General features: G+C 68.8%; 105 protein-coding genes, 1 pseudogene and 1 riboswitch (2 of these 107 cut by a window edge). Of the genes and pseudogenes, 39 read left to right on the top strand and 67 right to left on the bottom strand.

Features of this window, described 5'->3' with window-relative positions:
* From QQA13_RS01415 to QQA13_RS01460, 10 genes are all read right to left on the bottom strand, one after another.
* A protein-coding gene (locus QQA13_RS01415; RefSeq protein ID WP_108472052.1) for a tetratricopeptide repeat protein crosses the window boundary here: on the bottom strand, positions 1-777 show its 5' portion. The gene continues 630 nt to the left of window position 1, outside the view; 777 of the gene's 1,407 nt are visible here — the first part of the coding sequence; its start codon is at positions 775-777; its stop codon lies beyond the left edge, outside the window.
* Complete coding sequence (locus QQA13_RS01420) at positions 774-2,165, bottom strand: glycosyltransferase family 2 protein (RefSeq protein ID WP_108472051.1); 1,392 nt, start codon at positions 2,163-2,165, stop codon at positions 774-776. The genes QQA13_RS01415 and QQA13_RS01420 overlap by 4 nt, the downstream gene beginning before the upstream one ends.
* A complete protein-coding gene (locus QQA13_RS01425) occupies positions 2,131-3,147 on the bottom strand; it encodes an NAD-dependent epimerase/dehydratase family protein (RefSeq protein WP_108472050.1) in 1,017 nt (338 codons plus the stop codon). The genes QQA13_RS01420 and QQA13_RS01425 overlap by 35 nt, the downstream gene beginning before the upstream one ends.
* Positions 3,148-3,493: 346 nt before the next feature.
* Positions 3,494-4,090 carry a lysophospholipid acyltransferase family protein gene (locus QQA13_RS01430; protein ID WP_108472049.1) on the bottom strand — a complete coding sequence of 199 codons (597 nt, stop codon included), beginning with the start codon at positions 4,088-4,090 and terminating at the stop codon, positions 3,494-3,496.
* A complete protein-coding gene (gene arfB / locus QQA13_RS01435) occupies positions 4,087-4,509 on the bottom strand; it encodes an alternative ribosome rescue aminoacyl-tRNA hydrolase ArfB (RefSeq protein ID WP_108472048.1) in 423 nt (140 codons plus the stop codon). Before arfB ends, QQA13_RS01430 begins: the two co-directional genes overlap by 4 nt.
* A gap of 89 nt (positions 4,510-4,598) precedes the next feature.
* Positions 4,599-5,300, bottom strand: a complete 702-nt coding sequence (locus QQA13_RS01440) for a pseudouridine synthase (protein WP_108472047.1) — start codon at positions 5,298-5,300, stop codon at positions 4,599-4,601.
* 127 nt (positions 5,301-5,427) lie between these two features.
* A complete protein-coding gene (gene ubiB, locus QQA13_RS01445) occupies positions 5,428-7,068 on the bottom strand; it encodes a ubiquinone biosynthesis regulatory protein kinase UbiB (RefSeq protein WP_428992340.1) in 1,641 nt (546 codons plus the stop codon).
* A gap of 5 nt (positions 7,069-7,073) precedes the next feature.
* On the bottom strand, positions 7,074-7,724 hold the full coding sequence (locus QQA13_RS01450; RefSeq protein ID WP_108472045.1) for a ubiquinone biosynthesis accessory factor UbiJ: 651 nt from the start codon (positions 7,722-7,724) through the stop codon (positions 7,074-7,076).
* A 27-nt stretch (positions 7,725-7,751) separates the two neighbouring features.
* Entirely contained in the window at positions 7,752-8,222 is a 471-nt protein-coding gene (gene trmL, locus QQA13_RS01455) for a tRNA (uridine(34)/cytosine(34)/5-carboxymethylaminomethyluridine(34)-2'-O)-methyltransferase TrmL (RefSeq protein ID WP_108472044.1), read from the bottom strand.
* 41 nt (positions 8,223-8,263) lie between these two features.
* On the bottom strand, positions 8,264-8,467 hold the full coding sequence (locus tag QQA13_RS01460) for a hypothetical protein (RefSeq protein WP_108472256.1): 204 nt from the start codon (positions 8,465-8,467) through the stop codon (positions 8,264-8,266).
* Positions 8,468-8,728: 261 nt separating this feature from the next.
* On the opposite strand from QQA13_RS01460, the gene QQA13_RS01465 reads away from it, so the two are divergent.
* From QQA13_RS01465 to pssA, 7 genes are all read left to right on the top strand, one after another.
* A complete protein-coding gene (locus tag QQA13_RS01465) occupies positions 8,729-11,590 on the top strand; it encodes a M16 family metallopeptidase (RefSeq protein WP_108472043.1) in 2,862 nt (953 codons plus the stop codon).
* 142 nt (positions 11,591-11,732) lie between these two features.
* Positions 11,733-12,131, top strand: coding sequence for a DUF4156 domain-containing protein (locus tag QQA13_RS01470; RefSeq protein ID WP_108472042.1), 399 nt, complete (start codon positions 11,733-11,735; stop codon positions 12,129-12,131).
* 152 nt (positions 12,132-12,283) lie between these two features.
* Positions 12,284-12,778: a MarR family transcriptional regulator gene (locus QQA13_RS01475; protein WP_108472041.1), complete on the top strand. Its 495-nt coding sequence runs from the start codon at positions 12,284-12,286 to the stop codon at positions 12,776-12,778.
* Between the two features lie 3 nt (positions 12,779-12,781).
* Positions 12,782-14,911, top strand: coding sequence for an FUSC family protein (locus QQA13_RS01480; RefSeq protein WP_108472040.1), 2,130 nt, complete (start codon positions 12,782-12,784; stop codon positions 14,909-14,911).
* Positions 14,901-15,101 (top strand): DUF1656 domain-containing protein, encoded by a 201-nt coding sequence (locus tag QQA13_RS01485; RefSeq protein ID WP_199909843.1) that lies wholly within the window; start codon positions 14,901-14,903, stop codon positions 15,099-15,101. The genes QQA13_RS01480 and QQA13_RS01485 overlap by 11 nt, the downstream gene beginning before the upstream one ends.
* A 9-nt stretch (positions 15,102-15,110) precedes the next feature.
* Entirely contained in the window at positions 15,111-16,127 is a 1,017-nt protein-coding gene (locus tag QQA13_RS01490) for a biotin/lipoyl-binding protein (RefSeq protein ID WP_108472039.1), read from the top strand.
* Positions 16,128-16,179: 52 nt separating this feature from the next.
* Positions 16,180-17,571, top strand: coding sequence for a CDP-diacylglycerol--serine O-phosphatidyltransferase (gene pssA, locus QQA13_RS01495; protein ID WP_108472038.1), 1,392 nt, complete (start codon positions 16,180-16,182; stop codon positions 17,569-17,571).
* A gap of 59 nt (positions 17,572-17,630) precedes the next feature.
* On the opposite strand, the gene QQA13_RS01500 is transcribed toward pssA, so the two are convergent.
* Positions 17,631-18,230 carry a GNAT family N-acetyltransferase gene (locus QQA13_RS01500; protein WP_108472037.1) on the bottom strand — a complete coding sequence of 200 codons (600 nt, stop codon included), beginning with the start codon at positions 18,228-18,230 and terminating at the stop codon, positions 17,631-17,633.
* A gap of 19 nt (positions 18,231-18,249) precedes the next feature.
* The gene (locus QQA13_RS01505) at positions 18,250-18,456 is read right to left on the bottom strand and encodes a YdcH family protein (protein WP_007513695.1); all 207 of its coding nucleotides are present in this window, start codon (positions 18,454-18,456) and stop codon (positions 18,250-18,252) included.
* A 109-nt stretch (positions 18,457-18,565) separates the two neighbouring features.
* Here QQA13_RS01505 and ttcA point away from each other — a divergent pair, with 109 nt between their 5' ends.
* From ttcA to QQA13_RS01525, 4 genes are all read left to right on the top strand, one after another.
* Positions 18,566-19,432 carry a tRNA 2-thiocytidine(32) synthetase TtcA gene (gene ttcA, locus QQA13_RS01510; RefSeq protein WP_108472036.1) on the top strand — a complete coding sequence of 289 codons (867 nt, stop codon included), beginning with the start codon at positions 18,566-18,568 and terminating at the stop codon, positions 19,430-19,432.
* A gap of 38 nt (positions 19,433-19,470) precedes the next feature.
* Positions 19,471-20,673 carry an aromatic amino acid transaminase gene (locus tag QQA13_RS01515; protein ID WP_108472035.1) on the top strand — a complete coding sequence of 401 codons (1,203 nt, stop codon included), beginning with the start codon at positions 19,471-19,473 and terminating at the stop codon, positions 20,671-20,673.
* A 91-nt stretch (positions 20,674-20,764) separates the two neighbouring features.
* Positions 20,765-21,682 carry a recombination-associated protein RdgC gene (locus tag QQA13_RS01520; protein ID WP_108472034.1) on the top strand — a complete coding sequence of 306 codons (918 nt, stop codon included), beginning with the start codon at positions 20,765-20,767 and terminating at the stop codon, positions 21,680-21,682.
* Positions 21,683-21,797: 115 nt separating this feature from the next.
* Entirely contained in the window at positions 21,798-22,568 is a 771-nt protein-coding gene (locus QQA13_RS01525; protein ID WP_108472033.1) for a M48 family metallopeptidase, read from the top strand.
* Positions 22,569-22,586: 18 nt separating this feature from the next.
* Here QQA13_RS01525 and QQA13_RS01530 read toward each other — a convergent pair whose 3' ends face one another.
* From QQA13_RS01530 to QQA13_RS01540, 3 genes are all read right to left on the bottom strand, one after another.
* Positions 22,587-23,174, bottom strand: coding sequence for a sterol desaturase family protein (locus QQA13_RS01530; protein WP_108472032.1), 588 nt, complete (start codon positions 23,172-23,174; stop codon positions 22,587-22,589).
* Positions 23,175-23,323: 149 nt separating this feature from the next.
* Positions 23,324-24,268 carry an alpha/beta fold hydrolase gene (locus QQA13_RS01535; RefSeq protein WP_108472031.1) on the bottom strand — a complete coding sequence of 315 codons (945 nt, stop codon included), beginning with the start codon at positions 24,266-24,268 and terminating at the stop codon, positions 23,324-23,326.
* 189 nt (positions 24,269-24,457) lie between these two features.
* Positions 24,458-26,311 carry a M1 family metallopeptidase gene (locus QQA13_RS01540; RefSeq protein WP_108472030.1) on the bottom strand — a complete coding sequence of 618 codons (1,854 nt, stop codon included), beginning with the start codon at positions 26,309-26,311 and terminating at the stop codon, positions 24,458-24,460.
* 197 nt (positions 26,312-26,508) lie between these two features.
* Between QQA13_RS01540 and QQA13_RS01545 the strand changes: the two genes are divergently transcribed.
* Positions 26,509-28,644, top strand: coding sequence for a putative bifunctional diguanylate cyclase/phosphodiesterase (locus QQA13_RS01545; protein ID WP_234411340.1), 2,136 nt, complete (start codon positions 26,509-26,511; stop codon positions 28,642-28,644).
* A 57-nt stretch (positions 28,645-28,701) separates the two neighbouring features.
* On the opposite strand, the gene QQA13_RS01550 is transcribed toward QQA13_RS01545, so the two are convergent.
* From QQA13_RS01550 to QQA13_RS01570, 5 genes are read right to left on the bottom strand one after another with little or no spacing between them, the layout of a single operon-like run.
* Positions 28,702-29,181 (bottom strand): DUF2269 family protein, encoded by a 480-nt coding sequence (locus QQA13_RS01550; protein WP_108472028.1) that lies wholly within the window; start codon positions 29,179-29,181, stop codon positions 28,702-28,704.
* Positions 29,178-30,470: an SDR family oxidoreductase gene (locus QQA13_RS01555; RefSeq protein ID WP_108472027.1), complete on the bottom strand. Its 1,293-nt coding sequence runs from the start codon at positions 30,468-30,470 to the stop codon at positions 29,178-29,180. Before QQA13_RS01555 ends, QQA13_RS01550 begins: the two co-directional genes overlap by 4 nt.
* Positions 30,471-30,504: 34 nt before the next feature.
* Complete coding sequence (gene pip, locus QQA13_RS01560; RefSeq protein WP_108472026.1) at positions 30,505-31,458, bottom strand: prolyl aminopeptidase; 954 nt, start codon at positions 31,456-31,458, stop codon at positions 30,505-30,507.
* Between the two features lie 60 nt (positions 31,459-31,518).
* Positions 31,519-33,210, bottom strand: a complete 1,692-nt coding sequence (acpA, locus tag QQA13_RS01565) for an acid phosphatase (protein WP_108472025.1) — start codon at positions 33,208-33,210, stop codon at positions 31,519-31,521.
* Positions 33,211-33,235: 25 nt separating this feature from the next.
* Positions 33,236-33,730 (bottom strand): Lrp/AsnC family transcriptional regulator, encoded by a 495-nt coding sequence (locus QQA13_RS01570; protein WP_108472024.1) that lies wholly within the window; start codon positions 33,728-33,730, stop codon positions 33,236-33,238.
* Positions 33,731-33,870: 140 nt separating this feature from the next.
* Between QQA13_RS01570 and QQA13_RS01575 the strand changes: the two genes are divergently transcribed.
* Both QQA13_RS01575 and QQA13_RS01580 read left to right on the top strand, forming a co-directional pair.
* The gene (locus QQA13_RS01575; RefSeq protein ID WP_108472023.1) at positions 33,871-34,791 is read left to right on the top strand and encodes a DMT family transporter; all 921 of its coding nucleotides are present in this window, start codon (positions 33,871-33,873) and stop codon (positions 34,789-34,791) included.
* Positions 34,792-34,801: 10 nt separating this feature from the next.
* Positions 34,802-35,101: a cupin domain-containing protein gene (locus QQA13_RS01580; protein ID WP_108472022.1), complete on the top strand. Its 300-nt coding sequence runs from the start codon at positions 34,802-34,804 to the stop codon at positions 35,099-35,101.
* A 7-nt stretch (positions 35,102-35,108) separates the two neighbouring features.
* Here the strand turns inward: QQA13_RS01580 and QQA13_RS01585 are convergent, their stop codons facing one another.
* From QQA13_RS01585 to QQA13_RS01610, 6 genes are all read right to left on the bottom strand, one after another.
* Entirely contained in the window at positions 35,109-35,723 is a 615-nt protein-coding gene (locus QQA13_RS01585; RefSeq protein ID WP_108472021.1) for an FmdE family protein, read from the bottom strand.
* A 13-nt stretch (positions 35,724-35,736) separates the two neighbouring features.
* Positions 35,737-36,003: a DUF2249 domain-containing protein gene (locus QQA13_RS01590; protein WP_108472020.1), complete on the bottom strand. Its 267-nt coding sequence runs from the start codon at positions 36,001-36,003 to the stop codon at positions 35,737-35,739.
* 77 nt (positions 36,004-36,080) lie between these two features.
* Positions 36,081-36,848: a bifunctional demethylmenaquinone methyltransferase/2-methoxy-6-polyprenyl-1,4-benzoquinol methylase UbiE gene (ubiE, locus tag QQA13_RS01595; RefSeq protein ID WP_108472019.1), complete on the bottom strand. Its 768-nt coding sequence runs from the start codon at positions 36,846-36,848 to the stop codon at positions 36,081-36,083.
* Positions 36,849-36,876: 28 nt separating this feature from the next.
* The gene (gene plsB, locus QQA13_RS01600; RefSeq protein ID WP_286042391.1) at positions 36,877-39,522 is read right to left on the bottom strand and encodes a glycerol-3-phosphate 1-O-acyltransferase PlsB; all 2,646 of its coding nucleotides are present in this window, start codon (positions 39,520-39,522) and stop codon (positions 36,877-36,879) included.
* A gap of 31 nt (positions 39,523-39,553) precedes the next feature.
* A complete protein-coding gene (locus QQA13_RS01605) occupies positions 39,554-40,471 on the bottom strand; it encodes a hypothetical protein (RefSeq protein ID WP_108470519.1) in 918 nt (305 codons plus the stop codon).
* 297 nt (positions 40,472-40,768) lie between these two features.
* Positions 40,769-41,656 (bottom strand): 5'-nucleotidase, lipoprotein e(P4) family, encoded by an 888-nt coding sequence (locus QQA13_RS01610; protein WP_108470520.1) that lies wholly within the window; start codon positions 41,654-41,656, stop codon positions 40,769-40,771.
* 125 nt (positions 41,657-41,781) lie between these two features.
* Here QQA13_RS01610 and QQA13_RS01615 point away from each other — a divergent pair, with 125 nt between their 5' ends.
* A complete protein-coding gene (locus tag QQA13_RS01615; RefSeq protein ID WP_108470521.1) occupies positions 41,782-42,813 on the top strand; it encodes an AI-2E family transporter in 1,032 nt (343 codons plus the stop codon).
* A gap of 16 nt (positions 42,814-42,829) precedes the next feature.
* Here QQA13_RS01615 and QQA13_RS01620 read toward each other — a convergent pair whose 3' ends face one another.
* Both QQA13_RS01620 and QQA13_RS01625 read right to left on the bottom strand, forming a co-directional pair.
* Complete coding sequence (locus QQA13_RS01620) at positions 42,830-44,410, bottom strand: tetratricopeptide repeat-containing sulfotransferase family protein (RefSeq protein ID WP_108470522.1); 1,581 nt, start codon at positions 44,408-44,410, stop codon at positions 42,830-42,832.
* 79 nt (positions 44,411-44,489) lie between these two features.
* Positions 44,490-46,472, bottom strand: coding sequence for a UvrD-helicase domain-containing protein (locus tag QQA13_RS01625; RefSeq protein ID WP_108470523.1), 1,983 nt, complete (start codon positions 46,470-46,472; stop codon positions 44,490-44,492).
* A gap of 105 nt (positions 46,473-46,577) precedes the next feature.
* Between QQA13_RS01625 and QQA13_RS01630 the strand changes: the two genes are divergently transcribed.
* The 3 genes from QQA13_RS01630 to QQA13_RS01640 all read left to right on the top strand — a co-directional run bounded on the left by QQA13_RS01630 (position 46,578) and on the right by QQA13_RS01640 (position 49,452).
* Positions 46,578-47,909: an NAD(P)/FAD-dependent oxidoreductase gene (locus tag QQA13_RS01630; protein ID WP_108470524.1), complete on the top strand. Its 1,332-nt coding sequence runs from the start codon at positions 46,578-46,580 to the stop codon at positions 47,907-47,909.
* 120 nt (positions 47,910-48,029) lie between these two features.
* Positions 48,030-48,662, top strand: a complete 633-nt coding sequence (locus QQA13_RS01635) for a thymidine kinase (protein WP_108470661.1) — start codon at positions 48,030-48,032, stop codon at positions 48,660-48,662.
* Between the two features lie 22 nt (positions 48,663-48,684).
* The gene (locus tag QQA13_RS01640) at positions 48,685-49,452 is read left to right on the top strand and encodes a hypothetical protein (protein WP_108470525.1); all 768 of its coding nucleotides are present in this window, start codon (positions 48,685-48,687) and stop codon (positions 49,450-49,452) included.
* A 15-nt stretch (positions 49,453-49,467) separates the two neighbouring features.
* Here the strand turns inward: QQA13_RS01640 and mutM are convergent, their stop codons facing one another.
* From mutM to QQA13_RS01665, 5 genes are read right to left on the bottom strand one after another with little or no spacing between them, the layout of a single operon-like run.
* Positions 49,468-50,295 carry a bifunctional DNA-formamidopyrimidine glycosylase/DNA-(apurinic or apyrimidinic site) lyase gene (gene mutM, locus QQA13_RS01645; protein ID WP_108470526.1) on the bottom strand — a complete coding sequence of 276 codons (828 nt, stop codon included), beginning with the start codon at positions 50,293-50,295 and terminating at the stop codon, positions 49,468-49,470.
* A gap of 16 nt (positions 50,296-50,311) precedes the next feature.
* Complete coding sequence (locus QQA13_RS01650; protein WP_108470527.1) at positions 50,312-50,803, bottom strand: hypothetical protein; 492 nt, start codon at positions 50,801-50,803, stop codon at positions 50,312-50,314.
* 3 nt (positions 50,804-50,806) lie between these two features.
* The gene (locus QQA13_RS01655) at positions 50,807-52,162 is read right to left on the bottom strand and encodes a GldG family protein (protein ID WP_108470528.1); all 1,356 of its coding nucleotides are present in this window, start codon (positions 52,160-52,162) and stop codon (positions 50,807-50,809) included.
* Positions 52,162-52,932 (bottom strand): ABC transporter permease, encoded by a 771-nt coding sequence (locus QQA13_RS01660; protein WP_108470529.1) that lies wholly within the window; start codon positions 52,930-52,932, stop codon positions 52,162-52,164. Before QQA13_RS01660 ends, QQA13_RS01655 begins: the two co-directional genes overlap by 1 nt.
* Positions 52,929-53,693 (bottom strand): ABC transporter ATP-binding protein, encoded by a 765-nt coding sequence (locus tag QQA13_RS01665; RefSeq protein WP_108470530.1) that lies wholly within the window; start codon positions 53,691-53,693, stop codon positions 52,929-52,931. Before QQA13_RS01665 ends, QQA13_RS01660 begins: the two co-directional genes overlap by 4 nt.
* 173 nt (positions 53,694-53,866) lie before the next feature.
* Between QQA13_RS01665 and QQA13_RS01670 the strand changes: the two genes are divergently transcribed.
* Positions 53,867-55,060 (top strand): DesA family fatty acid desaturase, encoded by a 1,194-nt coding sequence (locus QQA13_RS01670; protein ID WP_108470531.1) that lies wholly within the window; start codon positions 53,867-53,869, stop codon positions 55,058-55,060.
* Positions 55,061-55,328: 268 nt separating this feature from the next.
* Here QQA13_RS01670 and rpmG read toward each other — a convergent pair whose 3' ends face one another.
* Both rpmG and rpmB read right to left on the bottom strand, forming a co-directional pair.
* On the bottom strand, positions 55,329-55,496 hold the full coding sequence (gene rpmG, locus QQA13_RS01675) for a 50S ribosomal protein L33 (protein ID WP_007513765.1): 168 nt from the start codon (positions 55,494-55,496) through the stop codon (positions 55,329-55,331).
* Between the two features lie 10 nt (positions 55,497-55,506).
* Positions 55,507-55,743 (bottom strand): 50S ribosomal protein L28, encoded by a 237-nt coding sequence (rpmB, locus tag QQA13_RS01680; RefSeq protein ID WP_007513766.1) that lies wholly within the window; start codon positions 55,741-55,743, stop codon positions 55,507-55,509.
* A gap of 294 nt (positions 55,744-56,037) precedes the next feature.
* Between rpmB and secB the strand changes: the two genes are divergently transcribed.
* From secB to QQA13_RS01695, 3 genes are all read left to right on the top strand, one after another.
* Positions 56,038-56,541 (top strand): protein-export chaperone SecB, encoded by a 504-nt coding sequence (gene secB / locus QQA13_RS01685; RefSeq protein ID WP_108470532.1) that lies wholly within the window; start codon positions 56,038-56,040, stop codon positions 56,539-56,541.
* Between the two features lie 9 nt (positions 56,542-56,550).
* The gene (locus QQA13_RS01690; protein WP_108470533.1) at positions 56,551-57,576 is read left to right on the top strand and encodes an NAD(P)H-dependent glycerol-3-phosphate dehydrogenase; all 1,026 of its coding nucleotides are present in this window, start codon (positions 56,551-56,553) and stop codon (positions 57,574-57,576) included.
* A gap of 111 nt (positions 57,577-57,687) precedes the next feature.
* The gene (locus tag QQA13_RS01695; protein WP_108470662.1) at positions 57,688-60,705 is read left to right on the top strand and encodes a DEAD/DEAH box helicase; all 3,018 of its coding nucleotides are present in this window, start codon (positions 57,688-57,690) and stop codon (positions 60,703-60,705) included.
* Positions 60,706-60,714: 9 nt separating this feature from the next.
* Here QQA13_RS01695 and QQA13_RS01700 read toward each other — a convergent pair whose 3' ends face one another.
* The 3 genes from QQA13_RS01700 to glk form a co-directional block, all read right to left on the bottom strand.
* Complete coding sequence (locus QQA13_RS01700; protein ID WP_108470534.1) at positions 60,715-61,035, bottom strand: hypothetical protein; 321 nt, start codon at positions 61,033-61,035, stop codon at positions 60,715-60,717.
* 105 nt (positions 61,036-61,140) lie between these two features.
* Positions 61,141-61,824, bottom strand: coding sequence for an HAD family hydrolase (locus QQA13_RS01705; RefSeq protein WP_108470535.1), 684 nt, complete (start codon positions 61,822-61,824; stop codon positions 61,141-61,143).
* Between the two features lie 15 nt (positions 61,825-61,839).
* Complete coding sequence (gene glk / locus QQA13_RS01710; RefSeq protein ID WP_108470536.1) at positions 61,840-62,856, bottom strand: glucokinase; 1,017 nt, start codon at positions 62,854-62,856, stop codon at positions 61,840-61,842.
* A 116-nt stretch (positions 62,857-62,972) separates the two neighbouring features.
* On the opposite strand from glk, the gene hemB reads away from it, so the two are divergent.
* The 3 genes from hemB (at position 62,973) to pyrC (ending at position 65,719) form a co-directional block, all read left to right on the top strand.
* Positions 62,973-63,965 (top strand): porphobilinogen synthase, encoded by a 993-nt coding sequence (hemB, locus tag QQA13_RS01715; protein ID WP_108470537.1) that lies wholly within the window; start codon positions 62,973-62,975, stop codon positions 63,963-63,965.
* Positions 63,966-64,101: 136 nt separating this feature from the next.
* The gene (locus tag QQA13_RS01720) at positions 64,102-64,512 is read left to right on the top strand and encodes an energy transducer TonB (protein WP_159082152.1); all 411 of its coding nucleotides are present in this window, start codon (positions 64,102-64,104) and stop codon (positions 64,510-64,512) included.
* 154 nt (positions 64,513-64,666) lie between these two features.
* Positions 64,667-65,719 (top strand): dihydroorotase, encoded by a 1,053-nt coding sequence (gene pyrC / locus QQA13_RS01725; RefSeq protein WP_108470538.1) that lies wholly within the window; start codon positions 64,667-64,669, stop codon positions 65,717-65,719.
* Positions 65,720-65,828: 109 nt separating this feature from the next.
* On the opposite strand, the gene QQA13_RS01730 is transcribed toward pyrC, so the two are convergent.
* The 6 genes from QQA13_RS01730 to QQA13_RS01755 all read right to left on the bottom strand — a co-directional run bounded on the left by QQA13_RS01730 (position 65,829) and on the right by QQA13_RS01755 (position 72,041).
* A complete protein-coding gene (locus QQA13_RS01730; protein ID WP_108470539.1) occupies positions 65,829-67,196 on the bottom strand; it encodes a glutamate--cysteine ligase in 1,368 nt (455 codons plus the stop codon).
* Between the two features lie 133 nt (positions 67,197-67,329).
* Entirely contained in the window at positions 67,330-68,112 is a 783-nt protein-coding gene (locus tag QQA13_RS01735; RefSeq protein WP_108470540.1) for an ankyrin repeat domain-containing protein, read from the bottom strand.
* Positions 68,113-68,289: 177 nt separating this feature from the next.
* Entirely contained in the window at positions 68,290-69,348 is a 1,059-nt protein-coding gene (locus QQA13_RS01740) for an acyltransferase family protein (protein WP_159082153.1), read from the bottom strand.
* Positions 69,349-69,439: 91 nt separating this feature from the next.
* Positions 69,440-71,233, bottom strand: coding sequence for a transcription termination factor Rho (gene rho / locus QQA13_RS01745; RefSeq protein ID WP_108470663.1), 1,794 nt, complete (start codon positions 71,231-71,233; stop codon positions 69,440-69,442).
* A 187-nt stretch (positions 71,234-71,420) separates the two neighbouring features.
* Positions 71,421-71,747 carry a thioredoxin TrxA gene (gene trxA, locus QQA13_RS01750; RefSeq protein WP_108470542.1) on the bottom strand — a complete coding sequence of 109 codons (327 nt, stop codon included), beginning with the start codon at positions 71,745-71,747 and terminating at the stop codon, positions 71,421-71,423.
* Between the two features lie 105 nt (positions 71,748-71,852).
* Positions 71,853-72,041 (bottom strand): hypothetical protein, encoded by a 189-nt coding sequence (locus tag QQA13_RS01755; RefSeq protein WP_159082154.1) that lies wholly within the window; start codon positions 72,039-72,041, stop codon positions 71,853-71,855.
* Between the two features lie 96 nt (positions 72,042-72,137).
* On the opposite strand from QQA13_RS01755, the gene rhlB reads away from it, so the two are divergent.
* The 5 genes from rhlB to ung all read left to right on the top strand — a co-directional run bounded on the left by rhlB (position 72,138) and on the right by ung (position 77,339).
* On the top strand, positions 72,138-73,883 hold the full coding sequence (gene rhlB / locus QQA13_RS01760) for an ATP-dependent RNA helicase RhlB (protein WP_108470544.1): 1,746 nt from the start codon (positions 72,138-72,140) through the stop codon (positions 73,881-73,883).
* 111 nt (positions 73,884-73,994) lie between these two features.
* Entirely contained in the window at positions 73,995-74,672 is a 678-nt protein-coding gene (gene ftsE, locus QQA13_RS01765) for a cell division ATP-binding protein FtsE (protein WP_108470545.1), read from the top strand.
* Positions 74,669-75,649, top strand: a complete 981-nt coding sequence (gene ftsX / locus QQA13_RS01770; RefSeq protein ID WP_108470546.1) for a permease-like cell division protein FtsX — start codon at positions 74,669-74,671, stop codon at positions 75,647-75,649. The genes ftsE and ftsX overlap by 4 nt, the downstream gene beginning before the upstream one ends.
* Positions 75,650-75,789: 140 nt before the next feature.
* Entirely contained in the window at positions 75,790-76,632 is an 843-nt protein-coding gene (locus QQA13_RS01775) for a response regulator (RefSeq protein WP_108470547.1), read from the top strand.
* Positions 76,629-77,339 (top strand): uracil-DNA glycosylase, encoded by a 711-nt coding sequence (gene ung / locus QQA13_RS01780; RefSeq protein WP_108470548.1) that lies wholly within the window; start codon positions 76,629-76,631, stop codon positions 77,337-77,339. The genes QQA13_RS01775 and ung overlap by 4 nt, the downstream gene beginning before the upstream one ends.
* Here the strand turns inward: ung and thiD are convergent.
* From thiD to thiC, 7 genes are read right to left on the bottom strand one after another with little or no spacing between them, the layout of a single operon-like run.
* Entirely contained in the window at positions 77,285-78,115 is an 831-nt protein-coding gene (gene thiD, locus QQA13_RS01785; protein WP_234411258.1) for a bifunctional hydroxymethylpyrimidine kinase/phosphomethylpyrimidine kinase, read from the bottom strand. The genes ung and thiD overlap by 55 nt on opposite strands.
* Complete coding sequence (locus tag QQA13_RS01790; RefSeq protein WP_108470550.1) at positions 78,115-79,101, bottom strand: HesA/MoeB/ThiF family protein; 987 nt, start codon at positions 79,099-79,101, stop codon at positions 78,115-78,117. Before QQA13_RS01790 ends, thiD begins: the two co-directional genes overlap by 1 nt.
* Entirely contained in the window at positions 79,098-79,706 is a 609-nt protein-coding gene (locus QQA13_RS01795; protein WP_108470664.1) for a thiamine phosphate synthase, read from the bottom strand. The genes QQA13_RS01790 and QQA13_RS01795 overlap by 4 nt, the downstream gene beginning before the upstream one ends.
* Entirely contained in the window at positions 79,703-80,473 is a 771-nt protein-coding gene (locus QQA13_RS01800) for a thiazole synthase (RefSeq protein WP_108470551.1), read from the bottom strand. Before QQA13_RS01800 ends, QQA13_RS01795 begins: the two co-directional genes overlap by 4 nt.
* Before the next feature lie 3 nt (positions 80,474-80,476).
* Positions 80,477-80,674, bottom strand: a complete 198-nt coding sequence (thiS, locus tag QQA13_RS01805) for a sulfur carrier protein ThiS (RefSeq protein ID WP_108470552.1) — start codon at positions 80,672-80,674, stop codon at positions 80,477-80,479.
* The gene (gene thiO / locus QQA13_RS01810) at positions 80,659-81,645 is read right to left on the bottom strand and encodes a glycine oxidase ThiO (protein ID WP_108470553.1); all 987 of its coding nucleotides are present in this window, start codon (positions 81,643-81,645) and stop codon (positions 80,659-80,661) included. The genes thiS and thiO overlap by 16 nt, the downstream gene beginning before the upstream one ends.
* Positions 81,646-81,650: 5 nt before the next feature.
* Positions 81,651-83,489 (bottom strand): phosphomethylpyrimidine synthase ThiC, encoded by a 1,839-nt coding sequence (gene thiC / locus QQA13_RS01815; RefSeq protein WP_108470554.1) that lies wholly within the window; start codon positions 83,487-83,489, stop codon positions 81,651-81,653.
* A gap of 69 nt (positions 83,490-83,558) precedes the next feature.
* A riboswitch (TPP riboswitch) is annotated at positions 83,559-83,659 on the bottom strand.
* A 293-nt stretch (positions 83,660-83,952) separates the two neighbouring features.
* On the opposite strand from thiC, the gene rpoH reads away from it, so the two are divergent.
* Positions 83,953-84,819, top strand: coding sequence for an RNA polymerase sigma factor RpoH (rpoH, locus tag QQA13_RS01820; protein ID WP_108470555.1), 867 nt, complete (start codon positions 83,953-83,955; stop codon positions 84,817-84,819).
* Positions 84,820-84,901: 82 nt separating this feature from the next.
* Here rpoH and QQA13_RS01825 read toward each other — a convergent pair whose 3' ends face one another.
* Positions 84,902-86,305: a S41 family peptidase gene (locus QQA13_RS01825; RefSeq protein WP_108470556.1), complete on the bottom strand. Its 1,404-nt coding sequence runs from the start codon at positions 86,303-86,305 to the stop codon at positions 84,902-84,904.
* Between the two features lie 129 nt (positions 86,306-86,434).
* Positions 86,435-87,655, bottom strand: coding sequence for a murein hydrolase activator EnvC family protein (locus tag QQA13_RS01830; RefSeq protein ID WP_234411251.1), 1,221 nt, complete (start codon positions 87,653-87,655; stop codon positions 86,435-86,437).
* A 132-nt stretch (positions 87,656-87,787) separates the two neighbouring features.
* On the opposite strand from QQA13_RS01830, the gene QQA13_RS01835 reads away from it, so the two are divergent.
* A complete protein-coding gene (locus QQA13_RS01835) occupies positions 87,788-88,564 on the top strand; it encodes an NRDE family protein (RefSeq protein ID WP_108470557.1) in 777 nt (258 codons plus the stop codon).
* A 93-nt stretch (positions 88,565-88,657) separates the two neighbouring features.
* Complete coding sequence (gene ligB, locus QQA13_RS01840; protein ID WP_199909799.1) at positions 88,658-90,349, top strand: NAD-dependent DNA ligase LigB; 1,692 nt, start codon at positions 88,658-88,660, stop codon at positions 90,347-90,349.
* Between the two features lie 120 nt (positions 90,350-90,469).
* On the opposite strand, the gene QQA13_RS01845 is transcribed toward ligB, so the two are convergent.
* From QQA13_RS01845 to dinG, 6 genes are all read right to left on the bottom strand, one after another.
* Positions 90,470-90,871 carry a YchJ family protein gene (locus tag QQA13_RS01845; RefSeq protein WP_108470559.1) on the bottom strand — a complete coding sequence of 134 codons (402 nt, stop codon included), beginning with the start codon at positions 90,869-90,871 and terminating at the stop codon, positions 90,470-90,472.
* 55 nt (positions 90,872-90,926) lie between these two features.
* Positions 90,927-91,523: a DUF938 domain-containing protein gene (locus QQA13_RS01850; protein WP_108470560.1), complete on the bottom strand. Its 597-nt coding sequence runs from the start codon at positions 91,521-91,523 to the stop codon at positions 90,927-90,929.
* Positions 91,524-91,536: 13 nt separating this feature from the next.
* Positions 91,537-91,734: a hypothetical protein gene (locus QQA13_RS01855; protein ID WP_108470561.1), complete on the bottom strand. Its 198-nt coding sequence runs from the start codon at positions 91,732-91,734 to the stop codon at positions 91,537-91,539.
* Between the two features lie 94 nt (positions 91,735-91,828).
* Entirely contained in the window at positions 91,829-92,407 is a 579-nt protein-coding gene (locus QQA13_RS01860) for an NnrU family protein (protein ID WP_108470562.1), read from the bottom strand.
* 70 nt (positions 92,408-92,477) lie between these two features.
* Positions 92,478-93,032, bottom strand: coding sequence for a HutD/Ves family protein (locus QQA13_RS01865; RefSeq protein ID WP_108470563.1), 555 nt, complete (start codon positions 93,030-93,032; stop codon positions 92,478-92,480).
* The gene (dinG, locus tag QQA13_RS01870) at positions 93,029-95,146 is read right to left on the bottom strand and encodes an ATP-dependent DNA helicase DinG (RefSeq protein WP_108470564.1); all 2,118 of its coding nucleotides are present in this window, start codon (positions 95,144-95,146) and stop codon (positions 93,029-93,031) included. The genes QQA13_RS01865 and dinG overlap by 4 nt, the downstream gene beginning before the upstream one ends.
* 206 nt (positions 95,147-95,352) lie before the next feature.
* On the opposite strand from dinG, the gene QQA13_RS01875 reads away from it, so the two are divergent.
* Positions 95,353-98,325: a bifunctional diguanylate cyclase/phosphodiesterase gene (locus tag QQA13_RS01875; protein ID WP_108470565.1), complete on the top strand. Its 2,973-nt coding sequence runs from the start codon at positions 95,353-95,355 to the stop codon at positions 98,323-98,325.
* A 33-nt stretch (positions 98,326-98,358) separates the two neighbouring features.
* On the opposite strand, the gene QQA13_RS01880 is transcribed toward QQA13_RS01875, so the two are convergent.
* The 5 genes from QQA13_RS01880 to QQA13_RS01900 all read right to left on the bottom strand — a co-directional run bounded on the left by QQA13_RS01880 (position 98,359) and on the right by QQA13_RS01900 (position 103,074).
* Positions 98,359-99,012, bottom strand: a complete 654-nt coding sequence (locus QQA13_RS01880) for a DsbA family oxidoreductase (RefSeq protein ID WP_108470566.1) — start codon at positions 99,010-99,012, stop codon at positions 98,359-98,361.
* Positions 99,013-99,087: 75 nt separating this feature from the next.
* Positions 99,088-100,737: an NAD(P)/FAD-dependent oxidoreductase gene (locus tag QQA13_RS01885; protein ID WP_108470567.1), complete on the bottom strand. Its 1,650-nt coding sequence runs from the start codon at positions 100,735-100,737 to the stop codon at positions 99,088-99,090.
* A gap of 167 nt (positions 100,738-100,904) precedes the next feature.
* On the bottom strand, positions 100,905-101,126 hold the full coding sequence (locus tag QQA13_RS01890) for a hypothetical protein (protein ID WP_108470568.1): 222 nt from the start codon (positions 101,124-101,126) through the stop codon (positions 100,905-100,907).
* 152 nt (positions 101,127-101,278) lie between these two features.
* On the bottom strand, positions 101,279-101,785 hold the full coding sequence (locus QQA13_RS01895) for a DUF1993 domain-containing protein (protein WP_108470569.1): 507 nt from the start codon (positions 101,783-101,785) through the stop codon (positions 101,279-101,281).
* On the bottom strand, positions 101,782-103,074 hold the full coding sequence (locus QQA13_RS01900) for a TCR/Tet family MFS transporter (RefSeq protein WP_428992312.1): 1,293 nt from the start codon (positions 103,072-103,074) through the stop codon (positions 101,782-101,784). The genes QQA13_RS01895 and QQA13_RS01900 overlap by 4 nt, the downstream gene beginning before the upstream one ends.
* 170 nt (positions 103,075-103,244) lie before the next feature.
* Here QQA13_RS01900 and QQA13_RS01905 point away from each other — a divergent pair, with 170 nt between their 5' ends.
* The gene (locus QQA13_RS01905; protein ID WP_108470571.1) at positions 103,245-104,954 is read left to right on the top strand and encodes a dipeptidyl-peptidase 3 family protein; all 1,710 of its coding nucleotides are present in this window, start codon (positions 103,245-103,247) and stop codon (positions 104,952-104,954) included.
* Positions 104,955-104,964: 10 nt separating this feature from the next.
* Here the strand turns inward: QQA13_RS01905 and QQA13_RS01910 are convergent, their stop codons facing one another.
* Positions 104,965-105,810 (bottom strand): alpha/beta fold hydrolase, encoded by an 846-nt coding sequence (locus QQA13_RS01910; protein ID WP_108470572.1) that lies wholly within the window; start codon positions 105,808-105,810, stop codon positions 104,965-104,967.
* On the bottom strand, positions 105,807-106,862 hold the full coding sequence (hemH, locus tag QQA13_RS01915) for a ferrochelatase (RefSeq protein WP_108470573.1): 1,056 nt from the start codon (positions 106,860-106,862) through the stop codon (positions 105,807-105,809). The genes QQA13_RS01910 and hemH overlap by 4 nt, the downstream gene beginning before the upstream one ends.
* 112 nt (positions 106,863-106,974) lie before the next feature.
* On the opposite strand from hemH, the pseudogene QQA13_RS01920 reads away from it, so the two are divergent.
* The 4 genes and pseudogenes from QQA13_RS01920 to tatC form a co-directional block, all read left to right on the top strand.
* A pseudogene (locus QQA13_RS01920) lies at positions 106,975-107,646 on the top strand (lipid-binding SYLF domain-containing protein); the annotation flags it as partial.
* Between the two features lie 66 nt (positions 107,647-107,712).
* Positions 107,713-107,952 (top strand): twin-arginine translocase TatA/TatE family subunit, encoded by a 240-nt coding sequence (gene tatA, locus QQA13_RS01925; RefSeq protein ID WP_108470575.1) that lies wholly within the window; start codon positions 107,713-107,715, stop codon positions 107,950-107,952.
* An 18-nt stretch (positions 107,953-107,970) separates the two neighbouring features.
* Positions 107,971-108,390: a Sec-independent protein translocase protein TatB gene (gene tatB / locus QQA13_RS01930; RefSeq protein WP_108470576.1), complete on the top strand. Its 420-nt coding sequence runs from the start codon at positions 107,971-107,973 to the stop codon at positions 108,388-108,390.
* Positions 108,377-109,135, top strand: a complete 759-nt coding sequence (gene tatC, locus QQA13_RS01935) for a twin-arginine translocase subunit TatC (RefSeq protein ID WP_108470577.1) — start codon at positions 108,377-108,379, stop codon at positions 109,133-109,135. Before tatB ends, tatC begins: the two co-directional genes overlap by 14 nt.
* 6 nt (positions 109,136-109,141) lie before the next feature.
* On the opposite strand, the gene QQA13_RS01940 is transcribed toward tatC, so the two are convergent.
* Positions 109,142-111,296: the 3' portion of a primosomal protein N' gene (locus QQA13_RS01940; protein ID WP_108470578.1), read on the bottom strand. 20 nt of this gene lie beyond the right edge of the window; the window shows 2,155 of its 2,175 coding nt (coding positions 21-2,175); its start codon lies off the right edge, out of view; its stop codon occupies positions 109,142-109,144.

A 111,296-nucleotide genomic window follows, 5' to 3' on the forward strand; every position in this document is an offset into this window, starting at 1 on the left:
GCCGATGGCCGCGCTGAGCGTGGTGTACAGCGACGGTGCGTAGCGCAGCCCGACCAGCCCGCGGTTCTCATCGAGCGAGCGGGCGCCGGTGAGGCTGGCGAACGGGCTGCTCAGCGGCGCGCGGTAGTTCCAGCGGCCGAGCTCGGCCGTCCAGCGCAGCGCCTCGCCTTGCGCCAGTTCCGCGCGCAGGGTCGGTTGCGAGCGCTCGAGGTCGTCCGAATCGGAGCCGTGCTGGTAGTCCAGCGCCACGAGGGAATCGGTGCGGATGCGCACCGAACGCTCCAGGTCGCGCGCATCCTTGCCGTCCGGCCTGGCGCGCTTGACCGCCTCGACGTAGGGCAGCGCTTCGCGTGGTCGCGCCGACTGGCGCAAGGCGATCGCCTGCGCGTAGTTGGGCAGCAGGCCGTTCGGGTCGGCGGCCAGCGGCGCCGCATTGGCTTGCTGCGCCGTGCGGATCCAGCCGCCCCAGGCCAGCACCGACGCGAGCACGACCTGGCCTTCGCTGCTGCGGGTCGCTTCCGGATGGGCGTCCAGCACGTCGCGGGCGCCGGCATAGTCGCCACTCCAGGTCAGGTAGCGCGCCAGGTCGAGCACGGCGGCCTGGTCGCCGGGGTGCCCGGCGACGTACTCGCGCATCGTCCGCGTGGCGGCATCGGCGTGGCCGGTCCACATCAGCGCCCGTGCCTGCGTGTCCAGCGGCTGGACGGCAGGGTTCTGTGCCCATGCACCGGCCGGCGCCGCCAGCAGCGCGCCGACGAGCCAGGCGAGGGATTTCATTTGCGCCATTTGCGATTCCCCGTAATCCACAGGTCGATGGCAAACTGGCCGATCGTGCGGATCTCGGCCAGGATCAGGACGTAGCGCAGCGGTGTCACCAGCAGACCCTTGCCCAGCATCTTCCAGCGCTCGCCGCGGGAGATCACCGTCAACACGATCAGCGACAGCGCCGATTCCGCCAGCAGGGTGATCAGCAGCGGTTCCCAGCAGCGCAGCAGGGCCATCACGATCAACGCGGTGGGGAAGCCGATCTTCTCGAAGGCGGACATCAAGATGATCCAGCCCAGCGGGCGCCCGTAGCGTTTGGTAACTTCCTCGCCGAACGCCTGTCGGTACGGCTCCTGGACCTTGCGCAGCTCCTGGATGTGCTTGCCGTGCTCGCCCTGCTTCTCGTGCCAGCGCCGGCGCATGCGCGCGAACACCTTGAACGGGCTGCGCACCAGCGCGTCGAAGTAGTAGCAGCTCTGCAGGAAAGACGACGACCACAGCGAGATTTGCCGCGGCAGCCGCGTGGCCAGCGGCTCCTCCGAGCGCGCCGTCACGTCCAGCAGCTGGGCGTTGCGATAGCCTTGGTTGATCAGCGCGAAGCCGATGAAGATGTCCTCGGAGTTGGTGAGGTTGTCACCGAACTGCGGCTCGTAGCGGTCGAACAGGTCCTTGACGTATTCACGGCGGTAAGCCACGGCGCAACCGACCGGGTTGGTGATGCCGCCGAAGAAGACCACCTGGCCATGGAACACGAAGCCCTGCAGGAAGCGGTACAGGCAGTCGCGGTAGATGTTGGTCAGGCCCCACCACATCAGCTGCAGGCGCGAACGGCTGGACTTGGGGTCGACATACGGCCTGCCGCCGAGCACCACGGTGTATTCCGGGGTTTCCGCGAGATGGCGGCGGTCGGACAGGCGCATCGGCAGCACGCGGCCGCAGACCGAGGCGATGCCGACGCCCTTGTACAGCTCCTCGACGCAGCGGGCGATGTAGTCCGGCGATTCCAGGAAGGTGTCGCCGTCGAGGATGAACTCCACGTCGGCGTCGAACTCGCGCGCCTGGCGCTTGAGCGTGGGCGTCTTGCCGATCGACGCCTGCCGCCGGATCACCGTGATCTTCATGCCCAGCCGTTGCGCGGTCAGCTCGGCGCGGCTGGCGGTGCCGTCGTTGCTGCCGTCGTCGACGACGATGATGTTGCGCGGCTTGTGCGTCTGCCGCGCCACCGAGACCAGGCAATGGGCGATGTTCTCCGCCTCGCGGTAGGCGGGGATGACCACGTCCACCGTGGCGGTGCGCCAGTCCTGCGCAGGCGTCGGCACGGTCCGGTCCGGACCGCGCAGTAACCCGATCACGCTGAGCAGCGCGTTAGGACTGATGACAAACCAGGGTGCGGTGGCCATGTTCGCTGCCTGTCAGGGAGATGCGTCGTTCGCGGATGAGCTCGTCGAGCGTGTCTTCGAGCGTGTAGCGGTGCTGGAACCCGGTCAGCGTGCGCAGCCGGGTCAGGTCCGGCCGGCGCCGCTGGATGTCCTCGAAATCTTCGCCGTAGGCTTTCAGGTACGGCACGTGGGTGATCGGCGAGTCGCTGTCGGCGCGCTGGCGGATCAGCTCGGCCAGTGCGTTCATGCTGATCTCGCGGTCGTTGCCCACGTTCGCCACCAGCGCGTCGCCGCTCTCGCGCGAGGCGAGCAGGTCGAGCGCACGCACGTTGTCGCGCGCGTCGCAGAACGAACGGGTCTGCTCGCCGTCGCCGTACACCGTGATCGGCTCGCCGCGTACCGCCTGCTCCACGAAACGCGGCACGACCATGCCGTAGCGGCCGGTCTGGCGCGGGCCGATGGTGTTGAAGAAGCGCGCCACCAGAACCGGGATGCCGAATTTCTGTGCATAGGACAGGGCCAGCGCCTCGTCGGCGATCTTGCTGACCGAATAGTTCCAGCGGGTGCCGGCGCGGGTGGATACGCTGAGGTCCATGTCCTCGGTCAGCAATTCGGCATGGCGGTGGCCGTAGACCTCGGAGCTGGAGGCGACTACCACCTGCGGTTGCCAGCCGCTGGCGGCGATGGTGCGGAACAACCGTTCGCAGGCGGCGATGTTGGTGGCCAGCACGCGCGTCGGCTCGGCGATCACGCGGTACACGCCGACCACGGCGGCAAGGTGATAGACCCGGTCCGCCCAGGCGGCAGCCTGCTGCAGCAGCGGCCAGGTCAGCATGTCCGCCTCGTCGAAGCGGAAGTTCGGCGACGCCTCGAAGGACGCCAGGTTGGCGCGCAGCCCGGTCGACAGGTCGTCCACCACGTGGACCTTGTCCCCGCGCGCAAGGTGCAGCGCTACCAGATGGGAGCCGATAAAACCGGCCCCGCCCGTGATCAACACGTGCATGTTCGGATTCCCCCTTGTGTGTCCTGCGCCTGGTAACGGAGTCGCAGGACATTTCAACTAATGTGATGAGTATCACATTTTCTGTGATTATTGGTAAGCACGTGCCGTGCCATGACGTATTGATTCATGCTATTAGCTTGGTCTGCATCCCGCGTGTGCCCTTCCGCGTCGCAGGAAGGGGACGGGATGGCCCCACCGGGTCAGGAACGGACAAGGCGGGGCGCCCGCGGATAGCCGGCTCAGCCGCGCGGTTGCAGCGCCAGTTCAGCCCGAGACCCAGCCATACGATGCCGCGCAGGCAGTCCATCCGGCGCCCGCCGTGTGGGCGTCGTTGCACTGCCGATGGTCACACGTTGCGGTGCTTGCCTCGGAACGGTGCGTAGAACGCGCGCAGGCGGGCGAGGTCCGCCTCCATGTCGGCGCTGGTGTCGAACAGCGGGCCGAACCGGATGGTCTTGTCGGGGTAGTGGAACGCCACCGGGAAGATCGGCACGCCGGCCTCGCGGGCGATGCGCCAGAAGCCGCTCTTCCAGCGCTTCACCGGCTTGCGCGTGCCTTCCGGCGCAATGCCCAGCCACAGTCGGTCGCGCTGGCGGAACTGATCGATCATCTGCTCGACCACGCCCCTGGCGGCGGTGCGGTCGATCGGCATGCCGCCAAGCCGGCGCAGCAGGCCGCCGAGTGGCCAGAAGAACAGCTCCTGCTTGCCCATGAAGTGCACGTCGGCGCCGACCGCCACCTTGACCAGCAGCCCCCACACCCCATCCCACCAGGACGAATGCGGCGCGGCGATCAGCACCAGTTTGGGCACGTCGGGGAACTCGCCGACCAGGCTCCAGCCGGCCATGCGCAGCGCGGCGCGGCAGGTCCGGCGTTGCCAGCCGTCACGCAGGCGGGGCATCTGTGCCGGCAGCTGGGCGGGAGTAAACAGGCGTCCGTTCATTCGAAGTCCGGTTTGCGCGAGCGCGTCTGCTTGATCTTGCCGCGCTGCTGCTTGCCGACCAGACGGCGCTCCTTGGAGGCACGGGTCGGTTTGGTGGCGAGGCGCTTCTTCGGCGGCAGCAGCACGCCATGGATCAGCTCGGCCAGCCGCTCGCGCACGTCGTCGCGATTGCGCGCCTGGTCGCGAAAGCGGCGACCCTGGATCACCAGCACGCCATCGGCGGTGAGCCGGCGGTCGCGCCGGGCCAGCAAGCGCGCGCGGACCTCCTCCGGCAGCGACGGCGAGCCGACCACGTCGAAGCGCAACTCCACCGCGCTCTCGGTGCGGTTCACATGCTGCCCGCCCGGGCCGTCGGCGCGCAGGAAGCGCTCGACCAGTTCGGATTCGGGCAGGGAGAGGGTGCGGCTGATGGTCAGCATGCGGGAAGTGTAGGGGAGAAGCGGGTAGTGAGTGGAGGGCAGCGAGAAGCCGAAGAAAGCCTGGAGCGGCCTTTCTCACGCCGGCCAGCTCACTCCTCTTCGAGCGTCCAGCCGAAACGATCGAGCAGCCCGGCGTACGCGGCGTCCAGCGGGGCCTCGATCTCCAGGGCAGCGCCGGTCAGCGGATGCGCGAAGCGAATCCGCCAGGCGTGCAGCAGCATGCGATGGCAGCCGAAGTGCTGCTTGTACAGCCGGTTGTGGTCGCCGCGGCCGTGCTGGCAGTCGCCGATCACCGGGTGGTGGATATGCGCCAGGTGCTTGCGGATCTGGCGGAAGCGGCCGCTTTCGGGTTCCGCCAGCAGCAGGGCATAACGCTGCTGCGGGTAGCGACCCAGTTCGATCGGCACTTCGATCGTGGCCAGCTGGCGGTAGCGTGTACGCGCCTCGCGGCGCGGGCCGGTTTCGCGCGAACCGGGCAGCGGATAATCGATCACGCCTTCCGCCGGCTCCGGCCAGCCGCGCACCACCACCAGGTACTGCTTGTGCACCGCGCGGCCCATGAACTGCTCGCCCAGCGCGGCGGCGACTTCCTTGCTGCGCGCGATCAGCAGCACGCCGCTGGTGGCGCGGTCGAGCCGGTGCGCCAGGTACACGCTGTCACCGACTTGCTCGCGCAGCAGGTCGATCAGGAATTCTTCCGCGTTGCCCACCATCTTCGAGCGGTGCACGGCCAGGTTCGCGGGCTTGTTCACCGTGATCAGGGCGTCGTCCTGGTAGAGGATGTCGAGCATGCGGACCCATCGAGCGAGGTGTGGTGCGGTTATGGGGCGACGCAAGGGCGGGCACTGCTCCCGCCAGCTCCTGGCGTGAAGCGGCGGACAGTGCCCGCCCTGCGTTCCGATGGGTTTCTCGCGTCGGTCAGCGGGAGCGGGGCCAGCCGATGGCGAACGCGAGCAGGCCTGCAATGCCGGCGCCGAGCGGTGGCCAGGGGCCGTGTTGCGGATTGAGTGTCCACAGCAAGGTGGCGCCGATCAGCAGCGTGCTGCCGAGCAGGCCGCAGGCGAGCAGCTTGTGCTGGCGGCGGGCATTGTCCCGTTGCAGTTCCAGCGCCAGCGGATCGGCCAGCTCGCGCCGTTCGCCGCGGCCGATCTGGCGCAGCGCGTCGCGCACCAGCTCGGGAAATTCCGGTGCGTGGTGCAGCCATTCGGGCAGCCGCTTGCGCACGTCGCGCAGGGTGCGCAGCGGGCTGTAGCGCTCGCGCAGGATGCGTTTCAGCACCGGATGCGCCACCGCCCAGATGTCGATCTGCGGGTCGAGCATGCGGCCGACGCCCTCGATGTTGAGCAGGGTCTTCTGCAGCAGGATCAGCTGCGGCTGCAGGGTCAGCTGGAAGCGGCGCGCGGTCTGGAACAGCTTCACCACCAGCTCGGCCAGCGAGATCTGCGCCAGCGGGCGGGTGAAGTACGGCTCGCACACCGTGCGCACGGCCGCTTCCAGTTCGTCCAGCCGCACGTTGGCGGGCATCCAGCCGGCGGCGACGTGCAATTGCGCGATGCGCGCATAGTCGCGCTCGAACAGGGCGATGAAGTTCTGCGCCAGCCAGTACTGGTCGGCCTCGGGCAGCGAGCCCATGATGCCGAAGTCCAGCGCGATGAAGCGCGGTTCGCCGGTGCGCGCCGGGTCGACCCAGATGTTGCCGGGGTGGGCGTCGGCATGGAAGAAGTTGTCGCGGAACACCTGCTCGTAGAACACCCGCACGCCCTTGGCGGCGAGTGCCTTGCGGTCCAGCCCGGCGGCGTCGATCGCGGCGATGTCGTCGCTGCTGATACCGTGCACGCGTTCCAGGGTGAGCACACGCGCGCTGGTCAGCTCCCAGTGCACCTCGGGAACATAGAGGTCCACGCCGCTGGCGAAATTGCGCTTGAGCAGGCTGGCGCTGGCGCCTTCGCGCTGCAGGTCCAGCTCGTTTTCCAGCATCTTCTCGACTTCGGCCACCACGTCCAGCGGGCGGATCTTGTCGGCGTTCGGGTGCCAGCGCTGGGCCAGCTCGCCCAGCGAGCGCAGCAGTTTCACGTCGCGGGCGATCTGCGCGTCGATGCCGGGGCGCAGCACCTTCACCACCACCTCGCGGCCGTCGTGCAGCGTGGCGGCGTGTACCTGGGCGATCGAGGCGGAGGCCAGCGGGGTTTCGTCGAATTGGGCGTATAGACGGCTGATCGATGATTTCAGTTCGCCCTCGACGATGGCCCGTGCCTCGCTGCCGGAGAACGGCGCGACCTGGTCCTGCAGCAGCGCCAGCTCGTCGGCGATGTCCGTGGGCACCAGGTCGCGGCGGGTCGACAGCACCTGGCCGGCCTTGACGAAGATCGGGCCCAGTTCGGTCAGCGCATGACGCAGGCGCGCGCCACGCGACAGTCCGCGGATGTCGATGCGCGGGCGCGAAACCAGCGGGCGCAGCAGCTTCAGCGGACGGTACAGGTGGGTGGCGTCGACCAGTTCGTCGAGCCGGTACGCCAGCAGCACCGAGGCGACCCGCAGCAGGCGCGGTACCACCTTCAGCGGCGTCACGCGGCGTTGCCCGGCAGGCGTCGCATCAGCCGCTGGATGCGTGATTCCAGCCGCTCGCTGCGCTCGCGCACGTCGTCCACGCCGTCGAGGAACCCTTCGACCTCGCCTGGCGCCATCGCCACGCGAGCCTCGTCGCGCAGCCAGTCGGCGCTGTCCTCGGTGAGATGGCTGGCGGTTTCGTGGGCGTGGGCGAGGCCGTTGCGCACGGCTTTCGCCAGCGGCACGCCGAGCACGTCACCGAACGTGCGCGCGAACGCTTCCTCGAAATCGGGGGCGAACTTGCCGGCCAGTTTTTCCAGTCGGCGCGCCAGTTCGGCGTCGCCGGCGATCTCCACCTTGCCCGGCGCGATGCCGTCGTCGTCGCGGCGGAACATCATGGCCAGCAGGCTGCCCGGGGTGGCGGCGACCCGCAGCTGGCTGTCGTCTTGCGGCGGGCCGACTTTCAGGCGCGCCTCGTCGACGATGACGGCCAGCGCCAGCTCCGGTCCGCGCAGATGCAGTTGCACGCTGCGGCCGTTCAACGCGGCCAGCTTCTGCTGCGTGTCCGGGTCCAGCGACAAGGTGTGGTTCAGCGCGGCTTCCAGCGCACGGCCGGCGAGCTTGCGCAGCGGTTGCGGCAACCAGGAGTTGGGAGTGGCGGCGTTCATCCGGCGATTGTAGCCCGCCGGCCGGGCTCAGACGTCCGCGGCGCCGGGGAAACCCAGCTGGCGCCAGGCTTCGTAGACGGCCACGGCGACACTGTTGGACAGGTTCAGGCTGCGGCTGTCCGGGCACATCGGCAGGCGCAGGCGTTGCTCGGCGGGAATCGTTTCCAGCACCTCGCCCGGCAACCCTGCGGTCTCGCAGCCGAACAGCAGCGCGTCGCCATCGGCGAAGCGGGCGTCGACGTGGGCGACGCGGCCGCGGGTGGTGAAGGCGTACACCCGCGGCGTGCCGATCGCGTCGAGGCAGCTGGCCAGGTCGTCATGCACCGCGACGCTGGCGTACTCGTGGTAGTCCAGCCCGGCGCGCCGCAGCCGGGCATCGTCGAGCTGGAAGCCGAGCGGCCGGATCAGGTGCAGCGCAGCGCCGGTGTTCGCGCACAGGCGAATCACATTGCCGGTATTCGGCGGGATCTCGGGACGGAACAGGATGACATGCAGCATCCGGCCATTATCGCGTGTCAGTGCCGATCTGCGTCGAATGCTCAGCCGCCGAACTGCGGGCAGACCACGCCGTCCGGTGGCAATGCGCAGCTGGTTGGCGCGGCCAGCAGGATGGCGCCGATGGTGCTGTTGGCGGCGAGCTGCACAGAGGCCGGCGTGGTCGTCACCATCGCGCCAAGGATCAGGCCGCAGACCGCCAGGCAGGCGATGAACAGGCCGCGCAGCATCAAGGTCTCGAATTTCATGGTCATGTCTCCGATGAATGAAGTGAAGTTCCTGCCTTCCCGTATCAGCAATCCCCGTGCCAAGCGCTGCTATGTATTCAAATCATTGATTTATAAATGATAAGCAAGTGAGCTTGGCAGCTGCGGCATTGTCCGCGGACAGCTGTCCGCCCGCCGCCGGACAGCCGGACAGGCCGGCCGCGACCGTGCCACAAGTCATTTGCGATGCCCGCAGGGCGTCGCTAGCCTGCGTGGACTTATCCGTGAAACAGGAGGTTCACCGTGACAAAGAAACCACTCGCCCTGCTTATCGCCGGCCTGCTTACCCTGACCGGCGGGATGCCGCTGGCACTGGCCGCCCCGGATGCCGCCACCGCGGCCGCGACGACGCAGGCGCAGCAGATCCCCGAACTCGCCTGGACCCGCTTCACCCTGCCGAACGGGCTGACCGTGGTGGTGCACGAGGACCACAAGGCGCCGGTGGTGGCGGTGAGCGTGTGGTACCACGTCGGCTCCTCCTATGAGCCGAAGGGCAAGACCGGTTTCGCGCACCTGTTCGAGCACCTGATGTTCCAGGGTTCGGAGAATCACAAGGACGAATTCTTCAAGCCGTTCGAGCTGGCCGGCGCCACCGACCAGAACGGCACCACCTGGCTCGACCGCACCAACTATTTCGAAACCGTGCCCACCAGTGCGCTGGACATGGCGCTGTGGATGGAATCGGACCGCATGGGCCACCTGCTCGGCGCGATCGGCCAGCCGCAGCTGGACGAGCAGCGCGGCGTGGTGCAGAACGAGAAACGCCAGGGCGAGAACCAGCCGTATGGCCGCGCCAGCGAGCTGATCCAGGCTGAGGCATTCCCGGCCAACCACCCCTATCACCACGACACCATCGGCTCGATGGCGGACTTGAACGCCGCCTCGCTGGGCGACGTGAAGCAGTGGTTCAAGGATTACTACGGCGCCGCCAACACGGTGGTGGTGCTGTCCGGCGACATCACGCCGGCGCTGGCGAAGGAGAAGATGCTGAAGTACTTCGGCGACATCGCCGCCGGCCCGCAGGTGCCGCGGCCGCAGCCGTGGGTGGCGCCGCGCACGCAGTCCACCCGCGGCACGATGACCGACAACGTGGCGCAGGTGCGCATCTACCGCGAGTGGAACGTGCCCGGCCGCGGCAGCCGCGACGAGAACCTGTTGGAGCTGGCTGCCGCGGTGCTAGGCGGCAGCAAGACCTCGCGGCTGTATCAGCGGCTGGTCTACCAGGACAAGCTGGCCGACAGCGTTTCGGTCGACGTCGAGCAGCACGTGCTGGCCAGCCTGTTCAACCTGCAGGTGGACGTGAAGAAGGGCGCCGACCCGGCCAGGGTCGAGGCGGCGATCGCCGACGAGTGGCGGAAATTCCTGAAGGACGGCCCGACCGCCGACGAGCTGGCGCGGGTCAAGACGGAAACCCGCGCGTCGTTCGTGCGCGGACTGGAGAAGGTCAACACGCAGGCCTCGATCCTGGCCCAGGGCCAGCTGTACCGCAACGATCCGGGCGCCTACCTGAAGGACTTCAAGGAACTCATGGCGGCCACGCCGACCGACGTCGCCGCGGTGGCGAACCAGTGGGTCGCCAAGGGCGACTACACGCTGACCGTGCTGCCGGGCAAGGTCGAGGACACCGACATGGCCACCGTGGCTGGCCGCGCCGCGGCCAGCGGCGCGCCGGCGCCGGTGCTGTCGGCGAAGGGCGACTACCGTACCGTCAAGAGCGATGTCGACCGCAGCAAGGGCGTGCCCGCGGTCGGCACGTTCCCCGACCTCAGCTTCCCCGCCCTGCAGCGCGGCAAACTGGACAACGGCATCGAGGTGATCCTGGCCGAGCGCCATACGGTGCCGGCGGTGCAGCTGCAACTGCTGTTCGACGCCGGCTACGCCGCCGACCAGGGCCGCAAGCTGGGCACCTCCAGCTTCACCATGGCGATGCTGGACGAGGGCAGCAAGGAACTCGACTCGGTCGAGATCGCCAAGCGCAAGCAACGCCTCGGTGCGATCATCGCCAGCGGTTGCGGACTGGATTACTGCAACGCCACGCTGAACGCGCTGGACGACCAGCTGAAGCCGTCGCTCGACCTGTTCGCCGACATCGTGCGCAACCCGGCGTTCCGCGAGACCGATATCAGCCGCCTGCGCGGCCAGTGGCTGGCCGGCATCGCCCAGGAGAAGAGCCAGCCGATCGGCATCGCGCTGCGCACCCTGCCGCCGCTGCTGTACGGCAAGGGCCACGCCTACGCGATCCCGTTCACCGGCACCGGCACCGAGGCCTCGATCAAGTCGCTGAGCGCCGCCGACATGCGCGCGTTCGTGGGCGATTTCATCCGCCCGGACAACATGCAGATCCTGGTCGCCGGCGACACCACGCTGGACAAGATCATCCCGCAGTTGAATGCCGCGTTCGGCAACTGGAAAGCGCCAGCCAGCAAGGTGCCGGCGAAGAACATCGGCAAGGTCGCGCCACCATCGCAGGTGCGCGTGTACCTGGTCGACCGCCCCGGCGCGCAGCAGAGCCTGATCCTCGCCGGCAGCCTGGCGCCGTCGACCGAGGCGCCGAACAACCTGGAGATCCAGACCATGAACGGTGCCTTCGGCGGCACCTTCACCTCGCGCCTCAACATGAACCTGCGCGAGGACAAGCACTGGGCCTACGGCGCCTTCAGCTTCCTGCAGAACGCGGTAGGCCAGCGCCCGTTCATGCTGTACGCGCCGGTGCAGACCGACAAGACCGCACCGTCGGTGGCCGAGATGCTGAAGGAGGCGAAGGGCGTGATCGGCGGGCAGCCGCTGACCGCGCAGGAGATCGGCAAGATCAAGGTCGGCGACGTGCGCAGCATGCCGGGCAGCTACCAGACCACCGCGGCGGTGATGGGCGCGCTGCAGGGCATTGCGTTATACCACCGGCCGGATGATTACGTGCAGACCCTGAAGTCGCGCATCGAGGCACAGACCGATGCCTCGGTGGAAGCGGCGGCGAAGGAGATCATCCACCCGGACCAGCTCACTTGGGTGATCGTCGGCGACCTCAAGAAGATCGAGGCGCCGATCCGCGCGCTGAAGCTCGGCGAGGTGCAGGTGCTCGACGCCGACGGCAAGCCGGTGAAGTGAGCCCAGGTGCGGTGCCGGCATGCGCCGGCACCACGCGTTGTGGATCGGTTGGGGGACGCGCCGCCGTCCCCGCGCTAGGATGGAGGCCGGGCCGGCCATGCCCGGCCTCTTTCATGTCCAAGCCACCGTCGCGGAGCCACCCATGCGCAAGACCCTGCTGTTGCTCGTCCCCGTCCTCCTGCTCGGCGCCTGCAGCTGGGGCATCACGCTCGACGATGCCGCCAAGAACGTGCGCACGGCCTGGAGCGGCGACGTCTCCTCCTGCCACGAGCTGGGCAAGGTCACCGTCTCGGTGATGGACCGCGTCGGCCCGGTCGACCGCAACGACATCAAGGTGCGCGACGAGCTGGAAGTGCTGGCCCGCAACGAGGCTGCCAAGATGCACGCCGACACCATCAAGCCGCTGGCCGAGCCGACCGACGGCTCGCAGCCGTGGGGCGCCTATCAGTGCGGCGCCAGCCGGCCCACGCCGACCAGTGCGCCGACCCGATCCGGCTCGACTCCGGGGCAAACGCAGACGTTCCCCGTTCACGGCGGCTGAGCAGTTCTCGTCCGATCATCGAAAGGCGCCCGCGGGCGCCTTTTTTCATGCCTGCATGGCGGGTGCTTGCCTGGCGGCGGGACTCGGCATAATATGCACATATTGATATTACATATATGTATAAAATACATGACAGGTAATTGGGTATCTCCGTGAGCAGCTTCGTTCCCACCGAGCAGCGGCTGGCGGTCACCCGCCGGCGGTATCCGGCGTTTCCGCGCGAACCGGCGGTGCTGGTGCGGCTGGTCAAGCACATCTACAAGCAGTTGCACGACGACGCCAATGCCCTGCTCAAGCCGTGGGGCATCAATCACCCGGAATACAACCTGCTGATGATGCTGTACGGCACCGAGGGGTACGCGTTGCATCCCTCGCAGCTGGCCGAGGCGGCGGGCGAAAAATCCGCGAACATCACGCGGCTGGGCAATGAGCTGTGCGACAAGGGGCTGATCGCGCGCGACGGCAGCAGCGAGGACCGGCGCAAGGTCACCTTCACCCTGACCCGGGCAGGCGTGGCGCTGGTCGAGAGTTTCCTGCCCGGGGTCTGCGCCCTGCTGGAGCGGCAGGGCGCGGGCCTGTCGCCGCGCGAGTCGGTTCAGCTGGAAAAGCTGCTGAAGAAATTCCTGGACCATCTCGGACAGGGCTGAAACATGTCCGCCTCCGCCATCGAATCCATGCCGCGGCTGTCGCGCTGGCCGTGGCTGGCCGACGTTCTCGCTGGCGAGGGCCATGCGTGGATCTTCGTGCTCAAGGCCGCGCTGGCACTGTACGCGGCCACCTGGCTGGCGATGTGGCTGCAACTGGAGAAGCCCTCGACCACGATGATCACGGTGGTGCTGCTGATGCATCCGCAGAGCGGCATGGTGCTGGCCAAGAGCTTCTACCGTGCGATCGGCACGCTGGCCGGCAGCGTGTTCGGCGTGCTGCTGCTGGCGCTGTTCCCGCAGCAGCGCGTGCTGTTCCTGCTGTCGCTGTCGCTGTGGGTGGCGTTGTGCGCCGGCGGCGCCACGCTGTACCGCAACTTCATGTCCTACGGTTTCGTGCTGGCCGGCTACAGCGCGGCGATCGTGACCATGCCGGCGGTCGCCAACCCGCTCGACGTGTTCGATTCGGCGGTGATGCGGGTGAGCGAGGTGCTGCTGGGCGTGGTCGTCGCCGGCGCGGTCAGCGACCTGGTCCTGCCGGGCCGCCTGCGCGAGGTGCTGCGGCGCAGTGCGCGCGAGCAGTTCAGCCACTTCCTCGACTTTGCCCGCAACAGCACCGGTGGCGCGATCGCCCGTGCCGAGATGGAGCAGGCCTACCTGCATTTCGTGCGCGGCGCGGTGCAGCTGGAAAACCTGCGCGCCGCGGTGATCTTCGAGGATCCCGAGGCGCGCGCACGCAGCAGTCGCATGCGCCTGATCAACCAGTTCTACATGTCGGCCACCACCACCTTCCAGTCGGTGCACCACCTGATCAACCGGCTGCAGCGCAGCGGCCGCGGCGATGCTGCCGCTGCGCTGATCTCGCTGTACCAGCCGATCGGCGCAGCACTGTCGCCGCCGCCGGCGCAGCAGCACGACCCGGCCGTGTTGGCGCCGCGACTGCATGCCTGCGAGCAGAGCCTGCCGGTGCTGGCGCAGCAGTTGCGCGCCGCGTTGCCGGAGCCGGCGCGGATCGATTTCGACACCGGCGCAATCCTGCTGCGGCGTTTCGCCGACGAGCTGCACGACTTCACCCTGGTGGAAAACTCGCTGCGCGCGAAGCGCCTGCGCGGCAATGTCGAACGGGTGCAGTTCCGCCGCGGCAACGATTACGCCGGCGCCGGCCTGGCGGTACTGCGCACCTTCCTGACGATGATCACGCTGAGCGCATTCTGGCTGGCCAGCGGCTGGCCGCACGGTGCCAGCGCGATGCTGATCGCCACCATCTTTGCCGGCCTGCTGGCGATGGCGCCGAACCCGGTGACGGTGGCCTTCCGTACGTTGTTCGCCCAGGGCACGGGCATGGCGATGGCTTTCCTCGTCACCTTCGGCCTGCTGCCGAGCAGCGATGGCTATGTCATGTTCGTCGCGGCCACGCTGCCGTTCCTGATCCTTGGCTTCTACGTGCAGGCGCAAACGGCCATCTCCACCATGGGCGTGGGCTATGGCATCGGTTTCGTCGCCAGCATGTTGCTGACCAACCGGATGAATTACGACCCGGCCTCGTTCATCAACGAGGCGATGGCACAACTGGCCGGGTTCGCGCTGTGTGCGGTGGCTTTCATGGTGCTCCCTGCGGTCACCGGTACCGGCTGGCAGCGCGAGCGCCAGATGCGCCAGCTGCGCCGGCAGGTGGTGCTGGCCGCCAGTGCGCCGCTGACGGGGCTTTTGCATGCGTTCGAGAGCGTCAATCGCGACCTGTTCCTGCAGGTGGTGACGCATACCCGGCCGGACAGCCGCGAATCGCGCGACCTGCTGGCGTGGGCGCTGACCGTGCACGAGTGCGGCCGCGGCCTGATCGAGCTGCGCCAGGACATGGCCGGCAGCCAGCTGCCAGGTGCCGTGGAACAGCACGTGCAACAGGCCGTGCTGGCCGTGGCGCAATTGTTCGACATGCCGGACGCGGCGAACTGGCAGCGCGCGGAGCTGGCGGTCACCGAGGCGCTCGCCGGGATCGCCGGCGGCCCGTTCGCCGCGCAGGCCGGCAGCCGCCGCGTGCTGCTGCACCTGCATCGACTGCGCAGCGTGCTGCGCGACGATGAGTCGGCGCTGGCGCCGTACATGCCGGCGGCGGAGGAGCCTGTCCATGCCTCATGAAATCTCGATCGGCGGAGCCCTGGTCCCCGGCCTGGTGGTCATCTTCCTCGGCTGCCTGCCGCTGATGTGGCTGCTCGACACGGCGATCGGCCGGCTCGGCCTGTATCGCTACGTGCTGCATCCGTCGCTGGTGCGGCTGGCGCTGTTTGTCTGCCTGTTCGGCGCCGCCGGGCTGCTGCTGATCCACTGAGTCCATCTTATGAACAACAAACCCCTGCTGCTGCGTCTTGCCCTCACCAGCGTTGTCGTCGTCGTCGCAGCGCTGCTCGGCCATGCCCTGTGGACGCACTACCTGTACTCGCCGTGGACCCGCGACGGCCGCGTGCGTGCGGACGTGGTGCGGGTCGCGCCGGATGTCTCCGGCCTGGTCACGAGCGTGGCCGTGGCCGACAACCAGCTGGTGCACAAGGGCGACCTGCTGTTCATCATTGATACCGCGCGCTTCCGCTATGCGGTCGACCAGGCACAGGCCAACCTGGATGCCGCCGAGGCGAGTGCGCGCGCCGCCGGCGCCAACATCGGCGCGGCGCTGGCCAGTGCCGCCGCACGCAAGGCCGAGTACGACATGCGCCAGGAGGAAGCCACGCGTCGCCAGCAACTCGGTGACGTCGTCGCCAGGGAAGTGCGCAGTGACGCGGCGGCCACGGCGAATTCCGCCCGCGCCACCTGGGCGCAGGCCCGGGCGGGCGGCGAGCAGGCCTCGGCAGTGCGCGAACAGGCGCAGGCTGCCGTGGAGCAGGCGCAGGTGTCGCTGGATCAGGCGAAACTCGATCTGCAGCGCACCGCGGTACGCGCACCGGTGGATGGCTACGTCACCAACCTCGACATCCGTGTCGGCGATTACGCGGCTACCGGCACGCCGCGGCTCGCCCTGATCGACAGCCACAGCTACTACCTGTACGGCTACTTCGAGGAAACCAAGCTGCCGCAGCTGCACGTGGGTGACCCGGTCGACATCCGCCTGATGGCCGGTGGCGTGAAGCTGAAGGGCACCATCACCGGCATCGCACGCGGCATCACCGACCGCGACAACCCCACCGGCAACGACCTGCTGGCCGACGTCAACCCCACCTTCAACTGGGTGCGGCTGGCCCAGCGCGTGCCGGTACGTATCGCGATCGACACCCGCCACCTGCCGGACGACACCCTGATCGCCGCCGGCATGACCGCCACCATCGAGGTGCACCCGCGCGCCGCCGATAAGCAGCGGCGGTAGGCGTACCGCGCACGGTTTGCGATGATGCGCGCTGTTGTCTGCCGATGTCGCCATGAACAAGTTGATCACCGCACCCGGCCGTCTCGCGCGCCGCATGTTGCCGTTCCGGCGCAGGCCGCGCGCAGGCGCCGAACTGCCGTTCTTCGCGGTGCCGGCCGACGCGATCAGCGTGCTGCCCGATCCGGCCGCGTTCCGGCAGGAGTTGCTGCGCCTGATCGCACAGGCCAGCCGGCGCATCGTGATCGTGACGCTGTACCTGCAGGACGACGACGGCGGCCGCGAGGTGCTCGACGCGCTGTATGCGGCTAAGGCGCGGCAGCCGGCGTTGCAGGTGTCGGTGTTCGTCGACTGGCATCGCGCGCAACGCGGCCTGATCGGCAAGCAGAAGAGCGAAGGCAATGCGGGCATGTACCGCGAGTACACCGCGCGGCTCGGCCCGGGCGTCGACATCTACGGCGTGCCGGTGCAGAACCGCGAGCTGTTCGGCGTGCTGCACCTGAAGGGCTTCGTGATCGACGACGCCGTGCTGTACAGCGGCGCCAGCCTCAACGACGTCTACCTGGTGCGCCACGGGCGCTACCGGCTCGACCGCTACCACCTGCTGCAACATGGCGGGTTGGCCGATGCGATGGCCGGGTTCGTCAAGCAGCACTTCATCGGCAGCGATGCGGTGCAGCGGCTGAACGTGGCTGAGGTGCCGTCCACGAAATCGCTGCAGCCGGCAATCCGCGAATTCCGCCAGGAGCTGCAGCGCTTGAACTACGACGTGCCGCAGACGACGCTGGCCAGTGGCGAGGTCGCGGTGACGCCGCTGCTGGGCTTTGGCCGCAGCGACAACACGCTGAACGAGGTGCTGCTGGACCTGCTGCGTGGCACGCGCGAGCGCCTGATCGTGTTGACCCCGTACTTCAATTTGCCGCGGCAGGTGCGGGTGCTGCTGGGCCAGCTGCTGCGGCGCGGCTGCCGCATCGACATCATGGTCGGCGACAAGAGCGCGAACGATTTCTACATACCGCCGGGGCAGCCGTTCAAGACCATCGGCCTGCTGCCCTACCTGTACGAGAACAACCTGCGCCGCTTCGTGCGGGCGCATCGCCGGCAGGTCGACAGCGGCCAGCTCAACCTGCACCTGTGGCGCGACGGCGACAACAGCTACCACCTGAAAGGCCTGTTCATCGACGACGACGTGGCCGTGCTGACTGGCAACAACCTCAACCCGCGTGCGTGGTCGCTGGATCTGGAGAACGGCCTGGTCCTGCGCGATCCCGCGCACCTGCTGCGGGCGAAGCACGAGGCGGAGTGGGCGGCCTTGCGCCGGCATGCCACGCGGCTGGCCGATTACCGTGCGCTGGAAAGCCCGCGGCGCTACCCGGCCGAGGTGCGCAAGCTGCTGCGCCGCTTGAACCGCGTTCGGCTGGACCGGCTGGTCAATCGTCTGCTGTAGGGCGGTTACGGCCCGCTGTTTTTCGGGAGGCCGTGGCGACAGCGGCGGGCGGTACCGCCCTACCGCACGGCGAGGCGATCCAGCCGCATGCCCAGCCAGTTCGCCACATTCGGCCATTCGTCGGCGAGGATGCTGAAGCAAACCGTGTTGCGCAGGCTGCCGTCGGTGCGGTGCTTGTGGGCGCGCAACACGCCTTCGCGCTGCGCGCCGAGGCGCTCGATCGCGCGCTGCGAATCCTCGTTCAGTTCGTCGGTGTGGAAGGCCACCGCCACGCAGCCCAGCGTCTCGAACGCGTGTTCCAGCAGCAGGCGCTTGCAGGCGGTGTTGAGGTGGCTTTTCTGCCAGCGCTTCGCGTACCAGGTGTAGCCGATGGCCAGGCGCGGCAGCGCGGCGTCGATCTCGTAATAGCGGGTGCTGCCGACGATCTCGCCGCTGCCGGCCTCGCGCACGGCGAACGGCAGCATGTGTCCTTCGGCCTGGCCCTGCAGCGCTTTCTCGACGTAGCCGCCTGCCTGTCCCGGCGGTGGCACGCTGGTGACGGCGAGGTTCCACAGCTCGCCGTCACCAGCGGCGGCTTCCAGTGCCGGCACGTGGTCCAGGCTCAACGGTTCCAGCACGACGTAATCGTCCTGCAGGCGGATCGGGGTGAACGGGATCATGGGTGGTCCGGTGCGGTGTTCAGGCGTCGAGGTCGGGGATCAGCTTGCTCTCGAGCCGGGCAATGTTGTCCTTCAGCAGCAGCTTGCGCTTCTTCAGCCGGGTCAGCTGTAGCTCGTCGCGGCCGATCGCCGAGGCCAACTGGTCGATCGCTGCGTCGAGGTCGCGGTGTTCCATCCGCAACTCGGCGAGCAGGTGGACGATTTCTGCGTGATCCTGAACCTGCATGGCAGTGACGGTGGCCGGGGGCGGTTCTTCTAGTTTAGCGCCGTTTTCCGCTGCAGTAGCCGGTTGCCTGGGCGTTACAATGGGAAGTCTTCGCCGTCCGATTGCCGTCATGTCCGCCCAGCTCGACATTCTCCGTCCATCCGTTGCCGCCGAGGCCGGCAAGCTGGCCCGACGCCTGCGTCGCCAGGTGGGCCAGGCAATCGGCGATTTCGGCATGATCGAGGACGGCGACAAGGTGATGGTGTGCCTGTCCGGCGGCAAGGATTCCCACACCTTGCTGGACCTCCTGCTGCAGCTGCAGGCGAAGGCGCCGGTGCGCTTCGAGCTGATCGCGGTGAATCTGGACCAGAAGCAGCCGGATTTTCCCGAGCATGTATTGCCGGATTACCTCGGCGCGCGCGGCGTGCCGTTCCACATCATCGAGCAGGACACCTACAGCACGGTGACGCGGGTGATCCCCGCCGGCAAGACCCTGTGCAGCCTGTGCTCGCGGCTGCGCCGCGGCGCGCTGTACACCTGGGCGGCGGCGAACGGCATCACCAAGATCGCGCTGGGCCATCACCGTGACGACATCCTCGCCACCTTCTTCCTCAACCTGTTCTACCAGGCGCAGCTGAAGGCGATGCCGCCAAAGCTGCGCTCGGACGACGGCCGCCACGTGGTGATCCGCCCGCTGGCGTATTGCCGCGAAAGCGACATCGCCGAATACGCGGCGCAGCGGCAGTTCCCGATCATCCCGTGCAACCTGTGCGGTTCGCAGGACAACCTGCAGCGCCAGGCGGTGCAGCGCATGCTGGCCGCCTGGGAACAGCAGCAGCCCGGGCGCAGCGAGAACATTTTCCGCGCGCTGGGCCATGTGTCACCCTCGCATCTGGCCGATCGCCAGCTGTTCGATTTCAGCTTCGGCGCGCCAGCTGCCGCGGCGCCTGCCTGGCCCGGCGACGCAGCGGATGAGACCGCGCCCGCGCAGGCTTGAACCTTCCACCCTCCCACTACCCGAACCGAGTAACCGCCGTGTCCTTCTTTGCTTCCGTTGAAATGGCCCCGGGCGATCCGATCCTTGGCCTTACCGAAACCTACCTGGCCGATCCGCGCCCCGGCAAGATCAACCTGGGCGTGGGCATCTACATCGACGAGCAGGGCCGCATCCCGCTGCTGCCGAGCGTGCGCGAGGTGGAGCAGGCGCTGGTCGCGGCGGCAAAGCCGCGCGGTTACCTGCCGATCGACGGCCTGCCCGCGTACAACCGGCTCACCCAGCAGCTGGTGTTCGGCACCGGGGCGCCGCTGCTGGCGGCCGGCCGCGTCGCCACCGTGCAGACCGTCGGCGGCAGCGGCGCGCTGCGGGTGGCGGCGGACCTGCTGAAACAGGTGGCCGGGGCGGGTGCGAAGATCGCCATCAGCAACCCCAGCTGGGGCAACCACCACGCCGTGTTCCGCACTGCCGGCTTCGTCCTGCTGGAGTACCGCTACTACGACCCGGCCAACCATGGCCTGGACTTCGCCGGCATGCTGGAAGACCTGGGCCGGCTGGAGCCCGGTACCGTGGTGCTGCTGCATGCGTGCTGCCACAACCCGACCGGAGTCGACCTGGATGCGGCGCAGTGGCAGCAGCTGGTCGACCTGCTGAAGGAGCGCCGGCTGCTGCCGTTCATCGACATGGCCTACCAGGGCTTCGCCCAGGGCGCCGATGCCGATGCCGCCGGCGTGCGCCTGCTGGCGTCGTCGGGGATCGAGGCGTTCGTGGTGGCCAACTCGTACTCGAAGTCGTTCTCGCTGTACGGCGAGCGGGTCGGCGCGCTGTCGATGGTCGGTGCCGACCGCGACGAGGTGGCGCGGCTGCTGTCGAAGATCAAGCAGACCATCCGCGCGAACTACTCCAGCCCGTCCACGCACGGCGCTGCGCTGGTCGCCGGCGTGCTCGGCAGCACGGAGTTGCATGCACGCTGGGAGCAGGAACTGGGCGGCATGCGCGAGCGCATCCATGCGATGCGCGCCGGTTTCGTCGACAAGCTGGCCGCGCTGGGTGCCGCGAATTTCGGCTTCATCAACCGCCAGGCCGGCATGTTCTCCTACTCCGGCCTGAGCAAGGCGCAGGTGCACCGGCTGCGCGACGAGCATGCGATCTACGCACTCGACAGCGGGCGCATCTGCGTGGCGGCACTGAACCGGGCCAACCTGGACACCGTCGCCGCCGCCGTGGCAGCGGTCAGCCGCTGAACTGTCCCCTTGCCGAACATCCCGTCCCCGGCCCGCACCGGGAACGGGCAGACAAATGCCTGCCTGCGGGCAACCATCATCCGGATCCTGAATGTTCTTTCGCAACCTCACGCTGTTCCGTTTTTCTCCCGCCGTCGCCACCGATCTTGACCGCCTCGACGAGGCACTGGCCGAGCACCGGCTGCGCCCGTGCGGGCCGCTGGAAATGTTCACCAAGGGCTTCGTGCCGCCGGTCGGGCGCGGCGAAGGCGAGCCACTCACGCACACGGTGAAGCACTGCACCCTGCTGACCGTGGGCGGTGAGGACAAACTGCTGCCGGCCGCGGTGATCAACGACGAGCTGCAGCGCAAGGTGCAGAAGATCGCCGAGGAAGAAGGCCGCAAGGTCGGCGGCCGCGAGCGCAAGCGGATCAAGGAGGATTTGCTGACCGAACTGCTGCCGCGCGCCTTCGTGCGCAATTCGCGCATGTCGGCCTACGTCGACAGGAAAAACGGCTGGCTGGTGCTGGACACCTCCAGCCGCAAGTCGGCCGAGAACGCGCTGAGCCAAGTCCGCGAGGCACTGGGCAGCTTCCCGGCGGTGCCGCTGGCGCCGGAGGAAGGCCCGCGCGTGCTGATGACCGACTGGCTGTCCAGCGGCAACCTGCCGGCCGGCCTGGCCCTGGGCGACGAATGCGAGCTGCGCGACTCGGCCACCGCTACCGGGGCGATCGCCCGCTGTCGCCGGCAGGACCTGGACGCCGAGGAGGTCAAGGAGCACCTGCGCAACGGCAAGCAGGTGTTCATGCTTGGTCTCACCTTCGATGAGCGGATCAGTTTCGTGCTGGGCGAGGACCTGATCGTGCGCAAGCTGAAATTCCTGGACGTGGTGATGGACGAGCTGGGCGACAGCCAGCAGGACGCCCACGCCGAGCTGGACGCCGGTTTCGCCCTGCTGACGCTGGAACTGGAGCGGTTGCTGGGCAAGCTGGAGGAGTGGTTCGGCCTGCCGCGCCCGGCCGATAGCTGAACGAAAAATCCATACCGCCGCGACGTCCGGCGCGCCATACTGGGTGTCCGGCCGCTTGCGGGCGGCGGATCCCCATCTTTGATCAGAACGGGCCAGGCGAGTAGCAGGCAGGATCATGGCGCAGCATCTGGAAGGCGATTGGCTGGAACTGGCCACGGTGAGCGGCAGCATCATCCGGGTGCTGAAGGCCGCCCATCCGCGCGCGCGCCGGCTGCGCCTCACGGTGACGCCGCAGGGCGCGCGAGTGACCTACCCACTCGGTACCCACCCGGCCCAGGTCAGTGCGTTCCTGCGCGTTCATGCCGAGTGGCTGGAGCAGAAGCTCGACGAGCTGAACCTGATCGTGGAGCCGCTGCCGCCGCTGCGCGTGGGCTATCCGTGCAGTTTCCCGCTGCGCGGCGAGACGGCCGAGCTGGACTGGGCCGAGGGCACCTACCCGAAGATCGAGCCGCACGCGGCCGGCCTCACCCTGGTGATCCCGCGTCCGCACACGCGTGCGCTGCCGATCGCCCGCGGGCTGCTCGCCTCGCACCTGGAAACGCTGATCCGCCGCGACGTCTCGCGCTGGCTGGCCGGCTACGTGCCGCAGCTGGGGCTGGCGCCGACCTCGCTGCGCATCCGTCCGATGAAAAGCCTGTGGGGCAGCCTGGACACCCGCGACCGCATCAACCTGGACCTCGCCCTGGCGCTGGCGCCGCCGGCGGCGCTGCGCTACGTGCTGGCGCACGAGCTGTGCCATCTCAAGGTGCGCAACCATTCACCGCGGTTCTGGGCGCAGGTCGAGAACCTGTTTCCGGACTGGCGCGAACAGCGCGACTGGCTGCGCCAGCACGGCGCGATCCTCAAGGCGGAACTCGACCGTCTGGTCGACGACGTGGCCGACTGACGCCCGCGTGCGGCCGGCTCAGCGGTTCCGCGGCTGGCGCACGTACTTCGTGCCCAGCAGCACATCCCACAGCGGCGAGGTGACCCCGAAGTTGCTCTCGGGGTGATAGTGGTGCACGTGATGGGCGCCGGCCCAGCGGCGCAGCAGCGGCTGCTTGAAGCGCACGTGGTGGATGATGAAGTGGCTCAGGCCGTAGACGATGTAGCCGAAGGTGATCGCGCTGGCCAGCAGCATGGCGAAGCCGGTCGGCATGAGCAGCACGAACACGCCAGCCAGCGCCAGCAGCACCGCCGGCGGCAGGAAGAACGGCAGCGAGTCGTAGCCCAGCGGCCGCGCGTGATGCAGGTCGTGGCCCTGCGCGAACAGCGGGATGCGCGTGTGGAACATCCAGCGGTGGAAGAAGTACTCGATGAAACTGAAGGCGAACAAGCCCAGGCCGAGCGCCAGCAGGGCAGTCAGCGGGCCGCCTGCATGCCGGCGCCAGCCGAGTACCAGCAACAACAGGCACAGCACGATGTCCACGCCGAGCTCGGCCCAGTAATTGGTGCGGGTGGCGGACATCCGCATCACCGCATCGACGAAGATGCGCCAGGGACTTCGCTTCATCACTTGCTGCACCGTCCTGCCTTCCTGCGCATGGGTACGCCAGACTGCGGCGTCATCACGGCATTCTCCCACGGTGTCACACGCAATTCACAATAATGGGCCAGGGAGGAGCGGATCCGTTCAGCAACCGGCGATGCTTGCGCCGTGGCTCAGTGCGACAGCGCGAAGCCGGTGAGGATCTGCGCGGTCTGTTCGGGCTTTTCCAGCATCGGCATGTGATTGCAGCCGTTGATGGTGCTGGTGCTGATCGCGCTGGCAGCGGTCAGGCCGTTGCGCAGGCTGTCCAGTGCGGAGATGTCCACGATCTTGTCATCGTGGCACCACAGGCCGAGCACCGGCATGGTCAGCTGGCCGAGCCGGTTCTGCACCGAAAGGTATTGTCCGGGCTCGCGCAATTCGTCGAAGCTGCGCTCGATGAAGGCGCGGTCGCGCTGGTTGCGCTGGATGAACACGTCGACGAAGCGGCCGGGCAGGTCGAGCGGCTTCTCGAACGCCAGCAAGCTGGCCCGCTCGAAGCCGGCACGGTCGTCGTACACGAACGGGTTCCTGCCGGCCAGCGCCTCGCGGTCGAACGTGTTCTCCTTGCCCTTCAGGCCGAATGCGTCGACCAGCGCCAGAGCAGCCACGTGCTCGGGGTGTTCGCTGGCGTACACGCCGGCGATCGCACCGCCCATCGAGTGGCCGACCAGCAGGAAGCGCTGCAGGCGCAGGGTCTGCACGAACGCGTCGAGGCGCCCGGCCTGGGCGTCGATGTTGTAGCTGGCGCCGGGCACCCGCGAGGAATCGCCCCAGCCGGGCAGGTCGGGGATGATCAGGTGGAAATGCGGCGTCAGCAGCTTCGCCGTCTCCAGCCACACGCTCTTGTCGGCGTCGAAACCGTGCAGCAGCACGATGGTCGGTCCCTGGCCGCCTTCGTAGTAGACCCAGTGTGTGTCGCCGGCCTGCACCGAATGTTTCTCCAGGTGCGCCGCCATCGCCTCGCGCGTGACGTTCGCCTGCAGCAGCCACTGCGGCGCAAACAGGTAGCTGCCACCCAGCACGATCGCCAGCAGCGCCACCAGCCACGCCAGGAATTTCAACCGGCGCAGCAGCATGCGTTTCCAGAGCGGGGTGGTGCTGTTCGTCGATGGTGGCATGAGGGTTTTCTTGGTGAGGTCTGCGGATGTCACTCCCTCCCCCTGCTTTGCAGGGGAGGGCTGGGGTGGGGTGCTCTTGATCTTGATCGAAGATCAAAAGCTACCCCCATCCCAACCTCCCCCTGCTGCGCAGGGGGAGGAGCCTGGTTACTTCGCTTTCTTTGCCTTGGCGAGGATCCCTTCGACCACCTGCTGGGTCAGCGGGTGGTAGCCGGCCCTGGCCTTGGCGTAGACCTGCTCGGCAAACGCCAGGCCTTCGGGGGTCTTCACCAGCGCCTTGTACAACGGCGTGGTCAGGTAGATGCGGCCGATGCGGGTCATGTGCTCGGCGGCGGCGTTCCACACCGCCTTGTCGCCGGCGGCGATCGCGTGGCTGTACCAGCGCATGCCGATCTCCGCGTTCGGCGTGCCGGTGAGATGCCAGGCGGCGTCCAGTTGCTGCATCTTCGCCAGCGGCGGCGCGTCGGGCAGGCGGTCGAGGAAGTACATCCATTCCTGCGTGTTCCAGCCCTTGGTGTCAAGCTTGTCGGCAGCCAGCGAGCCGGCGAGGAAGTCGCTGCGCTCGCGGTCGATCGCGTTGAAGCGCGGTGAGTCCGGCAGCGGCGCGTCCTTCGGAATGCCTTCGCCGTAGACCCAGGCCTTCACCTCGTCCCAGCCCATCTTGCCGGGATACTTCTCGATCAGGTTCGGCTTCAGGTAGTCGAGCATCTGCTCGGTGGTGATGCTCTGGAACGCGAAGTGGTGGAAGTAGCCCTTCAGGTACGCGTCGAAGTGTTCGCGGCCGAAGCGCTGCTCCAGCGTGCGCAGGAACCACGAGCCCTTGTCGTAGGCCACGTCGGACAGCGCATCGTCGGCGCCGACGCCGCGCGGATCGGGCGCCAGCTTCTGCGCGTTGGCGGCCATCGCACCGATGCTCTTCTGCAGCGCGCGGGCGGACAGCAGCGCCTCTTCGTCGGCCAGCGCCTTGCCGTACACCGCCTCGGTGATGCGGCCCTGCACGTAGGTGGTGAAACCCTCGTTGAGCCAGATATCGCGCCACGCGGCGCTGGTCACCAGGTTGCCCGACCAGGAATGCGCCAGCTCGTGCGAGACCAGCGAGACCAGGCTCTTGTCGCCGACCAGCACGGTCGGCGTGGCGAACGTCATGTTCGGGTTTTCCATGCCGCCGAACGGGAATGACGGCGGCAACACCAGGATGTCGTAGCGGCCCCAGGCATACGGGCCGTACAGTTTTTCGGTGGCGGCGATCAGCTTCTCGGTGTCCTCGAACTCGTGTGCGGCCTTGTCGACCACCGACGGTTCCGCGTAGACGGCCGAACGCGGGCCGGTCTCCTTCACCGCGAGGTCGCCGGCGGCGATCGCCAGCAAGTAGGACGGGATCGGGTGCGGCTGGTCGAACGCGAACTTGCCGTCCAGCGGATGCTTCGCGTCGTTGATTGCGCTCATCACCACGCGCACGTCTTTCGGCGCCTTGACGTTGGCGTCGTAGGTGAAGCGGATCGCCGGCGAGTCCTGCAGCGGCACCCACGAACGGGCGTGGATGGATTCGGACTGCGAGAACATGAAGGGCAGTTCCTTGTCGGCGGTCTGCGCCGGCGTCAGCCACTGCAGGCCGGACGCCGCGGGCGAGGTGGTGTAGACGATGCGCACCTGTGCCGGATGCTTCGGCGCGGCGATGGTCAGCTTGCTGCCCAGCACCTTGTCGCGCGGGGCCAGCGCGTAGGTCAGCGGGGTGGCCTTGCCGTCGGCGGCCAGCGCCTCGACGCGGGCGATCTTCAGGTCGCGCGTGTCCAGCACCAGCGACTGCGCCTTGGCGTTCTTCCAGTCCAGTTTCAGCGTGGCCTGGCCGTCGAGCTGCTGGTGCGGGAAGTCGATCGTGAGGTCGAGGTCCAGATGTGTCACGCGCACCTGGTCGGGCTGGGCGTAGGAATTGGGATCGTTGGCGTAAGCGGCCAGCGGCAGCATGAGGCTGCCGAGGGCAAGGACGGGAAGCAGGCGCATGCAGCGACTCCGGGTGCGGGGAGGCGACGAGTATGCCATCGCACGGCGCGGCTGGCCCGTGACGGAAGGCCCGTGCGCGCCGGCGGCGATTCCGGGCGAAACTTTTTTCTTGGCGGCGAAAGGTGCAAGCTTGCGGTACGGATGTCGCCATGATCGATGGCGACGCGTCGGCAGCTCGAAGCAGGGGGAGGGGATGCATGCTGATTGGCGCGGATCCACCGGTGATCGACTATTTCATCGAAGCCTTGATCGCCACCACCGGCATCGCGTTCGCCTCCGGCGTGCAGTTCGTGGTCATCGGCCTGTGGCGGCGCGGCGAGGGCATCTACCTTTCCTACGCGCTGCTGTGTGTGTGCATTGCCGCGCTGGCGCTGGGCAACGTACTGCTGCTTCGCGCCGACACGCTGGCGGCGGCCACCGAAGCGGTGCGCTGGATGATCACGGCGGCGATCGCGAGCTTCGTTCCCATGGTGGTGTTCATCCGCGCCTATGTCGGCGCCGGTACCCACTGGCGCATGCTGCTGGCGATGGGCCTGCTGACGGCGGTTTTCCTGTGGGTCAACGCGGTGGCGCCGACCACCTTGTTCTTCTCGCGACTGGAGATCGACCAGCCCATCGTGCTGCCTTGGGGCGAGCGGCTGTATCGCGTCACCGGCACCGGTTCGATCTGGGGCCTGGCATTCCATGTGGCCAGCTATGCGGTTTTCCTGTGGGCGCTCGGCCGTGCATGGGCGCAGTACCGCGGCGGCGATACGTTGCGCGCCGTGTTGCTGGGCGGTTGCCTGGTCGTGCAATTCGCCGCCCTGTTGTGGGGCGACATCGTGGTCGACCTGCTCCGCTATCGGGTTCCGTACCTGGACGCCTTCGCCTTCCTACCCTTCGTGCTGCTGATGAGCTTGTCGCTGGCCGCGCAGATGCGCCAGCGCACGGCGCAACTGGAACACGCCCGGCGGCAGCTGGAGATCGAGGAAGGCACGCGCCGCGCCGCCGAGCACAGCCTGCGCCACCTCGCCTACCACGACAGCCTGACCGGCCTGCCCAATCGCGCCAGTGCACTGAAGCGGCTGGCCGAATCGCGTGCCGACGCGCTGGCCCGTGGCGGCTGCGGCGCCTTGCTGCTGATCGACCTGGACAACTTCAAGACCATCAACGACGGCCTGGGCCATCACGTCGGCGATCGCCTGCTGCAGGCCATGGCCGAACGCCTGCTCGCCGCCGCGCCGCCCGACACGCTGCTGGCACGCCTGGGCGGGGACGAGTTCGTGTTGATGCTGGGCTTGCGCGAGCGCACGCCGCCGGACGTGCAGGCACGTGCGGAACGGATCGCGCAGGACATGATCGCGCTGGTGTCCGAGCCGGTGATGGATGGCCGGCGTGTGCTCGGGGTTGGCGCCAGCGTGGGCGTGGCGGTATACCCCGTTGGCGAGGAGGACGTGGCCGAGCTGCTGCGCCGCGCCGACATCGCGCTGTACCGGGCCAAGGCGGCCGGCCGCAACACGGTGCGGGTGTTCCTGCCGCCGATGCAGCAGGAGGCCGACCGGCGCCTGCGCCTGGAGCGCGGCCTGCGCGCGGCGCTGGAGCAGGACTGCATGGGCACGCAGTTTGCCCTGCACTTCCAGCCGCAGATCACCGCCGAAGGCGAGCTGCTGGGCGCCGAGGCGCTGCTGCGCTGGCACCACCCGCAGCTGGGCGAGGTGGCGCCGGACAAATTCATCCCGCTGGCCGAGGAAACCGGGCTGATCCACGCACTCGGCGCCTGGGTCGTCGATGAGGCCTGCGCGCACCTGCGTGCCTGGGATCGCGACGGCGTGGCCTTCGGCAAGTCCCTGGCGGTCAACGTGAGTGCCTGGCAACTCGCCCACCCGCATTACGCCGCCCGGCTCGTCGCGCAGGTGCATGCGGCCGGCGTTGCGCCGGCGCGGCTTACCCTGGAATTGACCGAGAGCGCCTTGCTGCAGGATTTCGACGGCGCCCAGGCGACGCTGCAGCAGCTCGCGGACGCGGGCTTCCGGCTGGCGCTCGACGACTTCGGCGTCGGCTACTCCTCGTTGAGCTACCTGCAGCACCTGCCGCTGGACGTCATCAAGATCGACCGCGCCTTCGTCAGCCAGCTGCAGGCCGACGCCGGCAATCCACTGGCGGGTTTCATCGTCGACGTGGCGCACCGACTGGGCATCATGGCGGTGGCCGAGGGCGTGGAAACCGCGTTCCAGCGCGATGCACTGGAACGGATGGGCTGCGACGGCCTGCAGGGCTACCTGATCAGCCGCCCGGTAGACGACGCCGGTTTCCGCCGCTGGGTGGCCGCCGGGCAGCAGGCCCCGGTGGCCTGATGCGCGCACGCGCAAGCGGCCCGCCGTGCCGTTTGCCAGGCTGGCCGCGGGCGGGGTTCAACCCCACAGAGGCGGCTTGGCCACCATCAGCCAGAAGGTGGCGATCAGCGCAAGAAAGGCGGGCCAGCCCAGCGCGAACCAGACGCGCATGCAGCGATGGTAGGCTGGCGGCAGCGCGGTGCCATCGCGCAACGCGGCGTCGGCAAGTCGGTGTGCGCGCCACTGCAGCCACAGCACCGGCAGCCAGCAGGCGCCGGCCAGCAGGTACAGCGCGATGGCAGCCTGCAGCCATGGCGTGTGCCAGTCGAAGCCCAGCAGTCGCATCAGCAGGTAGCCGGACAGCGGCTGCACGATCACCGCCGGCGTGGTGAACAGGAAGTCCGCACGCACGGTCAGTCGTGCGGCGACCGCGATCGCCGCAAGCTGGCCGCTGCGGTGGGTGAACCAGAAGAAGAAAGCGGTGCCCAGGCCGGTGCCGAACAGCAGCGTGGACGACAGAATGTGCAGCGTTTTCAGCAGCGCGTAGACGTCGCTCATCGGCGTTCTTCCGTCGCCAGCAGCAACGCCAGCGCTGCGATCAGCGGCAGGTTCTTCAGCAGGCCGCCGAACGGATCCAGCCAGTGCGCCGGCCACGCGATGCCGATGCCGAGCGTGTAGCCGAGCAGCATCGCCAGCATCGCGCCAAGCACCCACCGCGGCCGCCAGCGCAGCAGGCACAGCGCGCCCAGCAGCAGGTCGATGCTGGCGGTGGCGCGCGCCAGGGCGAGCAGGCTGCCGGCTGAAAGCGAACTGCCGGGCGCGGCGACCGCCACCTCGGCCGGCGGGGTCAGCCAGCCGACCACACCGGAACCGAGCCAGAGCACGGCGATCGACACGCGCAACAGCGGCAGGCCGAAATACAGCCGCGCGTGCCAGCGATCCTGCACCTGGCTGGGCGCCTCGGCGAGCGCGCACTGCAGCGATCGCGGCGCCAGGCCGAGGCGTTCGCGCAGGCGGTCGATGGCGCCGGCGGCGCCGACGTTGCCGCGCTCGAGCATGCGCGCCATGGTGTTGCCGAGCGGGCCGCGACCCAGCTGTTCGCCCAGCGCGCAGGCCAGCCGCACCAGCGGCGCAGGCACCGCCAGCGCGTATGCGCGCCCGAAGCCCAGCCAGCGGCGCCAGGCCCGCAGGTAGTCGCGCAAGCCCAGCACGTCGGGGCCGACCAGTTCGAGCACGTCGCCGGCAACCTGCGGCCGGGCCAGCGCGGCGACCACGGCCGCGCCGACGTCTTCGGCGGCGATCGGCTGCAGCGGCTGCCCGCCGCGGCCAGGCAGCGGCAGCAGGCCGGGCAACCCGGCCATCGCGCGCAGCAGCGAACTGCCGCCGTAGGAGCCGCGCGCGCTGTAGACCAGCGACGGACGCAGCACCAGCCAGTCCAGTGGCAGTGCCGCCAGCGCGGCATCGCCGCGATGCTTGGAGGCGATGAAGGCACCGTCGTCGGCGTGGCCCAGCGCGGAGATCTGGATCACCCGCCGCACGCCGGCCTGCACGCAGGCGTGGAACAGCGCCAGCGGCGCCTGCTCGTGCACGGCGGCGAAAGTGTCGGCGCCGCGCTCACGCAGGATGCCCGCGCAGTTGACCACCGCCTCGATGCCGGCGAGGCGGGGCAGCCAGTCATCGCTGCGCAGGTCGCGGGCCATGTCGCAGGCGATCGCCGCGAGGCCGGGAAAGCGCGTGTCGACGCGCGCGCCGCGCACCGCGCAGACCACGTCGTGGCCAGCTGCGACCAGCGCCGCGACGATGTGTGCGCCGATGAAGCCGTAGGCGCCGGTGACCAGTACGCGCATGGAGTTTCCTCGGCGCCGGTGAAGGTGGGGGAACTCAGCAGTAGCGGTCGGCCATCAGGTCGGTTGCCGCCACCAGCTTGTCCACGATCGCCGAGTCGGCCGCGCTGTGGCCGGCCAGCACCACCTGCAGGTGCGCTTCCGGCCAGGCCTGGCTGAGGTCGTACGCGCTGGCCATCGGGCAGATGATGTCGTAGCGGCCGTGCACGATGATGGCGTGGATGTGGCGGATGCGCCCGATGTCGCGCAACAGCTGGTCGGCTTCGAGGAAGATGGCGTGGCGGAAGTAGTGCGCCTCCATCACGGCCAGGCTGACCGCCTTGTGCGGGTCCTCGAACTCGCCGCCAGCGTCGGGGTGGTGCAGCAAAGTGGTGCTGCCGCCTTCCCACGCGCTCCACGCCCTGGCCGCGGCGAGCCGGGTCGCCTCGTCGTCGCTGGTCAGGCGGCGCCAGTAGGCGTCCAGCATCGAGCTGCGTTCGGCCTCGGGGATGAAGGCAAGGAAGCGCGCCCAGCGCTCGGGGAAGATCTGCGACGCACCGCCGTCCACCTCGTTGAACCAGCGCAGTTCCTGCGGCCGGCCGAGGAAGATGCCGCGCAGCACCAGGCCGAGCACGCGCTCGGCGTGCGTCTGCGCGTAGGCCAACGCCAGGGTCGAGCCCCAGGAGCCACCGAACACCACCCAGCGCTCGATCTCCAGCTGCTCGCGGATCGCCTCGATGTCGGCAACCAGGTGCCAGGTGGTGTTGTCGGTGAGTTCGGCGAACGGGGTGGACTGGCCGGCGCCGCGCTGGTCGAACAGCACGATGCGGTAGCGCGCCGGGTCGAAGAAGCGGCGGTGGTAGGCCGACAACCCCGCGCCCGGGCCGCCATGCAGGAACACCACCGGCAGGCCGGCGGGGTTGCCGCACTCTTCCACGTACAGGGTGTGGATCGCATCCACGGCGAGGCGGTGGGTACGGTACGGCTCGATCTCGGGGTACATCTCGCGCATGGCGGGGATCTCTTGTGGATTTTCTCCTCCCCCTGCTTGCAGAGGAGGGAGTTTGTTGCGTCAGTCGAAGTGCAGGGCGGCGGTGAGGTCGCCCGGCGGCGGGCCGCCGGCGGCGATCATCGCCTGCTCGCGCAGGGTGAGGCCGGGCAGTTTCTGCAGGCCGAAGCGGCGGGTGATGAAGCGCAGGATCGAGCCGGTGTCGTAGACGGTGTGGTCGACGAAGCCCTTCTTCGCGAACGGCGACACCACCAGCGCGGGAATGCGCGTGCCCGGTCCCCAGCGGTCGCCCTTGGGTGGCGCCACGTGGTCCCACCAGCCGCCGTTCTCGTCGACGGTGATCAACACCAGCATGTTCGGCCACAGCGGGCTGGCCTGCAGCGCCTCGACCACCTGCGCCAGGTGGCGGTCGCCGGCGTCCACGCTGGCGTAGCCGGCGTGCATGTTGAGGTCGCCCTGCGGCTTGTAGAACGTCACCGGCGGCAGCGAGCCGGCGGCGGCCGCGGCGAGGAAGTGGTTGGTGGCCGGCTCGCTGCCCGTGCCGGCGTCGCGCAGGTGCTGTGCGCGCGCCGCGGTGCCGGGCGCGAACTGGCGGAAGTAGTTGAACGGCTGGTGGTGCGGCTGGAAGTTCGGCACCTCGGGGAACGTACGGTGATCGCCGTCGCCCTGGCCGTCCAGCGCCAGCTGCCAGGCGCCGGCGTACCAGGCCCAGTCGACGCCGGCGGCGGACAGGGCGTCGCCGATGGTGGCGTGGCTCTGCGCAGGCAGCGTGTTGGGGCTGGCCGCGTCGGCCAGGCGCGGGTCGTGCTTGTCGCGGCTGAATCCCGGCGCGTAGGCCGGGCCGATCGTGTTGACCGCCCAGAAGTCGGGGGTGAGCGCGTCGTGGGTGACGAACGTGGGGCGGCCCTGCATCGCGCTGGCCGGCGAGTCCTCGGCCAGTTTCGGACGGATGCCGGTGGGGTCGTCGCCTTCCAGCGTGGCGATCTGGAATTTCGCCGGGCCGCGATCCGCGTGCGGGTAGTAAGGCGGCTGCGCCGCGGCCAGGTACTGGTGGTTGAGGAACGAGCCGCCGAACGCGCCCATGAAGAAGTTGTCGCACAGGGTGTATTGGCGGGCCAGCTGCCACAGCCGCAGGTTCGCCGCGCCGTCGGCGTAGTGGCCCATGGTCATCGCGCCGGTATTGCCCCAGGCGACGAAGCCGTCGTTGCGGCCGCCGTTGATCTGCAGCTGGTTCTCGTAGAAGCGGTGCACCAGGTCGCGGGTGATCACGCCGTGCGGCAGCGGCGCGCCGTCGGGCGTGGCAAGCACGAACGGGCGGTTCGGCAGGCCACTGATCGCCGACTCGTCGATCTGGTAATGGCGGCCGTCGACCAGTTGCGAGTGCGGCGCCAGCCCACCCCAGATCGGCGGCAGCGACTCCAGCAGGCGGCCGTCGCGGTCGCGCTGGCGGTAGGCGGGCGTGTCGAACGCCTGCAGCGGCTGGGCCAGGCCGGGAAAACCCGCGAACAGGTTGTTGAAGCTGCGGTTCTCGGCGTACAGCACCACCACATGGCGGATGTGCTGGCGCAGCAGCGCGTCCAGAGCCGTGTCGGTGGTCGCGGGCGCCGCCGGCGGGCGTTCGCCGAACGGTTTGCAGCTGCCGAGGGTGAGTGCGGCACCAGCCAGCGCGATGCCGCCGAGCAGGCGGCGGCGTTCGGGGTTGGAGGGTGCTTCGCCGGGCGTGGCCGGATGCTGGTCGTCGGTCGGGTCGGTCATCGGATCGCTCGGTAGCGGGAGGGCTTCAATCGTCGGACATCGCGCGTGCCGCATTCCACATCACGCGGGTCAGCGGGCGGTTCTCGTGCGGCGTCTGCAGCACGATCAAGGTGGTGGTGCTGGTGCTGGCGCCGGTCTTCAGCAGGCGGTCGAGCACGGATTCGAGATGGCCGATCGACATCGCCACCACGTGCAGCAGGGCCGAATCCTCGCCAGCCAGGCGGCGGCATTCCAGCACCTCGGGAATGTCTTCCACCAGCGTACCGATGCGCGCGCAGGTGATGCCGTCGCAGCGCAGGCGGATCATCGCGCTGATGCCGTAGCCGAGGCGCTTCGGGTCGACCGTGGCGCGGTAGCCGCTGATCACCCCGGCTTCCTCCAGCCGCTTCACCCGCTCGGCCACCGCCGGTGCGGACAGGCGCACCTTGCGGCCCAGCTCGGCGTAGCCCAAGCGTGCATCCTGCTGCAGCGCCTCCAGCAGCTGCCAGTCCTTGCCGTCCAGTTCAGGCTTTGACTCCATGACTTTCGATTCCAAGGCAGGATCACCCACTGATTGATTCGATCGCTGGCTAAACGCAGTGAAAACGGTTTTGTGCATTATTCCTCGGTGCGACCGGCAAGACTAGGATGCGCACTTCCCCGTTACAGGAATCCGTCCCCATGGATACCGTTGATCGTCTCGATGGCCGTGCGCTGCTGGCCATCGCGATTGCCCTGCTCACCTGGTCGTCGGCGTATGCCGCGATCGCCTATGCGTTGCCGTCATTCACGCCCGGTGAGGTGGCGTTTGCGCGGCTGCTGATCGGCTCGCTGTGCTTTGCCGCATTGCTGCTGGTGAGGCGCGTGCCGTTGCCGGCACGGCGTGACTGGCCGCAGCTGGCCCTGCTCGGCGTGCTCGGCCTCACCGTCTACCACCTGTGCCTGAACTACGCCGAGACGCGGATCGCCAGCGGCACCGCCTCGATCCTGATCTCGCTGGTGCCGGCCGCCACCGCGGCGGTGTCGGCGTTCTGGATCGGCGAGCGATTGACGCTGCGCACCTGGATCGGTCTGGCGGTGGCGCTGATCGGCACCGTGCTGGTGGTGCTGGCCAGCGGACAGCGGGTGGAGGTGGATCCGCATGCCTTGCTGGTGCTGGTCTGCGTGGCCGTCTCGGCGATCTTCTTCGTGGGTCAAAAGGCGTTGTTCGCGCGCAGCAGCATGCTCGGCGTCACCGCGTTCGCGTTCTTCGCCGGCACGCTCGGCGCGCTGCCGTTCGGCTGGCATTTGCCGCAAGCGCTGGCGGCGGCGTCGTGGCCGCGTATCGGCGCGCTGCTGTGGCTGGGCATCGCGCCCACCTTCATCGGCTACCTGGCCTGGAACATGGCGGTGAACCGTGCCTCGGCCTCGCGGGTCAGCAGCTTCATCTACCTGTCGCCGCCGATCGCGCTGCTGATCGGCTGGCTGTGGCTGCACGAGGTGCCGAACGCGCTGATCCTGATCGGCGGCGCGGTCACCATCGGCGGCGTGGTGCTGGCGAATGCGCGGCGGCGTGCTGCGCCGGTGTCGGTCGCGCCGGTAAAGGCGTGCGAGCAATGCTGAGGAGCGCGTGATGGATCATCTTTTCGACCTGGCGCAGCAGGCCGCGCAGTTGGAACAGGCCTGGCGGTCGAAGCGGTTGGCGCGCGTGGGTGATGCCAACCTCAAGCTGTTGCGCATGGATGCGCAAACTTATCCGAACGAGACGCATGCGTACGCCGAGGGCTTGCTGGTGCTCGATGGCGAACTGCACCTGGACGTGGCGGGCGAGGCAGTCACGGTGGCTGCGGGCCGGCTCTACATGGTGCCGGCCGGCGTGCCGCATGCGGTGCTGCCGGGCAGCAACGGAACCCTGTTGATCATCGACGCCTGAACGGCGCTCAGTTCAGTCGGGTCAGCTGCAGCACCTGCGGGTCGTCCGCGTGATCCAGCAGCAGGCGCTGTACGCGGCCCTGCCAGGCTTGCGCGAACGCCGCGCGCTGCTCCGCCGTGGCGGCGGGCTGGAGTGCGGCGACCATCAGTTCGCGCAGGTTCGGTGCCGCCGGCACCGTGGCCAGGTCCAGTTCCACTGCCACGGCGGTGCCGTTGTCGCGACGGCGGAACTGCACCGCGCCGGCGCCCGTCGAGGCCGCGTAGCCCAGCAGCGCCTGCCGCACGAAACGGCCGCCGATGCCATGGAAGCCGTTGCCCGCGGCAGCGCCGGTGACCAGGGTCAGCACCTGCGCGATGACGCCGGTGACGCCTTCGTCCTCGGCGGCCGGCATGCGTACCGTGACGCCGCCGCGCTCGGCCGGTTCGCCCGGATACAGCGCACGCAATGCCGTGCGCGCCATCAGCCAGGCACCGGCCACGGTGGGGCAGGAATGGCCGGCCAGCCGCACGGCGTCGACATAGGCATATTCCAGCAGGCCGTCGTCGGCGGCGCCGAGGAAGGCCGCCAGCGGGTCACGCATGCGGATGCGCGGGGCCTGCTCGTAGAAGGCGGGATAATTCATGCGCCGCGGCCGCTCATTCGACCGGCATGCCGGTGATGCCGAAGTCGATCACCACCGCATCGGCGTCACGCTGGCGATAGGTCACCGTGAGGTTGTCACCCAGGCGCTCGCGCAGCTGGGCGATCAGCGGGATCGGGTCGTGGTCGTTGACGAAGCGCATCGTCTCGCCCGAACGCAGCACGTTGATCGCCCCGAAGATGGCCGAGTGACGGAAGCGGCGGGCCACGCCGCGCGCGTCGAAGAGGTGCACGTTCTGTTCGGAAACGATATCGATGGACATGGTGCGGGCTCGCAAGAAAGGGAGCCCCAACATACGCCGCGACGTGCGGCCGGCCACTGATCTGGGTCAGGGCGGCCTCAGAACTTGTACGCGCGATGGATCGCCACGATGCCGTTGGTGAGGTTGCGCACCTCGACGCGACCGAAGCCGGCGCGCTCCATCATGCCTTTCAGGGTTTGCTGATCGGGATGCTTGCGGATCGACTCGGCCAGGTACTGGTAGCTGTCGGCGTCGCCGGCGAACAGCTGGCCCAGCTTCGGCAGCACCTTGAACGAGTGGAAGTCGTAGAGCCTGCCGAACAGCTCGCTCTGCACCTTCGAGAACTCCAGCACCAGCGCGCGGCCGCCGGGCTTCAGCACGCGGCAGATGTCGGCCAGTGCCTTGTCCTTGTCGGTGACGTTGCGCAGGCCGAAGGCCATGGTCACCGCGTCGAAGCTGTTGTCGGGGAACGGCAGCGCCTCGGCGTTGAGCTGGGCCCAGCGCAGCCCGGCGACCAGGCCGCGGTCGGTGAGGCGGTCGCGGCCCACGCCGAGCATCGCCGCGTTGATGTCGCCCACCACCACCTCGCCTTCATCACCGACCACCGGTTTCATCAGTGCGGCGATGTCGCCGGTGCCGCCGGCCAGGTCCAGCACGCGGTCGCCGCGGCGCACGCCGCTGATCGCCACGAAATGGCGCTTCCACAGCCGGTGCACGCCGAACGACATCAGGTCGTTCATCAGGTCGTAGCTGCGCGCGACCGAGGTGAATACCTGGCCGACCAGTTTTTGCTTGTCGCCCACCGGCACGTCGCGGAAGCCGAAGTGGGTGGTCGATTCGGGCGTGGTCTTGGGCTGTTCGTTCATGGCCGGCAATGCTACAGGAACGCCGTTGTCAGGCGTCGGGCGGCGTGCCGCGACGGTCGCCGCCGCTGCGCCGCTCGTGTTCGTGATGCTCGGCGTCGACATGGCGTTCGTGCAGCGCGTCGTCGTCGCTGTCGGCGGGCACGTGGGCGGGCGCGGTGGCATCCTCGCGGGGCTCGACCATGGGGGCTTCCTTGTCGCCGCCGGGAGTGATCTTCAGGATCGAGTGGCGCACCTCGCGCGACAGGATCACCCGCGCGTCGCGCACCATGCCTTCCAGCGCGGCGTCGTAGTCGAGCTTGCCGGCCTCGTCGGTCCACACCACGCGGCGCTCGCGCAGCTTCTGGATGAAGCCGCGGAACAGCGCCTTGTCGAAAAACTCCGGCGCGGTCAGCTCGTTGAGCAGGGACAGTCGCTGCGCGGTGAGCGAACAGGCGTTTTCCAGCTCGGCGCCGGTCATCGTGTGCGGGCCGTTCTTGGCCAGCGCGGCGATGGTGATGTAGTAGCGCTCGAAGGCCTGGATCAGGCTGCGCGCGATCACCTTGAGCTGGAACGCGCTGTCGTCCTGGCCGGGCGCTCGTTCCAGTACGCGGCCGTCGCCGGTGGATTCGAGCAGGCCGCGACGCACGAAGAAGTCGATGGTCGCCTGCAACTGTGCGCCGAAGCCATCTTCGTCCCACGGCAGGAACAGCTCGCCCTGGATGAACGGGTAGATGATCCGGCCCAGCCGCAGCACCGAGGCACGCGACATGCGGCGGTTGTTGAGGAAGCAGCAGGCCACCCACGCGGCGGTGGCGTTGAGGTGCAGCACGTTGTTGCGGAAGTAGCTGAGCAGCACCGCGCGCTCGCCGGTGGCGGTGAGCACGTCGCCGAGTGGATGCTGCACGCGCTGGATCCAGCCCATCTGCTCGCCGTAGGCGATGATCGCGGCCGGGTTCATCGGGGTCAGCGTGATGCGGTCCGAGTACGGCAGCTCCTCCAGCATCGTCTTGCTCAGTTCGAGCTGGGTCAGCAGGTCGCTCTCGGCCATCGCGTGCTTCGGCGTGGCCAGCAGGGCCAGCGCCAGCAGGTTGATCGGGTTGACGTCGGCGGCGCGGTTGATGTTGACCTGGATCTGTGCGGCGAGGCGGTTGGTCACCGCGCCCAGCCATTCCGGCTTCGCCTCGGGGTCGGCGCCGGCGGCGCGCCAGTCGTCGCTGGCCGCGTCCAGCAGCGGCGTCAGCGCGATCGGTTCGCCGAAATTCAGCGCCACGTGGCCGTAGCGCTGGCGCAGCACTTTCAGGCCGCGGAGCAGGCCGAGCAGCGACTCCTTTTCCTTCGGCTGGCCGCTCAGTTCGCCGGCGTACGACTTGCCTTCCATCAGCTTCTCGTAACCGATGTACACCGGCTGGAACAGCACCGGCCGGCGCGGCGCGCGCAGGAACGCGCGGATGGTCATCGCCAGCATGCCGGCGCGCGGCGCCAGCAGCCGGCCGGTGCGCGAGCGGCCGCCTTCAATGAAGTATTCCATCGGCACGCCGCGGTCGATCAGCTGCGCCACGTATTCGTTGAACACCACCGAGTACAACGCATTGCCGCGAAAACTGCGGCGCAGGAAGAACGCGCCGCCGCGGCGCAGGATCGGCCCGATCACCGGCAGGTTGAGGTTCACCCCGGCGGCGATGTGCGGCACCACCACGCCCGACACGTGCAGCTGGTAGCTCATCAGCAGGTAGTCGGCGTGGCTGCGATGGCACGGCACGTAGATCACCTCGTGGCCGGGCGCGGCGGCGCGGGCCTTGTCGAAGTGGTGCATCGAGATGCCGTCGTACAGCTTGTTCCAGAAGTTGCCCAGCAGGAACGAGGCCGAGCGCACCACCGGGTGCGAGTAGTCGGCGGCGATCTCCAGCGCCAGCTGGTGCGCCTTGCGCCAGGCCTTGGCGTGGCTGATCTTTTCCTTGGCGGCGCTGGCGGCGATCGCCGCGCGCACCGGTTCGGCGTTCAGCACCGCATCGACCACGGTGCGCTTGTGCGACAGGTCCGGCCCGATCACTGCGGCGCGAATGCGGTGGAAGTGGGTGCGCAGCACCCGCGCCACCTTGCGCGCGAAGCGCTCCGGGGTGATTCCGCCGGATTCGTCCAGCATCTGCCGCAGCGACACCGGTGCGGAGAAATGCACCACCGTGTCGCGCCCGTTCAGCAGCAAGGCGAGCATGCGGCGGAAGCGGCCGACCATCACCCAGTTTTCCGCGAACAGCACGCGGAACCAGCCGCTGTCGCGGCTGGGCGCCCGGCCGACGTAGATCGACACCGGCACGATCTGGATGTCGCGCTCGGGCATGCCTTCCAGCGAGTGCACCAGTTGCCGCAGCGGTTCGTTCGGGTTGCGCTTGCGGTTGCGGCCGAGCAGGCTGCCGTCGCGCCGGGCCAGCGCGAATACCGAGCGGCGCCGGCGGGTGCCGGCCAGCGGCCGCATCGGGTTGGGCAGGCCGGCTTCGCGACAGGCGCGCTGCAGGATCAGCGCATCGGAGAAGCCGTCGCGCTCGATCACGTAGCAGACGGGCACGCCGGCCTGCAGCAGCGAGGTGGGCTCCGCCGGATCGCGGCGGATGCGCACCCACGGCTGCAGCAACTGGCCGGCCAGGTTGAACCACCAGGGGGCGCGGGGGCGGGCGGGGGAGTCCGCGGCGGTCGTCATGTGCATCCGTCCATTCTAACGGTTGCGTCGTTCAGTCTTTCGTTACGGCGCTGGCGGCGCTGGCCGGTGCCGCCTGCTGCTGCAGCTGGCGGTGCGACTGGCGCGCGTTCCGCAGCAGGTCCTCGCTGTACCAGCGGCCGTTCTCCTGCAGCAGCGCCGTTTCGGCCGATAGCGGCTTGCCGAGCAGGGTGTAGTCGACCTTCACCACGGCATGGCCGTTGCTGTTGGAGAGCGGAGTGAGCTTGACGGAATTCAGTGTGTCGTCCACCGACAGGCCGTAGATCGCCAGCAGCTGCTTGAGGCCGCCCCAGCCGACGGCGTACTTGCCCATGGTGGCGTCGAAATCCAGCGCGCGCAGCTGCTCGGGGCTCTTCAGGTCCAGCTTGCGCGCCGTCGCCACGGCCACGCCGACCGCCTGCTTCGCCCTGGCCGGGTCGAACCACGGCGTCTGCTGCGCCCACGGCAGGAGTACATCGATCACGCTGCCGGCCTGGGTCTTCTGCGTCTCGCTGAGGGTATGGCTCTGGGCGACGGCGCTCTTCAACATGGCGTCGCCGACGCTGATCAGCACCGGCAACTGGTCCTTGTATTGCCGTTCCATCGCGGCCAGCTGCGGCTGCAACTCGGCGTACAACCGGTTCTCCGCGTCCGGGCCGGTGAGCTTCTGCATCGTCTCGTTGAAGCGGGTGCGGTCCTCGGCAGTGAGCGGCCGCAGGTCGCGCTGCTGCAGGCTCCAGTCGGCACGCATGTTCGCGTAGTCGGCCGGCGGCAGCGCGTGCTTCCACAGGGCGTCGAAATCGCCGGCCTTGAGCAGCTCGATCGAGGCCTGCAGCGCGGCCTCCGGCGTGCTGCCGCCCGGTTGCGCCGCCTCGTCCTTTCCGTGACAGGCGCCCAGCAGCAGGGCGGCAAGCAGCGGCAGCATGGCGTGGCGAAGGAAGGGAAGGCGCATCGGCGGGCTATCGCGGTGAAGTGGCGGGCGGAGGGCGCCGCGGGGCGGGGTGAGCGCGCAGGGTAAGGGTCGCGGCGGCATCGAAACAAGGGCTGGGCGCAAGTTTTTGCGTCGCCAAAAAGAAAACCCCGCGGGCGCCGGGCCTCGCGGGGAAATCCGGCAGAGCCGGAAGGGAAATGGCCTTGCCTGCAAAGCTCTTGGTCAGCAGGTGTTGGCAGGCGAAATATTACTTGCTCGTTAAAGCTAAGGCAATGCTTTTGTTTTATATTGTAATTTATTGTTTTAAATGGATATTTATCATTGGATTCGCAGTGCCTCGACCTTCTGCCGGCGCCGTTGTTCGGGCGAGGCGCTCCAGTCGTTGTTGAACAGCGCCGGTTCCCAGGAGCCGTAGGTGGGATTGGGCAACACGAACCAGCGTGTGCCGATCCACGGCAGGTAGTCGGCGACGGCCTTGCGGCGGCCATCGGCGGTATTGGCGAGGACGTCGACGAAATCGCCGATCTGGTCGCCGAACTGCATCAGTACACGGTAGTGCTGCGCGACCAGCTGGCGGCGGCAGCCCTTCTCGCTGCCGGCCTGCTCGCAGCCGTCCACCACGGTGCCGAGGCCCATGAACGATTGCGGGCCGCTGACCGGCAAGCCGGCCTTGCGCAGGTTGGCCAGGGTGGCCTGGTCCAGGTCCTTGGCGCGGTTGGAGATGTAGATCACCGCGATGCCGTGCTTCTCGGCGAAGCGGGTGAACTCGACCGCGCCGGGCAGCGCGCGGGCGCTTTCCTCCCGGCACCAGGCCGCCCAGTCGGCCTCGTTGTATTCGTGGTTACCCTGCACCATGCGCGCGGCGAACGGCGAGTTGTCCAGCACGGTCTCGTCGATGTCCAGGATCACCGCCGGCTTCAGGCCCTTGAGTGGCGTAGTGCGGTCGCCCTTGCCCAGCGCGTCCCAGTGGCGGTCGTGCAGCGCCACCAGCAGGCGTGCCTGGGCATCGCGGTAGGTCTGCAGGTAGATCAGGTCGTGCTCGATCGCGGTCTGGCTCCACGCCACGGCATTGAGGTTGTCGTTCGCGGCGACGGCGGCCGGCGCCGTCGGTGCGGCCGGCGCCACGGCCACCGGTTGACGCGGCGTGGTGGCGCAGCCGGCCAGCAGGGCGAGCGCGAGCAGGGTCGTGGGCAGGCGGAATGACATCGGGAAATCCCTGGACAATGAAGAGGCGAACAGTGAACGGAGTTTACGACAGCCCCGTGGCAGGGCTGGCAGCAAGGGCGGGCTGCTGACAGACTGGCGGCCCGCACCCACGGCTTCGTCCCCGCATGGATTCCCCCTTGCCCGCGCTGCGCGAGCCTTCGCCGGCCATTCGTTACGCGAGTTACCTGCTGACGGCCGCGGCCCTGCTGCTGGTCGTCGAGATCCACCTGCTGCCGGCGCTGCTGGCCGGCCTGCTGGTGTTCGAGCTGGTGCAGGCGATGGTCCCGCTGCTGGGCCGGCGCATTTCCGGCGACCGCGCGCGGGTGGTGGTGGTGGCCGTGCTGGGCGCGGTGGTGGTGGGCCTGCTGATCCTGCTGATCCTGGGCGCGATCAGCCTGTTCCACAACGAGATCGGCAACCCCCAGTTGCTCTGGCAGCAGCAGCTGATGCCGCTGGTGGAGAAGGCGCGCCAGCAACTGCCGCCGATCCTGGTGAACAACCTGCCGGACAGCGTCGACGACCTGCGCGTGGGCGCGATCGAGCTGGCGCGCAAGCATGCGGCCATGTTGCAGCTGGCCGGCAAGGGCGCGGTGCGGGTGTTCGTGCACATCATCATCGGCCTGGTGCTGGGCGCGATCGTGGCGCTCAGCCGGACCCGCCCGGCGCACCAGATGGGGCCGCTGGCGGGGGCACTTAGCCTGCGTTGCCAGCGCCTGGCCGAGGCGTTCCACAACATCGTGTTCGCGCAGGTCAAGATCTCGCTGATCAATACCCTGTTCACCGCGATCTTCCTGCTCGGCGTGCTGCCGCTGATGGGTATCCACGTGCCGCTGGCCAAGACCCTGGTGGTGGTGACCTTCGTGGTCGGCCTGCTGCCGGTGCTCGGCAACCTGATCTCCAACACCGCGATCGCCGTGGCCGGTTTGTCGGTGTCGCTCGGCGTGGGCATCGCTGCGCTGGTGTTCCTGATCCTGATCCACAAGCTGGAGTACTTCCTCAACGCGCGCATCGTCGGCACCCAGATCCGTGCCCGCGCGTGGGAGCTGCTGGTCGCCATGCTGCTGATGGAAGCCGCGTTCGGCCTGCCCGGCGTGATCGCCGCGCCGATCTACTATGCGTACCTGAAGAGCGAACTGGAGGCGGAGCAGCTGATCTGAGCCACCGGGCGACGGTTCAGTCCTGCGACCCGATGCCGGCCTCGCCGAGCAGCTGGCGCAGCTCGAGCAATTGCGGTTCGTAGTGTTTCCAGCGGCCGATCGCGGTGCCGTAGATCGGCGCGCGCACCTGCCAGGCATGGGGCGTGTTGACCGGCGCGGCGTTGCTTTCGGGGCGCAGGCAGGCGTCGTTCCAGGACAGGTCGCAGAACGCCAGCAGCCGGCGCGCCGCCGCCTCGGGCGTTTGCACCAGCGATTCGTAGGGCAGTTCCAGGATGCGTCCGGGCAGCACGTTCCGCCAGTGCGCCATCAGGCGCTCGAACTGGATGTAATACCGGCCGGTGTCGAGCAGGTCGAAGGAGTAGTCGTAGTAGGGCGACTCCCGGTCGAAGAAGTGCCGGAAGTTGCCGAGGCAGGTGTCCAGCGGGTCACGGCGCAGGCAGATGATCCTGGCGTTCGGCAGGGCACGGGCGATGAAGCCGGCATACAGGAAATTGTGCGGTAGCTTGTCGATGAAGCGCAGCCGTTCTGCCGTGGCGGGCCGGGTGCTGGCGAGATAGGCGGCGCCGAGCCGTCGCCAGTCGATGGCGGCGGTGCGGGCGGCGATGTCTGGATCGAACAGCAGCGGCAACCGGCCACCCGCCGCCTGCTGCAGCGCCGTCGGGAAGTTCTGCAGCTCGCCCGCGGCGTACACGTCCGGGTGGCTGGAGAGGATGCGTTCCAGCAGCGTCGTGCCGGTGCGCGGCATGCCGATGACGAAGATCGGCTCGGCGGTGGGATCGCCCGCGGCCGGCGCGTCGTGCACGGCGGGGAAGGTGCGCAGCAGGGCATCGAACATCGCCTCGTCCCGTCTGGCTGCATAGGGGCGCAGGCTGCGTACCGCCGCGTTGCCGCGCAGCAGGTGCCCGAAGGCTTTCGGGTAATCGGCGGTGTCGTCGTACTCCTTGGCCAGCGCCAGATTGAGGTGGATCCGCGCGCCGACGTCGTTGCCGTGCTGCGCCAGCAGCGACTGCATCCGTTCGAGGTGGTTGTCGGCCAGGGTTTGCCGCCGCAGCTGGGCCAGGTTGAGGTGGGCCTTCCAGTAGTCCGGTTCGAGCCGGATGCCGGCCTCCAGTTCGCGCTCGGCGCCCTCGCTGTCGCCGATGGCTGTCAGCGCATGGGCGAGATGGAAACGGGAAGACGCCTGCGTGGGCGTGAGCGCCACGGCGCGGCGGAAGACCGCTGCCGCCTGCGCGAACGCCTGGACCTGGGCGTAGACCAGGCCCAGCACCTCCAGTGTCATCGGGTCGCCGGGCGAGGAGTTCATGGCCTCGTCGGCGACCAGCCGGGCTTCCCGCATCCGCCGGACAAGGACCAGCGCCCTCGCGTACTGCGCGAGGAAGTCGGCGCGGCCGGGTTCCAGCTGGGTGGCCCTGAGCAGGCAGTCCAGCGCCTGCGGCATCTGCTGCGTCTGCATGCAGGCCACGCCGGCCATGAAATGCACCACCGGATCGTGCGGCAGGACCGGCAGAAGCTGCGCCGCACGCTGCTGCACCCGCGGCCAGTCATTCTGGTTGAATGCCTCGATGAGCCTGGTATAGGCCCGGGTCGGGTCGGTCATGGAAATCCCTGGCGCCGGCAGGCGCGTGCGGCTGGCTGTCGTGGCGGGAACTGGAATGCATTTGTCCCGGGCCGTCAACTCAACCGCCCGCCAGCATCGCCTTGATCCGCGCCATGTGCGACTCGGCGGTCTCGCGGGTCACTTCCTTGTCCGCTTCCGGATCCTTGCCCTGCCAGTGCAGGTCGGCCTGCGGCAGCTCGTGCAGGAAGCGGCTGGGCTGGTTGCGATGAATGTCGCCGTAGCGTTTCGTCTGCGCCGACCACGACAGCGTCAGCAGTTCCTTGGCGCGGGTGATGCCGACGTACATCAGTCGGCGTTCCTCATCGACGCGGCCTTCGTCCAGCGCGCCCTCGTGCGGCAGCGTGCCGTCCTCGCAGCCGACGATGAAGACGAAGCGGAACTCCAGCCCCTTCGCCGCGTGCAGCGTCATCATGCGCACCGCGTTGCCGGGCTCGTCGCGGTCGGCGTGGCTGAGCAGCGCCAGCTGCGAGGCGAGGTCGCCGGCCGTGTTGCCCCCCTTCTGCATCGCGCGGAACCAGTCGGCCAGTTCCTGCAGGTTGCCCAGCTTGCGTTCGCGCACCGTCGCATCGGTGGTGCCGGCGGCGATCTGCGCGGCGTAGCCGGTGCGTTTCAGGATCAGCTCGACCAGGTCGGCGGCGCTCTCGTGCAGCGAGGCGCTGCGCAGTTCGTCCAGCAGGTTGGCGAATGAAGCCAGCGCGGCGGCCGGGCGCGGAGTGAGCTGGCGCAGCACGCCGTCGCTGCGGGTGGCGTCGAGCAGCGACGAGTGGCGCGACTGCGCGAGCTGGCCCAGCTTCTCCAGCGTGGTTGCGCCGATCTCGCGCTTCGGCACGTTCACCACGCGCAGAAAGGCGGCGTCGTCGCTGGGGTTGGTCAGCAGGCGCAGATAGCACAGCAGGTCCTTCACCTCGGCGCGGTCGAGGAAGGACAGCGCGCCGGTGAGGTGGTATGGAATGCGCGCCAGACGCAAGGCTTTTTCAAGAACCCGCGCCTGGAAGTTGCCGCGGTACAGGACCGCCATGTCGTCCCAGCGCGCCTTGTGCTTCTCGGCCAGGGTGGTGGCGATCGCGGCGACGCGCTCGGCCTCGTGCTCGGCTTCCTTGCATTCCAGCACGCGGATCGGCGCGCCTTCCGGGTGCTCGCTCCACAGCTTCTTTTCGTGCAGGTGCGGGTTGTTCGCGATCAGCGCATTCGCCGCGCGCAGGATGCGCTTGCCGCAGCGGTAGTTCTGTTCCAGCTTGATCACGCGCAGGTTTGGCCAGTCGCGGCCGAGCTGGTCGATGTTCTCCGGGTTGGCGCCGCGCCAGGCGTAGATCGACTGGTCGTCGTCGCCCACGCAGGTGATGCCGCCGCGCTCGCCGGTCAGCGCCTTCAGCAGGCGGTACTGCGCGTCGTTGGTGTCCTGGTACTCGTCCACCAGCAGGTAGCGCAGGCGCTCGCGCCAGGCATCGCGGCACTCCGCATCCGATTCCAGGATGCGCAGCGGCAGCCGGATCAGGTCGTCGAAGTCGACAGCGTTGAAGGCGCTCAGGCGCTGCTGGTACAAGTCGTAGATCGTCGCCGCTTCCAGCTCGCGCGGGCTGCGCGCGGCGGCCAGCGCCTCTTCCGGCGACAGCCCGCCGTTCTTCGCGCGGCTGAGCAGGTTGCGGATGCCGAACAGCACGTCGGGCTTGGCGCCCTTCGGCGCCAGCTCCTTGACGATGCCGCCGCTGTCGTCTGCGTCCAGCACCGAGAAGCCGCGGCGCAGGCCCGCGCGGGCGTGCTCGATCTGCAGGAATTTCAGCCCCAGCGCGTGGAACGTGCTGACCGTGAGCGCGGCGGCGTCCTCGCTGCTGACCAGCTTCGCCACGCGCTCGCGCATCTCGCGCGCGGCCTTGTTGGTAAAGGTGATCGCGGCGATTTTCGACGGTGCCAGCTTGCGGCGCTGGATCAGGTAGGCGATCTTCTGAGTGATCACGCTGGTCTTGCCGGAACCGGCGCCGGCCAGCACCAGCAGCGGGCTGTCGCAGTGTTCGACGGCGGCCAGTTGTTGCGGATTGAGCATGGATCGAAAGACGGGATGAGGCGGTGCCCGATGGTAACAGAGCACCGCTGGCGCCCCGGTCCGCTTCGGCCATAATCGGCCGTACGGCAGCCAGTGGGGAACGGCATGACGGAACCGGAACTCGAACAGTGCGACGTGGCGGTGATCGGCGGCGGCCCCGGCGGCAGCACCGCGGCGGCGCTGCTGGCGCGCCGCGGCTACAAGGTGATCGCGCTGGAGAAGGCGCATCACCCGCGCTTCCATATCGGCGAGTCGCTGCTGCCGATGAACCTGCCGGTGTTCGAGCGCCTCGGCGTGCTGGACAAGGTGCGCGAGCTGGGCGTGTTCAAGTCCGGCGCGGATTTCGAGGCCGACAACGCGCGCGGCTACAACGTCTACGCGTTCGCCCGCGCGATCGGGCAGAGCCCGCCGCACGCGTACCAGGTGTGGCGCCAGGATTTCGACGAGATGCTGTACCAGCACGCGTGCGAATCCGGCGCCGACGCGCGTGAAGGGCACGAAGTGCTGCGCGTGGAGCAGCGCGGCCCGCGCGAGAGCTGGCTGGACGTGCGCACCGACGACGGCCGCGACTACGCGATCCGGGCGCGCTACGTGGTGGACGCCAGCGGCCGCGACGCGCTGCTGGCGACGAAGAGGAAACTGCGGCGCAGGAACGCGCAGCACCAGAGCGCGGCGATCTTCGGCCATTTCCGCGGCGCCGACCGCCGCAACGGCGAAGATGCCGGCAACGTCAGCATCTACCGGTTCGAACACGGCTGGATGTGGATGATCCCGCTGCCCGACGGCGTGATGAGCGTGGGCGCGGTGTGCCAGCCGGAGTACCTGAAGCAGCGCAGGGGACGCACGGTGGAATTCCTGATCGACACGCTGAAACTCAATCCGGCGCTGTGGCGGCGCGTCGAGCAGGCCGGGCTGATCGGCAACGAGGTGCATGTCACCGGCAACTATTCTTACGACTCGACCCGCATGGGCGGTCCGGGCTGGGTGCTGGTGGGCGATGCGTTCGCCTTCCTCGACCCGGTTTTTTCCTCAGGCGTGTACCTGGCGATGGACGGTGCGGAGCGGGCAGTCGAGGTGGTCGATGCGGCGTTGCGCGAACCGCGGCGCGAGCGGACCCTGCTGCGCCGGCTGGAGCAGCGCCAGCGCAAGGGCATGGCCCGCTTCGCGTTCTTCATCCACCGCTTCAACGGGCCGGTGATGCGGCAGATGCTCCGTTCGCCGCGCAACACCTGGCAGCTGGAGCAGGCCGTGATCTCGATGCTCGCCGGCGACCTGTTCGACACGCCGAAGGTGCTGTGGCGGCTGCAGCTGTTCAAGCTGGTCTACGCGATGGGCGTCCTGCGCGACTGGCGCCGCAGCCGCGCCGAACGCCGCGACCGCCTGGCCCAGGCGCGCGCGTCGTTCACCGGCGGCAACGCGCCGCCGGACAAGGCCTGACGTGTGCTCCCTCCCCTGCCTGCAGGGGAGGGTTGGGGTGGGGTGCTCTTGTGCCTTCAGGCAAGCCATCGACACCCGGCTGTCGCGCTACCATGCATGGTCTTCAACCGAACGCGCACCATGGCCAAGCTCTATTTCTATTACTCGGCGATGAACGCCGGCAAGACCACCACGCTGCTGCAGAGCGCGTACAACTACCACGAGCGCGGCATGCGCACGCTGATCCTCACGCCGGCGCTGGACGACCGTTTCGGCGACGGCGTGGTGGCCTCGCGCATCGGCCTCAAGGCGATCGCACGGCGCTTCGCCGGTGACGAGGACCTGCTGGCGCTGGTGGAGGCCGATATCGCCGCACACGGGCCGCTGCATTGCGTGTTCGTCGACGAAGCGCAGTTCCTGACCAAGGCGCAGGTGTGGCAGGCCAGTGACGTGGTCGATCGGCTGGGCATCCCGGTGCTGGCCTACGGCCTGCGCACCGATTTCCGCGGCGAGTTGTTCGAGGGCAGCCGCTACCTGCTGGCCTGGGCCGATGAGTTGCAGGAGATCAAGACGATCTGCCACACCGGGCGCAAGGCGACCATGGTGGTGCGCGTGGACGAGCACGGCCGCGCCGTCACCGACGGCCCGCAGGTTGAGATCGGTGGCAACGAACGCTATGTCTCGGTGAGCCGCGCCGAGTTCAAGAAGATCAGCGCGGGCCAGGGCCGCATCGAGCTGCAGCAGACCGTGCTGCCGCTGGGCGAGCGCGAATGAACCGAGCCACCAAGGAATCTGCATGAGCGAAGTCACTCCCCCCGCCAGCTGGCCACGGCCGTACTGGCAACCCGGCGAAGACGAGGTGGTGCTGCAGTTCTACGTGTTCGGCAAGTTCGAGCCGGAGCTGCTGATTCCGTCGCCGCGCTACGGCAGCCCCGGCCTGCCCGCGGGCGTGGAGATCCAGCGCTTCCAGAACGCCGTGTTGCGCCAGTGGGAGGGCTATCCGCTGAACGGCGCACTGGGCCAGTTGATCAGGGAAGATACACCCGAAGCGTACGAGGCCGCGCGCATCGCGCCCGAGGTGCTGGTGGTGCGCGGCGTGCTCAAGGACGCCGCCAGCCTCGACTATCTGCGCGATACGCTGGGCGTGCTGGCCGGCATGCTCGACGTGGGCGGCACGGCGATCCTCGACCCGCAGATCCTCACCCTGTTCGACGCCGAGCACTGGCGTCACCACTATCTGGTCAAGGACGGCGCGCCGCCGCGCAACCACGTGCTGATCCTGCGCAGCGACGAGGGCGGCGACCGCTCCTGGGTGCACACCCGCGGCATGCGCAAGTTCGGCCGCCCCGACCTCAGCCTGCGCCAGGTACCCGAGCGCGATCTCGACCGCGCCGGCGTGCTGTGCGAGAAGCTGGTGGAACTGCTCTCGCTGGGCGCACACTTCAGCGCCGGCCAGCAACTCGACGTCGAGGGCATCCCCGGTGGCCTGGTGGCGCAGCCGGGCGGCAGCCTCGACGACCCCGAGTTCAACAACACTCACATCGAGTTCCGCTGGGCGGAGTGACGCGCGTCCCTCACCTCAGTGCTGGCAGTGCGGACACCAGAACGTCGAGCGTTGCCCCAGCACGACCTGCCGGATCGGTGTGCCGCAGGCGTGGCACGGTTCGCCGGCGCGGCCGTAGACCATCAGCTCGCGGAAGAAGTAGCCGGGTGCACCGTCGGGGTTGAGGAAGTCGCGCAGGGTGGTGCCGCCGCGTTCGATGGCCCAGGCCAGCAGGCGTTTCACCTCGGCGGCGAGCCGTGCGTAGCGCGCCCGCGAGATGCTGCCGGCTGGCTTGCGTGGGTCGATGCCGGCGCGAAACAGCGCCTCGCTGGCGTAGATGTTGCCCACGCCGACGACGATCGCGTTGTCCATCAGGAACAGCTTCACTGCCGCCGTGCGGCCGCGCGAGCGCTGCCACAGCAGGTCGCCGTCGAAGGTGTCGGTGAGTGGCTCGGGGCCGAGCTTGGCGAGCAGCTCGTGGATGGTGCCGGGCGGTTGCCACAGCAGGCAGCCGAAGCGGCGCGGGTCGGTGAAGCGCAGGATGCGCGGCGCCTGTGCGTTCGTGCGTTCCAGCACGATGTCGACGTGGTCGTGCCTGCCCACCGGCGCGTCCGGCGGCAGCACGCGCAGCACGCCGGTCATGCCCAGGTGCAGCAGTGCGCTGCCGGCCCCGGTGTGCAGCAGCAGGTATTTCGCGCGGCGCTCCACCGCGTCGATGCGCTGGCCGGGCAGCAGTGCCGTGATCTCCGGCGGGATCGGCCAGCGCAGGTCGGGCCGGCGCAGGATCACGCCGGTGACGCGGCGGCCGACCACGTACGGCGCGATGCCGCGGCGGGTGGTTTCGACTTCGGGCAGTTCAGGCAAGGCGTGATCCCGCGGCTCAGTGCAGCTCGGTGGTCGTCGTCGCCGGCGAGCGCGGCACGTAGCGCGACGATACCAGCGCGATGCGCTGGCCCACTCGCACGTAGTGCTGCGGGCCGGTGACCGAGGCCTCTCCGAATTCCAGCGTCTGCCCGTCCAGTTGCAGCACGGCGCGCGGCGGGGCCAGCCCGATCTTCGCTGGCTCGAAATCGCCGGCCGCGCGCCAGCTCAGCACGGGCGCGGCGGCGGTGTCGGCGAGGTCGTTGAGCCGCCCGTCGATGGCGCGCGCCGGCGTGCCGTCAACACGCCACCAATGGTCGTCGCGCTTTTCGTAGTGTTCGGCGGGGGCGCCGGGCAGGGTGAGCGCAACGTGCGTGATGGCGGCGGGATCGAGCGTGGTGAGGTTGCCGGTGGCGTGGCGCGCGTCACGCTGCCACTGCCAGCCAGCGAGCAGCAGCAACGCCACCACGGCAACCAGCAGGATCAGACGCTGACGGGCGGCACGCTTCATCGCTCAGCGCCGCCGCCGACGCCAAGCGATCAGGCCGCCGGCCAGCAGCAACAGCAACGGCAGCACGACCAGGAAACCGATGCTCAGTGCATTCAACTCGGCCTGCGAGATTTCCAGCAGCCGGTCCGGCGCGCCGCGTGGCGGCAGCTGGACCAGCTTGTCGTCGCCGAGCAACCAGTCGAACACGCGCTCGCCCAGCGCGCGGTTGCCGCCGTTGCCGAGGAAGGTGTTGGACAGGAAGTCGCCGTCGCCGATCACCACCGCACGCTGCTCGCTCTTGTCCGGGCTGGGCGACAGCCGGCTCAGCGCGAAGCCGAAGTCCAGCGGGCCCTTCAGCTCGCCGGCATCGGCGTCGTAGTGGATGTCCGAGGGTTTGCTGTTGTCGATCGGCTGGAACTCGGTCCAGCTCTGCGCGCCGGAGCGCAGGAACGGCTTGGCCGCCCAGTCGCCCTGCGCCAGCTGGGCCAGCGCCGAGGCCTGCGGGAACAGCGTGGTCAAGGTGAAGCCGCGGGTGATCGCTTGCGGCGGGTAGCTGCCCAGCGCGATCAGGCGCGGGTCGCCCAGGCCCAGCGCGGCGCCGGAACCGTCGACCAGCACTCCCGGCAGCACGCGCACGCCGAGCGCGGCGGCCAGCGGCGCGAGGCCGAGGTCGTCGTTGGACGGCTCGCTCAGCCACAACAGGTTGCCGCCGTTCTGCACGTAGGCGACCAGCGCCTGCACCGCGGCCGGCGGCAGCGCCAGGCTCGGGCTGGCCAGCACCACCAGGTCGGTGTGCTCGGGCACCGCCGTCACTTGCGCGAAATTCAGCGGCACCGCGCGCATGCCGCGCGCTTCCAGCTGGGTGATGAAGGTGCCGAGGTCGGCGTTGGCCTGGCCGTCGGCGCGCCGTTCGCCGTCGCCGGTGACGAAGGCCACGATGCGGTCGCTGCCGCGCAGCAGCCGTTCCAGCGCATTGGTGAGGCTGCGTTCGGACAGCTCGTCCAGCCGCTGCTCGCGATCCCTGTAGTGCAGGATCAACGCGCCGTCGACGGTGATGCCCAGCTCGCGCATCTTCGCCGGGTCCAGCTGCGGATCGACGAAGCGCAGCGTCAGATCCGGCTTCACCGCCTGGTAGCGCTGCAGGAAGCCGGCCACGGTCTGGCGCAGGTTGCCCTGCGGGTTGGCGTAGCTGACGATCTCCACCGGGCCATCGAGACGGGCCAGCACCGCGCGGCTTTCCGTGGACAGGCTGGTGCGGCCGTTGGCGGTCCAGTCGGCCTGGTGCGCGTAGCGCGTGCTGAGGTAGCCGATCGCCGCCGCCGCCAGGACCAGCAGCAGCGCGAACAACCAGCCGTCCAGACGTCTGAACAGCGCGCCCATCAGTTGCGCTCCTTGTCGGCCGCCAGCCGGCGTGTGGCCAGCGCCAGCGCCAGTACGACCAGTAGCGCGAACCAGACGAGGTCGGCGCTGGAGACCAGTCCGCGCAGCAACGGCTGCAGGTGCGTGCTCATCGCCAGCCAGTTGATCGCGCCGCCGTTGACGCCGGCCATCTGCGCGCCGAGGTTCACACTCCACAGCGCCAGCGCGATCACCAGCGCGGCGGCGGCGGCGAGCGCCGGATGCGAGGCGAAGCTCGAACAGGCCACGCCGATCGCGGCCAGCGCCGCCAGCATCAGCGCCAGGCCCAGCGTGGCGGCGGCCAGCTTGCCCCAGTCGAAGTGGGTGGCGTGCATCAGCGCCAAGGGCATCGCCAGGGTCAGTACCAGCCACAGCAGCAGCCAGCCCAGCACGGCCAGGTACTTGCCCAGCACGATGCGCCAGGCCGGCACGCCCGCGGCGAACAGCAGCGGCAGGGTGCCGTTGCGACGCTCGCCGGCAAGCGTCGACATGGTGAGCAGCGGCACCACCAGGAACGCCAGCTGGGCCAGCTGGCCCAGCAGCGGCACACCAACCAGGTCGATGAAGCCGGGACCGTCCGGCAGCGCGGCGCGCTGGATCTGCCCGGCCAGGAAACTGCCCAGCAGCAGGGTGAAGTTCCATGCCAGCCAGGCCAGGGTCAGCGCCGCCAGCACCCAGGCCAGCGGCCGCACCAGCAGCCGGCGCCATTCCAGCCGCGTCACGGCGACGGTGTTCACGAGAGCGCCGCTCATGCGGCGCGCGCCGGTGCGGTGTTGCCGTTCATCGCGATGCCGAAGAAGGTCTTCTCCAGCGCGGCATGGTCGTCGGCGCGCACCGCGCCATCGTGGCGCAGCGTGCCTTCGTGCAGGATCGCCACGCGGTCGCATACCGCGGTGACCTCGGCCAGCAGGTGGGTGGACAGGATCACCGCGGTGCCGGCCGCGGCCTGCTCGCGGATCAACGCACGCAGCGCGGCGACCTGCACCGGGTCGAGCGCGTTGGCCGGCTCGTCCAGCACCAGCAGGGTGGGACGATGCAGCAGCGCGCAGGCCAGGCCGAGGCGCTGGCGCTGGCCCTGCGACAGCACGCCAGCCAGGCGCCGGGCCAGTGGTTGCAGTTCCAGCCGCTCGATGATCGCGCTGCGCGCCTGGCGCAGTGCGGCGCCGGCCAGTCCGCGCAGGCGGCCGTGTGCGTCCAGGTGCTCCTCGACGCTGAGCTCGGCCCACACCGGCGCGCGTTCCGGCAACCAGCCGATCTGCGTGCGGGCCTGTTCCGGGTGTTCCAGGAAATCCTCGCCGTTCAGCTCGATGCCGCCGCTGTCGGGCTTGAGCGCACCGGCGATCATCGACAAGGTGGTCGACTTGCCGGCGCCGTTCACGCCCAGCAAGCCCATCACCTGGCCGCCTTGCAGCTCCAGGCCGAGATCCTGCACGGCAGTGCGGCCGGCGCGGCGGCGGCTGAGCCGGTGCAGGCGCAGGACGGTACGGGATGAATCGGCAGGGGGCGAAGTCATTGCGTGATTGTCACGGCGCCCCCATCGTTAAACAACAGGTGCACGCCACGGACGTGGATAACGTCACCTTAGCGTCCAGCTCTTGACCGGCTGCTATGATTCGTGGTCAGCCGTGCTGGCGGGTATGGAAACCCCCGATCTACACTGCCTCCATCCCTCACCCGGTACTTTCCATGCTCGACGCTGTACTCAATTTCCTGAATGACGGTCTCACCGGCGCAAGCTGGGGCCAGATGCTGGTCTACATGCTGATCGTGACCCAGCTCACCATCTTCACGGTGACGCTGTACCTGCACCGCAGCCAGACCCATCGCGGCGTGGATTTCCACCCGGTGCTGGCGCATTTCTTCCGTTTCTGGGGCTGGCTGACCACCGGCATGGTCACGCGCGAGTGGGTGGCGGTGCATCGCAAGCACCACGCCAAGGTCGAGACCGAGGAAGACCCGCACAGCCCGATGATCTACGGCATCAAGAAGGTGTTCTGGGACGGTGTCTCGCTGTATCGCGATGCCTGCGAGTCGAAGCAGGACATGGAGCAGTACGGTCGCGGCACGCCGGACGACTGGGTCGAGCACAACGTCTACGGCGCGCACCCGTACTGGGGGCCGACCCTGATGCTGCTGATCAGCATCGCGCTGTTCGGCGTGATCGGTGCCGCGCTGTGGGCGGTGCAGATGGTGTGGATTCCGTTCTGGGCCGCCGGCTTCGTCAACGGCATCGGCCACTGGGCCGGCTACCGCAATTTCGAGAGCGCCGACACTGCGCGCAACCTGATCCCGTGGGGTTTCTGGATCGGCGGTGAGGAGCTGCACAACAATCATCATGCCTTCCCCAGCTCGGCCAAGTTCGCGCTGCGCAAGTGGGAATTCGACATCGGCTGGGCGGCGATCTGCGGCCTGCGCGCGCTCGGTCTGGCCAAGGTGCTGCGCGTGGCGCCGTCGCTGGATGTGCGCCCGAACGTGCGCCTGCCCGATGCGGAAACGCTGAAGGCCGTGCTGACCCATCGCTTCCAGGCGATGACCGACTATTACCGCGCGGTGATCGTGCCGACCCTCGGCGAGGAGGCGCAGCATGCCGGCGAGAGCATCAAGTCGATGCCGCGTCGCCTGCGTCGTGCGCTGGCCGACGGCGGCCGCTGGCTGGACAACGAAGGCCGCGAGCGCATGCAGGCGGTGCTGGCCAGGCGTCCGACCCTGAAGACCGTGTGCGATTTCCGCACCCGCCTGGTGGCACTGATGGAGCAGCGCGGCGCCGAGCAGGCGCTGAAGGGCCTGCAGCAGTGGATCCACGAGGCCGAGGAGAGCGGTATCCGTTCGTTGCAGGAATTCGCGCAACGGCTCAAGGGCTACAGCGTCGCGACCGCCTGATCGTCGCAATACAAGGCTTGCACCCACAGAACCCGCCCGATGGCGGGTTTTGTTTTTGAGGGGCGTGGATGGGGCGGATGACCGGTCGGCTGACGTGGAGGAGTGGTCCCCACCCCGACCGACGGGCAAAAGAAAACCCGCCACATGGGCGGGTTTTCCTTTGAGGTGTCGCGTCGCTGCAGCAGATGCAAGAGCCGAAGCGATCCCTGCCTTCGCAGGGATGACGTTCTGACAGAGCCGCCGCGCGGAGCGCGGACGGGTCAGGACGTCACTTGATCTTGCCTTCCTTGTAGATCACGTGCTTGCGCACGACCGGATCGTACTTCTTGAACTCGAACTTTTCCGGCGTGTTCTTCTTGTTCTTCTGCGTGGTGTAGAAGTGGCCGGTGCCGGCCGAGGAGATCATGCGGATCTTGTCTTGCGATTTGTTAGCCATGGCTCAATCCTCAGACCTTTTCGCCGCGGGCGCGCATCTCGGCAATCACGGCCTCGATGCCATTCTTGTCGATCGTGCGCAGGGCGTTGTTGGAAACGCGCAGCTTGATCCAGCGGTTCTCGCTGGGCACCCAGAAACGACGCTCATGCAGGTTCGGCAACCAGCGGCGACGGGTACGGTTGTTGGCGTGCGAGACGTTGTTGCCGCTCTGCACACCCTTACCGGTGACTTGACATACACGGGCCATGACGACCTCCGTAATTCTTGATTGACACCCGTTGGCCAGGGTGAGATCGGCCCAGCGGCGCCATGCGCCACGCGATGCTGGAGTTGTCGCAACGCATGATCGTGAGGTCCGTACCGCGTGGCGGACCGCCCGGAAACACCGGGTCGACAGAGGCGAGCCGCGTATTCTCGCAGAAAAACAAGGCTGTGCGCAATCTTGCGGCGTTTCGCCAGCGCCTGCCGGCGTGCGCACCGCGGGGATGTATGGAACAATCGGTCTCTTTTATACACACGACCCAGACCCGAGGAACTCCCGATGGCACAAGAGATCACCAACGACCAGGCCAACGGCCAGGCCAGTCAGCCGCAGCTGGTGATGCAGAAGATCTACGTGAAGGACGTGTCCTTCGAGGCGCCGAACGCGCCGCAGATCTTCCAGGAGATCGGCGAGAACGAGCAGCCGCAGGTGCAGCTGAACCTGGGCCAGAAGGCCACCGACCTGGGCAACGACCTGTACGAAGTGGTGCTCAGCCTCACCCTGACCTGCACCATCGGCCAGCGTACCGCCTACCTGGCTGAAGTGGAGCAGGCCGGCCTGTTCGGCATCGCCGGCTTCAACGAGGTGGACCATGCCGGGATCATCGGCAGCTACTGCCCGAACCTGCTGTTCCCGTATGCGCGCCAGGTGATCTCCTCGCTGGTGCTGGAAGGCGGCTTCCCGCCGTTCCTGCTGCAGCCGATCAACTTCGACGCGCTGTTCGCCGAACAGCAGCGCCGCGCGATGGGTGGCGACGCCGCCCCGGCCATGCTCAACAGCTGAGCCGTGTCCATGCCTGAAAACCCGAAGCTGACCGTCCTCGGCGCCGGCTCCTGGGGGACGGCGCTTGCCGCACTTGCCGCGCGCAACGGCGTGCCGAGCACGCTGTGGGGGCGCGACCGCGAGGCGCTGGCGGCGATGGCGGCAAGCCGCCGCAACCAGCGCTATCTGCCGGATGTCGAGTTGCCGGCGCAGCTGAACTATGAAGCCGATCTGGCCACCGCCGTGCGCGGCGCCGGCATCGTGCTGATCGTGGTGCCCAGCCACGCGTTCGCCACGATGCTGGCCGAGCTGGCGCCGCTGCTCGATCCGGGCACCGCGATCGCCTGGGCGACCAAGGGCTTCGAGCCGGGCACCGGCCGCTTCCTGCACGAGCTGGTGGCCGAGCGGCTGCCCGGTCATCCCGCGGCGGTGGTCACCGGGCCGTCGTTCGCCAAGGAAGTGGCCGCTGGCCTGCCCAGCGCGGTCACCGTGCATTCGGACGACGCGGCGTTCGCGCAGCAACTGGCCGCCCTGCTGCATGCGCCGAACCTGCGCGCGTATTCCGGCGGCGACGTGCTCGGTGCCGAACTCGGTGGCGCGATGAAGAACGTGCTGGCGGTGGCCACCGGCATTGCCGACGGCATGCAGCTGGGCCTGAACGCCCGTGCCGGGCTGATCACCCGCGGCATGAACGAGATGCTGCGCCTGGGCGTGGCGCTGGGCGCGCGACCGGAGACGCTGATCGGCCTGTCCGGCCTCGGCGACCTGGTACTGACCTGCACCGGTGACCTCTCGCGCAACCGCCGGCTCGGCCTGGCGCTGGGCCAGGGCGTGGCGATCGACGAGGCGGTGCGCCGGATCGGCCAGGTGGTGGAAAGCATCCTCACCGCCGACGAAGTGGCGCGGCTGGCCGACAAGCACGGCCTGGACCTGCCGATCAGCGCCGGCGTGCGCGCCGTGCTGCACGGCGAAGTCACTCCGGCCGACGGACTCAAGGCGCTGATGGCGCGCGAGCAGAAGCCGGAATATCCACAAGGCCTGTTCGGCGCCGCCTGAGCCATCCGCTGCGCGCCCGGGCGCTTTGGCCCGGGTGCGTTGGCGACCATCGCATCGTGCCCCTGCGCTGCTAAGCTCAATGTTTTGGTCGTCGCCACGGATCGCATGCGCATGCAGCAACCGGACGAAAAACAGCACGTCGCCAGCGCGCCTTCCGGTGAGGACGAAGCCCTGCCGCAGGCATGGCGGCGGCTGCTGGCCGCACCGAAGCCGGCCGTGGCCGACGAGCACGGCGTGCTCGGTTTCTTCCTGGAAGTGATGCCCGAAGAAGGCGCTGCGTTCGCCCGGCTGGACGTCGCGCCGGTGCTGCTGGCGGCGGCCGAGCATGGTCGCTACGTGCGGCCGGTGCCGCTGGACAGCCGGCACCTGGCGCAGTCGCCGCTGCAACCGCACGAGCAGCGCCTGGCCGCGACCATGCTGGGTTTGCCGCAGAGCGTGCGCAAGGGCCGTAGCTATGCGCGCCTCGGCGGCCACGTCGGCGATACCCTGCTGGCCGAGATCCTGGATACCGCGCCGTGTTTCCTCGGCGGCCTGGCCGGGCTGCGCCTGTCGCGCGGCAAGTCGCACCAGCTCAACTGGCACTGGCAGCTGGAAGCGGACGGCAGCCAGCGCCTGCTGCCGGTGCTGCCGCACAGCCAGCGCCTGCTGCGCATCGACGGGCTGTGGTACCTCGACGCCGAGCGCGCCACCGTGGGCCGCTTCGACGCCGCCGTCGAGGAAACCCGCTGGCTGGAGCTGCCGCCGCTGAAGCACGAGCACGGTCGCCGCCTGCGCAACCGCCTGGCCGGCAGCCGGCTGGCCACGCGGGTGCCGCTGCCGCTGGTGTTCGGCGAGGTGCGCCGCTCGGCGCTGGCGCCGAAACCGGTGCTGACCCTGCATGCATTGACCCGGCACGCGCGGCTGGCCGCCGGCACGCCGCCGCTCGGTTATGCGCGGCTGGCCTTCGACTACGCCGGCGAGCGGCTGCCCGCCCGCGGCGGCGAGCCGCTGGTGCGACGCGTGCGCAACGGCCAACTGGTCGAGATCACCCGTCGCCGCGCCGAGGAACTCAGCGCGATGGAGCAGCTCGAGCGCGCCGGACTCACCCCGGGCGTGGATACCGAAGGCCTGCCGTGGGACGTGGCCGAAACCCTGCCCGACGACGCCTGGCTGTTTCCCGGCACCGGCTACGCCGGCGCGCTGGAGGTCAACACGCCGGCGCGCTGGCTGGCGCTGCGGCCGAAACTCGAGCTGGAAAACTTCCAGGTCGAGTATGCGCCGAGCTTTCCGTTCGAAGTGCTGGAAGGCCCGGTGCACTGGTACGGCCAGGCGGTGGAAGACGCCGACGACCACGCGTTCGACCTGGAGATCGGCATCGAGCTGGATGGCCAGCGGCACAATCTGCTGCCCGCGGTGGCGCAGGCGTTGGCCGAGCACCAGTTGAACCTCAGCCCGGCGCCGAACGAGCCGGAGGACGCGGTGTGGTACGCGCCAGTCGATGCACGCCGGCGCGTGCCGGTGCGACTGAAGGAACTGCGCGGGCTGCTGGCGCCGCTGGCCGAATACCTGGAGAAGCCGCGCAAGAAGCTGCACCTGCCGCGGGTGCAGGCCGGCCGGCTGGAGGAGCTGGCCGCGGCGATGCCTGGCGACGGCACGCTGGAGGCCGCCGAGCCGTTGCTCGGTTTCACCGCGCGTCTGCGCGACGCCGCCGCACGCGCCAGCGACGCGGTGCCCGACGGGCTCACCGTCGAGCTGCGGCCGTACCAGCGCGAAGGCCTGCGCTGGCTGAACGCACTGGCCGAAGCCGGCGTCGGCGGCGTGCTCGCCGACGACATGGGCCTGGGCAAGACGCTGCAGCTGATCACCCACCTGATGTCCCTGAAACAGGGCGGCGTGCTGACCCAGCCGGCGCTGATCGTGGTGCCGACCAGCCTGATCCCGAACTGGCAATCGGAGATCGCCCGTTTCGCGCCGATGCTGCAGGTACTGACCCTGCACGGTCCGCAGCGCGCCGAGGAATTTGCCCAGCTCGGCGCGCAGGACATCGTGCTGACCAGCTACGCGCTGCTGCCGCGCGATGTGGTCGCGTTGCGCAAGCAGCCGTTCGCGCTGATCGTGCTGGACGAGGCGCAACAGGTGAAGAACCCGCGCACGCAGGCACGCCGTGCGCTGCTCAGCCTGCGCACGCCGCGCTATGTCTGCCTCACCGGCACGCCGCTGGAAAACCACCTGGGCGAGCTGTGGTCGCAGGTGGATCTGGCGGTACCCGGCCTGCTCGGCGACGAAGGTGCGTTCCGCCGCTTCTACCGCATCCCGATCGAGAAGCAGCACGACGAGGAATGCCAGCAGCGACTGAACCTGCGCATCGCCCCATTCATCCTGCGCCGGAGCAAGGCGCAGGTGGCGAAGGAGCTGCCGCCGAAGACCGAGATTACCCGTCGCGTGGTGCTGGAAGGGCGCCAGCGCGAACTGTATGAAGGCCTGCGCCTGTCGCTGGCGGAGGAACTGCGCGAGGTGATCGCGCAGCGCGGCATCGCGCACTCCGGCATCGTGGTGCTGGACGCGCTGCTCAAGCTGCGCCAGGTCTGCTGCGATCCGCGACTGGTGAAACTGGAAGCCGCGCGCGGCGTGCACGAATCGGCCAAGTTCGAACTGCTGATGGACATGCTGCCGGCGCTGCTCGACGAAGGCCGCAAGGTGCTGTTGTTCTCGCAGTTCACCGGCATGCTGAAACTGATCGCCGCCGAGCTCGACCGCCGGCGCATCCGCTACGTCACCCTGACCGGCGACACCCGTGATCGCGCCGAGCCGGTGCAGCGTTTCCAGAATGGCGAGGTGCCGCTGTTCCTGCTGTCGCTGAAGGCCGGCGGCGTGGGCCTCAACCTCACCGCCGCCGACACCGTGATCCACTACGACCCGTGGTGGAACCCCGCCGCCGAAGCACAGGCCAGCGACCGCGCGCATCGCATCGGCCAGGAAAAGCCGGTGTTCGTGTTCCGCCTGATCACCTCGGGCACGGTGGAAGAGCGCATCGAGCAGCTGAAGGAACGCAAGGCCGAACTGGCCGCGGCGGTGCTCGAAGGCGGCGGCAGCCGCGAGAAACTCAGCTTCGACGAAGGCGACCTGGACGCGCTGCTGGCGCCGGGCTGAGCCTTCGCGTCACGACGGCCGCAGCCGCGTGCGCAGCAGCGCGTCCACCGATTGCTGCCACTCCGGCGAGCCGGGTTTCGACTGCGGTGCTTCCTGATCCAGCTTGTCCTGCACCGCCCGGTTCCATGCGTCCGAGCCATGTTCCGGGCCGTGGCCGTCGTCGCCGATGTGCAGGGAACGATCGACCCACGCATACCATTCGGGCGAGCCCAGTGCGACGTTCGCCGGTGTGGACTGGCTGCTGGTGCTGCCGGATGGCGGCGGTGCCGGCGAAGGCGAGCACGCGGCGAGCAGCAGGGCAAGCGGCAGGCTGGCGACGAGGCGGTACATGGGAGGCTCCGTGGGCGACTGCCACGGAGCCTAGCGCGGGCCCATGCGCGGGTGATTAATTTTTCATGATGCGCGGCGCGCGGTTCAGCGTAGGTGGTCAGCCACTCAGTCGCGCGCGGCCACTTCGTCGATGTGCCACAACAGGTCGGCCGGGTCGCCGTACACGCGGAACGCGCCGGATTGCTGCAGTTCGGCGTGGCCGTAGCCGCCGGAGAGCAGACCCACGCCGAGCGCGCGGGCACGCTGCGCGGCGAGCATGTCCCACACGCTGTCGCCGATCACCAGCGATTGCTGGATGTCCACGCCGAGGCGTTCGGCGGCAGCCAGGAACAGGTCCGGGTCGGGCTTGGCGTGGCGTACCTGGTCGCGCGTCACCACCGGTACCTGCGCCGGGTCGACGCCGAGCGCCGCCAGGTTGGGTGCCGCCGTTTCCATCCGGCCGCTGGTGGCGATCGCCCACGGGATCTGCTGTTCGGTGAGATAGGCCAGCAGCTCGCGCGCGCCGGGCAGCGGCCGTACGGAACCTTGCGCGTGTTGCCGGTTGAACGCCTCGGCATGCCATTGGCGCAGGCGGTCGAGGCGGTCCGCGGTGATCGCCAGCCCGGTCTCGCGCAGCAGGATGTTGGCGAACAGTCCGCCGCTCATGCCGATCTTGCGGTGGATGCGCCACACCGACAGCTCCACGCCCTCCCGATCCAGCGCCTCCTTCCACGCCAGCACATGCTGGTAGACGCTGTCGATCAGGGTGCCGTCGAGGTCGAACAGGAAGGCGGTGTCGCGGCGGGGCATGGCGGTTCTCCCGGTTCAGTCGCGCGGCAGCAACGAGCGCCCCGACTCCAGCACCGCCAGTGCCGCCGCGCCGAGCAGGCCCGGTTCGGGGTTCATGATCGCCTGGGTCGGTACCTTCTCCATGATGTCGCGGAAGCGGCCCTTGGTCTCGAAGCGCTCGCGGAAGCGGCCGCGTTCCAGCCACGGCAGCAGGATCGGGATCAGCCCGCCGGTGAGGTAGACGCCGTTCCAGGCGCCGAGCGTGAGCACCAGGTCGCCGGCGACACTACCGAAGATGCCGGCGAAGGTTTCCACCGTGCGCGTGCACAGCGAGCAGCTGCCGTCCTTCGCGCGGGCGGTGATGTCCTCCGGCTTGAGCGCGTCGGGCGTCGCGCCGACCATGTGGCAGATCGCGTCGTACAGGTTCACCAGGCCCTGGCCGCAGATCAGCCGCTCGTTGGAGACGCGGCCGAACTTGTGGTTGAGGTAGTCGAGGATGGCGATGTCCTCCGGTGTATGCGCAGCGAAGCCGGCGTGACCACCTTCGGTCTGCAACACGCTGCAATGGCCGCCGCGCACCAGCAGGCCGCCGACGCCCAGGCCCGTGCCGGGGCCGACGATGGCGAAGGTCTGCTCATTCGCGGCTCCCACCACCGGGCGCGGCACCGTGCCCACGTCGACCAGGTCGTCGCCCTGCAACAAGGTCACCGCCATGCTCTGCGCCGCGAAGTCGTTGACCAGATGCACGTATTCCAGGCCCAGCGCGCTGGCGGTCTGCTGCGCCGAGATCGCCCACGGATTGTTGGTGACCTTGACCGTCTCGCCGTCGACGATGCGCCCGGCCGCGGCCACGATCGCGCGGCTGACCTTGAGGCCGGTGTCGGCGAGGTAGTGCTTCGCCGTCTCGACCAGCGAATCGTGGTCGGCCACGCGGTAGCGCCGGATGCTGTCGGTCAGCAGCGGCTGGTCGCGCGATGGATCGGCCACCCCGAAACGGACGTTGGTGCCGCCGAGATCGACGAGCAGGGTGGGGATGTTGCTGGACTGGCTCATGGAACTTCCTGACGGCGTGAAGCGCCAAGCCTGCCGGCGTCACGGCGGTTAGTCCAGTGTTTTGCTGGCCGCACGGCGTAAAATCCCCCCGGATACCGCCCCACGAGACCCTTGCCATGAGCTTTCCCGCCACCCGCATGCGGCGCATGCGCCGCGACGCCTTCTCCCGCGCGCTGATGCGCGAGCACACCTTGCTGGTCAGTGACCTGATCATGGTGGCGTTCGTGATCGAAGGCGAAGGCCAGCGCGAAGCGGTGCCATCGATGCCGGGGGTGGATCGCCTTTCCATCGACGAACTTCTGAAACTGGCCGGCGAATGCGTGCGCCTGGGTATCCCCGCGCTGGCGCTGTTTCCCTCGCCCGCCGCCGAGGCGAAGTCACTCGATGCCGCCGAAGCGTGGAACCCGGACAACCTGATGCACCGCGCCACCCGCGCGCTGAAGGCGAAGTATCCCGAGCTGGGCCTGATCGGCGACGTGGCGCTCGATCCGTACACCACCCACGGTCAGGACGGCCTGATCGACGCCGACGGCTACGTGATGAACGAGCCCACCGTCGCGGCGCTGATCAGGATGTCGCTGGCACAGGCCGACGCCGGCATGGATTTCGTGGCGCCGTCGGACATGATGGATGGCCGCATCGGCTCCATCCGCGACGCGCTGGAAGAGGCCGGCCACATCCATACCCGCATCCTCGCCTACTCGGCGAAGTACGCCTCCGCGTTCTACGGTCCGTTCCGCGACGCAGTCGGTTCGTCGGCGAACCTCGGCAAGGGCAACAAGCACACCTACCAGATGGATGTAGGCAACAGCGACGAGGCCCTGCGTGAGATCGAGCTGGACCTGCTCGAAGGCGCCGACGCGGTGATGGTGAAGCCCGGCATGCCGTATCTCGACGTGCTGCGGCGGGTGAAAGACACCTTCGGAGCGCCTACCTTCGTGTACCAGGTGTCGGGCGAATACGCGATGCTGAAGGCCGCGTCGATGAATGGCTGGCTGGACGAGAAGGCGGTGGTGCTGGAGTCACTCACTGCGTTCAAGCGCGCCGGCGCCGACGCGATTCTCACCTACTACGCCGTCGACGCGGCGCGCTGGCTGCGCGGAGAGTAGTCGAGGCGGGGAAACAGCAGGGCAAATCGACTCCCTGGGGCCTTTTGGACGGGTGGAAATGAAAATGGTAGGCCCTCGTGGTACGGCATGCCGGGCTACCATCAGTTCGTAAGGTTTGCGGTGTTGGGGATGTCTGATGCTATTGGCCCATCTGATATTGCTGGCTCAGATAACTCACCGTGGTGTGGGTCGCGGGGAATGTGGTCTTCAGGAAAACAGGGCCATCGTCGAAAAGACCCGGGCGATGATTTTGCATGACGCACCGCTGGACTCGCTGGTTGGCGAATTTCCTACTCCGGGCGGCACCCCCGAGTGTGCAAGGGTCGTATTTTCAATTGGTGGTGATGGCCATCCGGTTGACGTGCGCGTGGTCGAGTCGTCCGGAAACGTTGCGGTCAATATGGCGGTCGTCAGGTCCGTCAAAAAGTATGTAATGAAAAAGGAATTGCCCCGTTGGTTCAGAACCTACATGCTGGTCTTCCGCGTTGATGACAACAAGATGCCACCAAACTATGTTGATGGCATGAGGCCAAGCCAGCTTCCATGACGAGTCATCTAGCTAAGCTAGCTAAAGAGGAATGCCTAGCCCTCCGCAGGAGGGTGAAGCGCTGCTTTTCACAATGACCGATCGGGATGCGCAAGTCCGAGGCGCTCGCGCGATACCATTGTCATCTCCGATCGCAAACCCGAGCCCGGAACGCATGACCCCCACCCGCCTCGAAATCACCCGCCCCGACGACTGGCACCTGCACCTCCGCGACAGCGCCGCGCTGGCCTCGGTGATCGGCCACACCGCGCAGCGCTTCGCCCGCGCCATCGTGATGCCGAACCTGAAGCCACCGGTGACCACGGTGGCGCAGGCGGAGGACTATCGTCGACGCATCCTTGCCAGCCTGCCGGTAGACGCGCGCTTCCAGCCGTTGATGACGCTGTACCTCACCGAGAACACGGCGGTGGAGGAAATTGCCCGCGCCAGGGCCAGCGACAGCGTGTTCGCGGTGAAGTACTACCCGGCCGGTGCTACCACCAACTCCGATTCCGGCGTGCGCGAGCTGTCGCGGGTGTACCGCGTGCTCGAAGCGATGGAGAAGCACGAGCTGCCTCTATTGCTGCATGGCGAGGTCACCGATCCGGCCATCGACATCTTCGATCGCGAGCGGGTGTTCATCGAGCGCCACCTGCTGCCGCTGCGCGAGCGCTTCCCGGCGCTGCGCATGGTGCTGGAGCACATCACCACCCGCGACGCGGTCGAGTTCATCCGTGGCGCGCCGGCCAACGTGGCGGCCACGATCACCGCGCATCACCTGCTGCTCAATCGCAATGCGTTGTTCGAGGGCGGCATCCGCCCGCACAACTACTGCGCACCGATTCTCAAGCGCGAGACGCATCGCGCCGCACTGCTGCAGGCGGCCACCAGTGGCGATCCGCATTTCTTCCTCGGCACCGACAGCGCGCCGCATCCGCGCGAAGCGAAGGAGACGGGCTGCGGCTGCGCGGGGCTCTACACGGCCCATGCGGCGCTGGAGTTGTATGCCGAGGCTTTCGAACAGGCGGGCCGACTGGATCGGCTGGAAGCGTTCGCCAGCTTCCACGGCCCGGATTTCTACCGTCTGCCGCGCAACACGGATCGCATCGCGCTCGAGCGCACGCCGTGGATCGTGCCGGACGAATATCCGCTGGGTGGATCCACCTGCAAGCCGATGCGCGCCGGTGAATCGATAGCGTGGTCGCTGGTAGAACAGACCACTTTTTGACGAGACGCACGAACGCGTCGAACGTGTCCAGCAAGAGCGACCCCACCCCGGCCCTCCCCTGCTTGCAGGGGAGGGGGCGAGAGCAGGGCTCACTCCTGGCTTGGGCAGCTCAGTAGGCGAACTCGCGGAACACCGGATCGACACTGCCGTGCCAGGGGCCGTGGAACAGCTCCAGCTTGCGCTCGGCCGGGGTCTGGTTGGCCTGCACGATCTCGATCATCGGTTCGAGGAAGATGCTTTCGTCGGCGCCGTGGCGGTTGAGGCGGGCGCGGCGCTTGAGGCCGTGGCTGGCGATCTTTAGCGCTTCCTCGGCGAGGTCGCGCACCATGCCGCCGCGGAAGGGCAGCTTCAGCGCGTGCTTCGGCACGCCGTCGCGCAGGGCATGGCGTTCCTCGCGGCTGAAGTCCTTGACCAGGTCCCACGCCGCGTCCAGCGCTTCGTCGTCGTACAGCAGACCAACCCAGAACGCGGGCAGCGCGCACAGCCGGTTCCACGGGCCGCCGTCGGCGCCGCGCATTTCCAGGTATTGCTTCAGGCGCACCTCGGGGAAGGCGGTGGTGAGGTGGTCGGCGAAGTCCTTCATGGTCGCGTGCACGCCCGGCAGGGTGGGCAGCTCGCCGGCGAGGAAGCGCTTGAAATCCTGCCCGGCCAGGTCGATGTAGCGGCCGTCCTGGTAGCTGAAGTACATCGGCACGTCGAGGATGTAGTCGACGTAGCGCTCGTAGCCGAAGCCGTCGGCGAACACGAAGTCGAGCATGCCGGTGCGGTCCGGATCGGTGTCGGTCCAGATCTGCGAGCGGTACGACAGATAGCCGTTTGGACGTCCTTCGGTGAACGGCGAATCGGCGAACAGCGCGGTGGCGATCGGTTGCAGCGCGAGGCCGACGCGGAACTTCTTGATCATGTCCGCTTCGGACGAGAAATCCAGGTTCACCTGCACCGTGCAGGTGCGCGTCATCATGTCCAGGCCGAGCGAGCCGACCTTGGGCATGTATTCGCGCATGATCTTGTAGCGGCCCTTCGGCATCCACGGCATCTCGTCGCGCCGCCATTTCGGCTGGAAGCCCATGCCGAGGAAGCCCAGGCCCATGCCGCTGGCGACCGAGCGGACTTCCTCCAGGTGCGAGTTCACCTCGCAGCAGGTCTGGTGGATGGTCTCCAGCGGCGCGCCGGACAACTCCAGCTGCCCGGCCGGTTCCAGCGTGATCGAGGCCTTGTCGCGCGACAGCGCCACCGGGTTCTCGCCCTCACGCGCCACCTCCCAGCCGTAGCGGGTGGCGATGTTTTCCAGCAGCAGCTTGATGCCGCGCTCGCCCTCGAACGTGGGCGGGCGCAAGTCGTCGGTGCGGAAGCCGAATTTCTCGTGCTCGGTGCCGATGCGCCACGCCTCGCGCGGCTTCTCGCCGGCGGCGAGGTAGTCGGCAAGCTGCTGGCGGCCCTGGATCGGGGTGCTCTTGACGGCACTGGGTATGGACACGGGCGAAGCCTCGCTGGGGGAGCCGACACTATGGGGGCGACGCAAGGCGACGAAAAGGGGTGTCGTGGAATGCGGGGCCATTAGAGCCGCACACGCGGGATCGCGCCCTGAGCTGGATCAACCAGGTATGCACTCAGTGCGTGGGGTCGATGGCCGGGCAGCGAAGACGGGCCACCAGGGCGACGGAAAGACGGGCACGCGTACCGATTTGCGCCAGGGTATGTACGGGTCGATCCGGATGCTTGCGGTGGGCCTGGGTGATGCGGCGATCGTCCATGCAGGGATCGGCGCCATGATCGAGCAAGGCTTGAACGATGTCGGCCTCGCCTTGCACCGTGGCCCACAGCAATACATCGGCCGTGCCGGTTGCCGGACGCGGTTTCGCATCGGCCTGGTGATGTAGCAGGACGTTCACCGTGGCGACGTCTCCGCATTCGACCGCGATGGACAGAGCCGGCCCCGACGTTCTCGCTGCCGCCTCGTCCACGGCTCCCGTTTTTTCGGCCATCCTGAACAGTTGCGGATCGAGCGCCTTCATCTGATCCATGGTGGCTTTGCCGAAATTGGGTATCTGCGCAACGGCGTTGGCATCCGCGCCATCGTAAAGAAGGGCATCGACCGTTCCAGACTGCCCGGCCCAGACGGCGGTGATCATGGCGGCTTGCCGCCAGCGCGAAGCATCTGCCGAAGGCATGGCGCGCAATTGCCTGCGGACTTCGTCGAGCTTGCCATCACCCGCATTCACCATGAGTCTGGCGATCTCGGGGGAGGCATTCATTGCGCCAAGCTGGTAAGCCTTCCGACCCATCGCGTTCCACTGGGAAGCACATGGCTGGGGCGGTATTGGCAGTCCGTCGGCAATGGCGCTGTTGACCAGCAACATCCCGAGCATGATGAGCGCAAAGCGGACAAACATTGAGTGGCATCCCTGTCCAAGCGTTGGCTGATTCCAGCCGAAATCGTCACAAGTCACAAGCCCGCGAGCAAGGGCCGACCCGGAGTCGGCTTTTCATGATGTCACGTGCAGCGGACTCCCAACGCCATGCGGCCGAATGTATCCTGCGGCGGATCAGCCGCACCTCGCGCCGCGTCGTCAATGGGCGGAGTCGGGGAACCAGGCACGAAGTCGCCGTTTCAGTGATAGCGCCGGAGCCTCCACCGCGTGCCACGAGCACCATGCGGCCAGCAGGGTGATGACGGCGGCCACGGCTGCCGTGGCCAGGTACGAAGGCGTCGCCGGCCACAGGTGCACGCTGAGCTGCTGCACGAAGTAGGCGTACAGATACGCGCCGTAGGACAGGTCGCCGAACCGGGCTGCGGAACGCAGGCCTGGCGTGGCTTGGTGTCCGAACCACAGGGTGAACGGCACCAGCACCGCCCATTGCGCCAGTCGTGCGTGTTGCAGCAGGGCGGCAGCCAGCAGGCAGGCCGCCACGGCAACCGCCACGATCAGGCGCCGCCGGCCGATCTCGACGGCGTACTGGCGCGCGCAGACGCCGCCAAGGAAGAACGCCGTGTAGAAATAGCAGAGGTTGTCGAAGCTGTTGTCATGGGAGTGCCCGGGCAGCGTCTTGGCGTACATCACCGCGACCACGAGCAGCGCGAGCAGGCTGAAGATCCTCCGGCGCAGGCCGATGGCGCCAAGCACGGCGACATAGGCATAGCATTTCGCCTCCAGGGGTATCGTCCACCAGCTGCCATTGACCGCCGACAGGATGGCGTTGGCCGGCGTCGTGACGAATACGCCCGGCAGCGTGTAGTAGGCGCGCAACTGGGCATTGAAGGTGATGAAGCGGCGGGTCTCGCGGCCCAAGTACTCGTGCAGCGGCAAGGTGGTGAGCACAGCTCCGGCGACCACGATGACCAGCGTGGCGACGATCAGTGCAGGCCAGATGCGCAGGAACCGGCGCATGGCGAAACGCATGATGTGCGGGTCGTGGTACCAGCTCTCGGTGACCAGGTAGCCACTCATGGTGAAGAACATCGCGACCGCGATCGAGCCGAGCGTCATGCCCTCGGCCAGCGTGGCTTCATGCAGGCCGAGCAGCACGAACTGGTGCGAGGCCAGCACCATCAGCGAGGCGACCAGCCGCAGCCCGTCGAAATTGTTGGCGTGTTCGCCGAATGGTGCGGAACGAGGGAGGTGGGTCACGAAGATCCTTTTCGCCGCCAAGCCGATGGCCCGGACATCGCCCGAAGTCACCGCCACAAACAAGCAGGGCCGGCGAGGCCGGCCCTGCTCTTCAGCGCTTCATCGAATTGAAGAACTCGTCGTTGGACTTGGTGTTCTTCATCTTGTCGAGCATGAATTCCATCGCGGCCAGCTCGTCCATCGGGTGCAGCAGCTTGCGCAGGATCCAGATCTTGGCCAGCATGTCCGGCTCGATCAGCAAGTCTTCGCGGCGGGTGCCGGAGCGGTTGATGTCGATCGCCGGGTAGACGCGCTTCTCGGAGATGCGCCGGGACAGGTGCACTTCCATGTTGCCGGTGCCCTTGAACTCCTCGTAGATCACCTCGTCCATCTTGCTGCCGGTTTCGGTCAGCGCGGTGGCGATGATGGTCAGGCTGCCGCCCTCCTCGACGTTGCGCGCGGCGCCGAAGAAACGCTTCGGACGCTGCAGCGCGTTGGCGTCGACGCCGCCGGTGAGCACCTTGCCGGAGCTGGGGATCACGGTGTTGTAGGCACGCGCCAGGCGGGTGATCGAGTCGAGCAGGATGATCACGTCCTTCTTGTGCTCGACCAGGCGCTTGGCCCGCTCGATCACCATCTCGGCGACCTGCACGTGACGCACCGCCGGCTCGTCGAAGGTCGAGCTGATTACCTCGGCGCGCACGGTGCGGGCGATCTCGGTCACCTCTTCCGGGCGCTCGTCGATCAACAGCATGATCAGGTGCGCTTCGGGATGGTTGTACTGGATCGCCTGGGCGATGTTCTGCAGCATCATCGTCTTGCCGGACTTCGGCTGGGAGACGATCAGGCCGCGCTGGCCCTTGCCGATCGGCGCGATCAGGTCGAGGATGCGGCCGGTGATGTCCTCGCTCGAACCGTTGCCGCGCTCCAGCTTGAACGCCTTGCGCGGGAACAGCGGGGTGAGGTTCTCGAACAGCATCTTGTTCTTCGACGCCTCCGGCGGATCGCCGTTGATGTCGTCGACGCGCAGCATGGCGAAGTAGCGCTCGCCTTCCTTCGGGTGGCGCACGCGACCGGTGATGTAGTCGCCGGTGCGCAGGTTGAAGCGGCGGATCTGGCTGGGCGACACGTAGATGTCGTCCGGACCGGCCAGGTAGGACTCGTCGGCCGAGCGCAGGAAGCCGAAGCCGTCCTGCAGGATTTCCAGCACGCCTTCGGCCCAGATGCCGCCGCCGGAGCGGGCGTGCGCCTTGAGCACGTTGAAGATCACGTCCTGCTTGCGCGCGCGGGCGACGCCTTCGTACACGCCCAGCGACTCGGCGAACTCCAGCAGCTGCGGCGCGCGCATGCGCTTGAGTTCGGTGAGGTTGATCACCCGGTCGTTGCTGCCGGGATCGGCGTTGTCGTCGTCCACCGGCAGGCCGTTCGGGTTCGGACGCGGATGCTGCTGACGTCCCTGCTGCTGCGGGTTCGGGTTGCCGCCGCGCTCGTTGCGGCGGCGCCGGCCACGACCTTCGCGACCTTCACGGCCGCCATTGTTCGGGTTCTGGCCCTGGTTCGGGTTCTGCGCCTGGTTCGGGCTCTGCACCTGGCCCGGATTCGGCTGGGCTTGCGGTGAGTCCTGGTTCGGGGCGGACTGGGCAGTGAACTCGCGCGGCTCCTGTACGGGGCGCGCTGCCGCCGGCAGGCTGGCCGCTACCGGTACCTGCGCTGCGGGAGCCGGCGTCGACGCCGGTGCTGGCGTGGCAGGGCTGTCGGCGGCCGTCGCCTTCCCGGCGCTCGCCGCCGCGATCGCGGCGGCCGTGCGGCGCGGCGCGCGGGGGCGCGGCTCGGGTTTGTTTTCGGCAACAGGCCTGGCGTCGGCGCCCGGGGCGTCGTTCGGGGTTCGGTTTTCGGTATCGGACACGGGCAATCCTCGCGGGGCGCCGTTGAATTACAGGAGGGAGGGTGTGCGTCGCGCGGAAGGCGCAAGGGGACAGGACTGTCCCGACGGACGCGATGAATCTAGCACCCGCCGCGTATCGGCGTAAAGCCTCGCGAGCCTGCCGGACGGGGCCGGGCAGGCGGCGGGCAGCGGGTTTGCAACGGGTGGATCAGATGGCCTTGTCGATCATCTGGGTCAGCTGGCCTTTGCTGACGGCGCCGATCTGGGTCGCCTCTACCTTGCCGTTCTTGAACACCATCAGGGTCGGGATGCCGCGCACGCCATAGGCCCGCGGGGTCTGCTGGTTCTGGTCGATGTTGACCTTGACGATGCGCAGCTTGCCTTCGTACTGCTGGGCAATCTCGTCCAGCATCGGCGCGATGGCCTTGCACGGGCCGCACCATTCCGCCCAGAAATCCAGCAGCACCGGGGTTTCGGATTTGAGCACCTGCTGTTCGAAGGCGTCGTCGTTCACATGGGTAATCAGGTCGCTCACCGGGCATCTCCGTGGCTGGGGCCAGAACTGGCAGGTCGAAAACAATGGGGTGGTCGGGACGGAAAAACAAGGAGTGACGACGGGCAGGGCCGTCATCGGCTACACTCAGGCGCCCACGAAGCGCGGGTTGAGCCGGAACAGGTCTTGCCAGGGCGGCAGACATTCATTCCAGCGCAACTCCGGGCACGATTCAAGGGTGACCTTCCGGGCCATCCGTCGGACCGCCGTCAAATCCGGCGTCGCACGCCGCGGCGCGACCTTGTCGACCCCGAGATTGAACGCTTCGCTGCGCACCGCGCACCCGTCCTGCACCGTTTCGCGCCGATCTTCGGCCGCTGGAACGGGTGCAGCGCATCACGCCGCCGTCAGGCAAGGTTACCCATTCCGCATATGTCACAAACCGTACTCACCGACACTTTCTTCGCCAACTTCGATCTTCATCCGCTGCTGCAGCAGGGCCTGGACGACAGCGGCTTCACCCGCTGCACGCCGATCCAGGAAATGACCCTGGCGCCGGCGCTGGCCGGGCGCGACGTCGCCGGCCAAGCGCAGACCGGCACCGGCAAGACCTGCGCCTTCCTGGTCGCGCTGATGAACCGCCTGCTGACCACCCCGGCGGTGGCCGGGCGCAAGGATTCGGACCCGCGCGCACTGGTGATCGCGCCCACCCGCGAACTGGCGATCCAGATCGACAAGGACGCCAAGGCGATCGGGCGCCACACCGGCCTGCGCAGCGCACTGATCTACGGCGGCGTCGACTACGACAAGCAGCGCCAGCAGCTGAAGGACGGCTGCGACATCATCATCGCCACCCCCGGCCGCCTGCTCGACTACCACAAGCAAGGGGTTTTCAGCCTCAACAGCGTCGAGGTGATGGTGATCGACGAGGCCGACCGCATGTTCGACCTCGGCTTCATCAAGGACGTTCGCTTCATCTTCCGCAAGCTGCCGCCGCGCGAGCAGCGCCAGGTGCTGCTGTTCTCCGCCACGCTGAGCCATCGCGTGCTGGAGCTGGCCTACGAACACATGCACGAGGCCGAGAAGCTGGTGGTGGAGAGCGACAACGTCACCGCCGACAAGGTGCGCCAGCTGGTCTACTTCCCGGCCAAGGAAGAGAAGATGCCGCTGCTGCTGAACCTGATCGACCGGCACCAGCCGTCGCGCAGCATCATCTTCGTCAACACCAAGGCCGCCGCCGAACGCATCACCGAGCGCGTCAAGCGCCACGGCTGCCGCGTCGGCGCGATCTCCGGCGACGTGCCGCAGCTGAAGCGGCAGAAGCTGCTGCAGCGTTTCCAGGACGGCCAGCTGGACATCCTGGTGGCCACCGACGTGGCCGCGCGCGGCCTGCACATCCCGGCGGTCAGCCACGTCTTCAACTACGACCTGCCGCACGAGGCCGAGGATTACGTGCACCGCATCGGCCGCACCGCGCGGCTCGGTGCCGAGGGCGACGCGATCAGCTTCGCCTGCGACCTGTACGCGATGTCGCTGCCGGACATCGAGGCCTACATCGGGCAGAGCATCCCGGTCGCGGCGATGGAGCCGGAACTGCTGGTGATGCCGAAGCCGCGCGCGATCGATGCCGAATTCGCCGCGAATGCCGCCGCTGACAGCGCCGCGTTCGGCGACGTGGTGCCGCCGCGGCCGGGCGAGAAGCCACGGCATGGCGGGGCCTCCGGTCGTGGCGGCGAGCGCGGCGGGAACAGCCGTGGCGCCGCGCGTCCACCGCGCGAACGCCGGCCGGCCGCGGTCGATGCCGCCGTCGTGACCGAGCAGCCGGTTGCCGTGGCCGTGCACAAGACCGACGCCGCCCCGGCAGCGGATGGCGGTACGTCCGCCGAGGGCGTGCGCAAGCCGCGTCGTCGTCGCGGTGGCCGCAATCGCCGCCGCGACGGTGCGCCGACCGATGGTGTGGAGACGACGGGTCACCAGCCCGCGGTTGCCGAGGGCAATCGCGCGCCGCGGGGCGAGCGTCGCCCGCCGCGCGAGCGCAACCCGGCCGAGTCCGCGGGCACCGGCCACAACCGGCCGTCGCGACAGGTTGCGGTGACCTCGGGCAAGGCCGTCGAGCATGCCCATCCGAAAAAGCCGGGCCTGTTTCGCCGGTTGACCCGGCTGTTTACCGGGCGCTGAGCCTGCCGGTCGCCGCGATGCGAATTCGCGGCGGCCGGAAGTCCGCACCTTGATGCCGGCTTCCCTTATCCTTGCCGCTGGTACGACGACACGCAGGCTCGGGGACGCTCGGTGATCCAGTTCGATCAAGTCAGCAAGCGCTACGAAGGCGGCCATGAGGCGCTCTCGCAGCTTTCGTTCGAGGTGCCGACCGGCGAGATGGCCTTCGTCACCGGGCATTCCGGCGCCGGCAAGAGCACCCTGCTCAAGCTGCTGGGGCTGATCGAGCGGCCCTCGCACGGCAGCATCAGCGTGGACGGCAGGAGCCTGGCGAAGATCCGCCACAGCGGCATCCCGAAGTGGCGCCGGCATCTGGGCATGGTGTTCCAGGACCATCGCCTGTTGCTGGATCGCAGCGTGTTCGCCAACGTCGAACTGCCGCTGGTGATCGGCGGCATCGCCCGCGCCGAACGCGCCCGGCGCGTGCGCGCGGCGCTGGAGAAGGTCGGCCTGCTCGCCTACGAGCGGCAACTGCCGGCGACGCTGTCCACCGGCGAGCAGCAGCGCGTGGGCATCGCCCGCGCGATCGTGGCGCGTCCCAGCCTGCTGATCGCCGACGAGCCCACCGGCAACCTCGACCCGCAGTTGGCGGTGGAGATCATGGGCCTGTTCGGCGAGTTCCAGCAGGTCGGCACCACCGTGCTGATCGCCAGCCACGACCTGCCGCTGATCAAGCGCATGAAGAAGCGCGTGATCGTGCTCGACCACGGCCGCCTGGTGGCCGACCTGGCCGCGCAGGAGGTGCTGTGAACACGTCGCCGGAAACCTTGCACGTGCCCGCGGATGCGCCGCAGCGCAACGTCCACAGCCGCGGCAACCGCTTCGCCAGCTGGCAGGAACATCATCGCTGGAGCGCGGCGTCCAGCCTGCGCCGGCTTGCCTCGCGTCCGTTCGGCAGCTTGCTCACCATCGCGGTGATGGGCCTGGCGCTGGCCCTGCCGCTGGCGTTCTACCTGCTGCTGGGCAATGTGCAGCAGCTCGGTCATGCGCTGGGCCAGAGCCAGGCGATCAGCGTGTTCCTGCAGCCGGGCCAGACCGCGTCGCAGGTACAGCTGCTCGCCCGGCAGCTGGGCGAGCGCCCCGAAGTGGCCGCGGTGGTGGTGAAGACGCCGCAGCAGGGCATGGACGAATTGGCAAAGATGCAGGGCTTCTCCGGCGCGCTGCAGACGCTGGACGACAACCCGCTGCCGTACGTGCTGCAGTTGCAGCCGCGGGCGGGGGTGAGTGCGCACGCGCTGGAGCAACTGGTGGCCGACGTGCGCACCCTGCACAGCGTCGACCTGGTGCAGGACAGCGGCAACTGGCGGCAGCGGCTGGATGCCCTGCTCGGCGTGGGCAACCGCGTGGTGCTGGTGCTGGCTTCACTGCTGGCGCTGGCGGCGCTGCTGGTGGTCGGCAACACGATCCGGGTGGACATCGCCAGTCGCAGCGAGGAGATCGGCGTGCTGCTGGTGGTCGGCGCCAGCGGTGCGTTCGTGCGCCGGCCTTATCTGTACGCGGGGATCTGGTATGGCTTGTTCAGCGGCATCCTGGCTGCATTGCTGGCGGTGCTGATCGAGCTGGCGCTGGCCGCACCGGTGGCGCAGTTGAGCCAGGCTTATGACGGCAGGCTGCAGGTCGGCGGCCTGCCGCCGTGGCTGCTGCTGGCGGTGCCGCTGGTGGCGGCGGCACTGGGCTGGCTGGGCGCGCGACTGGTCAGTGCGTGGCAATTGCGCAAGGCCGTGTGATGGTCTTGCGCCGCAGTGACGTGAATCGCAGCCGCCGGAGCCGGATCCGGTGCACTATCCCCAGTTGCAGCGGGTGCAGGGGGTGCCCCCGCAGATTCATCGGCGAAGGACAGCCACGGGTCAGGTGGGTGAACTAGGCAATGAGTACGAATATCAGCAGCCGTCTGCTGACCGATGCGCCGCGGGTGCTGGTGGTCGACGGTTCGCGCGTGGTGCGCCAGTTGATCACCCGCGTGTTGCAGGCCGAACTGCCGGGGGTCGAGGTGGTCGGCTGCGGCAGCGGCGCCGAGGCGCAGCAGGTGCTCGGCGAGGGCGTGTTTGATTTCATCACCATCGCGCTGCGCCTGCCCGACATGGACGGGCTGGAGCTGGCGAAGTTCGTGCGCGAGTCGGCGCCACAGATCTACGTGCCGATCGTGGTGGTGTCCGGCGACGTCGAGGATCGGCTGCATCGGCGCACGCTGGGCGAGCACGTCACCGACTATTTCGACAAGGCGCTGGGCTTCCAGGCGCTGGCCGAGTTCATCCGCGGCTACGTCAGCACGCAGACGGCGGCGGAAGGCACCGTGCTGTATGTCGAGGACAGTCGCGTGGTGGCGCTGGCGACCCGCCGCATGCTGGAGAAGATCGGCCTCACCGTGCGTCACGTGGTCAGTGTGGAGGATGCGCTGGCGATGCTGGAGACGGATCGCGCGCTGGGTTGGGTCGGCGCCGACGTGGTGCTCACTGACGTCAGCCTGAAGGGTGAACTCACCGGCGGCGACCTGCTCAGGCAGATCCGTGGCGAGTTCGGCTACGGCAAGGGCCGGCTGCCGGTGCTGGTGATGACCGGCGACGAGAACCCGGCCAACCAGGCCGCGCTGATCAAGGCCGGCGCCAACGACCTGGTCGAGAAGCCGGTCGAGGAAAAACTGCTGGTGACCAAGCTGCTGTTCCAGCTGCGCGTGGCCAGGCACCTGCGCGAACACGCCGCCGAGGCATGAGCGACGCGGCGCAGATCCGGCTGGAACCGTCGTGGAAGGCGCGCATCGGCGATTACCTCTTGCGCCCCGAGATGCAGGCGCTGGCCGCCTTCCTGCGCGCGGAGAAGCAGGCTGGCAAGCGGATCTATCCGCCCGGCCCGGAGATCTTCGCGGCGTTCGAACACACACCGTTCGACGTGGTGCGGGTGGTGATCCTGGGCCAGGATCCGTACCACGGCCCCGGCCAGGCGCACGGCCTGTGCTTCTCGGTGCGCCCCGGTGTGCGGGTGCCGCCGTCGCTGGACAACATCTTCAAGGAAATCCAGCGCGACCTCGGCATCGCGCGCCCCGACCACGGCTGCCTCACGCCGTGGGCCGACCGCGGCGTGCTGCTGCTCAACAGCGTGCTGACGGTGGAGGAAGGCCATGCCGGTGCGCATCAGGGCAAGGGTTGGGAAGGCTTCACCGATGCGGCGATCGACGCCTTGAACCGCGAGCGCGAGGGGATCGTGTTCCTGCTGTGGGGCAGCTACGCCCAGCGCAAGGGGCAGCTGATCGACGGCCGCAAGCACTGCGTGCTGAAGAGCGTGCACCCGTCGCCGCTGTCGGCGCACCGCGGCTTCCTCGGCTGCGGGCATTTCTCCGCCGCCAACCGCTACCTGGAAAGTCGCGGTCAGTCGCCGATCGACTGGTCGCTGCCGACGCGGGCTTCACTTCCCGCCGGTTGAGATGACGATGACCGGTGTTGGCGGCTGACCAGCACGGCTCGCACGTGGGCTTTCGCGCGACGGACGGCATCGGCCAGCGGATAGCCCCGGGCCACGCCGGCCGCGATGCCGGCCGAGAGCATGCAACCAGTACCGTGCAGACGGCGGGTGGCCACCCACGGCGCGGCGAAGCGCTGCGTGCCTTCGGCGGTAATCAGCAGGTCGACCGCTTCCACCAGCGCGGCATGGCCGCCCTTCATCAGTACCGATCGTGGTCCGAGCGCGAGCAGGGCGCGGCCTTGGGCCTCCATGTCCGGCTCGCCTTGAGCACAGGCCGTGCCGAGCAGCGCGGCCGCTTCGGCCAGGTTTGGCGCAAGGCAATCCGCCAGCGGCAGCAGGCGCGTGCGCAGCAGGTGCAGCGCGGCCTCGTCCAGCAGTCGGGTGCCCGAGCTGGCGACGAGCACCGGGTCGATGATCACGAAGGGCGGGCGGCGGCGCTCCAGCTGTCCGGCCACGGCCGCGACGATATCGGCGTTGGCCAGCATGCCCAGCTTCACGGTGCGGACGTCGATCTCCTCGAACACGGCGTCCAGTTGCGCCTGCACCATCGCGGCGGACATCGCCTGTACGGCGCGGATGCCCGTGGTGTTCTGCGCGGTGACCGCGGTCACTGCGGTGGCGCCATCGACGCCGAAGGCGGCGAAGATCTTCAGGTCGGCCTGGATGCCGGCGCCGCCGCAGGAGTCGGAGCCGGCGATGGAGAGCGCGCTGACAGCCGGCATCACGCGTCTACGCATCACGAGGGCAGGCCGGCGAGCGTCACCAGTGCCAGCTGACGGTAGCCACGGGATTGCAGCTGTCGGGCGGCACGCCATGCGCGCAAACCGCTCTGGCAGCACAGCACGACACGGCCGTCGGTGGGCGGGTGTTCGGCGGCGAACGCGACGATGCGTTCGGGGGTGAAGCGCAAGGCGTTTGCCAGCGGGGAGGTCGGCGCTTCGTCAAGACTGCGCAGATCGATCACGACGTCGCAGGGCGTGACGTTATCGACTTCGATGAAGCGCAGCACCTCGCCTTCGGGTTCGCCGGCATGGTGGAAATCGAAGCCGCCGAACGCCAGCCGGCCGGCGTCGAAACTCGTCAGTCGGCCCAGCGGCGAGGGCTCGATGCCCAACAGCCACTGCAGCACGAACTGCGCCTGCAGGCTGCCGAGCAGGCCGACCAGGCTGCCGAGCACGCCGGCGCTGCTGCAACTGGCGGCGCGTGCGGGCATCTCGGGGAACACCGCGCGGTAGCTGGGCGCACCGGCGCAGAAGCCGCCGGCGTAGCCGGCCAGGCCGACCGCCGACGCGCTGATCAGCGGCGTGTGTTGCTGCATGCAGGCGTCGCTCAGGACGTAAGTGGCGGCGAGACTGTCCGCGGCATCGACGACGATGTCGGCCGCGCCGACCAGCGCCGCTGCATTCCCCGGCGTCAGTCGCTGCGGCCGTGCTTCCACCGCGATGTCCGGGTTCAGGCGCAGCAGGGCCGCGCGTGCCGCTTCCACTTTGCGTTCGCCGATATCGGCCATCGTGTAGAGCGGTTGCCGGTGCAGGTTGCTCTCTTCGACGCGGTCGGGGTCGACGACGATCAGCCGGCCGATGCCGGCAGCAGCCAGGTAGTGCAGCACCGGACAGCCGAGGCCGCCGGCGCCGACCACCAGCACGCGGGCCGCGGCGAGTCGGGCCTGGCCGGTGGGGCCGACTTCGGGCAGGGCGATCTGGCGCGCGTAGCGATCGGTCATGCGCGTGCGCCGGTGAACGCGGTCCAGTCCGCGACGCGGGCGGCCGGGTCGGGATGCCGGGTCACGTCGCTGACCACGGCGACGCTGTCCGCGCCGGCGTCGAAACAGCCGGCGGCGCGCTCCAGCGTGATGCCGCCGATCGCCACCAGTGGCCGCCCGCCGACCCGCCGTTTCCACTCACCGATGCGCGGCAGCCCCTGCGGCGCCCACGGCATCGCCTTGAGCGTGGTCGGATAGATCGGACCCAGCGCGACGTAGTCGGGGGCGAGCGCCAGCGCCTGTTCCAGCTCGGCGTGGTCGTGCGTGCTGATGCCGAGCCTCGCGCCACGCGCGCGGATCGCCCGCAGGTCCGCCGCGAGCAGATCCTGCTGTCCCAGGTGGATGAAGTCGGCGCCTTCGTCCAGCGCGATCTGCCAATGGTCGTTGACCACCAGCTGCACCTGCCGCGCGCGGCAGACCGCCAGCGCCGCGCGCACTTCACGACGAACCTGCGCCGGCGGACGTTCCTTGATGCGCAACTGCAGCAGCCGGACACCGAGCGGGGCGAGTCGGCCGGCCCAGTCGGCGCTGTCCACGATCGGGTAGAACGCGGGGAACGCGTTCATGCCAGCCACGCCGTGCCCGCCACCGGCGTCGAGGGCACGGCGAGATCGCGCGGCTCCATCGGTTGCGCCTCGAAGCCGGCGCGGCCCGCCGCGATCGCGTGGGCGAACGCCCCGGCCATCGCCACCGGATTGCCAGCCATGGCCACCGCGGTGTTCAGCAGCACGCCGTCGACGCCCAGCTCCATCGCCTGCACCGCGTGCGACGGGCGGCCGATGCCGGCGTCCACGATCAGCGGCACATCCGGGAAGTGCGCGCGCAGCGCACGCAGGCCGAACACATTGTTGAGCCCGCGGCCGCTGCCGATCGGTGCGCCCCACGGCATCAACACGCGACAACCGGCCTGCAACAGGCGGTCGGCCACCACCAGGTCCTCGGTGGTGTATGGAAACACCTCGAAGCCGTCGGCGGCGAGTTCGGCCGCGGCTTCGACCAGGCCGAACACGTCGGGCTGCAGCGTGTCGGCATCGCCGATCACCTCCAGCTTGATCCAGTCGGTGTGGAAGATGTCGCGCGCCATTTTCGCGGTGGTCACCGCTTCCTTCGCCGAGTGGCAGCCGGCGGTGTTCGGCAGCACGCGCACGCCAAGGTTGCGGATCAGCGACCAGAAGTCCTGGCCGCTGCGCTGCTTGCCGGCTTCGCGCCGCAGCGACACGGTGACGACTTCGCTGCCCGAGGCTCGCACCGCTTCGGCGAGGATCGCCGGCGAGGGGTAACGCGCGCTTCCCAGCAACAGGCGCGAGCCCAGTTCGATGCCGTAGAGATTCATCGTTCAGCCGCCCTGCATCGGTGCGAGGATTTCCAGCGCATCGCCCTCGGCCAGCGCGGTCGTGTCGCGCTGACTGGCCGCCACGAAGCGGCCGTTCACGGCCGTGGCGACGATGGCCTGGTGGTAATCGAGTTCGTCCAGCGCCTGCGCCAGGGTGGTGGCGCGCACCGCGTTGGCGACGCCGTTCACGGTGATGTGCATGGAGCGGTTTCCGGGAGGATGGGGAGGATCATCTGCGCAGCCTGCCGGGCGAACGCCGGTGCCAGCAGGAAGCCGTGGCGGTAAAGCCCGTTGAGGTACACGGTGCGGCCGCGCCTGAGCACGCGCGGCAGGTTGTCGGGGAAGGCCGGGCGTACGCCCACGCCCAGTTCCAGGATCTCGGCCTCGGCGAACGCCGGGTGCAGCGCATACGCGGCGTTGAGCACGTCCATCGCCGAACGCACGGTGACCGGACCGCGGCGGCTGCTTTCCAGCAGCGTGCCGCCGAGCATGAAGACACCGTCGCCGCGCGGCACCACGTACAGCCCGAAACGCGGATGCAGCAGGCGCACCGGGCGCGACAGGTGGATGTCAGGCGAGCGCACGACGATCATTTCGCCGCGTACGCCGCGCAGGTCCTCCAGCGTGTCGCGCGCGGCGAGGCCGCGGCAGTCGACGACCTGGTCCGCATCGATGCACTCGGCATCGGCGTCCACGCCGTAGCGGATCGTCACGCCCATCGCCGCCAGTTGCGCGGCCAACGCGGGCAGCGCGCGGCGCGGATCGAGGTGGGCTTCATCGGGGAAGAACAGGCCCTGACGGAAACGCCCGGCCAGTTCCGGTTCCAGCGCGCCGATGCGCTCGGCGTCGATCGGCTCGAAGCGCTCGGTGCGCCGGCCGAACAAGGCCAGCTCGCCGGCGTCGCGGCTGGCCGCGACCACCAGCGTGCCGTGCTGCACGGTACTGGCGAAATGGCGCTGCCACCACGCGATGGCGGGCGCGCCCAGCACCGCCACCTGCGGCTCGGCGGTGGCCTGCTCGCACCACGGCGCCAGCATGCCGCCGGCGACCCACGCGCAGGCCTGCGCGTGGTCTGGCGCGCGCTCGATGATCTCCACCCGGGCGCCACGCTCAGCCAGCTCCATCGCCGTGACCAGGCCGGCGACGCCGGCGCCGAGGATGCCGATGCGCATGGCGGCTATTCCGCGGTCGGCACGTAGAGCGTGGCGCCGCGTTCGACGAACTCGCGCGACTTGCCGTCCAGACCGGCCTGCGGCGCGGCCTCCTCCATCTCGCGTACTTCGCGGCGCAGGTCCTGGGTGATCTGCATCGAGCAGAACTTCGGCCCGCACATCGAGCAGAAATGCGCGACCTTGTGCGCCTCCTTCGGCAGGGTGGCGTCGTGGTAGGCGCGTGCCGTGTCGGGGTCGAGCGACAGATTGAACTGATCCTCCCAGCGGAATTCGAAACGCGCGCGCGACAGCGCGTCGTCGCGACGCTGTGCCGCCGGATGGCCCTTGGCGAGGTCGGCGGCGTGCGCGGCGATCTTGTAGGTGATGACGCCGGTCTTGACGTCGTCGCGATTCGGCAGGCCGAGGTGTTCCTTCGGCGTGACGTAGCAGAGCATCGCGGTGCCGAACCAGCCGATCATCGCCGCGCCGATGCCCGAGGTGATGTGGTCGTAACCCGGCGCGATGTCGGTGGTCAGCGGGCCGAGCGTGTAGAACGGCGCCTCGGCGCAGTGCTGCAGCTGCTTGTCCATGTTGAGCTTGATCTTGTGCATCGGCACGTGGCCGGGCCCTTCGATCATCACCTGGCAGCCGTGTTCCCACGCGATCTGCGTCAGCTCGCCCAGGGTTTCCAGCTCGGCGAACTGGGCCGCGTCGTTGGCGTCGGCGATCGAGCCGGGGCGCAGGCCGTCGCCCAGCGAGAAGGCGACGTCGTAGCGGCGCATGATCTGGCAGATCTCGGCGAAGTGTTCGTACAGGAAACTCTCGCGGTGATGGCTGAGGCACCAGCGCGCCATGATCGAGCCGCCGCGCGAGACGATGCCGGTGACCCGCTGCGCGGTCAGCGGCACGTGCTGCAGGCGCACGCCGGCATGGATGGTGAAGTAGTCCACGCCCTGCTCGGCCTGCTCGATCAGGGTGTCGCGGAAGACCTCCCAGTTCAGCCGGGCCGGGTCGCCGCCGACCTTCTCCAGCGCCTGATAGATCGGCACGGTGCCGATCGGCACCGGCGAGTTGCGGATGATCCACGAGCGGATGTTGTGGATGTTGCGGCCGGTGGAGAGATCCATGATCGTGTCTGCGCCCCAGCGGATCGCCCACACCAGTTTCTCGACTTCCTCGGCGACGCCGGAGGACACCGCCGAGTTGCCGATGTTCGCGTTGACCTTCACCAGGAAGTTGCGCCCGATCACCATCGGCTCCAGCTCGCCGTGGTTGATGTTGGCCGGGAGGATCGCGCGCCCCCGCGCGATTTCGCTGCGCACGAATTCGGGCGTGACGAAGGCGGGCAGGGCGGCGCCGAAGGCCTCGCCGTCGGCCAGCCGGGCGGCGGCGTCCTCGTGCATCCGGGTGCGCGCCAGGTTCTCGCGTTGGGCGGCGTAGACCATTTCCTCGGTGACGATGCCGGCGCGGGCGAACTCCAGCTGCGTCACCGGTTGACCTGCTTCGCCCATGCGCAGCGTGCGCTGCGCTGGACACGGCGCCACCTGCCGTTCCGCGCCAGTCCCGCCGTTGTCTTCCGGGCGGGTGGCGCGGCCTTCGATGGTCGCGAAGCCGCGTGCTCTGATCCATGTGTCGCGCAGCGGCGGCAGGCCAGCGGCGAGATCGATCCGGGCATCGTCGTCGGTGTACGGCCCGGACGAGTCGTAGACGTGCAGCGTCGGCGTCAGCGGGTCCTTCAGCGTGATCTCGCGCATCGGCACGCGCAGCGACGGATGGCCGGGCGGGCTGACGTAGACCTTGCGCGAGCCGCGGATCGGCCCGGTGGTAACCGTCAGCGCCGGGGCGGCGGGTGCGTAATGGCTCATGGATCTCCTCCTTGGGTGGAGATCCGGGGCGTGACGCTGCAACGGCGCACGGACGCGCCGACTGCGGCCGCCCATGGTGATTCCCGTTCCTACGCCGGCATGACCCGGATCAGGTTCAAGGGTCAGCTCGCGCTATCTCAGCCCCTTGCGGGGCACCCCTCGGAATGCGCCGCAGGATGGCGGCGGGGTCGAGGGCTGTCAAGCCGGATCGCACGACCTTCGGCACTCGCGGCGACGGAGAAGCCGCGTTCTGATGCGAACGCGGGAAGCGCATCGGGCCGATCGTGACGCGTCGTGAACGTAACCCCGGCCAAGCTGGGGGCGAAGGGAAGAAGAAGAAGCTGGACAGGGCTGCTAAATATCTGTACCATTCGGTTCATTAAAAGCCCGGAACCAAATGCCGGGCTTAGCACTCCAACCACCTGAGTGCTAAACTTTGACGTTATTGCAGGAGGTTCCATCCATGTCTCAAGCCTTGGTGACCGCCAACTTCCCGCTGCCGAGCGTTGTCGGCAGCCTGGATGCATACATTTCCGCGGTCCATCGGATTCCGGTGCTGAGCTCGGAAGAAGAGCAGGCGCTGTCGCGCGACTATCTCGAGGAAGCCAACCTGGCGGCCGCGAAGAAGCTGGTGATGTCGCACCTGCGTTTCGTGGTGCATGTGGCGCGCGGCTATTCCGGTTACGGCCTGCAGCTGGCCGACCTGATCCAGGAAGGCAACATCGGCCTGATGAAGGCGGTCAAGCGCTTCGATCCCGACCAGGGCGTGCGCCTGGTCAGCTTCGCGGTGCACTGGATCCGCGCCGAGATGCACGAGTTCATCCTGAAGAACTGGCGCATCGTGAAGGTCGCCACCACCAAGGCGCAGCGCAAGCTGTTCTTCAACCTGCGCAAGAGCAAGAAGCGCCTGGGCTGGATGAATGCGGCCGAGGTGAGCACCGTGGCGAAGGATCTGGGCGTGCCCGAGGCGACCGTGCGCGAGATGGAATCGCGCCTGTCCGGCCGCGACATTGGCTTCGAGGCGCCGGTCGATGCCGACGACGACGCCAAGCCGGCACCGGCGGCGTTCCTGATCGACGATGGCGCCGACCCGTACGAGAACGTGTCCGACGAGGATTACGCCGACAACCAGATGGAAACGCTGAGCGATGCGCTGGGCCAGCTGGACCCGCGCTCGCGCGACATCATCCAGCGCCGCTGGCTGGACGACAGCAACAAGGCCACGCTGCAGGACCTGGCCGATGAGTACGGCGTGTCCGCCGAACGCATCCGCCAGATCGAGGCGAACGCGATGAAGAAGATGCGCGGCCTGTTCGCCACGGCGGCCTGAGCCGGCGCGTCGAGGCACGGTCCCGAACGAAAACGGCCCCGCGAGGGGCCGTTTTCATTTCCGCCTCTTTGACGTGTGCCGCTCAGCGCCGCACGGCGGCGGGCTGGCGCAGCGCCATGCCCTTGAGCACGTTCAGCGCCTGCGACAGCGCGTAGTCGCTGGTGGCCAGCTTGGCGTCGGCGGCGCTGCCGTCGTCGTTGATGTCGGTGCCGGCCTGGGCCTTCTCGTTGGCCAGGTGGTTCGGCAGGTCGGCCTCCGAACTGATCAGCGCCGGCCCATGGTCGGACGGGTTCACGGTGAGGTCGGCCAGCGCGATGTCGGGCTTGATGCCCTCGGCCTGGATCGAGGTGCCGTTCGGCGTGTAGTAGCGCGCGGTGGTGATCTTCACCGCGTGGTCGGCGTCCAGCGGCAGCACGGTCTGCACCACGCCCTTGCCGAACGTGCGCTGGCCCATGATCAGCGCACGGTGGTTGTCCTTCAGCGCGCCGGAGACGATCTCCGCGGCCGAGGCGGTGCCGTTGTTGGTCAGCACGATCATCGGCGCGCCGGCGAGCTGGTCGCCGGGATGCGCAGTGAAGCTCATGTTCGCGTCCTGCAGCCGGCCGCGGGTGGTGACGATGGTGCCGGCGTCGAGGAAGTCGTCGCTGACGCCCACCGCCGCGGTGAGCAGGCCGCCGGGGTTGTTGCGCAGGTCCAGCACGGCGCCCTTCGGTGCTCCGTGCTTCGCGATCAGCTGTCCCAGCTTCTTCTCCAGGTCGGCGGCGGTGTCGTCCTGGAACTGGCTGATCCGCACGTAGGCGTAGCCGGGTTCCAGTTCGCGCACCTTGACGCTGCTGATCGCGATGTTCTCGCGTACCAGGTGCAGGTCGATCAGCTTGTCGCTGTTCGGGTGCACGATGGTCAGGTCGATCTTGCTGCCCGGCTTGCCTCGCAGCTGCCTGAACATGTCGTCCACGTTCTGCGCGTCGACCACGCTGCCGTTGACCTTGACGATGCTGTCGCCCGGCTTGATGCCGGCGCGCGCCGCCGGGGTGTCGTCGATCGGCGAGACGATGCGCAGGCCGCCGTCGACCTGCAGCACCTCGATGCCGAGGCCGCTGTACTCGCCGGTGGTGTCCTCATTGAGCTGGGCCAGGCCGTCCTTGTCCAGGTATTCGCTGTGCGGGTCGAGGCCGCTGAGCATGCCGGTGATGGCGGCTTTCATCAGGGTCTTGTCGTCGACCTTCTCCACATAGGCCTGGCGCACCACTTCGTAGACGCGGCTGAAGTTGCGGATGTCTTCCAGGCTCACCTGGTTGCTGGAACTGGCGGTGGCCGGCGCGTCGGCGCGGCTGTTGGCGGCCGGCAGATCGACTGGCGGCGCCGCCACGCTGGCGGCCGCGGCCGGCGCGCTTTGCGCGCGCAGGTTCGGCGCGGCCAGCAGGAACGGGGCGGCGAACAGCAGGGCCGCCATGCCGATCGCCGGGCTGGAAGGGGATGGACGCATCGTGTGACTCCGTACGGCAGGCAACGCCGCGCCGGGGCGCGACGAAAGTGTGGTCAGGCATGAGACAACCGGATGCCGGGGTAATTCAGCGTGAACGTGTGGCTAGCCTGCGATGCGGCGGCGATCGCGTCAACGGTGCTGGCTCAGCCAGCTGCGCGGGTCGACCGGCTTGCCAGCCTTGCGCAGTTCGAAATAGACCCCGGTATTGGCGCCGGTGGGCGGGCTGGCGGTGCCGATCGCCTGGCCGGCCTCGACCTGGTCGCCGACGTCGTGCAGCAGGGTTTCGTTGTTGCCGTACATGCTCATCCAGCCGTTGCCGTGGTTGAGGATCAGCAGCATGCCGTAGCCGCGCAGGAAGCCGGCGTAGATCACCCGGCCGCGTGCCACCGCATGGATCTCGCTGCCGCCGCTGGCCTTGATCAGCACGCCGCTGCCGTAGCTGTTGACCACGCCGCTGGCCGGCCACGGCAGGTTGCCGCGGATGTTGGCGCCGGCGCCGCCGACTTCGAGCGGCGGTGGCGGCTTGCGCCCGGGGTGCTTCCTGATCGCCGCGGCGCGTTCGGCGGTGGCGCGGGCGGCGGCTTCGTCGATCGCCTTCTGCAGCTTGTCGAGCAGGTTGTTGAGTGATTGCGCGTTCTGCTTCAGCGCGGCCAGCCGCTGCGCCTGGTCCTTGTAGCGGGCGTCGGTTTCGGCGGCCAGCTTCTGCTGCGCGGCACGCTGCTTGGCCAGCGTGGCCGCCTGCTGTTCGCGCTGGGTCCGGGTTGCCTGCAGCGCCTGCTGTTCGGCGGTGATCGCATCTTCCAGCTCCTGCAGCTTGGCCAGGTCGGCCATCAGTTGCTGCACGCGCTGCACGCGGTCCTGCTGGAAGTATTTCGAGTACACCAGCGCACGGGCGATGCGCGCGACGTCCTCGTCGCCCAGCAACAGGCGCAGGTCCGAGCCGTGGCCGAGCGCGTAGGTGGCGCGCAGCAAGTCGGCGATCGCGGCGCGCTGGCTGTCCAGTGTCTGTTTCAGGGTGGTGCGCTGCTGCTGCAGCTGATCCAGCTGTTGCTGCTTGGCCGCCAGTTCGGTATCGGTCTGGTGCACCGCGCGCGCCGCGCCGGCCAGCGCGTTGGCCTGTTGGGCCAGTTCGGCGTTGACGCTGTCGCGGCGGGCGGCGGTGTCGGCCTGCTCTTTGGCCAGCGCCTCCATCTGGTGGTGCAGCTCGGCCAGTTTCTGCTTCGCCTCGACCTGTTCGCTGCGGCTCTTGCCGTCCTGGCGCGCCTGCAAGGCGGCTGTCGTGAACGTGGTGGCAAGACCGATGGCAACGGTGAGCAGGACGTGCTGGAGCGGGCGGACGGGCTTGGGCATGGCCGGATTATCACCGAGCCCGCTGATCCAGGCGAGACGCCGCCGCCAGGGACTGTCCCCGGTCGTGCGTGCGCGTGGATGCCCGGCGAACTTTCCCTGGCCGTGATGGCCGGTGTGGCGTAAGTTTCGCGCATGTGCCTGATCGCGTTCGCCTGGGATACGCATCCACGCTGGCGCCTGCTGCTGGTGGGCAACCGCGACGAGTTCCATGCGCGGCCCAGTGCGGCGCTGGCGCGTTGGGACGATGCGCCGATCGTCGGCGGTCGCGACCTGGAGGCTGGCGGCACCTGGCTGGGTGTCACCGATGGCGGGCGCTGCTGCGTGGTGACCAACGTGCGCGACCCGCGCGACCCGCAACTGGGCACCTCGCGCGGCCTGCTCGCTACCGACTACCTGCGTGGCGCCGCCGATGCCGCCACGCACGCGCAGCAACTGCTGCGCACCGCCGCCGATTATCGCCCGTTCAACCTGCTCACCTTCGATGCGCACGCGGCGTTCTACCTCGGCAACCGCCCCGAACCGCGCGCGCAGGCGGTGACACCCGGCGTGCATGGCCTGTCGAACGCCGACTTCAACACGCCATGGCCGAAGACCCGCCTGCTGATGCAACGGCTGCAGCAGTGGATCGAGGCTGGCGGCGACGCGGATTTCGCGCCGCTGTTCGAGGCGCTTGCCGACGAACAGCAGGCCCTGGATGCGCAGCTGCCGGACACCGGGGTGGGTCTGGAGCGCGAGCGCCTGCTGTCGCCGGCGTTCATCCGCGGCGAGCAGTACGGCACCCGCGCCAGCACCGTGGTGGCGATCGGCCACGATGGCCGCGGCGTGATCGCGGAGCGTCGCTTCGGGCCGAACGGCCGCTTCCACGGCGAGACGATGCTGCGCTTCGGCGAGCTCGTGCTGCGTCACTAGCCCGACGCCTACGCCGGCGATCGGCATCGTCGGCTGCCGGTACGTGCGGCCGGCGGCTAGCCTGTCGCCAGGTCCACGGAACGGAACGGGCACATGCGCATGAAATGGTTTTCGCTGGGCACCGGCATCGTGTTGTCCATTGCCGGCGTGGCGCACGCGACCGCGTGCCCGGACTGGTCGCCGGCACGGGCGCAGCAGGAGCTCGCCGCGCTGCATGACCGGCTGGAAGGCTGGAACCACGCGTACCGCGTCGAAGGCCAGTCGCCGGTGAGCGACGCGGTCTACGACCAGGCCATGCAGCGCCTCGCCGCATGGCAGCGCTGCTTTCCCGCGCAGGCACCGGCGCCATTGGCGCCTCTCGCCGACGCCAGCGGCCGGATACGTTCGCCGGTGGCGCAGACCGGGCTGGCCAAGCTGCCCGACGTGGCGGCGGTCGAGGCATGGATGCACGCGCACGGCGACCATGACCTGTGGGTGCAGCCGAAGGCTGATGGCGTGGCGGTCACCCTGCTGTACGTGGACGGCCAGTTGCGCCAGGCGAGCAGCCGCGGCGACGGCCTGCATGGCTCGGACTGGACGCGGCTGGCGCAGGCGATCGAGGCGATTCCCAAACGGCTGCCCCATGCGCCGGCACGCGTGGTATTGCAGGGCGAGTTGTACTGGCGCCTGCCCGGCCACGTGCAGGCCGACGACGGCGGTGCCAACGCCCGTTCGACGGTGGCCGGCGCACTGGCGCGCGATGCGCTGGATGCCGACAGCGCGGCGCAGATCGGCCTGTTCGTATGGGACTGGCCCAGCGGCCCGGCCGACATGCCGGCGCGGCTGGCCGGATTGGCGGCGATGGGTCTGGCCGACAGCGTGGCGTATACGCAGCCGGTAACGACGCTGGACGAGGTGAAGCGCTGGCGCGAACAGTGGTATCGCCACGCCATGCCGTTCGCCGCCGATGGCACGGTGCTGCGCCAGGGCCATCGGCCGCCGGCGTCGAGCTGGCCGGCGGCGCCACCGGACTGGGCGGTGGCGTGGAAGTACCCGGCCGCGTCGGCGCTGGCCGAAGTGCGTGCGGTGGATTTCACCGTGGGTCGCAGCGGCCGCATCACGCCGGTGCTGGAGCTGGAGCCGGTGCAACTGGACGATCACCGCGTGCAGCGGGTCAGCGTGGGGTCGCTCAGGCGCTGGCGCGAACTCGACATCCGCCCCGGCGACCAGGTCGAGGTGGTGCTGGCCGGATTGACCATTCCGCGCCTGCAGTCGGTGGCGTGGCGTACGCAGCAGCGCGCGGTGGTGACGCCGCCGGATCCGGCGACGCATGACGCGCTCAGCTGCTGGTCGCCGACGCCGGGTTGCGAGCAGCAGTTCCGTGCGCGGCTGGTGTGGCTGGGCGGCCGGCAGGGCCTGCAACTGGACGGCCTCGGTGCGGATACCTGGCAGGCACTGATCGATGCCGGCCAGGTCCGCCACCTGCTGGACTGGATGGATCTCACGCCGGAGCAACTGGCGAGCGTGCCCGGCCTGGGCGCCAGTCGCGCGGCGACATTGGCGCGCAGTTTCGCCGGTGCGCGCGATCGTCCGTTCGCGCGCTGGCTGCAGGCGTTGGGGGTGCCGTCAAGCGTGACGGCCGGACTGCCCGACTGGGCCACCCTGAGCGCGCGCGGGGCGAGCGACTGGCAGGCGCTGGAGGGTATCGGTGCCGGTCGCGCGAACCAGCTGGTGGCGTTCTTCGGCTGCCGCGAGGTGCGCGCACAGGCGGCGCGCCTGCACGCCGCCGGCGTGTCGGGCTTCTGAAGGCGGGTCCGGTGGTTCCGGCGGGACGGGCACGGCCCGCCGGCGCTGGCGTCGCGTGCGGCAACGGCGGCCGGCGGCACACCCGCTGCAAGCGTGGGCGCATGATCGCCAGTGGCCGCTTCAGCCCTTCAGTTCGCCATCGTGGTAATACCAGCGGCCGCCTTCCTGCACGAAGTGGCTGGTCTCGTGCTGGCGTTGCGCACGGCCGCCGCCGAGGCGGTAGCGGGCGACGAATTCGACCGTGGCGTGGTGGTCGTCGATGGTGTGCAGGCGGCGCACTTCCAGTCCCAGCCAGGTCGGCGGCGGCTGCTGCGCGGACAGCCGCAGCGAGGCCGGGCGAGTGTCGGCATGCCAGCTGGCGAGCAGGTAGTCCTCGCGCTTGAGCACGTAGGCGCTGTAGCGCGAGCGCATCAGTTGTTCGGCCGTGGCGGCGATGGCGCCGTCATGCAGCGGCCCGCAGCATTGGCTGTAACCGGCCGGGTTGCCGCAGGGGCAGGGGGTCAGCGTGTCGATCGACTTCATGCCGCCTTTGTACCCGGTTCGGCGCGATCATGCAGGTCTGGTGTGTGGGCGATGCTCAGCCGTGGACGCGTTGCCACACGCGGCAGCGGTTGTTGGCCGGCATCGCGACGTCGGCGCGCAGGCGGAAACCGGCGGCGTCGGCCAGTGCGTCGACGGCTTCGGCGTCGCGGATCGCCATGTGCGCGCCGCGTGTCTTCAGCCAGGTGTCGAACGCCGCATTGCTGTCGCTGCTGTAGCGGCCCTGCTCATTGAACGGCCCGTAGATCGCCAGCACGGCATCGCCAGTGGTGATCACGGGCAACCGTGCAAACAGCCGCTGCACCTCGGGCCAGGCCATGATGTGCAGGGTGTTGGCGCTGAACACCGCGTCGAACGGGCCGTTCGGCCAGGCGCCGCCGACGTCGAGTTCCAGTGGCGGCGGCGTGTTCGGCAGCGCCGCCTCGTCCAGCCAGGCGCGGATGCCGGGCAGGTTTTCCGCGCGGTCGGAGCTCTGCCAGCCCAGCTGCGGCAGCGCCGCGGCGAAATGCACTGCGTGCTGGCCGGTGCCGCTGCCGATTTCCAGCACCTGTCGGCGGTCGGCGAAATGTTCGCGCAACACGCCGAGGATCGGTTCGCGGTTGCGCTCGCACGAAGGCGAGTGCGGCTTCTCCACGCGCAGGCGCGCGTCAGACCGGATAGCCGCGCAGTACGCGGGCGGGCAGCATCAGCAGTGCGCCGAGGAAGGCGAACACGGCGCTCACGGTGATGCCGACCAGCCGCAGTGGCAGCAACAGCAGCCACACGATCGGGTACAGCACCAGCGCCAGCAGCGCGAGCGGCCAGCAGAACACCAGCAGCAACAGCCAGAGCAGGAAACCAGCCATGTGGTGATCCTCGTGGAGGGGTGGGGTCGATGCCGACTTTAACGCAGGTCGACGCGGGCGCGCAGGTGACTCTCGACACCCCCGCGCGAAAGGCTCATGCCATCGGGTTCACGCCGATCAGCGCCAGGTGCAGCCACAGCGTGAACACGGCCCAGCCGGCGATACCGACCACCACGGCCAGCAGGTCACCGACCAGGGTGCCGGCCGGATAGACCGTGCCGGCGGCGCGATCGCGTCGGCGCGACACGATGAACAGCAGCACAGCCCACAGCAGGAACGCGCCGAACAGCAGCACGTCGTGCAGCATGCCGGTGGCCAGCAGGTGACCGACCGCCCAGGTCTTCACGCCCAGCAGCATCGGATGGCCGAACTTCGCCTTGAGGTGGTTGCGCGGGATGTACGCGGCCGCCACCAGCACGAAGGCGAACAGGGTGAACAGCGCGTTGAGGTGACGCAGCCACAGTGGCGGCACGTACAGCGGCACGGGATGCTGCCTTGCCAGGCCGAAGCCGTACACGATCAGCACCAGGCCGATAATCGAGACCACCGAGTAGAGGCCTTTCCAGCCCAGCTCGCCAAACCGCGTCCGCTGCTGGTTGCGCCAGCTGTCGGCGAAGATGCGCAGCGAGTGGATACCGAGAAAGATCAGCAGGCCGAGGATCAGCACGGGCATGGCGGGATTCCGGTGGTGACGGCAAGCGCCGACTATAGATGGCTGCCACGTCGCGCCATAGTGACAATCGTCAGGAGACGGCTTCGACCCGCACGACCAGCGCCAGCGCGCCCGGCTGCACGGTCAGCGTCGGGGCAGCGGACGACGGCCGCCAGGCGTCACCCGCGCGCAGCATGCCGTCGGCGCTGTCGATCGCACCGCGGGCGCAATACACCAGCGTGGTGGTGGCGTCGGTCAGGTGCGGCCCTGCATCGCGCCATACGTCGATCGCGCCGCGCACGCGTCCGCGGCGCAGCATCAGGTTGAAGTCGCGAGTGGGGCCGCCGACCAGCGCCACATCAACCCTCGCCTCGCCGGGAAACGCGAACGGCGCGAACGGCGTGGTTAGCGCGTGCGTCCGCCCGCCATCCACCGTCATCGTGAAGCCGGCGCCGTCGAGCAGCACGATCTCCCGGTCGATGCCGGGAAACACGGAGAACGGCGCGGCGCTGTCGACCTCGGCCACGCTCACCCGCCACAGGAAATCATCCATGCCGGCAGTGGACGGCTGGACGGCTATTTCGCGAGTGCGGCCCAGGCCGTTCTTCCACGGCTGCAACGGACGGTCGGCCAGGCGGATGATCATGCGGTCCTCTCGATTACGCGCTGGAATGGTGGCAGCGCCTTCAGCATGCCGCTGCCGTAGCGCTTGGTGACCACGCGTCGGTCCAGCAGCACGATGCGGCCGTGGTCGCTCTCGTTGCGGATCAGGCGGCCGCAGTACTGGGTGAGCAGGCGGGTGGCCTCGGGGATGCTGACCTCGATGAACGGGTTGCGTCCGCGCGATTCCAGCCACTCGGCATAGGTGGCGCCGACCGGGTCGGTGGGCACCGCGAACGGCAGCTGGGTGATCACCACCGTCTCGCACAGCTTGCCCGGCAGGTCCAGGCCTTCGCCGAACGAGGCCAGCCCGAACAGCGTGCTGCCCTTGCCGGCCTCGATGTCGGCGCAATGCTCGGCGACCAGTTGCGACTTGCCCAGCGAGCCCTGTGCGCGCACCTTGCGCACCTGCGCGATCGGCAACTTCTGCAGTACGCGGTCAAGCTTCTGGCGCGAGGTGAACAGCACCAGGTTGCCGGCGTCCCAGTCGAGGTTCTCGGCCAGCCACTCGCTGATTTCCTCCGCGTGCGCCTCGCGTGCGTCGGGCAGCGTGCGCATCGCCGGCACTTCCAGCCGCGCCTGCGCTTCGAGGTTGAACGGCGAGGGCAGGCTCAGCGTTGCCGCGTCGTCGGGCAGGCCCACCGCGTCGGCGAAACCGCGGAAATTGCCGCCGGCGCTCAGCGTGGCCGAGGTCAGCAGCACACCGCTGGCGTTGCCCCACAGCACGCTGCGCAGCAGGCCGGCGGCGGACACCGCCGAGGCGTGGCAGACCAGTTGCTGGTCGGCGCCCAGGGTGACCCAGCGCGCCAGCGGCGGTGCGTCGTCGGGATCGTCGCCGGACCACGCGCGCCAGCAAGCGGCCTGCCTGCCGATGCGTTCCAGCGCGATGCCCAGCTCGCGCGCCAGCGCTTCCTGGGTCGGGCCGCCGTCGGTCATCTCGACCACTGCGCGGCGCACCGCGCCGAGCCAGCGCTGCACTTCGCCGGTGAACATTCCGAGCAGGCGCGCATGTTCCACCCATGGTTCGGGCAGCTGGCCCAGCGAGCCGCGGTACATCGGTTCGGCCTCGGCCGGATCGGGCAGCCAGCCGAGACGGATCTCCTTTTCCAGTTCTTCCAGCGCGTCGCTGAGTTCCTGCAGCTTCGCGTCGCCGGCGTCCAGCGAAAGCTTGCCCAGGGTTTCCTTGTCGGTCAGTGAATACGCCGCGTGCACCTGCCGGCCGAGCCGGCTCAGCTGGCGCACGCTGGCGGTCATGTAGACCTCGGCCGCGCCGCGGTCGATCGCCTTGCCCGGCAGGTGGTGGGCTTCGTCGAACACGTACAGCGTCTCGTCCGGTCGCGGCAGGATCACCCCGCCCCAGGCCGGATCGGCGCCGCCGTCGCCCTCGCCCGGCATGGTCAGGTCGGCCAGCACCAGGTCCTGGTTCGCCACGATGATCTCGGCGTCGTCCACCGCGCGGCGCGCGGCGAAGAACGGGCAGACCATGAAATGGCCGCACTTGCGGTTGGTGCAGCCGCCGGCGCTGGTGGTGATCATCGGCCGCAGCAGGTCGCTGACCGGCTCCGGCGCGCTGTCCATGTCGCCGTTCCATTCACCGCGGTCGAACGCGTCGCGCAACTTCGCCAGCGCCTGCTTGTCGCGCGGCTGCGGCGGCTTGCTCCACAGCATCAGGTCCGCCTCGAAACCGGCCAGGCCCATCTGCGCGTCATGGACGCTGTTCGCCGCCATCAGCAGGTTGCGCGGGCACAGGTAGCGGCCGCGGCCCTTGGCCAGTGCCACCTTCGCCTCGATGCCGTTGAGTTGCAGGTACAGCGGGATGTCCCGTTGCACCAGCTGTTCCTGCAGCGCCACGGTGGCGGTGGCGATCAGCAGCTTCTTCTTCTGGAAGCGGGCCACGTCGACGCCGGCGATCAGGTAGGCCATCGACTTGCCGGTGCCGGTGGGCGCCTCGACCGCCGCCACGCCGCCGGCGCGAGCGAACGCCTTGGCCGTCTCGGCGATCATCCGCCCCTGCGAGGCACGTGCGCGGAAACCCGGCAGGCCTTCCTTGAGGCGTGCGTAGGCGGCGCGGATGGCGTCCTTGGTGGTATCGGCGAGCATGGGCGGATCGGGAACCTGCGGTGCGGATCACATGGAAACAGGGCGCTGGCCGACGGATGGCGTGGCCGGCCGGATGCCATGGGGCAGTTTATCGGTATTGCGCGTCGGCCCACATGAGGGCAGGCTCAGCAAAGCCCGACGCCAACGTTGCCGCATGGTTTCGATGGGTGTACTGGTCGAGCCCGGGCTTGGGGGGAGCTCCATCGATGAAGTGTGCCGATACCGTGCATTCGACGTCGCATGACGGATCGTTGCAGCTGAGCTGGCTGGCCCGGCTGATCGACGCGCACGCGCCGGAAGAAGTGGCCGAGGCGATCGCCGCACTGGTGCAGGCCCGGCCGGGCTGCATTGCGGCCGGCGTGTTGTGGGGGTTGGACGAGGTGGTCGCCGCACCCGGCATGCCGCTGGCCCTGTTCACGGCAGTGCCGTTCGCAGCGGCCGATGGGCCGTGGCTGGACGCGGCCCGCCGCGCGGATGGCCCGCACTGGCACCCGGACCGGCAGCGCGTGGCGATCCGCCTGTGTTCGCAACCCGAGCCGGCGGTGTTGCTGCTGCAACTCCAGCCCGCGCATGCCGACGCCGGGTTTTTTGCGGAACTGGAGGCACCGCTGCAACTGGCGGGCCAGCATCTGCGGCGGGCGCTGGAGTGGGCCGAGCTGCAGGATTCGCACGAGCAGCTCGAACGTTCCGAAAACCTGCAGCGCGCGCTGTTCGCGATCTCCGACCTGGCCGGCTCCGAGCGCGACATGCCGGCGATGCTGCGCGGCATCCACGCGATCGTCAGCACGCTGATGTACGCGGAAAACATTTTCATCGTGATGCACAACGCCGAGCAGGACACGATCCGTTTCCTGTACTACGTCGATGTCGAGGACCCTCGCGTACCCGGCGACGGGCTCGACATGCCGCTGAGCGCGATCGAGTACACCCTGACCTGGTACGTCATCTGCGACGGCAAGGCGCGCATGGGCAACGCCGACGAGCTGCGCAGCCAGGCCGCCGGGCCGGTGGCGCAGATCGGCCCCGACAGCACGGACTGGCTCGGCGTGCCGATGCTGCGTGACGGCCAGCTCGGCGGTGCGCTGGTGGTGCAGAGCTACCGGCCCGACATCGGCTTCAGCGACGAGGACCTCACCCTGCTGGAGTTCGTCGGTAGCCACATCCTCACCGCACTGGAGCGCAAGCAGGGCAAGGAGGACCTGGAGCAACGCGTGCAGCTGCGCACCCGTCAGCTGGCCGAGGCGAACCGCGGCCTGCAGCTGGAGATCATCGAACGGCAGCGCGCCGAACACCTGCAGGCGGCGCTGTTCCAGGTTGCCGAACTGGCCACCGCGGACATCGGCCAGGACGCGTTCTACCGGCGCGTGCACGCGGTGGTGGGCGAGCTGCTGAACGCGGAGAACTTCTTCATCGGGCTGCTCTCCGACGAGCGCCAGCGGCTCACCTTCCCCTACTCGGTGGATGCGGTGCTGACGCCGCCGGCCGAACGCGCGCTGGGGCGTGGCCTGAGCGAGTACGTGCTCAGGCTGGGACGGACGCTGTGCGTCGACAACGCGGACATCGAGGAACTCGAACGGCGCGGCGAGATCGCGCCGGGGCGCATGAATTCGCCCGCGATGTACTGGCTGGGCGTGCCGCTTATCGTGGGCGACGAGGTGATCGGCCTGGTCGCCGTGCAGAGCTACCGGCCTGACGTGGTGTACGGCGTGGCCGACCAGGAACTGCTCGGCTTCGTTGCCTCGCAGATCGCCAACAGCCTCACCCGGCGCCGCTCCGCCGAGTCGCTGAAGCGTGCCTACGAACAGCTTGAACACCGGGTGGAGGAACGCACGCTGGCCTTGCGCAAGGAAATCAGCGAGCGCGAGCGCATGCAGGATCAGCTGCGCCACCAGGTCATGCACGACTCGCTCACCGGGCTGCCGAACCGCGGCTACCTGCGTGACCGCATCGACCGCGTGCTGGCTTCGATGCAGCGCGGGTCGCAACAGCGCTGCGCGCTGCTGTATCTGGACGTGGATCGTTTCAAGATCATCAACGACAGCCTCGGCCACCTGGCCGGCGACGAGGTGCTGAAGGAGGTGGCGCGGCGGCTGGCAGGCTGCGTGCGCCATCCGGATCTGGTGGCGCGGCTGTCCGGCGACGAGTTCGCGATCCTGCTGGAGCAGGATGACCTGCCGGCGGCGGCGATCGCCGTGGCGCAGCGCGTGCTGGATGCGCTGCGCGCGCCCATGCCGGTCGCCGGCAAGGAGCTGCAGGTGACCGCCAGCGTGGGCATCGCCATCGGCGACGATCACTACGCGACGGCTGACGAGGTGCTGCGCGACGCCGACATTGCGCTGTACCGGGCCAAGGAACTGGGCCGCAAGCGCTACGAGCTGTTCGACGAGACGCTGGCGAAGAACGTGGTCGACGTGCTGACGCTGGAGGGCGAGTTGCGTCAGGCATTGCAGCATGACCAGTTCGAGCCGTATTTCCAGCCGATCTGCGCGCTCGACGGCAGCGACCGCGTGGTCGGCTTCGAGGCATTGATCCGCTGGAATCACCCGCGCCGCGGCGTGCTGCGGCCTGGCGATTTCCTGAAGATCGCCGAGGACAGCGGGTTGGTCGAGGCCATCGACTGGCGCATGTTCGAGCTCGGCTGCCGACGGCTGCAGCAGCTCGGCCGCAGCGATATCTTCATGACGGTGAACGTCTCGGCGCTGCACCTGCGCCATGCGGATTTCGACCGGCACCTGGTGCAGTTGCTGGAGCGCACCGGCCTGGCGCCGTCGCGACTGGTGATGGAGGTCACCGAGGGCGCGCTGCTGGACAACCCCGAGCGCGTGCGCGCCACGCTGGAGCGGCTGCGCGCGATCGGCATCGGCGCGGCACTCGATGATTTCGGCACCGGCTATTCCTCGCTCAGCTACCTGCACTCGCTGCCGCTGCGCATCCTGAAGATCGACCGCGCATTCGTGCAGGAGCTGGACAAGGGCGCCAACACTTCCAGCACCACGGTGGTGGCGGCGATCCTGGCGCTGGCCCGCGCGCTGAACATCCAGGTGATCGCCGAAGGCATCGAGACGCCGACCCAGCGCGATGCACTGATGGCGATGGGCTGCGAGATGGGCCAGGGCTACCTGCTCGGCCGCCCGGCGCCGATCGCGCAGTGGCGGGAGCCGCGCACGGTCGACGCGTGAGCCGGGCCGCAGCCGCGGCCCGGCCGAACCCGTTCAGCCGGCGGCGACGATCTGCCGCAACGCCTGCTCGAACGCCTCCGGCGGCTGCCCGCCGGAGATCAGGTGCTGGCCGTTGACGATGGTCGCCGGCACCGAGTGGATGCCGCGGCTCTGGAAGAACTGCTCCTGCGCGCGCACTTCGTCGGCGAACTCGTCGCTGGCGAGAACTTCCCGCGCATGTTCCGCGTCCAGACCGGCTTCAACAGCCAGCCGCAGCAGCGTGTCGTGTGCGCTGACGTCTTCGCCGTCAGTGAAATAGGCGCGCAGCAACGCCTGCTTCAGCGCGAGGTGATGGCCTTCCAGTTCGGCCCAGTGCAGCAGCCGGTGCGCGTCGAAGGTGTTGTAGACGCGGCGGCGCCGATCCATGTCGAAGGTGAATCCCAGCGCCGCACCGCGGGCGCGGATCATCTCCTGGTTCGCCGCGATCTGCGTGGCCGAACTGCCGTACTTGTGTACCAGATGCTCGACCGCATCCTCGCCCTCCGCCGCCATCTGCGGATTCAGCTCGAACGGCTGGAAATGGATCTCGGCCGTCACCTCGCCATCCAGCTTCGCCAGCGCCTGCTGCAGCGAAGCCAGACCGATCGCGCACCACGGGCAGGAAACGTCGGAGACGAAGTCGATACGGAGCGGGGCGGGCGTGGACATCGGGATACCTTCATCGTGAGACAGGCAGTGCGGATACTGCCGATCCGATCAAGATGCGGCCACGATGCGGCGCAATCAACTGCCGGTAGGAACCCGGCTTCCGGCGATGCCCAGCGCCACCGCCTCGGCCACCTTGATGCCGTCTACCGCCGCCGAAAGGATGCCGCCAGCGTAGCCGGCGCCTTCGCCGGCGGGATAGAGGCCGCGGGTATTGAGGCTTTGCAGGCTGTCGTCGCGCTTGATGCGGACAGGCGAGGAGGTGCGCGTTTCCACGCCGGTGAGGATCGCGTCGTGCATCGCGTAGCCGCGCAGCTGCCGCTCGAATGCGGGCAGCGCCTCGCGGATCGCGGCGATCGCATAGTCGGGCAGCGCGCTGTCGAGGTTGCCCAGGGTCACGCCGGGTTGGTACGACGGCTGCACGTCACCGAATTCGCGCGAGGCGCGACCGGCCAGGAAATCGCCGACGAGTTGCGCCGGAGCGCTGTAGTTTTCGCCGCCGAGCACGTAGGCGTGGCTTTCCAGTGCGCGCTGCAGCGCGATGCCGGCGAGCGGGCCGCCGCTGTTGTCATACGGCACGAAGTCGGACGGCTCGATGCCGACCACCACCGCCGCGTTCGCGTTGCGCTCGTTGCGCGAGTACTGGCTCATGCCGTTGGTGACCACCCGGCCGGGTTCGCTGGCGGCGGCGACCACGGTGCCGCCGGGGCACATGCAGAAGCTGTAGACCGAGCGACCACCTTTACCGTGATGCACCAGCTTGTAGTCGGCCGCGCCGAGGATCGGGTGGCCGGCCTGCGGGCCGAAGCGGGCGCGGTCGATCACCGATTGCGGGTGTTCGATGCGGAAGCCGATCGAAAAGGGCTTTGCCTCCAGGTAGACGTCGCGTGCATGCAGCATCTCGAAGGTGTCGCGCGCGCTGTGACCGAGCGCCAGCACCACGTGGTCGGCACGCAGCTGTTCGCCACTGGCCAGGCTGACGCCGCGCACGCGGCGCTCGCCGGCGGCGTCGGTGTCGATCAGCAGATCGTCCACGCGCTGGCTGAAGCGGATCTCGCCGCCCAGCGACTGGATCGTCTCGCGCATGTTCTCCACCATCGAGACCAGCCGGAACGTGCCGATGTGCGGCTTGCTGACGTAGAGGATCTCTTCCGGCGCGCCGGCCTTGACGAATTCGGTGAGCACCTTGCGGCCATGATGCTGCGGGTCGCGGATCTGGCTGTGCAGCTTGCCGTCGGAAAAGGTGCCGGCGCCGCCCTCGCCGAACTGCACGTTCGATTCCGGGTGCAGCTGGCGCTTGCGCCACAGGTCCCAGGTGTCTTTCGTGCGCTCGCGTACTTCCTTGCCACGGTCGAGGATGATCGGGCGGAAACCCATCTGTGCCAGGATCAGGCCGGCAAACAGGCCGCAGGGACCGAAGCCGATCACCAGTGGGCGGTGTTCGATCCGCGGTGGGGCCTTGGTCACGAAGTGGTAGTTCGTGCCCGGCGTGGGCTGCACGTGCACGTCGTCGGCAAAACGCTGCAGCAGCTCGGCCTCGCGCGGGGTGTCGATGTCCAGCGCGTAGATCAGCATGATCGCGCCGCGCTTGCGCGCGTCGTAGCCGCGCCGGGCGACGCTGTAGCCGGTGAGCGCGGCGGCGTCGATGTCCAGCCGGCGGAGGATCGCGGCGGTGAGCGCGGCCTCGCCGTGGTCGAGCGGCAGCTTGAGGTCGGTCAATCGCAGCATGGGAGGCCCGGAACGGTCGGTCGGCTGGAGTGGGCGTGGGCCCGGCCGACTATTGTCGATGCGACGGTGCGCAGCCGACAAGCGCGCCTGACCTGCGACATCGTGTCCGGTTTCCGGCGGGCGCCGGCGCCGGCGCGGCGGGGCCCGGGGTGACACGATGCGTCAGTTCAGGCCGCCAGCATGGTCAGGATCTGTTCGCCGGTGGCATGCGGGTGCAGCAGCAGGTAGTGCGGGCGCATGCTGTGGTCGTGCCGGCGGGCGGCGGCGATGCACGGCTTGCCGTCGGCGGCAATGACGCACAGCCGGGCCGGGCGGCGCTGGTCCCACGGGCGGCGGAGCACCAGGCCATGCTGCGGGCCGCCGACGATGATGCATTTGATTTGTTCCATGACGCTTGCTCGTAATGAGGGAGAGGACGGTGGAGGTGTCACTTCCCAGCAAGCAGAAGGCAGGCCACGGGGCGGTGGCCAAATGTGGCTTGCATCACATTTTGGCGATTCCGCCCGCGGCGGCCCCCACGGGCCGCCATCGTGCCGCTTGGTCAGGCGTTGCCGATGAAGTCGGTTTTGCCGATGTCGGTACCGGCCTGGCGCAGGATGTCGTAGGCGGTAGTGCAGTGGAAGAACAGGTTCGGCAGGGTGAAGTGCAGCAGGTAGGCCTGGCCTTCGAAGTGCATCTCGCCGTTGCGCATCTTCAGGTGGATCGCGCGGGTTTCGCTGCCGTCGATCTGTTCCGGCGTGAAGCTCTTGATGTACGCGATCGAGCGCTCGATGCGGCTGTAGGCCTGCTCCAGCGTGGTCTCGTTGTCCTCGAAGCTTTGCGGCTCCACGCCGGCCAGGCGGGCCACGCCGCGGGTCGCCATGTCGCAGGCGATCTGGATCTGCTTGATCAGTGGCAGCATGTCCGGGATCAGCCGGGTCTGCAGCAGCACCTCGTCGCTGACATTCTTCGACCGGGCGTGCTGCTCGCCCTTCTTCAGCACGTGGGCGAGATTGCCCAGTGCGCGGACGCAGACGGGAACGGCGACCTGGTACATCGAAATGCTCATGGATGATCTTCCTGTGGTGGGTGAGTGGGTTCGGCGGGCGGGGCGGCGGCCGGCCGCCGTCGCGTCACCCGGGCCGCGATCAGCATGCCAGCCAGCATCAGGGCGGCGGAAAGCACGAAGGCTACACCGGGCAGGTGCACCGACGAAGACGGCGCGATCGACAACGCGAACACCTGGGCGAACAGATACGGCCCGAAAATGCCGGCGAAACTGCCCAGGCTGCTGATCGCGCCCTGCAGCCGGCCCTGCTCGGAAGGATCGACCTGCTGGGTCATGATCGACTGGATCGGCGGCATCGCCAGGCCCCACAGTGCCAGCAGCGGCACGCCGAGCAGGAACGCCCAGCCCACGTCGGCCACGCCCATCACCAGGAACGCGCCCACGCCGAACAGCATGCCGGCCAGCAGCACGCGGCGTTCGCCGAAGCGCGGCGCGAGCTTGCCGGTGAGCACCGCCTGCACGAAGCCGTCGCAGGCGCCGACCAGCATCAGCACGTAGCCGACCGCCTGCGGACCCCAGTGGTAGCGGTAGTCCGCATACAGCACGAACACCGTCTGCAGCACGTAGTGCGCCAGGTAGACCAGGAACAGCACCACCGCCAGGCCGAGCACCTGCGGGTGGCGGCGCAGCAGCTTCAGCGAACCGAACGGGTGCGCGCTGTGCAGTTCGAGCCGGGTCGTGCGGCGCTCCTTCGGCAGCGACTCGGGCAGGATGAAGCAGCCGTACAGGAAGTTGCACAGCGCCAGGCCGGCGGCTACCCAGAACGGCAGCCGCAGCGCGATGCCGCCGAGGAAGCCGCCCACGCCGGGGCCGATGATGAAGCCCAGCCCGAACGCGCTGCCGAGGATGCCGAAGGCGGCGGCACGCTTTTCCTTCGGGATCACGTCGGCGACGTAGGCATTGGCGGTGCTGAAGCTGGCCGCGGTCATGCCGAGCAGGATGCGCGCGGCAAACAGCAGCCACAGCGTGGGCGCCAGCGCCAGCACCACGAAGTCCACCGCCAGGCCCAGGTTGGAGATCAGGATCACCGGCCGCCGGCCGTAGCGGTCCGACAGCGCGCCCTGCACCGGCGCGAACACGAACTGCACGATCGCGAACACCGTACTGAAGATGCCCACCCACCACGCCGCCTTCGCGATCCAGCCGCCGGCCAGCTGTTCGATCAGGTGCGGCAGTACCGGGATGATGATGCCGAACGCCAGCATGTCCAGCAGCACGGTGACGTAGATGAAGGCCAGCGCGGCCCGGTGGCGCGGTGCGGCGGGAGTCGGCGACGGGTCCATGGGCATGGCGGGGCGATGGGACGGGCACGATAGCCGAACGGCGGCGGTGCGGCATGTGCATCGGGGCGGCAGGGCCCGCCGCCGCCATCGCGATGAGGTTCACACCATCCGCGGCGCGGGCGCCGCCTGGTGGCATGGCGCGATACCATGGGCGACCCCTTCGCCGAGGAATCGCCATGCTCCGACGTCTGCTTCCCGTGTGCCTGCTGCTGGCGCTGGCCGCCTGTTCCTCCAACCAGGGGAGCACCGCCACGGCGCCGGTGTCGAAGGAGGAGCTGGCCCCGGCACCGGCTGCCACCGCGGCGCCGGCCGACGCCGGCACCAGCGCTGCCGTGCGGCAGCATCTGGCCGACTACGCCACGGTGAAACTCAGTGTCGACCTGTCGAAGTTCGACGCGCGGCAGAAGAAGATGATCGCGTTGCTGGTCGAGGCGGCCGACAGCATGAACGCGCTGTACTGGAAGCAGGCGTGGGGCGACAAGGATGCCTTGCTGGCGAAGATCGCCGACCCCGCCACGCGCGAATTCGCCGAGATCAACTACGGCCCGTGGGACCGGCTGGACAACGACAAGCCGTTCGTCGACGGCGTCGGCGCGCGCCCGCCCGGCGCGCAGTTCTACCCGGCCGACATGAGCAAGGCCGAGTTCGAAAAGTCGCCGCTGAAGGACAAGACCGCGCTGTACACCTTGCTGCGCCGCGACGCGCAGGGCCAGCTGATCAGCGTGCCCTACCACGAGGCATACAAGGCCGAGCTGGAAAAGACCGCCGGCCTGCTGCGCCAGGCCGCGAAGCTGGCGAAGGATGCGGGTTTCAAAAAATACCTGACGCTGCGCGCCGGCGCCCTGCTCAGTGACGACTACCAGCCCAGCGACTTCGCCTGGATGGACATGAAGCACAACCCGGTCGACCTCGTGATCGGCCCGATCGAGACCTACGAGGACCAGCTGTACGGCTACAAGGCCAGCTACGAATCCTACGTGCTGATCAAGGACCAGGCCTGGAGCGCGAAACTGGCACGCTTCGCCAAGTACCTGCCCGAACTGCAGCGCGGCTTGCCGGTGGCCGACAAGTACAAGGCGGAAAAGCCCGGCTCCGACGCCGACCTCAACGCCTACTTCGCGATCTACTACGGCGGCGACGCCAACGTCGGCGCCAAGACCATCGCGATCAACCTGCCCAACGACGAGCAGGTGCAGCTGAAGAAGGGCACCCGCCGCCTGCAGCTGGAAAACGTGATGCAGGCGAAGTTCGACAAGATCATGCTGCCGATCGCGAAGGAGCTGATCGCCGACGACCAGCAGCACAACCTCACCTTCGACGCGTTCTTCCAGAACACCATGTTCCATGAAGTGGCGCATGGCCTGGGCATCAAGAACACGCTGGACGGCAAGGGCACCGTGCGCAAGGCGCTGAAGGACCAGGCCTCCAGCTTCGAGGAAGGCAAGGCGGACATTCTCGGCCTGTACATGGTGACCCGGCTGGCCGACAAGGGCGAGCTGGACAAGTCGAAGCTGATGGACAACTACGTCACCTTCCTCGCCGGCATCCTGCGCTCGGTGCGCTTCGGTGCGTCCGACGCGCACGCCAAGGCGAACATGGTGCGCTTCAACTTCTTCAAGCAGCAGGGTGCGTTCAGCCGCGATGAAAAGACCGGCCGCTATCGCGTCGACTTCGACAAGATGACCGCGGCGATGAACGCGCTGTCGGCCAAACTGCTGACCATCCAGGGCGACGGCGACTACGACGCCGCGAAACAGCTCACCGACCAGATGGGCGCCGTCGACGCCGAGCTGGCCGGCGACCTGAAGCGGCTCGACCAGGCGCACATCCCGGTCGATATCCGCTTCGAGCAGGGGCTCGACGTGCTGGGGTTGAAGCAGCCCTGAGGTGCGTGCGTCAGGTCGCCGCGTCGATCCACGCGGCGACCTCGGCCGGGTGTTCGAGGTGCAGGTGGTGGCCGCCATCGAGATGGCTGACACGGATGTTCGCCACGCACTCGGCGCGGGCCTGCATCGGTGCGCCGGGCAGGTAGGGCGTGGCCGGTTGCGCCAGCAGCAGCGCGGTGGGTGCCGTGATGCCGCGCAGCAGCGCGTGAACCTGCGTTTCGGCCAGGCGCACGGCGCTGGGGCGGGTCAGCCGCGGGTCGCTGCGCCAGCGCCAGCCGCCATCGGTTTCGGCCAGGCCACGCTCGACGATCGGCTGCGCCAGTTCGGCGGGCAGGCCGCTGGCCATGCTGCGTGCGGCGACCGCCTGGGCGACGTCGCGGAATATCCGCAGTGGCTTGCGGCTGGCGCCGTGTGGCGTCAGCGCATCGCGGAAACGCTGCAGCGTGTGCGAGCCGTCGTCGCCGAGCGGGCCGAGGCCCTCGATCAGCAGCAGGCGTTCGATCCGCTCGGGCGCGGCGGTGGCGACCAGCGCGGCGATGCCCGCGCCAAGCGAGTGGCCGAGCAAGGTGTAGCGATCCAGCTGCAGCACGTCGGCGGCGGCCAGCACGGCCTGCACGTAGTCGACGTAGTGGTAGCTGGCGCCGGCGGCGGGATGGCCGGAATGGCCGTGGCCGGGCAGGTCCAGCGCGATTACCTGCCAGCGTGTGGCCAGCAGCGGTGCCAGCCGGGCGAAGCTGCCGGCGTTGTCGAGCCAGCCGTGCAGCGCCAGCAACGGCGGCAGCTTCTCATCGCCCCAGACCTGTGCGGCCAATGGCAGGTGCGGCAGCGCGATGCGGCGCTCGGCGGGCTGCGTCACGCGGCGGCTTCCGGCCAGCCGCCCAGGTGCCGGCGCACCAGCGCGGCGAGGCTGTTCACCTGTTCGGCGCTGTCGTTCAGTGCGGGGATGTAGCGCAGCGTCTCGCCGCCGGCGGCGATGAAGAAGTCGCGGTTCTGCATCGCGATCTCCTCCAGCGTCTCCAGGCAGTCCACCGCGAAGCCGGGGCAGGCCACGTCGAGCCTCTTCACGCCGTTGGCGGCCAGCTGGCGCACGGTGGCGTCGGTGTACGGCTGCAGCCAGCGTTCGCGGCCGACCCGCGACTGGAAGCTGACGACCATCCCGTCCTCGCCCAGCCGCAGCCGCTCGCGCAGCAGTTGTGCGGTGCGCCGGCATTGTTCCGCGTAGGGATCGCCGAGTCGCACGTAGCGCTCGGGGATACCGTGGAACGACAGCAGCAGTTTCTCGCCGCGGCCGTGCGCCGCCCACCAGCGCTCGATGCCGGCAGCCAGCGCGTCGATGTGGCCGGGCTCGTCGTGGTAGTCGTTGATGATGCGCAGCTCGGGCGGCCAGCGCAGTTGCTTGAAGGCATCGGCCACCGCGTCGATCACCGAACCGGTGGAGGTGGCCGAATACTGCGGGTACAGCGGCAGCACCAGCAGCCGGCGCACGCCGTCGCGCTGCAGCTGTTCGATCGTGTGCGCCACCGACGGTTCGCCGTAGCGCATCGCCAGCGCCACCCGCAGCGTGCCGGGCTGCTGCCGGTCCAGCTCGGCCTGCAGTGCGGCGGCCAGCGCCTCGCTGCCGTAGCGCAGCGGCGAGCCGCGTTCGTCCCAGATGCGCGCGTAGGCGTGCGCGGAACGTTTCGGCCGCACACGCAGGATCACCCCATGCAGGATCAGCCACCACAGCCAGCGCGGGTAGTCGATCACCCGCGGATCGCCCAGGAATTCGGCCAGGTACGGGCGCACCGCTTGCGCGGTCGGCGCGGTCGGCGTACCCAGGTTGACCAGCAGTACGCCAGCCTGAACGGGCTGAACGGACGCCGCACCGGAATCGTCGGCAACGCCGGTATAGTGGTTGCTGCGTGGCATCGTGACAGTCGTGGCTGCTGGAACCGTGCAGTCTGCCACAAGCCCGGCGCACCGCGTGGCGCCGCGCCCATCCCCCGAACCCGAGTGGAGCTGCCCCATGTTGAAGACATCGCTGCAACGCCTGCTGCTTGCCGGACTGGCCCTGCTGTTGCCGGCGATGGCCGTGCACGCCGAGGATCCGCCGCTGGTGCGTGCCACCAACGCCGTGCGCGTGATGAATGACATCATGCAGGCGCCGGACAAGGCGATCCCGAAGGACCTGCTGCAGAACGCCCGCGCGATCGCGGTGATCCCGGACATGCTCAAGGCCGGCTTCATCTTCGGCGGTCGCCGCGGCGAGGGGCTGATCTCGGTGAAGAGCCCGGACGGCACCTGGTCCAACCCCAGCTTCGTCACCATGACCGGTGGCAGCGTGGGCTTCCAGGTCGGCGTGTCCTCGACCGACGTGATCCTGGTGTTCCGCACCCAGCGCGGCGTGGATTCGATCGTCAACGGCAAGTTCACCCTGGGCGCCGATGCCTCCGCCGCGGCCGGCCCGGTCGGCCGCACCGCCACGGCCTCCACCGACGCGCAGATGAAGGCCGAGATCTACTCCTACTCGCGCAGCCGCGGCCTGTTCGCCGGTGTCGCACTCGACGGTTCGGTGCTGCGCATCGACTATGATGCGAACGCCGCGGTGTACGGCGCCGGCGTCACACCGCGGCGCATCTTCGAGGGTGGCGTCAGCAACGTGCCGACGCCGGTCGTCGACTTTCGCGACCGGCTCGAAGAGTACACTTCACGCTGATACGGAAAGGCCGGTGCGCGCGGTGCGACGGGTTTCCGGTTCCATCCGTTTTCGAGGTAATACATGAGCATCTGGCATCTGATAATCCTGCTGGTCGTGGTGGTGGTGATCTTCGGCACCGGCAAGCTGCGCAACATCGGCTCCGATCTCGGCAGCGCCATGCGGGATTTCAAGAAAGGCCTCAACGGCGACGAGGACGAGGCCAGGCGCAAGGAAGAGGCCGAGCGCCTGCGCGCCGATCCGCCGGTCAGCCCCGCCGACAAGGCGACGCAGAGTCAGCGCGACTCCAGCGACTCGAAGTAAGCCGGACGGGTTGCGGCGATGATCGAGATCAGCTTCGGCAAGCTGGTGCTGCTCGCGCTCATCGCGCTGATCGTGCTTGGCCCGGAGAAACTGCCCGGCGCCGCGCGCACCGCCGGCGCCTTGCTGCGGCGCATGCGCAGCGGCTGGGACGACGTGCGCGCCGAGGTGGAGCGCGAATTGCAGATCGAGGAGATCAAGCGCGCCGCGCGCGAGGCCGCGGCGCGGGCGGAAGTGGCGCAGGGCGAGCTGGACGCCACGCTGGCGCAGGTGCGCGACCTGCCGAACGCCGCGTCGGCGGAGCAGGGTGCGGTAACGGCTGCGCCGGTTGCCGACGCGCCGGAAACAACCGTCGCGGACACGCCTGAGCACGCCACCGGTGACCTGTTCACCGCTGCCGCCGCGCCGGTGCGGGAGGAGCTTCCGCATGGCCACGCCTGAACCCGAGGTCGACCTGCAGCAGGGCCTGTTCTCGCACCTGCTGGAACTGCGTTCGCGCCTGCTCAAGGCCAGCGCCACCGTGCTGGTGGTGCTGCTGGCGCTGGTGCCGTTCGCCAACCACTTGTACACCGAGCTGGCCGCACCGCTGGTGGCGCGCCTGCCCGCCGGCGCGCACCTGATCGCCACCGAGGTGGCCAGCCCGTTCGTCACCCCGCTGAAGCTGGCGTTCTACGCGGCGCTGTTCATCAGCATGCCGATGATCCTGTACCAGCTGTGGGCCTTCGTCAGCCCGGGCCTGTACAAGCACGAGAAACGCCTGGCCCGGCCGCTGCTCGCCGCGGCGCTGGTGCTGTTCTACATGGGCTGTGCGTTCGCTTATTTCCTGGTGCTGCCGGCGGCGTTCCGCTTCCTCACCGCGATCACCCCGCAGGGCGTGGAGATGATGACCGACATCACCCACTACCTCGATTTCGTGATGCTGATGTTCTTCGCGTTCGGGCTGTGCTTCGAGGTGCCGGTGGCGGTGGTGATCCTCGCCGCGGTGGGCATCGTCGACCTGGACAAGCTGCGCAGCAGCCGGCGCTATGCCATCGTCGGCGCGTTCGCGATCGCCGCCTTCATCACGCCGCCGGACATCACCTCGATGATCATGCTGGCGGTGCCGATGTGCCTGCTCTACGAACTGGGCATGCTGGCGGTGCGCTGGCTGGTGAAGCCGGGCTCGCTGAAGCCCGACGCGGGCTGAGCGCGCTCAGTACAGGTCGATCGGGTCGACATCCAGCGACCAGCGCACCTTGCGCGCCGCCGGCAGCGCGATCAGCGCCAGCTGCCATGAGCGCAGCATGCCGTGCAGCGTGCGACGGCTGCTGGCTTCCAGCAACAACTGGCCGCGATGCCGGCCCGCGCGCAGCGGCATCGGTGCGGGCATCGGTCCGGCGACCTGCCACTGGTCGTTGCGCGGCAGCGCGGCGTGCGCCGCGGCAAGGAACGCATCGACCTGTTCGCGCTGCGGCGCCTCGGCACGCAACAGCACCTGGTGGCTGTACGGCGGCAGCTGGATCAGCTGGCGTTCGGCCAGCAGCTCGCGTGCGGCGGCGGCATAACCGTGCGCCAGCAGGCTGCGCAGCAGCGGGTGTTCCGGCTGGTGCGTCTGCAGCAGCACGCGGCCGGGCTTGCGCGCGCGGCCGGCGCGGCCGGCCACCTGCACCACCAGCTGCGCCAGCCGTTCGCCAGCGCGGAAGTCGATGCTGTGCAGGCCCTCGTCCACGCCGACGATCGCGACCAGGGTGAGGTTGGGCAGGTCGTGGCCCTTGGCCAGCATCTGCGTGCCAACCAGGATCGCCGGCTGGTCGTCGCGCAGCGTGGCCAGCAATTGCTCGAATGAATCACGGCGGCGGGTGGTCTCGCGGTCGACGCGCAGCACCGGCACCTGCGGGAACTGCGCCAGCAGCGCTTCCTCCAGCCGCTCGGTGCCCTGGCCCTGCGGCTTCAGGTCGCCGGCGCCGCACGTCGGGCAGACGGTGGGCAGGCGTTGGCGATAGTCGCAATGGTGGCAGATCAGCTGGTGCCGGCCCGCGTGCAGGGTCAGCGGGCGCTCGCAGCGCGGGCAGGCCGCATGCCAGCCGCAGGCGTGGCACAGCAGCACCGGCGCGTAGCCGCGGCGGTTGCGGAACACCAGCGCCTGCTCGCCGCGCGCCACCGTCTCGGCCACGGCGCCGAGCAGCGCCGGCGACATGCCGTGCTCCAGCCGCTGCGCGCGCATGTCGATGATCTGCACCTGCGGCGGCCGCACCGCACCGGGCCGCGCGCGCAGGTGCAGGGTGCTGTAGCGGCCGGCCGCGGCGTTCGCCAGCGATTCCAGCGACGGCGTGCCCGAGCCCAGCAGCACCGGCACACCCAGCGCGCGGGCGCGCACCATGGCCAGGTCGCGGGCATGGTAGCGGAAACCTTCCTGCTGCTTGTAGGCGCTGTCGTGTTCCTCGTCGACGATGATCAGCCCGGCCTGCGGCAGCGGCGTGAACACCGCCGAGCGGGTGCCCAGGATCACCCGCGCACTGCCGGCGCGGGCGCGCAGCCAGGCGCGCGCGCGATCGCCTTCGGACAGGTTCGAGTGCAGCACCTCGACAGCCACGCCGAGGCGCTCGCGCAGGCGCCGCACGGTCTGCGGCGCCAGGCCGATCTCCGGCACCAGCAGCAGCGCCTGCTTGCCCTGTGCCAGCACCTGCTCGATCAAGGCCAGGTAGACCTCGGTCTTGCCGCTGCCGGTGACGCCGTCGAGCAGGAAAGGCTGGTAGCGGCCGAGGCTGGCGCCGACGGCGGCGACCGCCTGTTGCTGCTCGTCGCTGAGTTGCGGCGCCAGCGTCGGCGGGCGCGGACGAGCGGGCGGCGGTCGTTCGCTGCGCTCGAGCAGGCCGGCGGTGGCCAGCCGGCGTGCCGCGTCGCGCCAGCCGGGCTGGCGTTCGTTCAACTCCTGCGCACTCAACGCGCCGGCCGCCAGCCAGTCCAGCAAGGCCTTGCTGCCGCCGCGGCGGCTGCCGGCGTCGTGGGCGCTGTGGCCAGCGCCGGTGAGGGACCAGTACTCATCGCCGATCGGCGGCAGCGGCTTCGCTTCGCGCAGGGCCAGCGGCAAGGCATTGGCGTAGGCCTCGCCCGGCGCGCCGAGCCAGTAGTCGGCGGCCCAGGCCAGCGTCTGCATCAGCTCGGGGTCGAGCAGCGCGTCGTCGTCGAGCAGGCGCAGCACCTGCTTCAGCCGGCTGCTGCCGACGGCAGCTTCGGCGTCGATCGCCACCACCATGCCGACCAGCTTGTGGCGGCCGAACGGCACCAGCACCCGGCTGCCCACGCCGGCCTCGCCCGCCGCGGGCGGCAGGTAGTCGAACAGGGTGGGCAGGGGTACCGGCAGGGCG

The organism is Rhodanobacter thiooxydans, from assembly GCF_030291135.1.
Lineage (GTDB): Bacteria > Pseudomonadota > Gammaproteobacteria > Xanthomonadales > Rhodanobacteraceae > Rhodanobacter > Rhodanobacter thiooxydans_A.

Excerpts from the sequence above, each read along its gene's own strand:
- QQA13_RS01420 (WP_108472051.1), bottom strand. The coding sequence starts at position 2,165 with ATGGCCACCGCACCCTGGTTTGTCATCAGTCCTAACGCGCTGCTCAGC.
- QQA13_RS01425 (WP_108472050.1), bottom strand. The coding sequence starts at position 3,147 with ATGCACGTGTTGATCACGGGCGGGGCCGGTTTTATCGGCTCCCATCTG.
- QQA13_RS01430 (WP_108472049.1), bottom strand. The coding sequence starts at position 4,090 with ATGAACGGACGCCTGTTTACTCCCGCCCAGCTGCCGGCACAGATGCCC.
- arfB (WP_108472048.1), bottom strand. The coding sequence starts at position 4,509 with ATGCTGACCATCAGCCGCACCCTCTCCCTGCCCGAATCCGAACTGGTC.
- QQA13_RS01440 (WP_108472047.1), bottom strand. The coding sequence starts at position 5,300 with ATGCTCGACATCCTCTACCAGGACGACGCCCTGATCACGGTGAACAAG.
- QQA13_RS01450 (WP_108472045.1), bottom strand. The coding sequence starts at position 7,724 with ATGAACGCCGCCACTCCCAACTCCTGGTTGCCGCAACCGCTGCGCAAG.
- trmL (WP_108472044.1), bottom strand. The coding sequence starts at position 8,222 with ATGCTGCATGTCATCCTGTTCCGTCCCGAGATCCCGCCGAATACCGGC.
- QQA13_RS01460 (WP_108472256.1), bottom strand. The coding sequence starts at position 8,467 with ATGAAATTCGAGACCTTGATGCTGCGCGGCCTGTTCATCGCCTGCCTG.
- QQA13_RS01470 (WP_108472042.1), top strand. The coding sequence starts at position 11,733 with ATGCGCAAGACCCTGCTGTTGCTCGTCCCCGTCCTCCTGCTCGGCGCC.
- QQA13_RS01480 (WP_108472040.1), top strand. The coding sequence starts at position 12,782 with ATGTCCGCCTCCGCCATCGAATCCATGCCGCGGCTGTCGCGCTGGCCG.
- QQA13_RS01485 (WP_199909843.1), top strand. The coding sequence starts at position 14,901 with ATGCCTCATGAAATCTCGATCGGCGGAGCCCTGGTCCCCGGCCTGGTG.
- QQA13_RS01490 (WP_108472039.1), top strand. The coding sequence starts at position 15,111 with ATGAACAACAAACCCCTGCTGCTGCGTCTTGCCCTCACCAGCGTTGTC.
- pssA (WP_108472038.1), top strand. The coding sequence starts at position 16,180 with ATGAACAAGTTGATCACCGCACCCGGCCGTCTCGCGCGCCGCATGTTG.
- QQA13_RS01500 (WP_108472037.1), bottom strand. The coding sequence starts at position 18,230 with ATGATCCCGTTCACCCCGATCCGCCTGCAGGACGATTACGTCGTGCTG.
- QQA13_RS01505 (WP_007513695.1), bottom strand. The coding sequence starts at position 18,456 with ATGCAGGTTCAGGATCACGCAGAAATCGTCCACCTGCTCGCCGAGTTG.
- ttcA (WP_108472036.1), top strand. The coding sequence starts at position 18,566 with ATGTCCGCCCAGCTCGACATTCTCCGTCCATCCGTTGCCGCCGAGGCC.
- QQA13_RS01520 (WP_108472034.1), top strand. The coding sequence starts at position 20,765 with ATGTTCTTTCGCAACCTCACGCTGTTCCGTTTTTCTCCCGCCGTCGCC.
- QQA13_RS01525 (WP_108472033.1), top strand. The coding sequence starts at position 21,798 with ATGGCGCAGCATCTGGAAGGCGATTGGCTGGAACTGGCCACGGTGAGC.
- QQA13_RS01530 (WP_108472032.1), bottom strand. The coding sequence starts at position 23,174 with ATGAAGCGAAGTCCCTGGCGCATCTTCGTCGATGCGGTGATGCGGATG.
- QQA13_RS01535 (WP_108472031.1), bottom strand. The coding sequence starts at position 24,268 with ATGCTGCTGCGCCGGTTGAAATTCCTGGCGTGGCTGGTGGCGCTGCTG.
- QQA13_RS01540 (WP_108472030.1), bottom strand. The coding sequence starts at position 26,311 with ATGCGCCTGCTTCCCGTCCTTGCCCTCGGCAGCCTCATGCTGCCGCTG.
- QQA13_RS01545 (WP_234411340.1), top strand. The coding sequence starts at position 26,509 with ATGCTGATTGGCGCGGATCCACCGGTGATCGACTATTTCATCGAAGCC.
- QQA13_RS01550 (WP_108472028.1), bottom strand. The coding sequence starts at position 29,181 with ATGAGCGACGTCTACGCGCTGCTGAAAACGCTGCACATTCTGTCGTCC.
- QQA13_RS01555 (WP_108472027.1), bottom strand. The coding sequence starts at position 30,470 with ATGCGCGTACTGGTCACCGGCGCCTACGGCTTCATCGGCGCACACATC.
- pip (WP_108472026.1), bottom strand. The coding sequence starts at position 31,458 with ATGCGCGAGATGTACCCCGAGATCGAGCCGTACCGTACCCACCGCCTC.
- acpA (WP_108472025.1), bottom strand. The coding sequence starts at position 33,210 with ATGACCGACCCGACCGACGACCAGCATCCGGCCACGCCCGGCGAAGCA.
- QQA13_RS01570 (WP_108472024.1), bottom strand. The coding sequence starts at position 33,730 with ATGGAGTCAAAGCCTGAACTGGACGGCAAGGACTGGCAGCTGCTGGAG.
- QQA13_RS01575 (WP_108472023.1), top strand. The coding sequence starts at position 33,871 with ATGGATACCGTTGATCGTCTCGATGGCCGTGCGCTGCTGGCCATCGCG.
- QQA13_RS01580 (WP_108472022.1), top strand. The coding sequence starts at position 34,802 with ATGGATCATCTTTTCGACCTGGCGCAGCAGGCCGCGCAGTTGGAACAG.
- QQA13_RS01585 (WP_108472021.1), bottom strand. The coding sequence starts at position 35,723 with ATGAATTATCCCGCCTTCTACGAGCAGGCCCCGCGCATCCGCATGCGT.
- QQA13_RS01590 (WP_108472020.1), bottom strand. The coding sequence starts at position 36,003 with ATGTCCATCGATATCGTTTCCGAACAGAACGTGCACCTCTTCGACGCG.
- ubiE (WP_108472019.1), bottom strand. The coding sequence starts at position 36,848 with ATGAACGAACAGCCCAAGACCACGCCCGAATCGACCACCCACTTCGGC.
- plsB (WP_286042391.1), bottom strand. The coding sequence starts at position 39,522 with ATGACGACCGCCGCGGACTCCCCCGCCCGCCCCCGCGCCCCCTGGTGG.
- QQA13_RS01605 (WP_108470519.1), bottom strand. The coding sequence starts at position 40,471 with ATGCGCCTTCCCTTCCTTCGCCACGCCATGCTGCCGCTGCTTGCCGCC.
- QQA13_RS01610 (WP_108470520.1), bottom strand. The coding sequence starts at position 41,656 with ATGTCATTCCGCCTGCCCACGACCCTGCTCGCGCTCGCCCTGCTGGCC.
- QQA13_RS01615 (WP_108470521.1), top strand. The coding sequence starts at position 41,782 with ATGGATTCCCCCTTGCCCGCGCTGCGCGAGCCTTCGCCGGCCATTCGT.
- QQA13_RS01620 (WP_108470522.1), bottom strand. The coding sequence starts at position 44,410 with ATGACCGACCCGACCCGGGCCTATACCAGGCTCATCGAGGCATTCAAC.
- QQA13_RS01625 (WP_108470523.1), bottom strand. The coding sequence starts at position 46,472 with ATGCTCAATCCGCAACAACTGGCCGCCGTCGAACACTGCGACAGCCCG.
- QQA13_RS01630 (WP_108470524.1), top strand. The coding sequence starts at position 46,578 with ATGACGGAACCGGAACTCGAACAGTGCGACGTGGCGGTGATCGGCGGC.
- QQA13_RS01635 (WP_108470661.1), top strand. The coding sequence starts at position 48,030 with ATGGCCAAGCTCTATTTCTATTACTCGGCGATGAACGCCGGCAAGACC.
- QQA13_RS01640 (WP_108470525.1), top strand. The coding sequence starts at position 48,685 with ATGAGCGAAGTCACTCCCCCCGCCAGCTGGCCACGGCCGTACTGGCAA.
- QQA13_RS01650 (WP_108470527.1), bottom strand. The coding sequence starts at position 50,803 with ATGAAGCGTGCCGCCCGTCAGCGTCTGATCCTGCTGGTTGCCGTGGTG.
- QQA13_RS01655 (WP_108470528.1), bottom strand. The coding sequence starts at position 52,162 with ATGGGCGCGCTGTTCAGACGTCTGGACGGCTGGTTGTTCGCGCTGCTG.
- QQA13_RS01660 (WP_108470529.1), bottom strand. The coding sequence starts at position 52,932 with ATGAGCGGCGCTCTCGTGAACACCGTCGCCGTGACGCGGCTGGAATGG.
- QQA13_RS01665 (WP_108470530.1), bottom strand. The coding sequence starts at position 53,693 with ATGACTTCGCCCCCTGCCGATTCATCCCGTACCGTCCTGCGCCTGCAC.
- QQA13_RS01670 (WP_108470531.1), top strand. The coding sequence starts at position 53,867 with ATGCTCGACGCTGTACTCAATTTCCTGAATGACGGTCTCACCGGCGCA.
- rpmG (WP_007513765.1), bottom strand. The coding sequence starts at position 55,496 with ATGGCTAACAAATCGCAAGACAAGATCCGCATGATCTCCTCGGCCGGC.
- rpmB (WP_007513766.1), bottom strand. The coding sequence starts at position 55,743 with ATGGCCCGTGTATGTCAAGTCACCGGTAAGGGTGTGCAGAGCGGCAAC.
- secB (WP_108470532.1), top strand. The coding sequence starts at position 56,038 with ATGGCACAAGAGATCACCAACGACCAGGCCAACGGCCAGGCCAGTCAG.
- QQA13_RS01690 (WP_108470533.1), top strand. The coding sequence starts at position 56,551 with ATGCCTGAAAACCCGAAGCTGACCGTCCTCGGCGCCGGCTCCTGGGGG.
- QQA13_RS01695 (WP_108470662.1), top strand. The coding sequence starts at position 57,688 with ATGCAGCAACCGGACGAAAAACAGCACGTCGCCAGCGCGCCTTCCGGT.
- QQA13_RS01700 (WP_108470534.1), bottom strand. The coding sequence starts at position 61,035 with ATGTACCGCCTCGTCGCCAGCCTGCCGCTTGCCCTGCTGCTCGCCGCG.
- QQA13_RS01705 (WP_108470535.1), bottom strand. The coding sequence starts at position 61,824 with ATGCCCCGCCGCGACACCGCCTTCCTGTTCGACCTCGACGGCACCCTG.
- glk (WP_108470536.1), bottom strand. The coding sequence starts at position 62,856 with ATGAGCCAGTCCAGCAACATCCCCACCCTGCTCGTCGATCTCGGCGGC.
- hemB (WP_108470537.1), top strand. The coding sequence starts at position 62,973 with ATGAGCTTTCCCGCCACCCGCATGCGGCGCATGCGCCGCGACGCCTTC.
- QQA13_RS01720 (WP_159082152.1), top strand. The coding sequence starts at position 64,102 with ATGCTATTGGCCCATCTGATATTGCTGGCTCAGATAACTCACCGTGGT.
- pyrC (WP_108470538.1), top strand. The coding sequence starts at position 64,667 with ATGACCCCCACCCGCCTCGAAATCACCCGCCCCGACGACTGGCACCTG.
- QQA13_RS01735 (WP_108470540.1), bottom strand. The coding sequence starts at position 68,112 with ATGTTTGTCCGCTTTGCGCTCATCATGCTCGGGATGTTGCTGGTCAAC.
- rhlB (WP_108470544.1), top strand. The coding sequence starts at position 72,138 with ATGTCACAAACCGTACTCACCGACACTTTCTTCGCCAACTTCGATCTT.
- QQA13_RS01775 (WP_108470547.1), top strand. The coding sequence starts at position 75,790 with ATGAGTACGAATATCAGCAGCCGTCTGCTGACCGATGCGCCGCGGGTG.
- ung (WP_108470548.1), top strand. The coding sequence starts at position 76,629 with ATGAGCGACGCGGCGCAGATCCGGCTGGAACCGTCGTGGAAGGCGCGC.
- thiD (WP_234411258.1), bottom strand. The coding sequence starts at position 78,115 with ATGCGTAGACGCGTGATGCCGGCTGTCAGCGCGCTCTCCATCGCCGGC.
- QQA13_RS01790 (WP_108470550.1), bottom strand. The coding sequence starts at position 79,101 with ATGACCGATCGCTACGCGCGCCAGATCGCCCTGCCCGAAGTCGGCCCC.
- QQA13_RS01795 (WP_108470664.1), bottom strand. The coding sequence starts at position 79,706 with ATGAACGCGTTCCCCGCGTTCTACCCGATCGTGGACAGCGCCGACTGG.
- QQA13_RS01800 (WP_108470551.1), bottom strand. The coding sequence starts at position 80,473 with ATGAATCTCTACGGCATCGAACTGGGCTCGCGCCTGTTGCTGGGAAGC.
- thiS (WP_108470552.1), bottom strand. The coding sequence starts at position 80,674 with ATGCACATCACCGTGAACGGCGTCGCCAACGCGGTGCGCGCCACCACC.
- thiO (WP_108470553.1), bottom strand. The coding sequence starts at position 81,645 with ATGCGCATCGGCATCCTCGGCGCCGGCGTCGCCGGCCTGGTCACGGCG.
- thiC (WP_108470554.1), bottom strand. The coding sequence starts at position 83,489 with ATGAGCCATTACGCACCCGCCGCCCCGGCGCTGACGGTTACCACCGGG.
- rpoH (WP_108470555.1), top strand. The coding sequence starts at position 83,953 with ATGTCTCAAGCCTTGGTGACCGCCAACTTCCCGCTGCCGAGCGTTGTC.
- QQA13_RS01825 (WP_108470556.1), bottom strand. The coding sequence starts at position 86,305 with ATGCGTCCATCCCCTTCCAGCCCGGCGATCGGCATGGCGGCCCTGCTG.
- QQA13_RS01830 (WP_234411251.1), bottom strand. The coding sequence starts at position 87,655 with ATGCCCAAGCCCGTCCGCCCGCTCCAGCACGTCCTGCTCACCGTTGCC.
- QQA13_RS01835 (WP_108470557.1), top strand. The coding sequence starts at position 87,788 with ATGTGCCTGATCGCGTTCGCCTGGGATACGCATCCACGCTGGCGCCTG.
- ligB (WP_199909799.1), top strand. The coding sequence starts at position 88,658 with ATGCGCATGAAATGGTTTTCGCTGGGCACCGGCATCGTGTTGTCCATT.
- QQA13_RS01845 (WP_108470559.1), bottom strand. The coding sequence starts at position 90,871 with ATGAAGTCGATCGACACGCTGACCCCCTGCCCCTGCGGCAACCCGGCC.
- QQA13_RS01855 (WP_108470561.1), bottom strand. The coding sequence starts at position 91,734 with ATGGCTGGTTTCCTGCTCTGGCTGTTGCTGCTGGTGTTCTGCTGGCCG.
- QQA13_RS01860 (WP_108470562.1), bottom strand. The coding sequence starts at position 92,407 with ATGCCCGTGCTGATCCTCGGCCTGCTGATCTTTCTCGGTATCCACTCG.
- QQA13_RS01865 (WP_108470563.1), bottom strand. The coding sequence starts at position 93,032 with ATGATCATCCGCCTGGCCGACCGTCCGTTGCAGCCGTGGAAGAACGGC.
- dinG (WP_108470564.1), bottom strand. The coding sequence starts at position 95,146 with ATGCTCGCCGATACCACCAAGGACGCCATCCGCGCCGCCTACGCACGC.
- QQA13_RS01875 (WP_108470565.1), top strand. The coding sequence starts at position 95,353 with ATGAAGTGTGCCGATACCGTGCATTCGACGTCGCATGACGGATCGTTG.
- QQA13_RS01880 (WP_108470566.1), bottom strand. The coding sequence starts at position 99,012 with ATGTCCACGCCCGCCCCGCTCCGTATCGACTTCGTCTCCGACGTTTCC.
- QQA13_RS01885 (WP_108470567.1), bottom strand. The coding sequence starts at position 100,737 with ATGCTGCGATTGACCGACCTCAAGCTGCCGCTCGACCACGGCGAGGCC.
- QQA13_RS01890 (WP_108470568.1), bottom strand. The coding sequence starts at position 101,126 with ATGGAACAAATCAAATGCATCATCGTCGGCGGCCCGCAGCATGGCCTG.
- QQA13_RS01895 (WP_108470569.1), bottom strand. The coding sequence starts at position 101,785 with ATGAGCATTTCGATGTACCAGGTCGCCGTTCCCGTCTGCGTCCGCGCA.
- QQA13_RS01900 (WP_428992312.1), bottom strand. The coding sequence starts at position 103,074 with ATGCCCATGGACCCGTCGCCGACTCCCGCCGCACCGCGCCACCGGGCC.
- QQA13_RS01905 (WP_108470571.1), top strand. The coding sequence starts at position 103,245 with ATGCTCCGACGTCTGCTTCCCGTGTGCCTGCTGCTGGCGCTGGCCGCC.
- hemH (WP_108470573.1), bottom strand. The coding sequence starts at position 106,862 with ATGCCACGCAGCAACCACTATACCGGCGTTGCCGACGATTCCGGTGCG.
- tatA (WP_108470575.1), top strand. The coding sequence starts at position 107,713 with ATGAGCATCTGGCATCTGATAATCCTGCTGGTCGTGGTGGTGGTGATC.
- tatB (WP_108470576.1), top strand. The coding sequence starts at position 107,971 with ATGATCGAGATCAGCTTCGGCAAGCTGGTGCTGCTCGCGCTCATCGCG.
- tatC (WP_108470577.1), top strand. The coding sequence starts at position 108,377 with ATGGCCACGCCTGAACCCGAGGTCGACCTGCAGCAGGGCCTGTTCTCG.